99 protein-coding genes, 3 tRNA genes and 1 riboswitch (1 of these 103 cut by a window edge) are annotated in these 115033 nt (G+C 61.8%); of the genes, 40 read left to right on the plus strand and 62 right to left on the minus strand.

Annotated features, from left to right (window positions below; all coding sequences use genetic code 11):
- The 3 genes from QWE_RS24515 to QWE_RS19370 all read right to left on the minus strand — a co-directional run.
- On the minus strand, positions 1–861 hold an 861-nt coding region (locus QWE_RS24515; RefSeq protein ID WP_167539706.1), incomplete at its 3' end, for a type I secretion C-terminal target domain-containing protein.
- Positions 862–1092: 231 nt separating this feature from the next.
- Positions 1093–8535, minus strand: a complete 7443-nt coding sequence (locus QWE_RS19365) for a T1SS-143 repeat domain-containing protein (RefSeq protein ID WP_006727869.1) — start codon at positions 8533–8535, stop codon at positions 1093–1095.
- Between the two features lie 324 nt (positions 8536–8859).
- A complete protein-coding gene (locus QWE_RS19370) occupies positions 8860–9657 on the minus strand; it encodes an NAD-dependent epimerase/dehydratase family protein (RefSeq protein WP_006727871.1) in 798 nt (265 codons plus the stop codon).
- Between the two features lie 146 nt (positions 9658–9803).
- On the opposite strand from QWE_RS19370, the gene QWE_RS19375 reads away from it, so the two are divergent.
- The 8 genes from QWE_RS19375 (at position 9804) to QWE_RS19410 (ending at position 17710) form a co-directional block, all read left to right on the plus strand.
- Complete coding sequence (locus QWE_RS19375) at positions 9804–10547, plus strand: FadR/GntR family transcriptional regulator (RefSeq protein ID WP_006727872.1); 744 nt, start codon at positions 9804–9806, stop codon at positions 10545–10547.
- A gap of 69 nt (positions 10548–10616) precedes the next feature.
- The gene (gene kdgD, locus QWE_RS19380) at positions 10617–11522 is read left to right on the plus strand and encodes a 5-dehydro-4-deoxyglucarate dehydratase (protein WP_006727873.1); all 906 of its coding nucleotides are present in this window, start codon (positions 10617–10619) and stop codon (positions 11520–11522) included.
- A gap of 16 nt (positions 11523–11538) precedes the next feature.
- Entirely contained in the window at positions 11539–12678 is a 1140-nt protein-coding gene (locus QWE_RS19385; protein WP_006727874.1) for a mandelate racemase/muconate lactonizing enzyme family protein, read from the plus strand.
- The gene (locus tag QWE_RS19390) at positions 12675–13553 is read left to right on the plus strand and encodes an amidohydrolase family protein (protein WP_006727875.1); all 879 of its coding nucleotides are present in this window, start codon (positions 12675–12677) and stop codon (positions 13551–13553) included. The genes QWE_RS19385 and QWE_RS19390 overlap by 4 nt, the downstream gene beginning before the upstream one ends.
- 62 nt (positions 13554–13615) lie before the next feature.
- Positions 13616–14590, plus strand: a complete 975-nt coding sequence (locus QWE_RS19395; protein WP_006727876.1) for a TRAP transporter substrate-binding protein — start codon at positions 13616–13618, stop codon at positions 14588–14590.
- Positions 14591–14656: 66 nt separating this feature from the next.
- The gene (locus QWE_RS19400; protein WP_006727877.1) at positions 14657–15184 is read left to right on the plus strand and encodes a TRAP transporter small permease; all 528 of its coding nucleotides are present in this window, start codon (positions 14657–14659) and stop codon (positions 15182–15184) included.
- Positions 15184–16464, plus strand: a complete 1281-nt coding sequence (locus QWE_RS19405; RefSeq protein WP_006727878.1) for a TRAP transporter large permease — start codon at positions 15184–15186, stop codon at positions 16462–16464. The genes QWE_RS19400 and QWE_RS19405 overlap by 1 nt, the downstream gene beginning before the upstream one ends.
- Before the next feature lie 193 nt (positions 16465–16657).
- A complete protein-coding gene (locus tag QWE_RS19410) occupies positions 16658–17710 on the plus strand; it encodes an ornithine cyclodeaminase (RefSeq protein WP_006727879.1) in 1053 nt (350 codons plus the stop codon).
- Between the two features lie 24 nt (positions 17711–17734).
- Here QWE_RS19410 and QWE_RS19415 read toward each other — a convergent pair whose 3' ends face one another.
- From QWE_RS19415 to QWE_RS19425, 3 genes are all read right to left on the minus strand, one after another.
- Complete coding sequence (locus QWE_RS19415) at positions 17735–18289, minus strand: regulatory protein RecX (protein WP_006727880.1); 555 nt, start codon at positions 18287–18289, stop codon at positions 17735–17737.
- Between the two features lie 63 nt (positions 18290–18352).
- Positions 18353–19075: a response regulator transcription factor gene (locus tag QWE_RS19420; protein ID WP_006727881.1), complete on the minus strand. Its 723-nt coding sequence runs from the start codon at positions 19073–19075 to the stop codon at positions 18353–18355.
- Positions 19072–20316, minus strand: coding sequence for a GAF domain-containing sensor histidine kinase (locus QWE_RS19425; RefSeq protein ID WP_040300735.1), 1245 nt, complete (start codon positions 20314–20316; stop codon positions 19072–19074). Before QWE_RS19425 ends, QWE_RS19420 begins: the two co-directional genes overlap by 4 nt.
- A gap of 258 nt (positions 20317–20574) precedes the next feature.
- Between QWE_RS19425 and QWE_RS19430 the strand changes: the two genes are divergently transcribed.
- The 5 genes from QWE_RS19430 (at position 20575) to QWE_RS19450 (ending at position 25972) form a co-directional block, all read left to right on the plus strand.
- Positions 20575–21591 (plus strand): ABC transporter substrate-binding protein, encoded by a 1017-nt coding sequence (locus QWE_RS19430; RefSeq protein ID WP_006727883.1) that lies wholly within the window; start codon positions 20575–20577, stop codon positions 21589–21591.
- Positions 21592–21680: 89 nt separating this feature from the next.
- On the plus strand, positions 21681–23147 hold the full coding sequence (locus tag QWE_RS19435) for an ATP-binding cassette domain-containing protein (RefSeq protein ID WP_006727884.1): 1467 nt from the start codon (positions 21681–21683) through the stop codon (positions 23145–23147).
- Entirely contained in the window at positions 23144–24091 is a 948-nt protein-coding gene (locus QWE_RS19440) for an ABC transporter permease (RefSeq protein WP_006727885.1), read from the plus strand. Before QWE_RS19435 ends, QWE_RS19440 begins: the two co-directional genes overlap by 4 nt.
- A complete protein-coding gene (locus QWE_RS19445; RefSeq protein WP_006727886.1) occupies positions 24088–25041 on the plus strand; it encodes an ABC transporter permease in 954 nt (317 codons plus the stop codon). The genes QWE_RS19440 and QWE_RS19445 overlap by 4 nt, the downstream gene beginning before the upstream one ends.
- 19 nt (positions 25042–25060) lie before the next feature.
- Positions 25061–25972, plus strand: coding sequence for an SMP-30/gluconolactonase/LRE family protein (locus tag QWE_RS19450; protein WP_006727887.1), 912 nt, complete (start codon positions 25061–25063; stop codon positions 25970–25972).
- A gap of 138 nt (positions 25973–26110) precedes the next feature.
- Here QWE_RS19450 and QWE_RS19455 read toward each other — a convergent pair whose 3' ends face one another.
- A complete protein-coding gene (locus tag QWE_RS19455; RefSeq protein ID WP_006727888.1) occupies positions 26111–27010 on the minus strand; it encodes an SDR family oxidoreductase in 900 nt (299 codons plus the stop codon).
- 181 nt (positions 27011–27191) lie between these two features.
- Between QWE_RS19455 and QWE_RS19460 the strand changes: the two genes are divergently transcribed.
- Together QWE_RS19460 and QWE_RS19465 are read left to right on the plus strand one after the other, a co-directional pair.
- On the plus strand, positions 27192–27599 hold the full coding sequence (locus QWE_RS19460; protein WP_052018236.1) for a winged helix-turn-helix transcriptional regulator: 408 nt from the start codon (positions 27192–27194) through the stop codon (positions 27597–27599).
- Positions 27600–27698: 99 nt separating this feature from the next.
- Positions 27699–28991, plus strand: a complete 1293-nt coding sequence (locus QWE_RS19465; protein ID WP_006727890.1) for a TadE/TadG family type IV pilus assembly protein — start codon at positions 27699–27701, stop codon at positions 28989–28991.
- 18 nt (positions 28992–29009) lie between these two features.
- On the opposite strand, the gene QWE_RS19470 is transcribed toward QWE_RS19465, so the two are convergent.
- Positions 29010–29873 carry a PAS domain-containing protein gene (locus QWE_RS19470; RefSeq protein ID WP_240532589.1) on the minus strand — a complete coding sequence of 288 codons (864 nt, stop codon included), beginning with the start codon at positions 29871–29873 and terminating at the stop codon, positions 29010–29012.
- On the opposite strand from QWE_RS19470, the gene QWE_RS25500 reads away from it, so the two are divergent.
- Positions 29847–30020, plus strand: coding sequence for a hypothetical protein (locus QWE_RS25500; RefSeq protein WP_167539705.1), 174 nt, complete (start codon positions 29847–29849; stop codon positions 30018–30020). The genes QWE_RS19470 and QWE_RS25500 overlap by 27 nt on opposite strands.
- 333 nt (positions 30021–30353) lie before the next feature.
- Complete coding sequence (locus QWE_RS25505) at positions 30354–30527, plus strand: hypothetical protein (protein WP_085942952.1); 174 nt, start codon at positions 30354–30356, stop codon at positions 30525–30527.
- A gap of 10 nt (positions 30528–30537) precedes the next feature.
- On the opposite strand, the gene QWE_RS19475 is transcribed toward QWE_RS25505, so the two are convergent.
- The 5 genes from QWE_RS19475 to QWE_RS19495 all read right to left on the minus strand — a co-directional run bounded on the left by QWE_RS19475 (position 30538) and on the right by QWE_RS19495 (position 35056).
- Positions 30538–31452 carry a sugar kinase gene (locus QWE_RS19475; RefSeq protein WP_100220954.1) on the minus strand — a complete coding sequence of 305 codons (915 nt, stop codon included), beginning with the start codon at positions 31450–31452 and terminating at the stop codon, positions 30538–30540.
- A gap of 34 nt (positions 31453–31486) precedes the next feature.
- Complete coding sequence (kduD, locus tag QWE_RS19480) at positions 31487–32242, minus strand: 2-dehydro-3-deoxy-D-gluconate 5-dehydrogenase KduD (RefSeq protein ID WP_006727893.1); 756 nt, start codon at positions 32240–32242, stop codon at positions 31487–31489.
- Between the two features lie 42 nt (positions 32243–32284).
- On the minus strand, positions 32285–33019 hold the full coding sequence (locus QWE_RS19485) for a GntR family transcriptional regulator (RefSeq protein WP_100220952.1): 735 nt from the start codon (positions 33017–33019) through the stop codon (positions 32285–32287).
- 233 nt (positions 33020–33252) lie between these two features.
- Complete coding sequence (locus tag QWE_RS19490; protein ID WP_006727895.1) at positions 33253–33879, minus strand: DUF6198 family protein; 627 nt, start codon at positions 33877–33879, stop codon at positions 33253–33255.
- A gap of 4 nt (positions 33880–33883) precedes the next feature.
- Complete coding sequence (locus QWE_RS19495; RefSeq protein ID WP_006727896.1) at positions 33884–35056, minus strand: amino acid aminotransferase; 1173 nt, start codon at positions 35054–35056, stop codon at positions 33884–33886.
- Positions 35057–35222: 166 nt separating this feature from the next.
- On the opposite strand from QWE_RS19495, the gene QWE_RS19500 reads away from it, so the two are divergent.
- On the plus strand, positions 35223–35693 hold the full coding sequence (locus QWE_RS19500) for an Lrp/AsnC family transcriptional regulator (protein WP_006727897.1): 471 nt from the start codon (positions 35223–35225) through the stop codon (positions 35691–35693).
- 55 nt (positions 35694–35748) lie between these two features.
- Here the strand turns inward: QWE_RS19500 and QWE_RS19505 are convergent, their stop codons facing one another.
- The 18 genes from QWE_RS19505 to QWE_RS19590 all read right to left on the minus strand — a co-directional run bounded on the left by QWE_RS19505 (position 35749) and on the right by QWE_RS19590 (position 52974).
- Positions 35749–36600: a dipeptide ABC transporter ATP-binding protein gene (locus tag QWE_RS19505; protein ID WP_006727898.1), complete on the minus strand. Its 852-nt coding sequence runs from the start codon at positions 36598–36600 to the stop codon at positions 35749–35751.
- The gene (locus QWE_RS19510; RefSeq protein WP_006727899.1) at positions 36597–37445 is read right to left on the minus strand and encodes an ABC transporter ATP-binding protein; all 849 of its coding nucleotides are present in this window, start codon (positions 37443–37445) and stop codon (positions 36597–36599) included. The genes QWE_RS19505 and QWE_RS19510 overlap by 4 nt, the downstream gene beginning before the upstream one ends.
- Positions 37446–37447: 2 nt before the next feature.
- A complete protein-coding gene (locus QWE_RS19515) occupies positions 37448–38356 on the minus strand; it encodes an ABC transporter permease subunit (protein WP_006727900.1) in 909 nt (302 codons plus the stop codon).
- Positions 38357–38370: 14 nt separating this feature from the next.
- Positions 38371–39375 carry an ABC transporter permease subunit gene (locus QWE_RS19520; protein WP_006727901.1) on the minus strand — a complete coding sequence of 335 codons (1005 nt, stop codon included), beginning with the start codon at positions 39373–39375 and terminating at the stop codon, positions 38371–38373.
- Between the two features lie 164 nt (positions 39376–39539).
- Positions 39540–41138 (minus strand): ABC transporter substrate-binding protein, encoded by a 1599-nt coding sequence (locus tag QWE_RS19525; protein WP_006727902.1) that lies wholly within the window; start codon positions 41136–41138, stop codon positions 39540–39542.
- A gap of 532 nt (positions 41139–41670) precedes the next feature.
- A complete protein-coding gene (locus QWE_RS19530; protein ID WP_006727903.1) occupies positions 41671–44742 on the minus strand; it encodes an efflux RND transporter permease subunit in 3072 nt (1023 codons plus the stop codon).
- 36 nt (positions 44743–44778) lie between these two features.
- Positions 44779–45936 carry an efflux RND transporter periplasmic adaptor subunit gene (locus QWE_RS19535; protein ID WP_006727904.1) on the minus strand — a complete coding sequence of 386 codons (1158 nt, stop codon included), beginning with the start codon at positions 45934–45936 and terminating at the stop codon, positions 44779–44781.
- A gap of 23 nt (positions 45937–45959) precedes the next feature.
- Entirely contained in the window at positions 45960–46562 is a 603-nt protein-coding gene (locus QWE_RS19540; RefSeq protein WP_052018234.1) for a TetR/AcrR family transcriptional regulator, read from the minus strand.
- A gap of 273 nt (positions 46563–46835) precedes the next feature.
- Positions 46836–46911, minus strand: a tRNA-Phe gene (locus QWE_RS19545).
- Between the two features lie 206 nt (positions 46912–47117).
- The gene (gene yacG, locus QWE_RS19550; protein WP_006727906.1) at positions 47118–47330 is read right to left on the minus strand and encodes a DNA gyrase inhibitor YacG; all 213 of its coding nucleotides are present in this window, start codon (positions 47328–47330) and stop codon (positions 47118–47120) included.
- Positions 47331–47332: 2 nt separating this feature from the next.
- Positions 47333–47953, minus strand: a complete 621-nt coding sequence (locus tag QWE_RS19555; protein WP_006727907.1) for a Maf-like protein — start codon at positions 47951–47953, stop codon at positions 47333–47335.
- A gap of 38 nt (positions 47954–47991) precedes the next feature.
- Positions 47992–48210: a translation initiation factor IF-1 gene (gene infA, locus QWE_RS19560; RefSeq protein WP_004435948.1), complete on the minus strand. Its 219-nt coding sequence runs from the start codon at positions 48208–48210 to the stop codon at positions 47992–47994.
- Between the two features lie 142 nt (positions 48211–48352).
- The gene (locus QWE_RS19565; RefSeq protein WP_006727908.1) at positions 48353–48814 is read right to left on the minus strand and encodes an arsenate-mycothiol transferase ArsC; all 462 of its coding nucleotides are present in this window, start codon (positions 48812–48814) and stop codon (positions 48353–48355) included.
- A 5-nt stretch (positions 48815–48819) separates the two neighbouring features.
- A complete protein-coding gene (locus tag QWE_RS19570) occupies positions 48820–49293 on the minus strand; it encodes a UPF0262 family protein (RefSeq protein ID WP_006727909.1) in 474 nt (157 codons plus the stop codon).
- A gap of 3 nt (positions 49294–49296) precedes the next feature.
- Positions 49297–50595 carry a histidinol dehydrogenase gene (hisD, locus tag QWE_RS19575; RefSeq protein ID WP_006727910.1) on the minus strand — a complete coding sequence of 433 codons (1299 nt, stop codon included), beginning with the start codon at positions 50593–50595 and terminating at the stop codon, positions 49297–49299.
- A 68-nt stretch (positions 50596–50663) separates the two neighbouring features.
- Positions 50664–51101 carry a DUF2948 family protein gene (locus tag QWE_RS19580; RefSeq protein WP_006727911.1) on the minus strand — a complete coding sequence of 146 codons (438 nt, stop codon included), beginning with the start codon at positions 51099–51101 and terminating at the stop codon, positions 50664–50666.
- A gap of 139 nt (positions 51102–51240) precedes the next feature.
- Entirely contained in the window at positions 51241–52533 is a 1293-nt protein-coding gene (murA, locus tag QWE_RS19585; RefSeq protein ID WP_006727912.1) for a UDP-N-acetylglucosamine 1-carboxyvinyltransferase, read from the minus strand.
- 126 nt (positions 52534–52659) lie between these two features.
- Positions 52660–52974, minus strand: coding sequence for a hypothetical protein (locus QWE_RS19590; protein ID WP_240532590.1), 315 nt, complete (start codon positions 52972–52974; stop codon positions 52660–52662).
- Positions 52975–53128: 154 nt separating this feature from the next.
- Here QWE_RS19590 and QWE_RS19595 point away from each other — a divergent pair.
- A tRNA-Thr gene (locus QWE_RS19595) sits at positions 53129–53203 on the plus strand.
- A gap of 102 nt (positions 53204–53305) precedes the next feature.
- Here the strand turns inward: QWE_RS19595 and QWE_RS19600 are convergent.
- Entirely contained in the window at positions 53306–53926 is a 621-nt protein-coding gene (locus QWE_RS19600; RefSeq protein ID WP_006727914.1) for a hypothetical protein, read from the minus strand.
- Between the two features lie 53 nt (positions 53927–53979).
- On the minus strand, positions 53980–54900 hold the full coding sequence (locus QWE_RS19605; RefSeq protein WP_006727915.1) for a hydrogen peroxide-inducible genes activator: 921 nt from the start codon (positions 54898–54900) through the stop codon (positions 53980–53982).
- 252 nt (positions 54901–55152) lie between these two features.
- Here QWE_RS19605 and katG point away from each other — a divergent pair, with 252 nt between their 5' ends.
- Entirely contained in the window at positions 55153–57330 is a 2178-nt protein-coding gene (gene katG / locus QWE_RS19610; protein ID WP_006727916.1) for a catalase/peroxidase HPI, read from the plus strand.
- Positions 57331–57424: 94 nt separating this feature from the next.
- Here the strand turns inward: katG and QWE_RS19615 are convergent, their stop codons facing one another.
- The 6 genes from QWE_RS19615 to mscL form a co-directional block, all read right to left on the minus strand.
- Positions 57425–58537 carry an ABC transporter permease gene (locus QWE_RS19615; protein WP_006727917.1) on the minus strand — a complete coding sequence of 371 codons (1113 nt, stop codon included), beginning with the start codon at positions 58535–58537 and terminating at the stop codon, positions 57425–57427.
- 3 nt (positions 58538–58540) lie between these two features.
- Complete coding sequence (gene rbbA, locus QWE_RS19620; RefSeq protein ID WP_006727918.1) at positions 58541–61318, minus strand: ribosome-associated ATPase/putative transporter RbbA; 2778 nt, start codon at positions 61316–61318, stop codon at positions 58541–58543.
- 1 nt (position 61319) lies between these two features.
- On the minus strand, positions 61320–62390 hold the full coding sequence (locus tag QWE_RS19625; protein WP_006727919.1) for an HlyD family secretion protein: 1071 nt from the start codon (positions 62388–62390) through the stop codon (positions 61320–61322).
- A 191-nt stretch (positions 62391–62581) separates the two neighbouring features.
- Positions 62582–63613, minus strand: coding sequence for a UDP-glucose 4-epimerase GalE (galE, locus tag QWE_RS19630; protein ID WP_006727920.1), 1032 nt, complete (start codon positions 63611–63613; stop codon positions 62582–62584).
- A 175-nt stretch (positions 63614–63788) separates the two neighbouring features.
- Entirely contained in the window at positions 63789–64958 is a 1170-nt protein-coding gene (locus tag QWE_RS19635) for a pyridoxal phosphate-dependent aminotransferase (RefSeq protein WP_006727921.1), read from the minus strand.
- Positions 64959–65089: 131 nt separating this feature from the next.
- Positions 65090–65515, minus strand: coding sequence for a large conductance mechanosensitive channel protein MscL (gene mscL / locus QWE_RS19640; RefSeq protein WP_006727922.1), 426 nt, complete (start codon positions 65513–65515; stop codon positions 65090–65092).
- A 201-nt stretch (positions 65516–65716) separates the two neighbouring features.
- Here mscL and QWE_RS19645 point away from each other — a divergent pair, with 201 nt between their 5' ends.
- Entirely contained in the window at positions 65717–69223 is a 3507-nt protein-coding gene (locus QWE_RS19645) for a hybrid sensor histidine kinase/response regulator (protein WP_006727923.1), read from the plus strand.
- Between the two features lie 32 nt (positions 69224–69255).
- Here the strand turns inward: QWE_RS19645 and QWE_RS19650 are convergent, their stop codons facing one another.
- Together QWE_RS19650 and QWE_RS19655 are read right to left on the minus strand one after the other, a co-directional pair.
- The gene (locus tag QWE_RS19650) at positions 69256–70734 is read right to left on the minus strand and encodes a pyruvate kinase (protein ID WP_006727924.1); all 1479 of its coding nucleotides are present in this window, start codon (positions 70732–70734) and stop codon (positions 69256–69258) included.
- A gap of 78 nt (positions 70735–70812) precedes the next feature.
- A complete protein-coding gene (locus tag QWE_RS19655) occupies positions 70813–72528 on the minus strand; it encodes a GH32 C-terminal domain-containing protein (protein ID WP_006727925.1) in 1716 nt (571 codons plus the stop codon).
- Here QWE_RS19655 and QWE_RS19660 point away from each other — a divergent pair.
- Positions 72488–73720: a glycerophosphodiester phosphodiesterase family protein gene (locus tag QWE_RS19660; protein WP_006727926.1), complete on the plus strand. Its 1233-nt coding sequence runs from the start codon at positions 72488–72490 to the stop codon at positions 73718–73720. The genes QWE_RS19655 and QWE_RS19660 overlap by 41 nt on opposite strands.
- 60 nt (positions 73721–73780) lie before the next feature.
- On the opposite strand, the gene QWE_RS19665 is transcribed toward QWE_RS19660, so the two are convergent.
- The 3 genes from QWE_RS19665 to QWE_RS19675 all read right to left on the minus strand — a co-directional run bounded on the left by QWE_RS19665 (position 73781) and on the right by QWE_RS19675 (position 79376).
- Entirely contained in the window at positions 73781–75994 is a 2214-nt protein-coding gene (locus QWE_RS19665) for an FAD-dependent oxidoreductase (protein ID WP_006727927.1), read from the minus strand.
- A gap of 178 nt (positions 75995–76172) precedes the next feature.
- Positions 76173–77381 (minus strand): acetyl-CoA C-acetyltransferase, encoded by a 1209-nt coding sequence (locus QWE_RS19670; RefSeq protein ID WP_006727928.1) that lies wholly within the window; start codon positions 77379–77381, stop codon positions 76173–76175.
- A 201-nt stretch (positions 77382–77582) separates the two neighbouring features.
- Positions 77583–79376: an acyl-CoA dehydrogenase C-terminal domain-containing protein gene (locus QWE_RS19675; RefSeq protein WP_006727929.1), complete on the minus strand. Its 1794-nt coding sequence runs from the start codon at positions 79374–79376 to the stop codon at positions 77583–77585.
- Between the two features lie 396 nt (positions 79377–79772).
- On the opposite strand from QWE_RS19675, the gene QWE_RS19680 reads away from it, so the two are divergent.
- From QWE_RS19680 to QWE_RS19690, 3 genes are all read left to right on the plus strand, one after another.
- The gene (locus tag QWE_RS19680; RefSeq protein ID WP_006727930.1) at positions 79773–83558 is read left to right on the plus strand and encodes a peptidoglycan-binding protein; all 3786 of its coding nucleotides are present in this window, start codon (positions 79773–79775) and stop codon (positions 83556–83558) included.
- Positions 83559–83762: 204 nt separating this feature from the next.
- Entirely contained in the window at positions 83763–84680 is a 918-nt protein-coding gene (locus tag QWE_RS19685; RefSeq protein ID WP_006727931.1) for a sulfite exporter TauE/SafE family protein, read from the plus strand.
- Between the two features lies 1 nt (position 84681).
- Positions 84682–85485: a TIGR02186 family protein gene (locus QWE_RS19690; RefSeq protein ID WP_006727932.1), complete on the plus strand. Its 804-nt coding sequence runs from the start codon at positions 84682–84684 to the stop codon at positions 85483–85485.
- 3 nt (positions 85486–85488) lie between these two features.
- Here the strand turns inward: QWE_RS19690 and QWE_RS19695 are convergent, their stop codons facing one another.
- The gene (locus tag QWE_RS19695) at positions 85489–85986 is read right to left on the minus strand and encodes a winged helix-turn-helix transcriptional regulator (protein WP_006727933.1); all 498 of its coding nucleotides are present in this window, start codon (positions 85984–85986) and stop codon (positions 85489–85491) included.
- A gap of 93 nt (positions 85987–86079) precedes the next feature.
- Between QWE_RS19695 and QWE_RS19700 the strand changes: the two genes are divergently transcribed.
- Positions 86080–86634, plus strand: a complete 555-nt coding sequence (locus tag QWE_RS19700) for a dihydrofolate reductase family protein (protein ID WP_040300747.1) — start codon at positions 86080–86082, stop codon at positions 86632–86634.
- Positions 86635–86643: 9 nt separating this feature from the next.
- Here the strand turns inward: QWE_RS19700 and pdeM are convergent, their stop codons facing one another.
- The 4 genes from pdeM to QWE_RS19720 form a co-directional block, all read right to left on the minus strand.
- Positions 86644–87360 (minus strand): ligase-associated DNA damage response endonuclease PdeM, encoded by a 717-nt coding sequence (gene pdeM / locus QWE_RS19705; protein ID WP_040300748.1) that lies wholly within the window; start codon positions 87358–87360, stop codon positions 86644–86646.
- Positions 87361–87416: 56 nt separating this feature from the next.
- Positions 87417–89936 carry a ligase-associated DNA damage response DEXH box helicase gene (locus tag QWE_RS19710; protein WP_006727936.1) on the minus strand — a complete coding sequence of 840 codons (2520 nt, stop codon included), beginning with the start codon at positions 89934–89936 and terminating at the stop codon, positions 87417–87419.
- A 49-nt stretch (positions 89937–89985) separates the two neighbouring features.
- A complete protein-coding gene (locus QWE_RS19715; protein ID WP_006727937.1) occupies positions 89986–90624 on the minus strand; it encodes a YitT family protein in 639 nt (212 codons plus the stop codon).
- A 115-nt stretch (positions 90625–90739) separates the two neighbouring features.
- Complete coding sequence (locus tag QWE_RS19720) at positions 90740–91678, minus strand: class I SAM-dependent methyltransferase (RefSeq protein ID WP_006727938.1); 939 nt, start codon at positions 91676–91678, stop codon at positions 90740–90742.
- 167 nt (positions 91679–91845) lie between these two features.
- Here QWE_RS19720 and QWE_RS19725 point away from each other — a divergent pair, with 167 nt between their 5' ends.
- From QWE_RS19725 to QWE_RS19735, 3 genes are read left to right on the plus strand one after another with little or no spacing between them, the layout of a single operon-like run.
- Complete coding sequence (locus QWE_RS19725) at positions 91846–92112, plus strand: DUF6460 domain-containing protein (protein WP_006727939.1); 267 nt, start codon at positions 91846–91848, stop codon at positions 92110–92112.
- 7 nt (positions 92113–92119) lie between these two features.
- Positions 92120–92617, plus strand: a complete 498-nt coding sequence (locus QWE_RS19730; protein WP_006727940.1) for a CAP domain-containing protein — start codon at positions 92120–92122, stop codon at positions 92615–92617.
- 36 nt (positions 92618–92653) lie between these two features.
- Positions 92654–94000 (plus strand): MATE family efflux transporter, encoded by a 1347-nt coding sequence (locus QWE_RS19735; protein ID WP_006727941.1) that lies wholly within the window; start codon positions 92654–92656, stop codon positions 93998–94000.
- On the opposite strand, the gene QWE_RS19740 is transcribed toward QWE_RS19735, so the two are convergent.
- On the minus strand, positions 93976–95064 hold the full coding sequence (locus QWE_RS19740; protein ID WP_006727942.1) for a quinone-dependent dihydroorotate dehydrogenase: 1089 nt from the start codon (positions 95062–95064) through the stop codon (positions 93976–93978). The genes QWE_RS19735 and QWE_RS19740 overlap by 25 nt on opposite strands.
- Complete coding sequence (locus tag QWE_RS19745) at positions 95064–95420, minus strand: DUF952 domain-containing protein (protein WP_006727943.1); 357 nt, start codon at positions 95418–95420, stop codon at positions 95064–95066. The genes QWE_RS19740 and QWE_RS19745 overlap by 1 nt, the downstream gene beginning before the upstream one ends.
- Positions 95421–95519: 99 nt before the next feature.
- Here QWE_RS19745 and QWE_RS19750 point away from each other — a divergent pair, with 99 nt between their 5' ends.
- The 5 genes from QWE_RS19750 to QWE_RS19770 all read left to right on the plus strand — a co-directional run bounded on the left by QWE_RS19750 (position 95520) and on the right by QWE_RS19770 (position 98717).
- Entirely contained in the window at positions 95520–95951 is a 432-nt protein-coding gene (locus QWE_RS19750) for a hypothetical protein (protein WP_006727944.1), read from the plus strand.
- Between the two features lie 122 nt (positions 95952–96073).
- Positions 96074–96721: a response regulator gene (locus QWE_RS19755; protein WP_006727945.1), complete on the plus strand. Its 648-nt coding sequence runs from the start codon at positions 96074–96076 to the stop codon at positions 96719–96721.
- 115 nt (positions 96722–96836) lie between these two features.
- A complete protein-coding gene (locus tag QWE_RS19760) occupies positions 96837–97505 on the plus strand; it encodes a S24 family peptidase (RefSeq protein WP_006727946.1) in 669 nt (222 codons plus the stop codon).
- A gap of 12 nt (positions 97506–97517) precedes the next feature.
- On the plus strand, positions 97518–98249 hold the full coding sequence (locus tag QWE_RS19765) for a thermonuclease family protein (protein ID WP_006727947.1): 732 nt from the start codon (positions 97518–97520) through the stop codon (positions 98247–98249).
- Between the two features lie 54 nt (positions 98250–98303).
- The gene (locus QWE_RS19770; RefSeq protein WP_006727948.1) at positions 98304–98717 is read left to right on the plus strand and encodes a tellurite resistance TerB family protein; all 414 of its coding nucleotides are present in this window, start codon (positions 98304–98306) and stop codon (positions 98715–98717) included.
- Between the two features lie 5 nt (positions 98718–98722).
- Here the strand turns inward: QWE_RS19770 and QWE_RS19775 are convergent, their stop codons facing one another.
- Complete coding sequence (locus QWE_RS19775; protein ID WP_040300723.1) at positions 98723–99595, minus strand: transporter substrate-binding domain-containing protein; 873 nt, start codon at positions 99593–99595, stop codon at positions 98723–98725.
- 159 nt (positions 99596–99754) lie between these two features.
- Between QWE_RS19775 and QWE_RS19780 the strand changes: the two genes are divergently transcribed.
- Positions 99755–101602: a glycosyltransferase family 2 protein gene (locus QWE_RS19780; protein ID WP_006727950.1), complete on the plus strand. Its 1848-nt coding sequence runs from the start codon at positions 99755–99757 to the stop codon at positions 101600–101602.
- A 62-nt stretch (positions 101603–101664) separates the two neighbouring features.
- Entirely contained in the window at positions 101665–102216 is a 552-nt protein-coding gene (locus QWE_RS19785; protein ID WP_006727951.1) for an NADPH-dependent FMN reductase, read from the plus strand.
- An 11-nt stretch (positions 102217–102227) separates the two neighbouring features.
- Here QWE_RS19785 and QWE_RS19790 read toward each other — a convergent pair.
- Both QWE_RS19790 and QWE_RS19795 read right to left on the minus strand, forming a co-directional pair.
- Positions 102228–102301: transfer RNA gene (locus QWE_RS19790), tRNA-Gly, on the minus strand.
- A gap of 82 nt (positions 102302–102383) precedes the next feature.
- Positions 102384–103481 carry a 2'-deoxycytidine 5'-triphosphate deaminase gene (locus QWE_RS19795; protein ID WP_006727952.1) on the minus strand — a complete coding sequence of 366 codons (1098 nt, stop codon included), beginning with the start codon at positions 103479–103481 and terminating at the stop codon, positions 102384–102386.
- A 74-nt stretch (positions 103482–103555) separates the two neighbouring features.
- Positions 103556–103634: riboswitch (SAM riboswitch) on the plus strand.
- Between the two features lie 45 nt (positions 103635–103679).
- Here QWE_RS19795 and QWE_RS19800 point away from each other — a divergent pair.
- From QWE_RS19800 to QWE_RS19810, 3 genes are all read left to right on the plus strand, one after another.
- Positions 103680–104858: an O-succinylhomoserine sulfhydrylase gene (locus QWE_RS19800; protein WP_006727953.1), complete on the plus strand. Its 1179-nt coding sequence runs from the start codon at positions 103680–103682 to the stop codon at positions 104856–104858.
- Between the two features lie 191 nt (positions 104859–105049).
- Positions 105050–105442, plus strand: coding sequence for a Co2+/Mg2+ efflux protein ApaG (gene apaG / locus QWE_RS19805; RefSeq protein ID WP_006727954.1), 393 nt, complete (start codon positions 105050–105052; stop codon positions 105440–105442).
- Between the two features lie 79 nt (positions 105443–105521).
- Positions 105522–106466, plus strand: a complete 945-nt coding sequence (locus QWE_RS19810; protein ID WP_006727955.1) for an MYG1 family protein — start codon at positions 105522–105524, stop codon at positions 106464–106466.
- 81 nt (positions 106467–106547) lie between these two features.
- Here the strand turns inward: QWE_RS19810 and QWE_RS19815 are convergent, their stop codons facing one another.
- The 3 genes from QWE_RS19815 to QWE_RS19825 all read right to left on the minus strand — a co-directional run bounded on the left by QWE_RS19815 (position 106548) and on the right by QWE_RS19825 (position 109791).
- Entirely contained in the window at positions 106548–107537 is a 990-nt protein-coding gene (locus QWE_RS19815) for an Hsp33 family molecular chaperone (RefSeq protein WP_006727956.1), read from the minus strand.
- 118 nt (positions 107538–107655) lie between these two features.
- Entirely contained in the window at positions 107656–108573 is a 918-nt protein-coding gene (argF, locus tag QWE_RS19820) for an ornithine carbamoyltransferase (protein WP_006727957.1), read from the minus strand.
- A gap of 15 nt (positions 108574–108588) precedes the next feature.
- Positions 108589–109791, minus strand: coding sequence for an aspartate aminotransferase family protein (locus QWE_RS19825; protein ID WP_006727958.1), 1203 nt, complete (start codon positions 109789–109791; stop codon positions 108589–108591).
- Positions 109792–110228: 437 nt separating this feature from the next.
- Here QWE_RS19825 and QWE_RS19830 point away from each other — a divergent pair, with 437 nt between their 5' ends.
- A complete protein-coding gene (locus tag QWE_RS19830; protein WP_006727959.1) occupies positions 110229–110774 on the plus strand; it encodes a GcrA family cell cycle regulator in 546 nt (181 codons plus the stop codon).
- A gap of 131 nt (positions 110775–110905) precedes the next feature.
- Here QWE_RS19830 and phoB read toward each other — a convergent pair whose 3' ends face one another.
- The 5 genes in view from phoB to pstC are tightly spaced (at most 46 nt apart) and all read right to left on the minus strand, a layout consistent with a single transcriptional unit that may run on beyond the window.
- Positions 110906–111589 (minus strand): phosphate regulon transcriptional regulator PhoB, encoded by a 684-nt coding sequence (gene phoB, locus QWE_RS19835; protein WP_006727960.1) that lies wholly within the window; start codon positions 111587–111589, stop codon positions 110906–110908.
- 25 nt (positions 111590–111614) lie between these two features.
- A complete protein-coding gene (gene phoU, locus QWE_RS19840) occupies positions 111615–112328 on the minus strand; it encodes a phosphate signaling complex protein PhoU (RefSeq protein ID WP_006727961.1) in 714 nt (237 codons plus the stop codon).
- A 46-nt stretch (positions 112329–112374) separates the two neighbouring features.
- A complete protein-coding gene (gene pstB, locus QWE_RS19845; protein WP_006727962.1) occupies positions 112375–113190 on the minus strand; it encodes a phosphate ABC transporter ATP-binding protein PstB in 816 nt (271 codons plus the stop codon).
- Between the two features lie 13 nt (positions 113191–113203).
- Positions 113204–114493, minus strand: a complete 1290-nt coding sequence (gene pstA, locus QWE_RS19850) for a phosphate ABC transporter permease PstA (RefSeq protein WP_006727963.1) — start codon at positions 114491–114493, stop codon at positions 113204–113206.
- Positions 114493–115033, minus strand: the 3' portion of a protein-coding gene (gene pstC / locus QWE_RS19855; protein WP_006727964.1) for a phosphate ABC transporter permease subunit PstC. The gene runs 833 nt beyond the window's last position; only the last 541 of its 1374 coding nucleotides appear in the window; the start codon falls outside the window, past its right edge — the gene reads right to left on this strand; it ends in the stop codon at positions 114493–114495. Before pstC ends, pstA begins: the two co-directional genes overlap by 1 nt.

Raw genomic sequence — 115033 nt, forward strand, 5'->3', positions numbered from 1 at the left:
CAGGACCACGACGTCCTTCCAGGTGTCGGCACCCGTCTGGACGCTGACCGTGGTGTTGCCGTCCTCGACCGTTGCCCGCAGATGCGAGGCTGCGGTTTCAGCAGAGGCCTGTTCACCGAGCAGGCTGTCGAGCAGGGCCGTGACGTCGAGCACGTCGCCGTCACCGTTGAAGTCGGTGATGACATCTGCCACATCGAGCTCGTCAAGCGCCGTTCCGTCAAACACGAAGGTGTCGTTGCCGACACCGCCGGTCATCACCACCTGGCCCATGCCGCCATGCAGGATGTCATCGCCATCCGTTCCCATGACCGTCAGCGGATCCGCATCCGATCCGAAGATCGTATCGAAGCCGACTTCCATGAAGTCGCCCGTCGAGCCATCCGCGAAGGTGAAGGTGCCCGTCGAGAAGACCGTCTGACCATCTTCCTGACCACCGGTGTTGTCGGTGGTGAGCGAGATGCTGGTGACACCGTTGTCGAAGAGGCTCGACAGCTCGCCCTCGTCGCTGATGCCGTTGTTGTTGGCATCAACCCAGATCTTCAGCTTGGAGAAGGCATCGTCGCTTGCATCGATCTTGCCATCGCCATTGGTATCGAGCGAGGCGAGAGCCGCCACACCGCTTGCGAACTGGCCCCCATTGAAATCAGGCGTGAAGATCTCCGAGCCGTTGTCGATCAGGCCGTTGCCGTCGAGATCGAGTGCGAGGATCCCGTCCTTCGACGTCCAACCCATCTGATCCTTGTGACCATCGGCATTGATGTCGAACATGACGCCCGCGCCGATGGATGACAGGTCGAAGCCGTTCTTGTCGAGATCGAGGATGATCGGGTCGGCGGCGGCCACGAAGTTAGAAGCCGTCAATTTGCCGTAGCCTACGCCTGCGATCGTCAAAATATGCTCAAGCTGGAAATCCCCTGTACCAAGGTCGCTCCATCCTGATACGTTGCTCGGCACATACATCGTGTAAACGCCAGCAGAAGCTGTGCTTGTGTTGTCGGAGGTATATACGATCACAGTATAATAACCTGAGGGTATGTCGTCGATCGCTTCGGCGATCCGCTGCTCGACAGTGCCGCCGTTACTCGAGTTGGGCTAACTCGTTCCCGTCATAATCTCAATGATCTTCTGCGAACTTGAAATGTCCGAGTTTGCAGTTGTGATGGAAACAAAGGAGCCGCTAGTCAATGACTGCTGATTTTGTCCAGAGTTCAGAGTCACCGCAATCTTGTGGTTGGCGACAGAGAAGTTGCTCACTTCAGATGCGTTGTTGCCCTGCGGATTGAAGCTTGTATTGGAATAGATGATCTTGTCGTAGTTCGCCATATTGACCGGATTAGATCCGGTTACAGTTATCACGTCATTCACCGGGTTGACGGTGATAGAAGCCGTGGCAGGTGTCGCATCTTCAAGGCCGAGGTTATCCTTCGCCGCGAAGGTGAAGGAAGCCGGGCCGTTGTAGTCGGCATTGGGCTTGAAGTAGACCGAACCGGTGACCGTCTGACCGATGACGACTGCGTTGGTGCCGTTCGAGTCCAGGTACAGCGTACCGTTCTGCGGCAGCGACTTGATCACGTAGCCGACAACCGTGCCGTCAATGTCAGCACCGGCACCTGCCAGGTTGACCGTGATCGTCGTGTCTTCGTTGCCCGACGCCGAACGATTGTCCGTCGTCGGCGCATCGTTCACCGGGTTGACGGTGATAGAAGCCGTGGCAGGTGTCGCATCTTCAAGGCCGAGGTTATCCTTCGCCGCGAAGGTGAAGGAAGCCGGGCCGTTGTAGTCGGCATTGGGCTTGAAGTAGATCGAACCGGTGACCGTCTGACCGATGACGACTGCGTTGGTGCCGTTCGAGTTCAGGTACAGCGTACCGTTCTGCGGCAGCGACTTGATCACGTAGCCGACAACCGTGCCGTCAATGTCAGCACCGGCACCTGCCAGGTTGACCGTGATCGTCGTGTCCTCATCTCCAGTGGCCGATCGGTTGTCCGTCGTCGGCGCATCGTTCACCGGAGTGACGGTGATCGAAGCCGTGGCCGGCGTCGCATCTTCAAGGCCCTGATTGTCCTTCGCCGCGAAGGTGAAGGAGGCTGGGCCGTTGTAGTCGGCATTCGGCTTGAAGTAGACAGGCCCCGATACGGTATCGCCGATGGCGACGGCTTCCGTCGCCGCAGCATCCTTGAAGAGCCCACCATTTCCGGGCAGCGTCTTGATGACGAAGCCGGCAACGGTACCGTTTGCATCCGAGCCTGACAGCTGAACAGGGATCACCGTGTCTTCGTTGCCGGTGGTGGCAACGTCCTGGGTCTCCGGTGCAACATTCGGCGCAACCACGGTCACGACGAACTTGCCCGTTGCCAAGGCGATCGAGTCGCCATCGAAGTCCGTCGCCTGGACGATCGACGAGAAGTCGATGTTCACATCGGCCTGGCCAAGCGGCTTGTAAAGCGTGAAGGTGCCCTTGCCGTCTGTGGACAGAGCCAAGGTGAAGACCGTGGCTCCGCCAGACTTCGCAACCAGCAAGCCGGCCTCGAACGAGTAGATCAGATTGATGCCACCGAGCTGCTGCGGCAGGCCGGACGTGTTCGTTCCTAGGCTGAAGGTGATGTCGTCGTCGGCGCCGACCGCAACAAGATCATTGACGTCGAAGGTCGCGGAGACAGATTGACCCGTGACCGTCGTCTCGACGAGGCTGTCTAGGACATCCTTCATGGCGCTGGTCAGGTTCCTATCGGAGGTCACATTGGTCGAACCGCCGCCCGGGCCTTCCACCTGAGCGAGATTGCCGAGCCCGGCCTCATTTGCCCTAACACCATAGGCTTCGATGGTGAACTTCTGATCACGGCCGGCTCCATCGGAGTCGCTTTCGATCTTGGTGATCTCGTCGATGATCGCCTGCAGAGCGTTGGTAGCGTTGGTGCTTCCAGATTGTGTCGCGTTCGGCTGGCCGTCCGAAAGGAAGATCAGCTGATTGACATCCGCATTTTCAAGTGTTCCGGGGGCAATCGGTGCGGTGACGACAGACTGCAGATCGACATCGCCATAGCCGTTACCTGACGGAATAGTGAATTCGATGTAGGCGATCTGTTTCCCGAGGTTCGGACCCGTTCCGGTGATGGTCAGCGGCGTATTATCGTTGTTGACATTTATGACAGCGGCTTGAGTACCACCGCCAACGAAATAGACCGTGTAGCCGAAGTTCGTAGAGCCGCCCCAACGGTTGTCGTCCAAGGTAAATTGGGCACTTGTAACTGCCACGCCAGAGAAATTGCCCACATTCGCATAAGCGCCATTGGCACCATCGAAATCGTTGAAGGCGCCAAAATCGAAGCGAAGGATTTCGCCGCTGTCGACATCGCCGTCGATCACGCCCCAACCGTTATTGGTGTTGCCCACCACGCTCTCGAGTTGGCCGGTCGCCGTGCCCGGATCACGCCAACCGGAGACCAGCGCGATCTGGGTCGTGCCGTTGCCAATGATGTAAGCCGTATCGTTGTTGCCCTGCCCGTTACCGCCATTGGTATTGGCGTCGAAGGAGGTAATCGTCCGGTCGACGCTGATCGTCTGTGACGGAACGCCCTCGATCCACTGCAGGGCCTGCTGCAGACCTGCCTCGTAGTTGGTTGCGCCGCCGCCCGGCAACTGGCCGATTGCCGTCAGGGCAGCGTTCAGCTGTGAGCCGACGATCGCTCCGTCCTGGATGAGGTCGAAGGTACCGACGGGTGCTGCGTCACCCGCAAACCGCACGATATGCACCCGCACGTCTTCTGCGTCTGAGTTCGCCAGCGAGTTCAAGAACCCAGTCACCTGGGCCTTGATGTCCGCGACAGTGACACTGCCGGACGTGTCCAGGACGAGAACGAAGTTTGCGACCTTGCCGACGGTCGTTTCGACCAGTTGCGGCGCGTCGAGCGAGATCTTCTCCACCTCGCCCGTGTGTACCGGAACGTCGTCGCGAACTTCGATCGAGAAGGCACTTCCCAGCTTGATGCTGTCGCCGTCGAAATCCTTGGCCTCGATTACCGATCCGAAATTGATCGCCAACAGACCGGACGGCTGCAGCGGGAAGTTCTCATCAGCGCCTGCATCAGGCTTCACGTGATCAAGCTGGTCGATCAGCTCGAAGGAGTAGGCACCGTTCGCGTTCAGGGTCAGTTTGAAAACGACGCGATCGTTTGCGCCATAGCCGGCTGCGCCATCCTTGTTGTCATAGGCATAAAGAACATTGCCCTTGACCTCGTAGCTCAGCAATTCGCCCTTCGACTTCAGGCCGAGTCCCTGGAGAACCGAGGCCGCATCGTCAGAGAAGGAGAACTTGACGGCATCGTCGGCACCACCCTTGACCAGGTAAGCCAATGACCCGTCGATGAAGGCGCCGCCATTGCCGCCCTGACCCGGACCACCTGTCCATGAACCGTCGGCATCGTAGTCGGCCGGGCTCGTGCCCAAGGACTGGCTGGTCCGGATGTCGTCTTCATCGACCGTGCGGGCTTCCGTCTTGCCGGTCAGTTCCGGAACGTCGTCCTTGATCGCGATCGAGAAGGTTTTACCGAGCGTGATGCTGTCACCGTCGAAGTCCGTCACCTTGATGACAGTGCCGAAATCGATTGCCAGGACACCAGGCTTAAGCGCAAAATTCTCGTCTGAGCCGCCGGCGGCTGGCTTCACGTGATCCAGCTGATCGATCAATTCGAAGGTGTAGGAACCATTCGTGTTGAGGGTCAGCTTGAAGACCGGGCGATCGCCCAGATTCGGGTCATAGCTCACCCCCGGCGCGCCAACATTGGCAAAGCCCCAGAGCACATTGCCCTGAAGATCGTAGCTCAGGACTTCACCCTTCGAGCTCAGCCCAAGACCCTCCAAGGACAGACGCAAGGCTGCTTCACTGATGAACTCGAACTTGACCGTATCGTCAGCGCCACCCTTGACCAGATAGGCCAGCGAACCGTCGATAAATGCCGGACCATTGCCGCCTTGGTTCGGGCCACCGGTGTAAGATCCGTCGCCGTTACCATCAGCCGGGCTCGTGCCCGTCGACTGGCTCGTCTTGATGTCGTCTTCGTCGACCGTGCGGGCTTCAGTCTTGCCGCTCAGTTCCGGGACATCGTCGGTCACATCGACCTTGACGAGGCCGGTCAGCTTGACGCTGTCGCCGTCATTGTCGGTTGCCTGAAGAACGGCACCGAAGTCGATCGTCAGCGTGTTCTGGCCGTTGCCAGCCGGGTGATCCAGCTGGTCGGAAAGGGAGAAGGTGAAGGTGCCGTTCGGGTTCAGCTTGAACTCGAATACGAGGCGGTCGCCATTGTCAAAGGTCTGGCCTGGGACCTGACCGCCCGGAGCATTGACGAAGGCGATGATCGTGCCGTCGGTGCGCAGGTCGTAGCCAATCTGAGCGCCGTTGGACGTCAGCTTGAGGCTTTCCAGATAGGTCCGCATGGCGGCCGTGGAGATCAGCGAGAAGCTGACGTTTTCGTCGGCACCGACCTTGACGAGGCTCGACAGGTTGCCCGTCGAGGTCGCATTCGCAGGACCAGCCGTGTTAGCGGAAGGCGTACCGGTGTAGGAGCCATCAAGGACATTGCCGTCGTTCGGCGAGGTGCCCAGCGAGGTGGCTGTATCGATATCGTCTTCATCGACCTTGATGGTGATCGGCGTCGCATTGGGGGCGATGACGGGAACGTCGTCGGTCACGTCTACCTTGACGAGGCCGGTCAGCTTGATGCTGTCGCCGTCATTGTCGGTTGCCTGAAGCACAGAGCCGAAGTCGATCGTCAGCGTGTTCTGGCCGTTGCCAGCCGGGTGATCCAGCTGGTCGGAAAGGGAGAAGGTGAAGGTGCCGTTCGGGTTCAGCTTGAACTCGAAGACAAGGCGGTCGCCATTGTCAAAGGTCTGGCCTGGGACCTGACCGCCCGGAGCGTTGACGAAGGCGATGATCGTGCCGTCGGTGCGCAGGTCGTAGCCAATCTGAGCGCCGTTGGACGTCAGCTTGAGGCTTTCCAGATAGGTCCGCATGGCGGCCTGATTGATCAGCGAGAAGCTGACGCTTTCATCGGCACCGACCTTGACGAGGCTCGACAGGCTGACAGTAGAGGTCGCGTTCGCAGGACCTCGCGTATCGACACCCGGCGTACCGGTGAAGGAACCGTCCGGATTATTGCCGTCATTCGGCGCGTTTCCGAGCGAAGTTGCCGTGTCGATATCGTCTTCGTCGACCTTGATGGTGATCGGCGTCGCATTGGGGGCGATGACCGGAACGTCGTCAGTCACATTGACCTTTACCAGGCCCGTCAATGCGACGCTGTCGCCGTCATTGTCGGTTGCCTGCAGCACCGAGCCAAAATCGATCGTCAGCGTGTTCTCGCCGTTGCCAAGAGCATGGTCCAGTTGGTCCGATAGCGAGAATGTGAAGGTACCGTTCGGGTTCAGCTTGAACTCGAACACCAGACGGTCGTCGCCTACATTGTATTCCTGGCCCGGGCTCGCCTGCCCAGGAGCCTGGCTGTTGACGAAGCCGATGATCGTACCGTTTGCGCTCAAGTCGAAACCGAGCGGCAGGCCGTTGGACTTCAGACCAAGACCCTCAAGATAGGTCCGCGCATCGGCGATGGAGATCAGCGAGAAGCTGACGTTTTCGTCCGCGCCGACCTTGACCAGGCTGAGGAGACTGCCCGTCGAGGTCGCATTGGCCGGTCCGCCAGTGTTTACACCCGGTGTGCCGGTATAGGAACCGTCCGGATTGTTGCCGTCGTTCGGCGCATTGCCCTTGGATGTCGACGTATCGATGTCGTCTTCATCGACCGTGATGGTGATTGGCTTTGCACCAGTCGCAATAACTGGCACGTCGTCGGTGACGTTGACATTCACCAGGCCGGTGAGCGTGACGCTATCGCCATCGCCGTCATTGGCCTGGAGAACCGAACCGAAATCGATCGTCAGGGTATTCTGACCTGCGCCCGGGGCATGGTCTATCTGGTCATGCAGCGAGAAGGAGAACGTACCATTCGGGTTCAGCTTGAACTCGAAAACGAGACGATCGGCACCGACGTTGTATTCCTCGCCCGGTACAGCCTGGCCCGGAGCCTGGCTGTTGACGAAGCCGATGATCGTGCCGTCCTGGCTCAGATCGAAGCCAAGCGGCAGTCCATTGGACTTAAGACCGAGACCCTCGAGATAGGTGCGCGCAGCATCGATCGAGATCAGCGAGAAGCTGAGGTTTTTGTCCGCACCGACATTGACCAGACCGGCAAGACTTCCGGTAGAAGTCGCGTTGGCAGGGCCACCATTGTTGACGCCCGGCGTACCCGTGTAGGAGCCGTCCGGAACGTTGCCGTCATTGGGCGCGGTACCTTGAGACGTCGGGGTATCGATATCGTCTTCGTCGACCGTGATGCTGATCGGCTGGGCCCCTGCAATGATTTCCGGCGCATCGTCCATGACGTCGATGTTGAACGAACCCGTGACGCTGTCGCCGTCGCGGTCGGTGACCGTGTAGGTGAAGCCAAGGCGCAGAAGGTCATCGAGATCATCCTGCGAGCCGTTCTGGCCGGCATCCGGGTGGTCGAGCTGCCCGACGAGTTCGAAGGTAAAGTCGCCGGTGACGCGGTTGGTGATTGTGAGCGTGAAGACCAGATTGCCTTCGGAGTCACGGCCTTCAACTGCTACGAAGTCAAGCACGGCACCGTCGGTCGGAGCGGTGAAGCTGACGACAGTGATCGGACGACCGCCGGATGTGAAGCCAGCGAGAACCTGTGGGCCGAGCCCCTCCTCGTCGACATTGCTGGCGCCGGTGAAATCGACGCGGGTGATGGTGCCGAAGTCCGGGCCCGCATTAAAGGGAAGACGGCCACTGATAATCTGATTGCCGGCAACGCCGTCAGCGAGGACGACCTCGTCATAGATGAATGACTCTGTCAGCGGCGTCGTAATGGACGGACGGCCGTTACCGCCAAAAATGACAGCAGAATTGACCTCGTCGCCGAAGCTGGTATCGCCCAGCAGATCCGCCAGAGCAAAGTCTTCCGGACCGGCGTCGATCTCGTTGTCGACGAAGTTGCGGCTCGCCTCAGGCGACGACAGGGCCGAGAAGGTGCCGTCGGGACCGGCCGCGACGTTGATGTTACTCTCTTCGAGGGCAGCAAAGAGCGCGACCTGCGGCAGCTCGACATCGCCGATCAAAAAGGTCGGGATGTTGGCGGCGCCGCCGATCACCGTGATCTCGGTGCCATCCGCCAGGACGAGGACCAGATTTTCTCCGTCCACCTGAAACTCGAGATTGTCGAGCTCGATGCCGGCGGGCAGGGTCACGATGTTTTCGGCGTTCGGCGTTACTTCGCTCGGGATCACCGCAGCGGCGACGTTAACCGGCTGCTGAGCCGGCAGGCGATCGGTGCGACCGGCGTCGGGCGTTTCCGCCTGAGCCACTTCAATTCCCTCTACGGTCTCGCTTGCGAAACCCAGATGCTGCTCGACCGCAGAGTCGAACTCGTCGGCTGCGGAAGTATTGTCGATCATGGACAGGCGCGGATCTTCGATGGACATGGTAACTCACCCCTTAACAAGTTGATCGCAGTTAAATCCCGATGCCGGGGCAAGTGCAACGGTTTCTTAACCCTGAATACATAACGGGTTATGCTTGGAGCGACCATTATTGAAAAAGAAGTTAATTTCGGGCCGAAAAATCCTTTTATTTCTGCAGTTTACTCAAATTTTAACGATTGGGGGTTGGCGGCCGAAATGGCATCCACCGATTGCACTTCTTATTACTGCGTCCACTTGAAGCAGCAACTATGCCACCCCCCGAAAACAAGCGATAGCCGGACACTCGTCGAGTGTCCGGCCATTTGAAGAAACGGAGTGATGAGGTCAGTCTTCCGCGAAGATCGGGTCTTCGACGAAAGGGCCACCCTGGTAGATTGCAATCGCATCGCCCGGCTTCGGCCTCTCGACAGCCGCATCGATTTCGGCGCGGAAGCGCTCGGCATTGTCCTTGGGCTGCCAGCCGAGATAGGAGACATGGGAATTGTCCCACCAGCGCGTGTCATTGTTCGAGCAGCCCCAGATGACAGGGCAACCGAGGCGCGGGACGCGGAAGATGCATTCGATCATCGACAGGAAGTCGTCATAGCTCATCCAGGTTGAGAGCATGCGGTGGTTCTTCGGCTTCTCCATGCAACTGCCGATGCGCACCAGAGCCGTCTCCTGGCCGAACTTTTCGAAATACATGCGGGCGAGCGCCTCGCCGAAGCATTTGGACACGCCGTAAAGCCCATCCGGGCGCATGGGCATCTCGTGGTCGAGATACTCGTCCTGGCGATAGAAGCCGATCGTATGGTTGGAGCTGGCAAACAGAATGCGCGGCATGCCATTCGCGCGCGCGGCTTCATAGAGATTGTAGAGACCGAGCAGATTGGCATTCATGATCTTGGAGAACTTGTCTTCAACCGAGATGCCACCAAGATGAATGATGGCGTCACAGCCTTCAACGAGCCTGTCGACGGCCGCCCGATCGCCAAGATCGCAAACCATTGCCTCCTCATGCTCAGCGACCTGCCCGAGATCTACGATATCCGAGACCCTGACGATCTCCGCAAGCCCCTTCAAGCGCCCGCGCATTGCGCTGCCCAGCCCGCCGGCAGCCCCCGTCAGCAAAAGCCTCTTCACGCGCAGTCCTCCATGATGTCACACCTCAACTTATCATACAGGTTGCGCTGACCCGGTCAATATCGTAAACCTTACGAGCAACAGGCTGACAAAGCCCGACGCATGGATGATGATATGCGCAGGCACAGAGGGGCGGGGAAACACGTATGGCATTGCAGGCACGAAGCGAAGCGGGCTCCGGAACCCTTGTGGAGAAACTCGGCGACACGTTGCGCAAGGCGATCGGCGCCGGCCAGTTCCCGCCCGGCAGCAAGCTGCCGAGCGAGGCGCAGTTGTCCGAAGCCCACGGCGTCTCCCGAACCGTCGTGCGCGAAGCGATCGCTTCACTGCGCGCCGACCGCCTTGTGGAGGCCCGACAGGGCGCTGGCGTCTTCGTCCTCACCCCTCAGGAGCCGACTCCCGCGCCGCTGCTGATCGGCAATGTGGATCCGGCGCGCGTTTCGTCGATGATTGAACTCCTGGAGCTCAGAACGGCAGTGGAAGTAGAGGCTGCAGGCCTCGCCGCATTGCGACGCTCCCCCGCCCAGGAAGAAGTCATACTTGAACGGCACTACGCTATCCGCGCCTGTCTTGAGGCGGGGCAGTCGACGACGGAAGCCGATTTCGCCCTGCATCTCGCCATCGCCGAAGCGACCAACAATCCCCGTTTTCGTGAATTTCTGGCAATGATCGGCAAGAATGTCATCCCGCGGGCCGCCTTGCGCGATGAAGACAGCGAGGAAGACCAGTCCGCTTATCTGCACCTCATCGATGCCGAACACGCAGACATTGTCGAGGCGATTTCCCAGGGCGATGAAGAGGCCGCGCGCGACTCGATGCGCCGACATTTGCGCGGCAGTCAGGCGCGCTACCGCGCCCTTTTGCGCGAGCAGCGCCAACCTGTACGATAACATTTGACATAGGCGTCTCGGATATGTACGACAACTTTGCCGGAGGAGGCAAAGAGAGGACATTCGACCATGACGCCGCAAGACATCAAGGCCGCGCTCGGCGCAGGCTTGCTCTCCTTTCCTGTCACGCATTTCGATGACGCAGGGAATTTTAAATCCGACAGCTATTCAGAGCATGTGGCGTGGCTATCCGGCTTCGATGCGCCTGTGCTGTTTGCAGCTGGCGGCACCGGAGAGTTCTTTTCGCTGACGCCATCGGAAGTTCCGCGCGTTGTTGCGGCTGCCAAGGAGGCGGCCGGCAAAACGGCGATCGTCTCGGGCTGCGGATACGGCACCGAGATCGCCATCGAGATCGCGCGATCTGTCGAAAAGGTCGGTGCTGATGGCATCCTGCTGTTGCCGCATTACCTGATCGACGCGCCACAAGAGGGCATGTACCAGCACGTCAAGCGCATCTGCCAATCCGTCGGCATCGGTGTCATGGTCTATAACCGGGACAATTCGGTTCTGGGCGTCGAAACGCTGCAGCGCCTGTGCGACGAATGCCCGAACCTGATCGGCTTCAAGGACGGCACCGGCGACATCGGACTTGTGCGCCAGATCACGGCGACCATGGGGGATCGCCTCACCTATCTGGGCGGCATGCCGACGGCTGAACTCTTCGCCGAAGCCTATCTCGGGGCTGGCTTCACGACCTATTCGTCCGCCGTGTTTAACTTCGTGCCCGGTCTGGCTGTCGAGTTCTACAAGGCGTTGCGCGCCGGTGAACGTGAGCGTTGCGAGACGATCCTCAAGGACTTCTTCTATCCTTTCATGGCGATCCGCAGCCGACGCAAGGGCTATGCGGTATCGGCCGTGAAGGCCGGCGTGCGTTTGCAGGGCTTTGCCGCCGGCAAGGTGCGGCCTCCCCTCGATGACCTGACAGCGGAAGAAGAAGAGATGATGGCCAAGCTTATCGCGCCGTGGAAGCGCTGAGCAAAGGACGCCCCAGATGAAGATCGCAGAGGTTCGCACCCATCTTCTCGAGCACAGGCTCGCCGTTCCGTTCCAGAGCGCTTCGATGCGCTTTGATCGGCGGGCCCATGTGCTGGTCGAGATCGTCTGCGACAACGGTCTGACGGGCTGGGGCGAATGCCTCGGCCCGGCCCGGCCGAACGCAGCCGTGGTTTCGGCCTATCGCAACTGGCTGATCGGCATGAACCCGCTGGAAACCGAGAAGATCTGGGCGGTGCTCTACAACGCCCTTCGCGACCAGGGCCAGCGCGGCCTGACGCTCACCGCGCTTTCCGGCATCGATATCGCGCTCTGGGATATCAAGGGCAAACATTTCGGCGCGTCGGTGTCCACGCTGCTCGGAGGACGCTTCCGCGAGAGTGTGAAGGCCTATGCGACCGGAAGCTTCAAGCGCGACGGCGTTGATCGGGTCGAGGACAATGCGAGGGACATCGCGCTCTATCGCTCCCAAGGCTTTCACGCCTCCAAGATCAAGGTCGGTTTCGGGATCGAGGAGGATCTGCGGGTCATCCGGGCTGCACGCGAAGCAGCCGGCTCCGAGATGCGCCTGATGGCCGATGGCAATCATGGCTATGGTGTTCTGGAGGCCGTCGAATTCGGCCGCCGGGCTGCAGAGTATGGTCTCGACTGGTTCGAGGAACCCGTCGTCCCCGAACAGCTCGCCGCCTATCGCGAAGTGCGAGCCAGGCAGCCGATCCCGGTCGCCGGCGGCGAAACCTGGCAAAGCCGCTGGGGCATGAAGGAACCGATCGAGACCCGCGCAATCGACATCGTCCAGCCGGATCTTGCCGGTGTTGGCGGCTTCACCGAGGCGAAACGCGTCGCCGATCTCGCGGCATTGCACGGTGTGCGGGTCGTACCACATGTCTGGGGGACGGCCGTCCATATCGCGGCCGCTCTGCAGTTCATCGCGGCGATGGTGCCGGATCCGGTGCGTGTCAACCCGATCGAGCCGATCCTCGAATTCGACCGTACCGACAACCCCTTCCGCCAGGCCGTCATCCAGACGCCGATCGAGCATGAGAACGGCATCGTCACCATCCCCAATGCTCCCGGGCTTGGCATCGAGATCAACCGCGACGCCCTGCAGGAATTCAAGATGAAGGACGAGGCATGAGCCTGATCCGCACCCTTTCCGGCGCCAAGCCGTCCATCACTCTGCCCAAGGGCGCGATCGACACGCAGATGCATGCCTATCTGCCCGGCTATCCGGCTCTGCCCGGTGGGCCTGGCCTGCCCGCCGGTGATCTGCCGACACCCGAACAATATCGCCAGTTCATGGATTGGATCGGAATCGATCGCGTCATCGTCACGCAGGGCATGGCGCATCAGCTGGACAATTCCAATCTCGTCGCCTGCCTTGAATGGTTCGGAGACATCGCCTGGGGCATCGCAGCGGTCGATGCCAGCACCAGCGAAGCCGAGCTCGATCGTTTGTCGGCTGCGAGGGTGCGCGGCGCGCGGATCATGAACCTGCCGGGCGGTGCGGCCAATCTGACCAAGCTTGAAGAAGTGGATGCGATTGCCGCGAGCCGCGACTGGATGATCGCCATCCAGTTCGATGGCAGCGACATCCTCGACTATGAGGAGCGGCTCTCGAAGCTGAAATCCCGCTGGGTTCTCGATCACCATGGCAAGTTCTTCTGCGGGGTGACGCCCGACAGCCCTCAGGTCAAGGCCACAAAAAGACTGATCGACGGGGGCCGCTGCTGGTTCAAGTTTGCCGGCGCCTACGAGTCTTCGAAGACGGGTGGACCGGATTTCGAGGATGTGGCTGCCGTTGCCCGATCGATGGCGGCTCATGCTCCGGAGCGGATCGTCTGGGGCTCGAACTGGCCGCACAATCTGGCACGGGCGCAGGCGGACTATCCAGATGATGCCGCTCTTGCCGACACCGTGCTTGGCTGGTTGCCCGACGAGGCCGCCCGCCGTCTCGCACTCGTGGACAATCCGCAAAGACTTTTCGGCATTCCACCTGCTGGAGACAGGTAGCCGAACTGCAATCCGTCGAAACGGGAGGTTTCGGCGGCTCAATCACAAGAGGAGGAAGACCAATGAAGACTGCCGCAATGCTCAGCCTCGCGATGGGGCTCACCCTTGGTGCAGGCACCGCCTTCGCCCAGGAAATCACGCTGCGTTCCGCCGACATTCATCCCGATGGCTATCCGACGGTCGACGCCGTCAAGTTCATGGGCGAACTGGTCAAGGAACGCACCAACGGCCGCATCGCCATTCAGGTGATGAACAACGCAGCACTTGGCTCCGAAAAGGACACGATCGAGCAGACGCGCTTCGGCGTGATCGATATGAACCGCGTCAACAGCGCGCCGTTCAACAACCTCGTACCGGAAACGGTCGTCTTCGGCCTGCCCTTCCTGTTCCGTGACACCGAACACATGCACAAGGTGGTCGATGGCGAAATCGGCGATGAAGTGCTGACCGCCTTCGAACCGCACGGCCTGATCGGCCTTGCCTTCTACGATTCCGGTGCGCGCTCCTTCTATTCGACCAACAAGCCGATCAACAGCCTTGCCGACCTCAAGGGCATGAAGGTCCGCGTCCAGCAGTCAGACCTCTGGATCGCGATGATGGAAGCCTTCGGCGCCAACCCGACACCGATGCCCTTCGGTGAAGTCTATTCGTCGCTGGAAACCGGCGTCGTCGACGCGGCCGAAAACAATTGGCCTTCTTACGAATCCTCGCGTCACTTCGAAGTGGCCAAGAACTACACGCTGACCGATCATTCGCTGACGCCGGAAATCCTGGCGATCTCCAAGATCACCTGGGACAAGCTGACGCCGGAAGATCAGACGATCATCCGGGAGGCCGCCAAGGAATCCGTCGGCAAGATGCGTGAACTGTGGCAGGCACGCGAAAAGGCGTCGGAAGAGAAGATCCGCGCATCCGGCGTGAACGTGATCACCCCCAACAAGGAAGAGTTCGCCGCTGCCATGCAGCCGGTCTACGACAAGTTCGTCACGGATCCCAAGATGAAAGAGCTGGTGGAGCGCGTTCGCGCCGTCAAGTAAGCACCACGGACCGGCCGCATCCTCGATGCGGCCGGTTTTTTCTTATCCTGGATTTCGGAGGGATCCATGTCGCGTTTCATGCGGGCCATCAGGCCTGGCCTCAGCTGGCTGAGCTTCGCCTGCCTTTATCTGGCCGGCCTCGGCGTGGTCCTGATGACCATCATCATCGGCTGGCAGGTTTTCGGCCGTTACGTGCTCAATAACACACCGAGCTGGTCCGAACCCCTGTCGCTGCAGCTGATGTCCTGGTTCATCCTCTTGGGTGCGGCCGTCGGCGTGCGCGAAAGCGTGCATCTCGGGCTCGACATCGTTCGCCACAACATGGCGCCTAGCATCCAGCGCCTGATGGATCTCGTCAGCCTAGGCCTGATCTGCCTGTTTGGCGGCGCCATGTCCTACTATGGCACGCTGCTGGCCATGGGCACCTGGACAGCCCGGATCCCCGTGCTCGGGTGGCCGGGTGGCATAGACTTCATTCCGCTCATCGTCGGTGGCGCGATGATCTCCATCTTCGCGCTCGAACGCTTCGCCGACACGTTCATAGGTACTCCTATCCCGGCGGCGGACGATGTCGCCCAGACCGAGGTGGTGTGATGGCCTATACGATCCTCTTCGGTACCTTCGCCTTTCTCATGCTCCTCGGCATGCCCATCGCTTTTTGCCTCGGGATCGCTTCCCTGGCGACGGTCCTCTATATCGGCATCCCGCCGATCGTGATCTTCCAGCAGCTGAATTCGGGGATGAACGTCTTCGCCATGATGGCGATCCCCTTCTTCATCTTCGCTGGCGACCTGATGGTGCGCGGCGGCATCGCCTTCCGTCTCATTCGCTTCGCCTCCGGCTTCGTCGGCCATATGCGCGGCGGGCTGGGTCAGGTGAACATCGTCTCCTCGACGCTGTTCGGCGGAATTTCGGGCTCGGCGGTTGCCGATGCGTCAGCGATCGGCGGCCTGATGGTGCCTCAGATGGCGGCTCGCGGCTACGACCGCGGTTACGCCGTCAACGTGACGATCAGTTCCGCCCTGATCGCCCTGATGATCCCGCCATCGCACAACATGATCCTGTACTCGATCTCGGCGGGAGGAACGGTTTCGGTTGCGGATCTCTTCACCGCGGGCATCATTCCCGGAATGCTGCTGACCATCGCCCTGATGGTCACTGCCTATGTCGTTGCCCGCAGACGCGGTTATCCGGCCGAACCCTTTCCCGGATTTTCGAAACTGCTGGTGTTCTTCTTCGCCGCTTTGCCCGGTCTGCTGCTGATCGCCATCATCTTCGGCGGCGTGCGCTCCGGCGTCTTCACGGCGACCGAAAGCTCCTGCATCGCCGTCATCTATGCCTTCCTCGTCGCGGTTCTCGTCTATCGTGAGCTGAACTGGAGCGGCTTTGTCGAGGCGATCCTCGGTGCGGTGAAAACCACGTCACTGGTGCTGCTCGTCATCGGCATGGCCGCTGCCTTTGCATGGCTCATGTCTTTTCTGCAGGTGCAGGTCACCCTCATCCAGGTGGTCAAGTCGATCTCGGACAACCCGATGGTCGTCCTGCTGCTGATCACCGTGGTCCTCCTGCTGCTCGGCACTTTCATGGACATGGCGCCATTGATCATCATCACCACACCGGTCTTCCTGCCGATCGTCCAGGCCTTCGGCATCGATCCCGTGCATTTCGGTGTCATCATGATCCTGAACGCCGGGATCGGGCTGATCACGCCGCCGGTCGGCACCGTGCTCTTCGTCGGCTGTGCCGTGGGCAAGATCACGATCCGGGAAGCGATGCAGACAATCTGGCCATTCTTCGGCGCCTGCGTGATGGTTCTTTTGTTGGTGACCTTCATTCCCGAGATCTCGCTCTGGCTGCCAGCGCAGTTCAAGTGATCCTCCCGCCCTCGCTTTCGGAGGGTTTTGTGCAGGGGCCTCGGCCCCTGCCTTTTTCCGGCTTGAGCGACATAGTGCACATTCAGCGCTGACATTTTGGCAAGTGAACCACGCAAAATGACAGTTTATCGCCGTTTCGGCAGAGCGGTGCCAAGGCTAGACTGATCCCATCTTCGTTCTCAATCGGTGGATCATGACAGTGCCAGCCCCTTCGGACAAAGCCCTCGTCCCCTTCGTCAGCGTCGAAAACATGATGCGGCTCGTGCATCACATCGGGATCGAGCGCGTGCTCACCGAACTCACCGACGTGATCGAAGCCGATTTCAAGCGTTGGGAGTTGTTCGACAAGACCCCGCGCGTCGCGTCGCATTCCCGCGAGGGCGTCATCGAGCTGATGCCGACGTCGGATGGGGAGATCTATTCGTTCAAATACGTGAACGGCCATCCGAAGAACATGGCGGAGGGTCTGCAGACTGTGACCGCCTTCGGACTATTGGCCGATGTGTCGACAGGCTATCCGGTTCTGCTCACCGAAATGACCCTGCTGACAGCCCTTCGCACGGCCGCGACATCGGCCATGGCAGCCCGACACCTCGCCCCCAAGACCGCAACGACCATGGCGATGATCGGGAACGGCGCCCAGGCAGAATTCCAGGCGCTTGCGATGAAGGCCGTGCTCGGCATCACCCATGTCAGGCTCTTCGACATCGACGCCAAGGCGGCGGAAAAGACACAGCGCAATCTCGAGGGCTCCGGTCTTAATGTCACGGCCTGCGCAACGTCACAGTCGGCGATCGAAGGCGCCCAGATCATCACCACCTGCACAGCCGACAAGCAATACGCGACCATCCTGACGGACAACATGGTCGGCGCTGGCGTGCACATCAACGCAATCGGCGGCGACTGCCCCGGCAAGACCGAGCTGCATCGCGACATCCTCTCCCGTGCTGACACCTTCGTCGAATATCCGCCGCAAACGCGGATCGAGGGAGAGATCCAGCAGATGGATCCGGACTATCCCGTCACCGAGCTCTGGCAGGTGGTCACTGGTCAGGTCGAAGGTCGCAAGAACGACAAGCAGATCACCCTCTTCGACAGCGTCGGCTTTGCGATCGAGGATTTTTCGGCATTGCGCTATGTGCGCGAGCGCGTCCGCGGCACGAGCTACTTCCAGCCGGTAGACCTGATCGCCGATCCGGACGATCCGCGAGACCTTTTCGGCATGCTTCAGCGGGCAAAGGACTAAAGAAGGACCGTGCGCCGGCAGGAGTCAGGCCGGAGCCGACAGGATCTCCTCGGCTTCCTCCCGCTCCATATCGAGCACGCGTTTGGCGAGATCGAAGCTGAAGCCCTGGCGCGCGAAAGAGGCGATCTCCTTGCTCCAACGCGCTTCATCTGCCTCGACATCCGGGCGACGAAAGGGGCCAAAGGCTTTCTTTCGAGCATAGACGACAGCCGAGCGAAGATCGTCCGCGTCGACGAGGACGGCCTCCACAATACTGCGGTCGACACCCTTCTCCGCGAGCTTGCGGGCAATCACACGCTTGGATCGACCGCTGCGTGCCGCCGAATTCGCCCGGATCTCGGCATAGTTCTGGTCGTCGAGCGCCTTCATGCTGCGGCCGAAGGCAAGAGCGGCCTCCGCTAGCGCATTGACCTGACCCTCGCTGATATCCTCGAATTTGCTGCGCGCCTTGCGCTTGATCGCGTCGGAAAGCTCGCGCTCGGTCATCATGCGTTTCGCGAGCCGGTAGGCGGCGGAATTCTTCGCCCAGGCCAGCATGCGAGGCGTGGGCTGATCGGAGGCTTGCGACGGATCATCCATCTTTTCCGTCTTCCAGCTGCATCTGCATCTGCATCTGCATCTGCATCTGCAGCTGTGGCCCGGTCAATGGGATCGGAGCCAGTCGTTCAGTTCCGCCTCGGCGCGCTCGAGGGCGCTGTAGTTCAACAGCTTGCGCAGAAGCGCGACCGTCACGGCCCTAGCCCTCAGGTTGAAGCGTCCTTCGTCGCTGTCTTCGACCGACATCTGGTAGACGCCGAGTTTTTCGTAAAGCTGCTGCAGCCGGTTCTGGACGCTGCGGATCGACAGGCCCCGTCGGCGGGCGATGGTGCGGTCCGTCAATCCGAGCGCGATGTCGACGAGGATCTCGTATTCGCTGTCGCTGAAGCCCCTCACCTGTCCGAGGCTCTTCTGCTGCATGCCACGCACTTCGCGATCGATGACGCATTGCGCCTCGACGAAGATACTGCGCAGCGCGAGTTTCAACCGCTCATCGGAGGCTGATTTCAGGACGTAGCCATAAGCCGCGCCGTCCGGCACAATGCGGGAGACGCCACGCACATAGGCCTCGTCGGAATAGTTCGACCAGAAGAGGATGCGGGTATCGGGTCGTTCCTTCCAAATGGTACGCGCTGCCTCGATGCCATTGCGGGCGTTCATCTGCAGGTCCATCACGATATGGGCGGACTTGTGCTCACGGGCCATCTTCTCGCCATCGGCGCCGTTTTCTGCCTCGAGCACATCGCGGCATTCCGGCAGTGCTGAACAGACCGCTTCCAAGAGATAGGAGCGATGCAGGGGATCATCCTCCACGATCAGAACCTTCATGCATCATCTCCCTTTGCTGCCATTGCCTGCAAGGGGAGAGGCAGTTGCACCCGGACAGTCGTCCCCTCGCCCTCCCGGTTTGCGCCAATGGTGAACTTGGCCGAGATCAGCCGCGCCCGCGTCATCATGTTGTCGATGCCTCCGCCCTCGCCTCGGCCGCCACGTGACAGGCCGCGTCCATCATCGGCGACTTCGACGACAACAGCGCAGTTGCTCGCTCGCAGACGGACCTCAAGATCGCTGGCCTGCGCATGGCGAACCGCATTGTTGATGGCCTCCTGCGTGATCCGAAACAACGCGATCCGAACCGTCTGATCCAGGAGATCGATGACACCGTCGCTGTCGTCCACCAGACGCCAGGACAAAGATGCCCCCTGATCTCGAACGGCCCGATCGAGATGGTTCTCGATCGCATGGGCAAAGCCGAAAAGCTGCAAGACAGCCGGTTTCGCCTCCTCGATGATCTCACGCAAATTCTGCATGCATTGCTGCAGACTGCGGGCTACGGGCTCAAGCATCTCTCCACTCAGGTCCTTCTCCTGCATCATCCTGTCGACCCGGCGCGACAGGCGCGTCAGGTCGGCAAGCGTCTGGTCGTGCAGGTCCATGCCGATGCGTTGCCGCTCGCTTTCGAGCGCCTCGGTGAGGTTGAGGGCCCCCAGTCGCAAGCCTTCCTCGCGAGCGCGCGCCTCGGCCTCGATGATGGCCGACTGCTTGGCCTGTTCAGCGGCTCGAAGGGCAAAGAAATAGGGGGATAGGAGGTCGGCGATCGACTGGGCGTTTTCGACATCCTGTGACGAGTAGAAATCCACCTGATGCGAGGAGCAGCTCAGCGCGCCGATAACTTCGCCGCCCACCTTCAGCGGCACATGGATGCGGCTGCGCAGGTTGTGCTCGAAGATCGGACGGGTAAAGGGCGTATCGACGTGGTAGCGGGTTTCCAGCTGTGCATCTGCCGTCAGAAGGAAGTCTATCTCGCCCCAGAGCAGGGTGCGGATCGGGCTGCTGGCAACCGGTGCGGGCGTCGTCTGGCCCCAGAAGGTGTCGAGGCCGGTCTCGTAAGCGGTGTGATAGAGCCCGTTGACCATGGTGATGCAGACATCGAGGTGGTCATGGGGAACGATATGCGATACCTCCATGCCCACGGCCTTGATGGCCGAGCGGAAATCGAGCTGACCGGCCAGGAGCCTGGATATGCCGAGATAGTGATCGAGCAGCGCTGACGGCGCGATCTTGAGCATCATGTCCTCCCCGCGACCACTCCCACGGCCGCATCTCCTTCATAACACATCTCGATAGGGTGGTCGCCCTGCGGGATCCCGCAGGACTTTGCGTAATTCCCGCAAACGTCCTGCCGTCCCGAACCTGTACAGGCGTCGCTGTTCGCTCCATCCTGATCCTGCCGAGATGAGGAACTCGGCGGGGAGTTCAGACCGGGACATAACCGGCTGTTTGGAGGAAACCGGCGACACGCGCGCCGGACAACAGGGAGTGAGATCATGAAGACCAGCAGACCCCTTCTGGCGAGCGCGGCACTGTGCCTTCTCGCCACATCCATGCCGGCATTGGCCGACACTTCGGGCAAGAAGATCGCCCTTTCGAACAACTATGCCGGCAATTCCTGGCGTCAGGCCATGCTGACCAGCTGGGAAAAAGTGACCGGTGAAGCTGTGAAGGCCGGACAGGTCGCAGCAGCCGACGCCTTCACCACCGCTGAAAACCAGGCGACCGAACAGGCAGCCCAGATCCAGAACATGATCCTGCAGGGCTATGACGCTATCGTCATCAACGCTGCCTCGCCGACGGCACTCAACGGTGCGGTCAAGGAAGCCTGTGACGCCGGCATCACCGTCGTCTCCTTCGACGGCATCGTGACCGAACCCTGCGCCTGGCGCATCGCCGTCGACTTCAAGGAAATGGGCCGCAGCCAGGTCGAATATCTCTCCGGCAAGCTGCCGCAGGGCGGCAACCTGCTCGAGATCCGTGGCCTTGCCGGCGTCTTCGTCGACGACGAGATCTCGGCCGGCATTCATGCAGGTGTCGAGCAGTTCCCGCAGTTCAAGATCGTCGGCTCCGTGCATGGCGACTGGGCGCAGGACGTCGCGCAGAAGGCCGTCGCCGGCATCCTGCCGAGCCTGCCGGAAATCGTCGGCGTCGTGACCCAGGGCGGTGACGGTTATGGTGCGGCCCAGGCGATCGCTGCCGCCAACCGTCCGATGCCCGTCATCGTCATGGGCAACCGCGAGGACGAGCTGAAATGGTGGAAGGAACAGAAGGACGCCAACCAGTATGAGACCATGTCGGTCTCGATTGCGCCCGGCGTTTCCACGCTTGCCTTCTGGGTCGCCCAGCAGATCCTCGACGGCAAGGAAGTCAAGAAAGACCTCGTCGTTCCCTTCCTGCGCATCGACCAGGACAACCTGGAAGCCAACCTGGCCAACACCCAGGCCGGCGGCGTCGCCAATGTCGAGTATTCGCTCGAAGACGCCCAGAAGGTCATCGGCTCTGCGATGTAACCGACCGGAAACCTCCCCGAACCGTCCGGCCTTCGGGCCGGGCGGTGTGGGGGATCCACCTTGGCAAATGTAGCAAAGAGTAATTCAGCATGAATGCCATGCTCGATAAGGGCGATGGACGGCCCGTCGTCAGCGTTACCGATGCGAGAGTGAGTTTCGGCGCGGTAAAGGCGCTGGACGGCGTCACGCTGGAGATCGGGGCTGGAGAATGCGTCGGCCTCGTCGGCCACAATGGCGCCGGCAAATCCACCATCGTCAACGTCATCAATGGCGGGCTGACGCCGCATGAGGGTGCCATCCGATATGGTCACGGCAGCGGAGGCCACAGCATCAATGCCGCCCGCGATGCCGGCATTCGCTGCGTCTTCCAGGAGCTGTCGCTCTGCCCGAACCTGACGATCGTGGAGAATACCCGCATCATGCATCGCAGCCTGAAGGGCTGGGGCTGGCGCAAGCGGGGTGCTGCCTTCATCGAAAGCAAGCTCGAGGAAATATTCCCCGGCCATTCCATCGACTGCCACGAAGCAGTCGGCAACCTCACCATCGCGGAACGCCAGATGGTGGAGATCGCGATCACCTTCTGCGAGATCGGCAGCCCAGTGCGACTCGTCATCTTGGACGAGCCGACCTCGTCGCTGGATGCGCGGCTTGCGGAGCAGTTGCTCGCCTATGTCGAGCGCTTTGTGCGCGACGGCGGCTCGATCCTGTTCATCTCCCACATTCTCGGCGAGATACTCTCGGTTTCCAGCCGCATCGTCGTCATGAAGGACGGCAAGGTGGTCAGCCAGAGACCGGCCGAGGAGTTTTCGGAGCACGGGCTGATCGAAGCGATGGGCAGCGTGGTGAAGACGCGGCAAGCTCGCACGAACCTGCTGAGGACGGACATGGCAAGTGTGCTGACAGCTGCACCGGTGCGCGGACGCGGCCTCCCCTTCCAGGCGATGAAGGGCGAAATCGTCGGTTTTGCCGGTCTCGGCGGGCACGGTCAGACGGACATGCTGGTCGGCCTGTTCGAAGCCCGAACCGGCAACTGGCTGCGCGCCAGTGACCCCGAAGTCGCGTTCGTCGCAGGCGACCGTGCCGTCAACGGTACCTTCACGCTCTGGAGCATCTTGAGAAACCTCAGCATCTGCATCCTGCCGGATCTGTCGCGGCTTCAGACCCTGGATATCAATCGGGAGGAAACGCTGGGGCAGACCTGGAAGGACCGGATCGGCATCCGCACCCCCGACATGGACAACCCGATCCTGTCGCTCTCTGGCGGAAACCAGCAGAAGGTTCTCTTCGCCCGGGCGCTCGCAAGCCGCGCGCCCGTGGTCTTGATGGACGACCCGATGCGCGGCGTCGACTTTGGCACCAAGCAGGAGGTCTATGCGATCCTGCGCCAGGAGGCGGACGCAGGGCGGACCTTCGTCTGGTACTCGACCGAGATGGACGAAGTCTGCCTCTGCGACCGCGTCTACGTGTTCAACAACGGCATGATCGTTGCCGAACTGAAGGGCGACGAGGTGACGGAAGAAAACATCCTCTCCGCCTCTTTCCAGGAGGCCGCATGACGAGGTTCCTCTCCGCCGACGGCCTGCGCCTCGTCATCCCGGCCCTGTCACTGGTCGGACTGCTCGCGGCGGTCTTCTATCTCCAGCCGAGGGCCATGAGCTACACAGGGCTCAACCTGCTGTTCAATCTGGCCGTTCCGATTGCACTCGCGACCATCGCGCAGATGCTGATCATGACGGTCAACGACCTCGATCTGTCGATGGGCACCTTCGTCAGCTTCGTCGCCTGTGTGACGGCTACATACCTGCAGTCTTCTCCCCTGCTGGGCGTCCTCATCCTGATGGCAGCGATCGGCGTCTATGCTCTGATCGGCGTGATGATCTATCTGAGGGATCTGCCGTCGATCGTCGTGACGCTCGGTATGAGCTTCGTCTGGGGCGGGCTTGCCGTGCTGATCCTGCCGGCGCCGGGCGGTGAGGCGCCGGGCTGGATCCGCGCAATCATGACGGTCAAGCCGCCGCTCGTCCCGATGGCGATCGTTGCCAGCGTCCTGATCGCCGTTGTCAGCCACTATGTCATCATGCGCTCGTCCTTCGGCGTTGTCTTGCGCGGGGTGGGCGGCAATAGCCGCTCGGTTGCCCGGGCCGGATGGTCGATCATAGTGGCACGTGCGGCCGTCTATGGCCTTGCCGGTTTCTTTGCGGTGCTCGCCGGCATGGCGCTGGTGGGGCTGACCACTTCAGCAGACGCCAACATCGCGCTGCGCTACACGCTGCTCTCGATCGCCGGCGTCATTCTCGGCGGCGGCGAATTCGTCGGCGGGCGCGTGTCGCCGATCGGTGCCGTCATCGGTGCGCTCACCCTGACACTGGCCGGCTCCTTTCTGTCCTTCCTGCGGATCTCGCCGGACTGGCAGATCGGCGCGCAGGGGGCGATCCTGATCCTGGTGCTGACGCTGCGTCTTGCCCTCAATCGCGCCGAAGGCCGGAAGGGCAAGTCATGACCCAGGCACTCTCCACGCTCTTCTCGCGGACCTGGATCTGGTCGTTCATCGCGGCCGCCAGCGTCTTCCTCGTCACCATCGTCTTCACGGGCGGCGCAAGCACCGTCGGGCTTGCACAGGCGGCGCTGACCTTCGGGGCCTTCTCGGTGCTCGTCGGTCTCGGGCAGATGCTGGTGATCACGCTCGGTCCTGGCAATATCGACCTCTCGGTTCCGGCCAACATGACACTCGCCGCGACCGTGTCGCTCAAGGTCATGAATGTCGAGAACAGCATGATCCTGACCGGGCTGCTGGTCGCCATCGGAGTTGGGGTCGCAATCGGGATTGGCAATTACGCGCTGATCAAGCTCTTGCGCATTCCGCCGATCATCGCGACGCTGTCGATGAGCTTCATCGTGCAGTCGACGGCGATCTGGACGAACCGGGGACTGCGCATCAAGCCGCCGAGCTGGCTTGCCGACTTCACGACCTCGTCTACGGCTGGCGTTCCCAACGTCGCGCTCGTCGCCTTGGTGTTCTCCGTCATCGTCTGGTACGTCCTCAACCGCACGGTCTATGGACGCTCGATCGCCGCGATCGGCCAGAGCATCCGTGCCGCCCGCATGGCCGGGATCCCGATCGATGGAACGCGGCTTCTCACCTATCTGCTCTGCGCCGTGCTCGCCTCGCTCTGCGGCTATCTGCTCGCCAGCTTTTCCGGCGGTGCGGCGCTCAACATGGGCACAGAATATCTGCTGATGTCGATCGCCGTCGTCGTCATCGGCGGCACGGCGGTTGCCGGCGGCAATTCGAATGTTCCGGGGATATGGGGCGCCTCGCTCTTCATGTTCCTTGTCGTTTCGATGCTGAATACCTACGGTTTTGGTGCCGGCATCCGCCTCATTCTCACCGGTCTCATCATCATCGCCGTCATCATGCTGCCGACCACCCGCAGCGCCGGCAAAACCTGAAGCGCTCCAGGACTGTCCCATGGAAAATCCACACTACGAGATCCGCGACCCCCGCTTCCGCGACCTGCTCGTTTCCAGCGCCGCCCTCGAAGAGCTTTACTCGGGCTGCCGATGGGCCGAGGGCCCCGTCTGGTTCAATGATGGCGGCTATCTGCTGTTCAGCGACATACCGAACGAACGCGTCCTGCGCTGGGTCGAGGGTGCTGGAACATCCGTTTATCGCGCGCCGTCGCAGTTCATCAACGGCAATACGCGCGACCGTGAGGGACGTCTCGTTTCCTGCGAACATGGTGGGCGCCGCGTGATCCGCACCGAGATCGACGGCGCGGTTACGACCCTGGCCGATCGGCACGACGGCAAGCGGCTGAACTCCCCCAATGACGTCGTGGTGAAATCAGATGGTTCTGTCTGGTTCACCGACCCGTCTTACGGCATTCTCTCTGACTACGAGGGCTACAAGGCCGACGAGGAACAGGCGAGCCGCAACGTCTACCGGCTCGATCCTTCGACCGGCGAGCTCAGCGTCATGATCGACGATTTCCTGCAGCCGAACGGCCTTTGCTTCTCGCCAGACGAGCGTCTGCTCTACGTCGCCGATTCCGGCGCCAGCCACAAACCGGACGCGCCGCGCCATATCCGGGTGTTCGATGTGGCGGATGGAAAGCAGCTGACGAACGGACGCGTCTTTGCCCATATCGACAAAGGCATTCCCGACGGCATGCGGACGGATATGGAAGGAAATCTCTGGTCGAGCGCTGCCGACGGCGTGCATTGCTTCCATCCCGACGGCACCCTACTCGGCAAGATCCTGGTCCCCCAGGCGGTCGCCAACCTGACCTTCGGCGGACCGAAGAAGAACCGCCTGTTCATCACGGCCTCGACATCGCTCTATGCGATCTACACCGCGACACGGGGCGCCCAGACGCCCTGAGGAGTGCTTGATTTCCTGAACAAGCAAGACCGCCCGTTCAGGAGAACGGGCGGTCGCGCGGCGTTACCACGTGTGGGGTATGGTACTACCGGACCGGCCTGGCGGCGGCCGATGAGGCGATTACGTGATCAACACCGATCACGCGATCATGGATTTGAAGGCTTCGGCCTGGCTCTCTACCCAGCTTTCGAAGCTTTGCGGCTCCGTGCCCGTCAGGGTCTTGAAGTCACCGGTGATGCCTGCCAGACCGCCGTTTCCGACCATGGTGTCGATAGAGGCAAAGACGCGCGCGACGGGTTCAGGCAGACCGGCTCCGACCATGCCCTGGACGAGACCTTCGACCGGAACATCGATCACGGTGATCTCCTTGCCGGCAGCGGCAGAGATGAGGGACGCCATTTCGCGATGCGTGTAGGAAGAGGAGCCCGTCAGCGTGTAGACGGTCTTTTCCTTGTCTGCGGCGACGAGCGCTGCGGCCGTGGCGCGACCGATGTCATCGCGTGAAATGTGCGCCACCTTGCCGTCGCCGGCTGCCGAATACCAATGGCCGGAGGCAAGTGCGGGGCCCGCGCTCATCATGACGTTCTCGAAATACCAGTTGTTGCGCAGAATGGTCCAGGCCGGGATCGAGCTTGCCTCGATGGCCGCTTCCGTCCCTTCATGATCGGGCGCGAAGAGCAGAGCGGAGTTCACCGGTTCCGGCATCGAGGTATAAAGCAGATGGCGGACACCCGCCTTTTCTGCTGCTGCAACGGCCGCACGATGCTGAACCAGGCGATGTCCCGGACGGTCGAGCGTATCCGTGCTGATGATCAGCACCTTTTCGGCTTCGGCGAAGGCTGCTTCCATGGACGCGGCATCGTCGAAATCGACCCGGCGCACCAACACGCCCTTTGCAGCAAGGTCTACCAGTTGCTCCGGCTTGCGGCTGGCAGCGATGATGTCGCCTGCGGCTACGCCCGAGGTTTCAAGGAGATGATGAACGACGCGCTGGCCGAGCTGGCCCGATGCGCCGGTGACGAGATATTTCGCGGTCATGGTTCTCTCATTGTCTGGTCCCCAAACTTTAGGGATGGTTTAATTTTCAGAGTAGGTCTAAATTGCAGACCATGCTTCTGCCGTAAAGTAGGCAGTTTTTTAGAACCAAGTTCTGAGGACCGTACCGATGACAGCACATGGGAAGATGAAGACCGATTACACGGCGGCGATCCGTTCGGTGATGGCCATGATCGAGACGCCGGCGAACACGGTTTTCGATCCCGGGAATTGCCCGGTTCGCGATGTCTTTTCCCATATCGGTGACAAATGGGCTTCCCTCATCCTGCAGACGCTCGGCTACAGGCCGCATCGTTTCGGCGAGCTGAAGCGGGCGATCCCCGACATCTCGCAGGCCATGCTCACGGGTACATTGCGCAGCCTCCAGCGCGACGGTCTGGTGCATCGCGAGGTCTTCCCGACCCAACCACCGAGTGTCGAATACAGCCTGACGGAGCTGGGACAATCCCTATTGGGCCCGGTCGCGGCCCTGGTGGTCTGGACGGCCGAACATCACGGTCGCATCCGCGAGGCACGGGCCCTCTATGATTCCGACAATCCACCCGTGAAGAAGAAGGTCGCAGCCGCCTGACCGACATGCTTCGCCGGTCAGGAATTTGCTAACCATGCAGATGAACGAAAACGATACGCAGCACACATAAATTACCCCCCTGATATATGGGGGTATATTATGTTCAGACGATTTCTCTGCGACCGCAGTGGCAATTTCGGCGTCTTAACGGCGATCCTACTGGTGCCCGTCATCGGAGCCGCGGGCCTCGCCATCGATATAAGCAACGCGCTGACGGTGCGAAGCACCCTGCAGGCGGCCGCCGACGCGGCTGCGATCGCAGCCGTTGCCGAAACCTCCGCCGGCGTCATGCAGGCGATGCAGATGAAATCCGACGGACAGCTGTCGGCAGCGATCGCAGATGCCAAGAAGGTGTTTCTCGGTCACGCCAAGATGTCTCACCACTACGAACTCAAGAATTTCGATGTGGAGGTCGTCAAGAGCGGGACTCAGTTGAAAGCCGTCTTCACTTTCGACGCGACCGTTCCGACCACACTGGCACGGGTCATGGGGCAAAAGGACGTGACCGTCAGCGGCAAGGCCGAAGCCGTCTATCAGACAGACACCTTCCGGGACTTCTACCTGCTTCTCGACAATACGCCGTCCATGGGTGTCGGAGCGACTCCGGCGGATGTCACCAAGATGGTCAACAACACCGCGGACAAGTGCGCCTTCGCTTGCCACATCGTCAGAAACGGTGTCGAGGACACAAACAGCTACTATTACCTCGCCAAGAAACTCGGCGTGACGATCCGCATCGACGTCGTGGCCAAGGCGACAGCGGCCCTGATGGACACGGCCAAGAAGTCGCGCAAGAGCTCCAACCAGTATCGCATGGCCGTCTACACCTTCGGCGAACGGGCCGAGGACACCAAGTTGCTGGAGGTCTCCGCGCTCACCGACAATCTCGATCAGGTGCAGACCAAGGCGTCCAAGATCGGGCTGATGTCGATCCCCTGGCAGGGCTATGACAACGACCAGCAGACCGATTTCGACCGCGCCCTCAAGAGTATCGGCGATCTCATGGGCGCGTCAGGCACCGGCGCTTCTGCGAGTGATCCGGAAAAGATCGTGTTCTTTGTCTCGGATGGAGTGGGCGACGCCTACAAGCCAAGCACCTGCACCAAGAAGACGACCAATGGGCGCTGTCAGGAGCCGATCGACACGACGCAATGCGAAGCCCTGAAGAAGAAGGGCTATCGGATCGCCGTTCTCTATACGACCTATCTGCCGCTTCCCACGAACGACTGGTACAAGAAGTGGATCAGCCCGTTCCAGTCCGAAATCCCGACGCGCATGCAGTCTTGCGCATCGCCGGGTCTCTATTTCGAGGTGAGCCCAAGCGAGGGGATTGCAGACGCCATGAATGCGCTGTTCCTCAAGATCGTTAGCACGCCACGGATCACGAGCTGAAAAGACGATCGGGAGGGCTCAGTTCCCTGACATGGGGAAGCGCTGCAAAGACACGGTATTGCCATCGCTGAACGCCAGGCCTTCGCGCTCGAAGGCCTCGCGGATCGCGCTGAGCGAAGCTGGCCGTGTCGAACGCTCCCCCTCCCCCTCGATCCGCCTGATCGACGAAACCGATACGCCGGACTGCCGGGAGAGGTCTTCCAGGGTCCATTGCAACATGGCCCGTCCCGCCCGGATCTGCATCGGGGTCACCGTGGGATCGGTGGCAGAGCCGCCATTGCCCAACATGGCGAAGTCCTGATGCCGGATGATCATGCCCAGCCATTCATGCGAGCGTCCGCCCTTGTGGAGGACCGGCACCGCGCGAGCATGAAACCATTCATATTCACCGTCCGCACGGCGGATGCGCTGATTGGACCTGTAGGGGGAGAGCGAGGTCACGGCCTGTTGCCAGGCGGCGCTCACCGCGTCGCGATCATCCGGGTGAACCGCGCTCAGCCAGTTCCCGTCAAGCATGTCTGATTCACGCTGCCCGGTGAGCGTCGCCCATCCATGAGAAAACACGGGCTCGCCAGCCGCCGTCGCGCGCCATTCCATGGTTGCGACTGTGCCGATCAATGCTCTGTAGCGGCCGGTGCTTTCATCCAGCGCCTGACGGCTCTCATGCTGTTGCGAGACGTCCTGCAGCAGACCGATGGCGCGGGCCGGTCGTTGCTCGGCGTCGAGCACCACTTCGGATCGAAACTCGATCCAGCGCACGGTCCTGTCACCGCGGATGATGCGGAAATTCCGGTTCACCGGCACGCCGGAGCGTATCAGCGACCAGATATCCTCGCAGTATGTGCGATCCTCGGGGTGCACCTGATCGATCAGGTCGATCATTCGGAACGGTCGGGCCTGCTCGAGCCCGATCACGCGCAGGAGACCCGGGCTGCAGCTGCATTGACCGGTGATGAGATCACAGGTCCAGAAGCCGGTATTGCCGTGTTCTTCCACGAGTTTCAGGAAATGGGTGGACGAAACGCCTGATATCTTCCTTCCGGCTGCAGACGCGTCTCCGTCTTGTCCGGAAGAAGCATCACCCAGGGCGGTATCAAGAAAAGTTCTCATTGCTGTTCGGCAAAGTCCATCATGCGTCCGACGGGAAAGGCCTCGAGCTTGGCCTGTTGGCATCTTTTCCCTTGAACGCGGACGCTAGCGAGGCCGAAGTCTGCCGACAAGTGTGAAATGAAAGATTGTTCGGAACGCGTGTCGCCTAAGTCACCGCCGCATGCATCAGCAAAGACGCAGGCAGCAGGCTTGTTGTTGTCGCACGATCATGGCAGGAAGCTTGCAGACGAGCATCACGAGAGAGCCATTAGCATGTCGAACGTCATCAAGTTCGAGCGCCCGCCCGAAGAAAAGCCGCCGAAGCCGAAAGCCAGTCTTCCCCCTTCGATGCGGAAAATCCTGATCTGGGCAGGGATCGTCGCGGCTTTCGGGCTTGCCTGGGCCTATTTCACGCTCTTTGGTGGCGGCGCTGCGGCGCCGGCTTGAGCCAATCCTTTCAGACCGGCTTCACAGCGTCCGGAACCAGCGCTCCCCGGGCGCCGATCACTCTGCCCGCCAGTCTGGCACCGGCACAGACCGCATCCTGAACCGATGCGCCTTTCAGTTCTGAAGCGAGATAACCCGCGTTGAAACTGTCCCCGGCAGCGGTCGTATCAACGACATGCTCGATCGATGGGACCGAGAAGCGGGAGACTTCACCACTGCTGGCAGCAAATGTGACGTCATCGGCTCCGTTCTTGACGATGACCCTTCGAGCCCCTTCCGCCTGATAACGTTTCGCCGTCGCCGTCGGATCGGCGTCGCCAAACCATGTCGCCTCGTCCTCGAATGACGGGAGGCAGAGGTCACTGACAGCCGCGGCGCGATGCACCCAGCCGCGCATGGTCTCCGGATTGTCCCAGAGACGTGGCCGCAGATTGGGGTCGAAGACAACAGTGCCGCCCTTGCCCGCGAACTGGCCGAGCGCCTCGATCAGCGTCAGTCGATCCTGGTTCGAGAGAATGGCCAGGGTGATACCGGACCAGTAGGCGAGATCCGCACCGTCGAGCGCAAGGTGGAGGGCTGCAGGATCACTCGCGAGCCGCTTTGCGGCACTGTCGTTGCGCCAATAGGTGAAACTGCGCTCGCCGTTCTTCAAGGTGATGTAGTAGAGCCCGATCGTCTTGTCGGCCAGGCGACGGACATGCTCGGTCCCGATGCCCTCATTGTTCAGGAAATCCACCATCCTGTCGGAGAGCCCGTCGGTGCCGACGGCGCTCACATAATCGACCTGCCAGTCCTTCCCCAGACTCTGACGCAGGTAATAGGCGGTGTTCAGCGTATCTCCGGCAAAACCCATGCTGAGGGTGCCGGGCGAACCCGTCTCCGAAAGCTCGCCCATGCATTCGCCGATCGATACGATCCGTCCCATCTTCATCCCCCGCCTTGTCGCTTCCCGTTCCTACCTAGCGCGCCAGCCACCCGCCGTCGACGGGCAGGATCGTGCCATGCACATAAGCCGAGGCATCTGAGGCAAGGAAAACTGCGGCACCGCCGAGTTCCTCCGGATTGCCCCAGCGGCCTGCCGGGATCCGGCCGAGAATGTCGGTGGACCGCTTCGGATCTTCCCGCAGAGCCGTCGTGTTGTTGGTGACGAAATAGCCCGGCGCAATCGCGTTCACATTGATGCCCTTGTCGGCCCATTCACAGGCTAACAGACGGGTGAGACCCGCCAGGCCGCTCTTGGACGCCGTGTAGGAGGGGATGCGGATGCCCCCCTGGAAGGAGAGCATGGACGCGATGTTGATGATCTTGCCGCGGGAATTGGGGATCATGCGCTTGGCAGCAGCCTGAGAAAGGAAGAAGGCCGTCTTCAGGTTGACGTCCATGACCGCGTCCCAGTCGGCCTCGGTGAAATCGATGGCATCGGCACGCCGGATGATGCCCGCATTGTTGACGAGAATATCGACGGAGCCGAAAGCGGATACCGACGCTTCGACGATGTCGTCGACCGGATCGATGGTCGACAGATCGGCGGAGAAGGAGGCGAAACGTCCACCTGCAGAGGCAATCATGGCCTCGGTTTCGCTCATGCCCGATCGGCCGACGCCGAGAACAGCGGCACCAGCAGCGGCCAGTGCCACGGCAATGGCTTGGCCGATACCTGTGTTTGCTCCGGTGACGATGGCCGTGCGGCCCGAAAGGTCGAAGGAAGGTTTCATGATGCTGCTCCCGGAATATCTGGAAAGGATCGCCTGTTCGATCTAGGCGTCGATGAAAAGCTCGGGATCGAGATCCCCGATATCGTCCAGCTCCTCGGTCATGCGGCCGATATGCTGGCTCATGGCCAGTACCGCCGCGCCGTCGTCGCGGACACGGATCCCGTCGATGATCGCTGCATGCTCGGCAATGACGATATCCAGCCGCCCCGTGCGAGGCAGTGTGATGAAACGATAGCGGTCGATATGGACCTTGACCTGCGCGATGACAGTCCAGATTCCGGGGTAGCCGGCGATATTGGCGATCAACTGGTGGAATTCGGTGTCGATCCGGTGGAAGAGCGGAATGTCACCGGCCTCGGCCGCCTCTATCAAGGCCGACTGATTGTCTTCGAGCGAGCGCAACCGGCTGCCATCTTTCATCGCGGCAATGGCGAGCGAGACAGTGGTCGCCTCAAGCGCCTTGCGGATCAGGATCGCCTCGTAGAGCGCACGGCGGGGGATGCGGGAGACGAATGTGCCGGACTGGGGATAGATCTCGACGAGCCCCTCATCCGCCAGCCGCAGCAGGGCTTCGCGCACAGGCGTGCGGCTGACGCCGAAGCGCTGACCGAGCTGCTTCTCGTTCAGGGTGTCCAGCGGCTTCAACTGGAGGCGGACGATTTCGTCCTGCAAGATCGCATGGATCCGGGTCGCGGCACGTCCGTCACGCGTTCGTCCGCGATGATGTTCGACGGGAACGGTGCGCATTTTTCCAGCGTGCTTCTCTGTCTCCGGCATCGCACCCTCCCAACTGAAATATTAGTATATCAGTTTTCGAGGCGTGTAAATGTCGGGGCAGCTTCGTCTACAGGCGTCTCGTTTTGTTTTTGCGCTGCAGAACTGGCGACACCATGCCCCCCTGCCCTGCTTCGCGACGTCAACCTCGTGGGATGGCCGCACCGAAGCCTGCACTCAGAGGCGCCCGCTGGTCATCGTGAATGCGGTACCGCCGAGCCAGCCCGTCAGTAACCTCAGCTGAGACCCATATAGCGGCCGGGCTTGTGGTTGATGGCGAGGATCAGATTCGCGATGGCAGCGCCCAGAACCGACAGCGCCAGCCGGTCGGCCGGCAGCACGAAGAATGCGATTGCGAGGATCGTCAGGTCGACGCCGAGCTGGAAGTAGCCGGCGCGGAGCCCTGTCTTGTCCTGCAGATACATGGCGAGGATGTTGATGCCGCCGAGACCTGTGCGGTGGCGGAAGAGCATCAGCAGCCCCGTGCCGATCAGTCCGCCGCCGATCACCGTGGCGTAGAGCGGATCGAGATAGGAAAAATCGATCCACTGGCCGTTCAGCTTCGACAGGATCGATACAAGGGCCACGGCGGTGAAGGTCCGGAGCGTGAAAGCCCAGCCCATGCGCTTTACCGCCAGGATGTAGAAGGGCAGATTGACGATGAAGAAGATCACCCCAAAGCCCCAGCCGCTTACATAGGACAAGAGCAGCGCGAGGCCGGCGCTCGATCCGACCGTCAGCATGGTCTCGGTATAGATCAGCGTTCCAAGCGAGACGAACATCGTGCCGGAAATCATCGCGAGCACGTCTTCATAGAGGCGATGGCGCTCGGCGCCCGCCTGATTCAAGGTTGTCGTGGTCATGATCTCAGCCCAGAAGCGGTTTCAGAACAGCGGCGACGCGCGGAATATCTTCGCTCTTCAAGCCCGCAATGTTGATGCGACCAGAGGTCGGCATGTAGATGCCGTGTTCCTTGCGGAGCGCCAGCACGTCGGCCTCCTTGAGCGGCAGGAGCGAGAACATGCCCTGCTGCTCGGCGATCTGCGGCGCCAGCTGCCAACCATCCCCGAGGGCTGCCGCCAGTTCGCGGCGGAGGCCATTGAGACGGTCGCGCATGCTGTTCAGCTCGTCGATCCAGTCCTGACGCAGGCTTTCGGTCGAGAGGATCGTTCGCACAACGGCCGCACCGTGATCAGGCGGCATGGAATAGCTGGTGCGCGCCATGGTCACGAGGTTCGAGCGGGCGATGTCGGCCGCATCCTGCGTCTCGGCGACAGCAAAGATGGCGCCCGTACGTTCACGATAGATGCCGAAGGACTTGGAGCAGGAGACGGCAACCAGCGCTTCCGGCACTGCGGCGATGATCGTGCGCAGACCAGCGGCGTCTTCCTCGATGCCGGCGCCAAAGCCCTGATAGGCGGAATCGATCAGCGGTACGAGGCGACGCTCGGCGATCACCGCGGCCAGTTCTTCCCACTGGGCTGATGTCAGCGTGGCGCCTGTCGGGTTATGGCAGCTCGCATGAATAAGCACGGCATCACCACGCGGCGCACTGCTCAGCGCCTTCATCATGCTAGCGAAACGGACGTCCTGGGTCGGCACGTCGAAATAGGGATAGGTCTCGACGCTGAGGCCGGTGGCGCCGAAGATACCGGCATGGTTCGGCCAGCTGGGCAGGCCGAGATGGATGCGGCCGCTGCCCGCGCGGGCAATGAGATCCGAGGCGAGACGCAGCGCGCCCGAACCGCCGGGGGTCTGAACGCCCGCGGCGAACTTGCCCTGTCCCTTGCCGCCGACGAGATCCCAGAGCAGGTCGAGGAAGACCCGGTCACCTTCCGGCGCCACATAGGACTTGCTGTCCTGCTTCTCCAACAGCTCCTTCTCGGCTGCCTTCACCGAGCGCATGACCGGCGTGCGACCAAGATCGTCACGGTAGACACCGACACCGAGGTCGATCTTGTCGGCGCGATGATCGGCATTGTAGAGCCCGATCAGGGCAAGCAACGGGTCATTGGGCTGGGAGGCGAGCTTGTCGAACATCGGGGACCTTCGTCAAAATGCGATTGTGTTGGACGAGAGATATCAAGTTTGCCGCGCAAAGTCTCTGCGGATTTCATGTCCGGCACCAACTGAACTTAAGACACATTGCCAGAAATGGTATTTTGACGATAGAATTTTGCGTAATTATGGACAGTAGAGATCGACAATGGAAGCTGAGAGCGCGACCCTGGACAGGATCGATCGAAAGATCATCGCCTGCCTTCTGGACGATGCGAGCCTGAACAATGCAGAACTCTCCGAGCGTGTCGGGCTGACCGCGGCTCCCCTTTCGCGCCGGCTTGCCCGTCTCTATTCGAGCGGGATCATCCGGCAGGCAATCGTCGTCGATGCGCCGCGGGTGGGCCTGGGCTTGCAGGCCTTCGTGGAAATCACTCTCGATCGCACGACGCCGCAGGTCGGCGAGCGTTTCATCGACCATGTCGGCAAACTGCCGGAAGTGGTGGAGATTCATGCCGTTGCCGGCGGCTTCGATTTTCTCCTGAAAATCTCGGTGCGCGACATGACGGACTACAAGCGCCTGATCTGGCAGGAGTTCGATCGTCTGGCCGAGATCAAGACAATCAGGTCGACGATGGTGTTCGACAGTCCGAAGATCTCCTACGGCTATCTGCCGTAAGAAAAAGGGCGCCCTGTCGGCGCCCTTTGTCATTGCATCAAGCTTCAGAAAGCTATCAACCGGCCGCCGTTGCCAACCGACGCTTGGCCATACGGGCGCGGATCGATTCCACATCGGCACGTGGCGTCGCGGCAAACAGCGTGCGCGTGTATTCGTGCTGCGGATCCGAGAAGACCGCATCGCGCGTGCCGTATTCCACGGCCTCACCGTAGTACATCACCATCACCTCGTCGGCGATGTAGCGCACGACCGAGAGGTCGTGGCTGATGAAGACATAGGTCAGGCCGAACTCTTCCTGCAGGTCGGCAAGCAGGTTCAGGACCTGAGCCTGGACCGAGAGGTCGAGCGCGGAAACGGGTTCGTCGAGCACGAGCAGCTTCGGATTGAGCATCAGTGCACGGGCGATCGCGATACGCTGGCGCTGGCCGCCCGAGAACATGTGCGGGTAGCGGTTGTAGTGCTCAGGCCCCAAGCCGACCTTGACCAGCATCTCGGTTGCGCGTTCGCGACGTTCCGCAGCGCTCATCTTGGTGTTGATGAGCAGCGGCTCGCCGAGCACGTCGCCGATCTTCTGGCGCGGATTGAGCGAACCATAGGGGTTCTGGAAAACGATCTGCACTTTCTGGCGCATGTCGGCGGTCAGATGGCCCGGACGGGTATCGACCTTCTGGCCGTCGATCAGCAATTCACCCGCCGTCGGCTCGTCGATGAAGGTCAGAATGCGGGCAAGCGTGGACTTGCCACAGCCGCTCTCGCCGACGATGGCGAGCGTCTCGCCCTTGTCGAGCTTGAAAGAGACGCCCTTCACCGCATGGACGATCTTGTCGTCCTTGAACATGCCCTGCGGCACGCGATAATCGCGCTTGATGTCGCGGATCTCGAGCATCGGGGTTTGTGTGGTGGTCATGCGGCACCTCCCGTTTCAGCGGCGGCCAGGAAGTCGGAGACCGTCGTCAGGCGGTCGCCGGTGGCGTTTTCCGGAAGTGCGGAAAGCAGCGCACGGGTATAGGGGTTCTTCGGGTTTTCGAAGAGCGAGAGCACGTCGGCTTCCTCCATCTTCTTGCCCTTGTACTGGACGATGACGCGGTCGGCGGTCTCAGCCACCACGGCCATATCATGGGTGATCATGATCAGACCCATGCCGGTTTCCGTCTGGATTTTCATCAGAAGGTCGAGGATCTGCTTCTGGATCGTCACGTCGAGCGCGGTTGTGGGCTCGTCGGCGATCAGGAGCTTCGGATTGCAGGCGATCGCGATCGCGATCATCACGCGCTGGCACTGGCCGCCCGACATCTGGTGCGGAAAGTGGTTTAGGCGTTCCGCAGGATCCGGCAGGCCCACCAGCTTGAAGAGTTCGATGGCGCGCTCGCGGCGCTCCTTCGCTCCAAGGCCCATGTGCAGGCGCAGGACTTCCTCGATCTGGAAGCCGACGGTGAAGCAGGGATTGAGGCTCGCCACCGGCTCCTGGAAGATCATGGCCACGTCCTTGCCGATCAGCTTGCGCCGTTCGGCGGCCGAGATCTTCTGGATGTCGCGCCCCAGGAATTCCATCTTGTCGGCGGTGATCTTCGCCGTCCAGGGCAGAAGGCCCATGACGGCGAGCATGGCGACCGACTTGCCGGAGCCGCTTTCGCCGACGATGGCCAGCACTTCACCCGGTGCGACAGACATCGACACTCCGTCGACGGCCTTGAACCAGCCACTGGCCGTCTCGAACTGGACGGTGAGGTTCTGAATCTCGAGAAGTGCCATGATCAGGACCTCTTCAGCTTGGGATCGAGCGCATCGCGCAGGCCATCACCCATGAGGTTGATGGCGAGAACGGTGATCAGGATGGCGAGACCCGGGAAGGTCACGACCCACCATGCGCGCAGGATGAATTCGCGCGCTTCGGCGAGCATCGTGCCCCATTCGGGAGCCGGCGGCTGGGCGCCCATGCCGAGGAAGCCGAGGGCAGCCGCATCGAGGATGGCATTGGAGAAGGACAACGTCGCCTGGACGATCAGCGGCGCCATGCAGTTCGGCAGGATCGTCTTGAACATCAGGCGGAAGGGGCTTGCACCTGCAAGGCGGGCGGCCGTCACATAGTCGCGCGTCTTTTCCGACATCACCGCTGCGCGGGTCAGACGGACGAAATGCGGCTGCAAGACAAGCGCGATTGCGATCATGCCATTGGTCAAGCCGGGACCGAGGATCGCAACGAGCACGAGGGCCAGCAGCAGCGACGGGAAGGCCAGGATGATGTCCATCAGGCGCATGATCGCCGTGTCGAGCCAGCCACCGTAGTAACCGGCGATGACACCGATTGCGATGCCTGTTGTCAGCGACAACGTGGTGACGAAAACGCCGATGAAGAGCGAATACTGCGAGCCGTAGATCAGGCGGGACAGGATATCGCGGCCGACCGGGTCGGTGCCGAGCGGATAGCTCCAGTTGCCACCTTCCAACCAGGCCGGCGGCAGGAGAACTGCGTTGCGGTATTGCTCGAAAGGCGAATGCGGTGCGATGACGCCGGCGAAGACGGCGATCAGCACGAGGGCAACGAAAACGACGAGGCCCATGACGGCACCGCGGTTTTCGGAGAAGTAGAACCAGAACTCGGCCAGCATCTGGCGGCGCATCTGAGCGCTCGAAACCGGCTGGCTGACTGTTGTCTCTGCCATGGGACTTTATCCTTCTAGTGGCGGATGCGCGGGTTGATCAGGCCGTAGAGCAGGTCGACGATGAGGTTCACGACCATGATGATGCCGGCGATCAGGAGGAGACCTCCCTGGATGACCGGGTAGTCACGACGGAACACGCTGTCGACCATCCACTTGCCGATACCCGGCCAGGAGAAGATCGTTTCGGTGAGGATAGCGCCTGCGAGCATGACGCCGATCTGCAGGCCGATCGTGGTGATGACCGGGATCATCGCGTTGCGCAGCGCATGCAGTCCAACGACGCGGAAGGGCGAGAGGCCCTTGGCGCGTGCCGTGCGGATATAGTCTTCCGACAGGACTTCGAGCATGGCCGAGCGCGTCTGACGGGCGATGACGGCGAGCGGAATTGTGGCAAGCACGATCGTCGGCAGGATCAGATGGCTGGCGGCCGAGGCGAAGGCACCCTTCTGACCCGACAGGAGGCTGTCGATCAGCATGAAGCCCGTGACCGGCGGGAAGAAGTACATCAGCGAGATACGACCCGATACCGGTGTCCATTGCAGGATGCCGGAAAACAGGATCATCAGCAGAAGGCCCCACCAGAAGATCGGCATGGAATAGCCGACGAGGGCGATGCCCATCATGGTCTGGTCGAAGAAGGAGCCACGCTTGATGGCAGCGATGATACCGGCGGGAACGCCGATGGCGACGGCCAGAAGGATCGCACAGAGGGACAACTCGACCGTTGCGGGGAACAGCGCGAAGAACTGGTCGATGATCGGGCTTTTCGAGACGATCGATGTGCCGAAATCACCGGTCAGGACGCCACCGAGATAATCGAAGTACTGGATGACGAGCGGACGGTCGAGACCGAGCTGCGCACTGATCTGTGCATGACGCTCGGGCGACATAACGCGCTCACCGGAGAGCAGCGCAACCGGATCGCCGGGGAGAAGCCGGATGAAAGCGAAGGCAATGATCGAGACGCCGATAAAGGTCGGGATCAAGACGGCGAGCCGTCGCAGGAGAAAGCCAAACATGTGTGAGACCTGTTGTTTTTAAGGAGGTCGAACCACGGCCCCGTGGCCGTCTGAGGTTTGCCAGAACCGCTCCGCCTGAGCGTTCGAGCATGACGCGAGATCGGTCTCGTATCAACGACAAACGCCGCGGGCCAAGGCCCGCGGCGAAAGATTGTCTGTTTCGATTACTCGGCGATGTCGACGTTTTCGAAGGTGAAGTCGCCAAGCGGGCTCTGGACGAAGCCAGTGACTTCCTTGCGCATCGGGACGATCGAGAGCGAATGGTCGATCGTGGCCCAAGGTGCTTCGCGCTTGAAGACGAGCTGTGCTTCTTCGTAGAGCTTGGTGCGCTCGGCCTGGTCGGAGGTGACCTTGGCCTTCTTCACCAGGGCGTCGAACTCCTCGTTGCACCACTGAGCGCGGTTGTTGCCACCGACGGCAGAGCAGCCGAGCAGCGTGTCGAGGAAGTTGTCCGGGTCGCCGTTGTCGCCGGTCCAGCCGAGCATGACGGCACCGTCACGATCCTTGGCCTTCGAACGGTCGAGATACTCGGCCCATTCGTAGGAGACGATCTCGACGGTCACGCCGATCTTGGAGAAGTCGTCCTGGATGATTTCAGCGGCGCGACGTGCGTTCAGCATGTAGGGACGCGAAACCGGCATTGCCCAGACCTTCATCGAAAGGCCGGTGACACCAGCGGCTTCGAGTTCGGCCTTGGCGGCTTCCAGGTCATACGCGTCGTCCTGGGTGGACTGGTTGTAGGACCACATGGTCGGCGGGATCGGGTTCTTGGCCGGAGTCGCCATGCCCTGGAATACGGCGTCGACGATGGCTTCCTTGTTGATCGCCTTGTTCAGAGCCTTACGGACTTCCGGCTTGTCGAAGGGAGCCTGGGTCGTGTTGTAGGCGAGGTAAGCCACGTTCAGGCCTTCCTGCTCCATCACGGTCAGAGCCGGATCGGACTTCATGGTCTCGACATCGGCTGCGTTCGGGAACGGCATCAGGTGGCATTCGCCAGCCTTGAGCTTCTGGTAGCGAACGGCAGCGTCCGTGGTGATTGCGAAGACGAGATCGTCGATCTTCGGCGCGCCACCCCAGTAGTCGGCGTTCTTCTTGTAACGAATGACGGCGTCCTGCTGGTAGCCGACGAAGGAGAACGGACCGGTGCCGACCGGCATCTGGTTCAGCTGTTCCTTCTTGCCTTCAGCTTCGAGCTTGTCGGCATATTCCTTCGAGACGATCGAAGCGAAAGGCATTGCGAGGTTCGCGAGGAACGGCGCTTCCGGCTTGTTGAGCGTGATCTTGACAGTCATGTCATCGACCTTCTCAATCGTCTTGATCAGCTCCGGGAAGCCCATGCCAGCGGCATATTCCCAGGAGGTGCCAGCAACATACTGGTTCCACGGATGATCGGCCTTCAGCTGACGGTCCAGCGAGAAGATCACGTCGTCAGCGTTGAAATCACGCGACGGGGTGAAAAAGTCGGTCGTGTGGAACTTGACACCCGAGCGGAGCTTGAAGGTGTATTCGGTGCCTTCGGCGTTGACTTCGTAGCTCTCGGCGAGACCGGCTTCTGCTTCCGTCGTGCCCGGCTTGAATTCCATCAGACGGCTGTAGATCGGATGGGCGGAGGCGTCGAAGGTGGTGCCGGCGGTGTACATGCCGGGGTCAAAACCTTCCGGCGAACCTTCCGAGCAATAAACGAAGGTCTTGGCGCTTGCCGCGCCCGACAGGAAGGTTGCCGCTGCAAGGGCTGCGGCAGCAAGTGCGAACTTGGTTTTCATGAGCAGTCTCCCAAAGGCGAAGGGCGTGCGCCTTCGCCGGTTCTTTTGGTCCCGCGGCGCGTGGATCGCGCCCGTGTTTTGTGAAGGTCGGGGTCAACCGGTCTTCCGGCGATCGAAGGGCTTCCAGCCGCGCGTCGTAATCTGACAAGCAGCAGAGGTCGTCCACCCGATCACTGATGGAGTGTCTTATCGCCTTCGGAAACGTTGTAAAGAGAGATTCGGCTCAATTCCGTCACAGAATTGGTCTGGTTTTCGCCACAATCGCTGTTCGGCAGCTCAATTGTTTTGTGAGGCGACAGGGCTCACTGCGAACTCATCGGAAATTAGAGATCCTTGATAGCCCTTGAGAATCAAGGCCGCATCGGTTGATGCGTCGCAATAAGACAAGCACTCTCGGCCCTGCTGAGGCGGTCTAGCAATGGAAAGAAAATTTATCAACCAATCAAAAAAAACAATGAAATCGGTGGCCTCCACCACCGCAAAAAGGGGGAGAGGAGGAGGGGCTTGGGGATCCCCTCCCCCTCTCCTTCGGTCACGCTTTGTGGGGAGAGCGACCGAAGAAGAAAGCATAGGCTGCGGGCAGAACCAGAATGGTCAGGACGGTTGCAACAAGAATGCCACCCATCATTGCGTAAGCCAGCGGCCCCCAGAAGATGCCGCGTGAAATCGGGATCAGCGCGAGGACTGCGGTCAGCGCCGTCAGCATGATGGGGCGGAAACGACGCACAGCCGAGCCGATGATCGCTTCACGTCGTTCCATGCCGGCTGCGATGTCCTGGTCGATCTGATCGATCAGGATGATCGAGTTGCGGATGATGATGCCAAGCAGGGCAATGACGCCGAGGATTGCGACAAATCCGAAGGGGGCTCCGGAGATGAGGAGTGCGGCGGCGGCCCCGATGATGCCGAGCGGTCCGGTCGCCAGCACCAGCATGGCCTTGCCGAAATGCTGCAACTGGATCATCAGCAGAACCACGATGACCAGCAGCATGATCGGCGCCTTGGCCGCGATCGAATTCTGACTTTCGGCGCTGTCTTCCGCACCGCCCTGGATCTCGATCGCGTAACCGGCGGGCAGACTGTCGCGCAAGGACTGCATTTCGTCGAACATCTTCAAGGTGACATCGTTCGATTGCACACCATCCGGCAAAGTGGCGCGCACTGTAATCGTCGGCAAACGATTGCGTCGCCATTCGATCCCCTGCTCCAGCTTCGGAACGACCTTGGCGATCTGCGACAAGGGAATGAAAGCGCCGAGATCGGTCGGGACATAGATCGAATTGACTGCCGTCAACAGGCGGCGACTATCCTCCGGCTCCCGGGCCACGATCGAGATCGTTTCCTCACCGGCGCGAACGTCGGCGAGTGGCGCACCGCTCATCGTCGCCTGCAGCATCTGGCGCAGGCGCTGGGACGAGACGCCGAGGGCACGGGCACGATCCTGGTCGACGACCAGCGTCATAGCGGGGACAGGCTCAAGCCAATCGTCGTGGACAGCCTGCAGGATCGGGTTCTGGTTGAAGCGCGCCTTCACCTGATCGGCAATGCGACGCACCTCGTCCCGCTCCGGTCCGCTCACACGCATCTGCACGGCCCAACCGGTCGGCGGCCCCAGGAAGAGCCGATCGACCTTGCCCCGCACTGAGGGAAAGTCTTCCGCCAGCTTCATGCGCAGCTTGGTGATCAGGCGTTCGCGCGCATCCTCATCCCTCGCCATGACCAGAAGCTGGGCATAGTTCGGATTGCGCAACTGTTGGTCGAGCGGCAGGAAGAAGCGCGGCGCGCCCTCGCCCACATAGGTTGCGACGAAGCGCTGATCCGGATCGGTCAGCAGTTCCGCTTCGAGGCGCTGGGCCTCCGCCTCGACTTCCTTGATCGAGGTGCCCTCGGGCAGCCACATGTCGACAAGGATTTCCGGGCGGGACGATTGCGGAAAGAAGTTCTTCGGGATGAACTGGAAGGACCAGAGGCTGACCGCAAAGATGGCGAGCGTCGAGACGATCACGATGATGCGGTGCTCCACGGCCCAGGAGACGGTCGCGCGGAGGCGACGGTAGAACCGGGTGTCGAAAGCGTCGTGATGGCTGCCGGCATGCGCCCTCTGCTTCAGGATCATGTAACCGAGCCAGGGCGTGAAATACACGGCAACGAACCAGGAAATGATGAGCGAGATGCCCACGACATAAAACAGCGAGCGGACATATTCACCGGCGGTCGATTCCGCAAAGCCAACCGGGATGAAACCGGCCGTGGTGATCAGCGTTCCGGTCAGCATCGGGAAGGCTGTCGAGGAATAGGCAAAGCTCGCCGCATCCAGCTTCTCGAGCCCTTCCTCCAGTTTTCGCTCCATCATCTCCACGACGATCATGGCGTCGTCGACCAGAAGGCCGAGCGCGATGATGAGGGCACCGAGCGAGATACGCTGCAGGTCGAGCCCGAGTTCGTACATGACGGCGAAGGTCGCGGCGAGCACCAGCGGGATGGCGATCGCAATCACCAGACCAGAGCGCCAGCCGATGGAGACGAAGGAGACGACGAGCACGATCAGCAGGGCTTCGCCGAGCGCCTTCATGAATTCGCCGATCGCCTCACGAACCACTTCCGGCTGGTTGGAAATCTGCGAGACCTCCAGACCGATCGGCAGGGTCGCCTCGAAGCGCTCCAGGGTCTCCTCCACGGCATCACCGACATCGGTCACCTTGAAGCCCTTGGCCATGACGACGCCGACCTGAACGGAATCCTTGCCGTTGAACCGGAACTTGCGCTGATAGGGATCTTCCAGACCTTCGGTGACAGTGGCGATATCACCCAGACGCGTGACCTGGTTGCCGGAATTGAGGCGCAGTTCGCGGATGTCTTCCGCGGCGGAGAAACCGCCATCGACGGATATGCGAACCGATCTGGATCCCGTGTCGATGCTCCCCGTGGCATCGATCGCATTCTGGCCGGCAAGCGCACTTTGCAGATCGGTGAAGGTCAGCCCACGTTCGGCGAGCGCCTGGGAGGATACTTCGATGAAGATCTTCTGCGGTTGGTCGCCGAGGATCACGGCCTTTTCGACACCCTCAGTGGACAACAGAACATCGCGTGCCTGGATCGCGTATTGCTTCAACTCGGGATAGCTGTAGCCATCGCCGGTCAGGGCATAGAGCGTGATGTAGGTATCGCCGAACTCGTCGTTGAAGTAAGGGCCCAACAAGCCTTCGGGCAGTTCGTTTTCGATGTCGCCGACTTTTTTACGCACCTGATAGAAGGCATCGGCCACGTCGTTGGCATCGGTGTTGCCCGTCACCTGCAGCGTGATGATCGCCGAGCCCGGCCGGGTGTAGGACTTGACCCAGTCCAGATAGGGCGTCTCCTGCAGCTTGCGCTCGATCTTGTTGACCACCTGATCCTGCATGTCGGCCAGCGATGCGCCCGGCCAGAAGGCCTGCACCACCATGACGCGGAAGGTGAAGTCAGGATCTTCCTTCTGGCCCATGCGCATCAGTCCGAAGAGACCCGTGAGGATGATCAGGCCGAAGAGGAAACGGGCAATGCTGGGATGAGCGATGGCCCAACGGGACAAGTTGAACGAGCCCGGTTCGACAGGAGAGTTTGCCATGATTGAAATGTCCCGAAGGTAGGGGGCGCGCTGGGCTTACCGGGTGGCGGCGTCGGGCGTGACGGTGGCGGTTGTCTGATCAGCCTCGGCCGACCGCGACAGGTTCTCGTTGGCCAGCCGAACCTTCATGTCTTCCGCCATGAACTGCGTGCCTGCCACGACCACGAGGTCGCCGGGTTTCAAACCTGCAGACACCTGGATCCCCGTATCGGAAAACGTGTCGATCGTGACCGGTCGCGCATGAACGGTCGCGGCGGTGCGGTCGACGGTCCAGACTTTCGGCTGCTTGGCGGCATCCTGGGCAAGGGCGGACAGCGGCAGCTCGAACAGATTCTTGTCCGACGGCGCAAGCGCCGTGACACGCGCGGTCATGCCGAGCAGGATCTGCGGATTTTCGGGAAGCGTGATGCGCACGGCAAAGGTTCGCGACGTAGCATCCGCACTGCCGGCAACTTCGCGAACGGTTCCCTTGAGGGCAAGGCCATCCTTCGACCAGAAGCCTACCTCGACCTGCTTGCCTGGAGCGAATGCGAAGATCTCATTCTCCGGCACTGCGATCAGCGCTTCCTTCTCGCCGTCGGCGGCGACCGTGACAACAGGGCTGCCTGCTGCCACGACCTGGCCTGCATCAGCACTGATGGCGGTGACGATGCCCGGCTTGTCGGCCTTCAGCTCGCCATAGGCGACCTGGTTTCGCGCCTGCTCCAGCGAAGAACGCTGGCTGTCGCGGGTGGCGAGGGCCTGGTTATAGGTGAGTTGCGCCTGCTCGAGCTGCGCCTTGGTCGTCACCTGCTGGCGGTAAAGGGCATCGGCGCGCTTGAGAGCGAAATCGGCCGTTTCCAGCTGGCGGTCGGCTGCGGCAAGGCTCGCCTCGGCACTGCGCATCTGCAACTGGTAATCCGTCACGTCGAGACGCGCCAGCACGTCACCCGGCATCACACGATCGCCGATATCGACCAGGCGCTCGATGATCTTGCCGGCCACCCGAAAGCCGGCGGCAGCTTCGCTGCGCGCCTTTACCGTTCCGGAATAGCGCAATTCGCGCGCGGTCGAGGGCGCCTCGACCTCGATCACCTTCACGGGGCGAAGGCTTGGCTGCTCCACCGTTTCCGCACCGCCTTCCGTGCAGGCGGCGAGCCCGAAGGCGGCGAAAAGGGACAATGCACTCAGGGACAGGCGGACGCTGGCGGACATAGTGGTTCCTCCCCGGCGGGGTCTCAGACTTTGAGGGCTCGGATGGCGAATTCGGTCAGATCTTCCGGACCGGCGCGATTGGTCTTGCCGATACATTGGGCGACCATCTGGGGATGGTGCAGTGGCGAGGTCGCCGCGCCGAAACAGCGCGCCGCATGGGCCGGGTCGCCCTTGGCGAACTCTCCCTTTTCCATGCCTTCCGTAATGATGTCGGTCAGGATGGCCTGGATTTCGTCGATGTGCTTGTCGATGACGCCCCAGCTCTGCTCGATCGCGGCCACGACCATGTCATGCACCTTGCGCTCATCGAGCATGGTGGCCACGGTGAACTCGAAATGCATCATGGAATAGCGGCGCAGCCTTTCCTCCGCACTGACCGGAAGGGCGGCGATGGACTGGGCGATTGACAGGCTCTGATGCAGGAGGCGGGCACAGACCCCCTCCAGCAACTCGCTCTTCGAGCCGAAGAACCTGTAGATGTTGGCCGGCGACATGCCGAGTTCCTTCGCCACATCGGCGACGGTCGTCTTGCTGTATCCGTAGTGACGAAATTGCCCCTCCGCCGCCTCAAGGATGCGGGTGGCCATATCGGCTGTTTCGGTTGACTGCACTGTGCTCGGGGTCATGATGATTTACGACTGACGATTTTTGAATTTCGTCAGTCGTAAATCAAAAATCGTCACTGGTCAATCGGCTTTGTTAAGCGATGCGTGAATTGAGCAGAGGCGAGAGGCCTCACGAGAACAATGGCAAGCAGGGACAAGAAGCGCCATACAGCCTAAAGAAAGAGCTAAAATGCAGATGTGGCGCGTGACTTTTTAAGGACGCCGAAACGAACGCTTTGGGTCAAAGCCTGTGGGGTGACGACCAATATTACGTTTGGGAAGTTTGAAGAAAAATGGTGCCCGGAGGCGGATTTGAACCACCGACACGCGGATTTTCAATCCGCTGCTCTACCAACTGAGCTATCCGGGCATCTCGGCTTGTTTTCCAAGCCTGCCGGTCTTTCTTTCAAGACCGCCGGGGCATGTCCCCGGGAGCGAGCGGGGTTATAACATCTTGTTCGGCCATGTCCAGCGGCTTCGGCCACTTTTTTGAAGAAGATGTGAAAATCGCTGAAAGGTGAACGAGAACAAGGGGATCGGGGGAGGTCGCGAACACGCTTTACGATCGGCTAGCGATCAGTCGCGGTAGTCGTCGTCCGCCTTGGACTCGTCGTCGGCAACCGGGATGGCATAGGAGCCCTTCAGCCAGCGCGAGAGGTCGAGATTTCGGCAGCGGTCGGAGCAGAACGGGTAATTGTCCCGCGTCGACGGGCGGCGGCATTCGGGGCATGGCCGCGCCTTGCGCAGCGGCTCGACCTTGGCGGTCCGCTGTTCGTCTCCCTGCGACATCGTCAGCCCTCCGTCCAGCCGGTGTGCACGTCATAGCCTTCGCCGGAGAGCATCTGCAGCGTCTCGAAGAGCGGCAGGCCGACGACATTGGTGTAGGAGCCGACGATCTTCTGGACAAAGCTGCCGGCAATACCCTGGATGGCATAGGCGCCGGCCTTACCGCGCCATTCGCCTGACGCAAGGTAGCATTCGATGTCGTAGCCTGACAGGCGCTTGAAGCGGACCTTGGTCTCGACGATCTTCTGGCGCTGCTTGCCATCGGGGCCGATCAGGCAGACGCCGGTGAAGACCCAGTGGCTGCGACCCGAGAGCAGATGCAGCGCCGAGGAAGCCTCCTGCATCAGTTCCGCCTTCGGCAGAATGCGGCGGCCAACCGCGACCACGGTGTCGGCGGCCAGGATATAGCTGCCTCCCCAGGTCAGATCCTTGCGCACCTGCTGATAGGCGGCGTTGGCCTTGTCCGCAGACAGGCGACGGGCAAGCGAGCGGGGATGTTCTGATTTCTTGGGCGTCTCGTCGAGATCCATCGGCATGAGACGCGCAGGCTCGATGCCGGCCTGCTTCAGGAGATCCACGCGACGCGGCGACCCGGAGGCCAAAATCAGCTTCTGTCTCAGTTCCATGCGTGCGCGATCCTAAAGCCCCGGTGCGGTCCCAAGGCTTACTTGAAGCGGTAGGTGATACGGCCCTTGGTCAGGTCGTAAGGGGTCATCTCGACCAGGACCTTGTCGCCTGCGAGAACGCGGATGCGGTTCTTGCGCATGCGGCCGGCGGTATGGGCGATGATTTCATGTTCGTTTTCGAGCTTCACACGGAAGGTGGCGTTCGGCAGCAATTCGGTGACGACGCCGGGGAATTCGAGGACTTCTTCTTTTGCCATAGAGCGGTTGTCTTTCCTGGGGTTTTGGAGGGGCGCACGAGGGGCCCCTGAAAATGTGGGCGGAAACTACACAATCGCCCGGCATTTGTGAACCTTGTAGATTCGGCTTTTGGAATTTGTTTCAAGAGAGGTGAAACCACCGCTATTCCGGCGGAAGCACCAGCCTTTCACGGATCAGCTTTGTCAGGCGATCCCGTACATCCCGGTAGGCGGAAAGCCGCTGTTCGCGGCTGCCCGTTTCAACGGTCGGATCCGGCATCGGCCAATACTCGACCTCGACTGCGGAGTGGCGCGTCAGCTCCAGGGCTGAATGATGCGCCTCGGGCGTCAGGGTGATCACGAGGTCGAAGTAGTCGTCTTCCATATCCTCCAGCGTCTGGGGCTGGCGGCGGCCGAGCGAAAGGCCGATCTCGTCGAGCACGACATCGACAAAGGCATCGCGCTCGCCTTTCTTCACGCCGGCAGAGGCGACCCAGGTGCCGGACGGCAGGGCCTGCTTGGCGATCGCCTCCGCCATGGGGCTGCGAATGACGTTCTGGCCGCACATGAAGAGGACAGCGCCCGGCCGCGATTGGCGGCGGCTCTCGTTTGCGCCCTCGGTCATCGGCTCTAGCCCCGCCAATAGAGCACGCAGACCAGGGTAAAGAGACGGCGGGCCGTATCGAAATCGAGTTTGATCTTGCCCGAGAGCCTGTCCATCAGCGTCTGCGAGCCGTCGTTGTGGATGCCCCGACGTCCCATGTCGATCGCCTCGATCTGTGAGGGGGTCGAGGAACGGATCGCCTCGTAATAGCTCTCGCAGATCATGAAGTAGTCCTTGATGATCCGCTGCAGGGGCGTGAGCGAGAGGATGTGGACGGCCACGTCCTCACCACTCTCCGTCTTGATCGAGAAGACGAGCTTGCGGTCGACCAGCGACAGGTAGAGCTTGTAGGGACCGCCGGCATGACCGACGGGCTCGAAGGAATTCTCCTCGATCAGATCAAAGATGGCGACCGCCCGCTCATGCTCGACATCAGGGGTCGAGCGCCCGATGGTCTCGTCCAGCACGACATCTGAGAGCCGGAAGTCGCCCGCCGCCATCCTCTAGTCCCCGAGATTGAGCCGGATGGAAACGGAACGCGCATGGGCCTCAAGGCCTTCGGATTTCGCCAGCGCGATGGCCGCCGGTGCCAGCTTGCGCAGCTGCTCCGGTCCGAGCCGCAGGATCGAGGTGCGCTTGACATAGTCCAGAACACCCAGCCCCGAGGAGAAGCGCGCCGAGCGCGCCGTCGGCAGAACGTGGTTGGACCCGCCGACATAATCGCCGATCACTTCGGGCGTATGGCGACCTACAAAGATCGCACCGGCATTGCGGATGCCTTCGATTAGGGGTTCCGGATCGTCGACGGCCAGTTCCAGATGTTCGGCGGCGATGCGGTTGGCGAGCGGAATGGAATCTTCCAGCTTCTCGACCTTGATGATCGCACCGAAATCGCGCCAGCTGGCGCACGCCGTCTCTGCACGCGGCAGCGACTTGAGCTGGCGCTCGAGGGCGGCTTCGACCGCCTCGCCCAGCGCGCGGTCATCGGTGATGACAATCGACTGGGCGCCGGGGTCATGCTCGGCCTGGGCCAGCAGGTCGGCCGCCAGCCAATCCGGATCATTGTCCTTGTCGGCAATGATGAGAACTTCGGATGGGCCGGCAATCATGTCGATACCGACCGTACCGAAGACCTGGCGCTTGGCAGCGGCGACATAGGCATTGCCCGGGCCGACGATCTTGGCGACGGGGGCGATCGTCTCCGTGCCATAGGCGAGTGCCGCCACGGCCTGAGCGCCGCCGATGCGGTAAATCTCGGTAACGCCGGCAATACTGGCCGCCGCGAGAACCGTCGGGTTGATGGCGCCGCCGGTTGCCGGCACGACCATCACGACACGGGGAACGCCTGCCACCTTGGCCGGCAACGCATTCATCAGCACCGAGCTCGGATAGCTCGCGGTGCCGCCGGGCACATAGAGGCCGACGGCATCAATTGCCGTCCAGCGAGAGCCGAGGCCCACCCCGATTGCGTCTTCGTAGATGTCGTCTTTCGGCATCTGCCGGGCGTGATGGCGTTCGATGCGTTCGGCAGCAAGCTTCAGCGCGTCGATGAGTTCCGGCGCGGTGGAGGCGAGTGCGTCTGCAATTTCTTCTTCCGTCACCCGCATGGAGACGGTCGAAAAATCCACGCCATCGAAGCGTTTGGAGTATTCGGCAAGGGCCGCGTCGCCGCGCGCGCGCACATCGTCGATGATCTTGCGCACGACATCGTTGACGTCGTCGGATACCTCACGCTTGGTCGTCAGGAAGGCAGCAAAATGCGCCTCGAAATCCCCCGATGCCTGATCCAGCCAGATTGCCACGCCCCGTAATTCCCTCTTCGCATTCTCAATTCAAAGAACCACGCAGCAACCTGCGCGGAGAAGCCTTTTCAGCCCGCTTCGTGTTCCGGCCGGGCCATGGTCTCCCAGGCGCCACCGGTATCGGCAAGTTGCGCCTCGATGCATTCCACCTCCAGCGCGATCATGCCACCGCCGGCCAGCACGAGTTCGACAACGCCTTCCGGCCCCTCACCCTTCGGCACGTAGCGGATCGCGAGCAGGCTCATGACTTCCTCCGCCTTGCCGCGGTCGAAACCGATCGAGCGTACGGCTTCCACACGCTTGAAGCTCAAGGCCGCGCGGCGGCGCTCGAAGCTTTTCGTCGCACGCGCCGCCTTTTCCCAGACGAAACGGTTGGCCGCCAGCGAAAACAGACCCGAGCGAGCCGAAAAACTGAGATCGCCGACCTTGAAGACGGCATCCTGCATATGGGCCGAGATGATCGCGAGATCATCATTGTCGAGCGCCAGAAGCTTCAAGTCCGTCATGTCACCTCACCGTGCCGCCCGAAGACGGCCTTCCTGTCGAATTTCATGTTTTCGACATAGGTTGCGGCTTGTCCAGTGGCAACGGGGCAAAAAGACTTTTCGCCCCGTATCGCTCAGAAAGAGATGATGCCCGGCAGGATCAGTCGCTGATGCGCTCGACAACGGCGCCGCAGCGGGTGAGCTTTTCTTCAAGCCGTTCAAAGCCACGGTCGAGGTGGTAGACGCGGGAAACCATGGTTTCACCTTCGGCGGCCAGGCCGGCAATGACCAGCGACACGGAAGCGCGCAGATCGGTTGCCATGACCGGTGCGCCGCGCAGGCGCGAAACGCCCTCGATGCGGGCTGTCTGGCCCGACAGCGTGATCTTTGCGCCAAGGCGGGCGAGCTCCTGCACATGCATGAAGCGATTTTCGAAGATCGTCTCGGTGACATGCGAGACGCCGTTGGCGCGGGTCATCAGACCCATGAACTGCGCTTGAAGGTCGGTCGGGAAACCGGGGAAGGGTTCGGTGACGATATCGACCGGACGGATCGCGTCACCATGGCCGATGACGCGGATGCCGCCCTCAACGGCCGAAACTTCGGCGCCGGCGCGGCGGATCGCTTCAATTGCGGTGTCGAGCAAGCCAAGCTCGGTGCCCGCGAGCGTCACGTCGCCGCCGGTCATGGCGACCGCCATGGCATAGGTGCCGGTCTCGATGCGGTCAGGCAGAACGCGGTGACGCGCGCCGGAGAGGCTCGGCACACCTTCGATGGTGATGGTGGAGGTGCCGGCGCCGGATATCTTGGCACCCATGGCGATCAGGCAGTTGGCGAGATCGACGACCTCGGGCTCGCGGGCGGCGTTGCCGATCACAGTGGTGCCGCGGGCGAGCGAGGCTGCCATCAGCATCACATGCGTCGCGCCGACCGAGACCTTGGGGAAGGTGTAGCGGGCGCCGATCAGGCCGCCCTTCGGCGCCTTGGCATTGATGTAGCCGCCGTCGATTTCCATCTCGGCGCCGAGCGCCGTCAGCCCCTCGATGAAGAGATCGACCGGACGCGTGCCGATGGCGCAACCACCGGGCAGCGAAACGCGGGCCTGCCCCTCGCGGGCGAGCAGCGGACCGATGACCCAGAAGCTGGCACGCATCTTCGACACCAGCTCATAGGGTGCCGTGGTGTCGGCGACAGTGCGGCAGGTGAAATGCACGGTGCGCGAATAGGAACCGTCCTGATGTTCGCGGCGACCGTTGACGGCGATATCAACCCCGTGATTGCCGAGAATGCGGATCAGGCCTTCGACGTCTGCCAGATGCGGCACGTTTTCCAGCGTCAGCGTGTCAGAGGTCAAGAGCGACGCGATCATCAGGGGAAGCGCTGCGTTCTTGGCGCCGGAGATCGGGATGATCCCGTTCAACGCATTGCCACCAACAATCCTGATGCGATCCATGAGAGCCTGCGATACGGGCGAGAAATGCCCGCCTTTCCTGAAGAAGGTGTGAGGGGAAGCCAATCCGGCGAGGCTGGCTCTTTAGACGAAAACCACGAGCGGTTCAATTGACGCCGCAACGCTCGGTTAATCACCGGGTTTGGACGAATTTGCGGCAGGATCGGATTTGTCCGCCTCCGCTTCCGCATGCCCGGCCTCGCGGCCCATATCCTGCGATGCGGCGCGCGCAGCCGGCAGACCGACGCCATCCTCAGCCTCACCGGCCCGACGCGCACGCGACTGCTGCTTGCGGCGGGCAAGATTTTCTCTGAGCTTGGCGGCAGCCCGCTCACGGCGGCGCGCTTCCGCATCAGAGAGCGCACGTTTTCCACGATCGGCGAGCGGCGCGGCTTCGGGCCGGCCTTCGTCCGCTTCGCCCTTGTTTTCCGGGTCATTTGTCATGAGCGGGTGATATCCGATCGGATAAAAATCGGAAAGTCCCTTCACATCCCGTCACAAAACTTGGCCGCCCGAACGCTTTATGGCTTGCGCACCCCAAAACTCTGTGGCAATAGGCGCCTCGTTCCGGGCGGCACACAATCTCCGCCCGCCAGATGCTGCTATAGCTCAGGGGTAGAGCACTCCCTTGGTAAGGGAGAGGCCGAGAGTTCAAATCTCTCTAGCAGCACCATTTCCCGCAAAACAAATCGCGCTTTCCAAAACCTCGTATCGCGCACGAGTCCGTGTACCGTGGCTGCGCGCTTCCGCGCGGATAGGACCGGCGACGACGCCTCTAGCGCAGCCCGGCTTCCTGTTCCATCATTTCGGCAACTCGCCGGCGTTCGGCTCTGGACGTGATCTGCCGTGCGAATACCTGTGTCGGGATCAGTGTGATTTCCTCTGCCTTGTTTCGCTTGAGACGGAATGATCTTTCGGCCGCCACGACGCGGTCGTGCCATGTGTAACTGCCGACAGCGAGCACGGACAGCCTATGCGCGGCGGCGAGTTCTTGCCGAGCGTCTCCCGTTTCAATCACGCTGGACAGCAGGTCCTCGAAGGAACCGAGATCGAGGAAATCGCCGCTACGCAATGGGCCCTGCACAAGTTCACTGCGTCGATCCGAGGGCGAAAACCCTGCGCGGTCGGTTTCACTCAGGGAGTAAATCTGCTCGCGGTCGGGGTAGGAAAGCCGCAAGAACACCGCCTGAACGAAAATAGTCTCGGAGCTCATGTTTGTGACGATACAACGCGCCGCGACAGTATCACCGCCTCCCCTGGTGATCAGGATCTTGGGTCGGATCTGATGCCGGTAGCTCGAATAGAAAAGATGCAGATAGAGCATCCAGACGCCCAGCATCGCAAGGCTCGACAGCGCTGAAACGATTGCATGATTTTCCTTCAGCCAGAACCACATGGCGCCGCTCCCTTTCGTTTCCGAACGACTCTCGGGAGAGAAAGTTTCCGCCGTCAGAAAGACTGGTTGAACGCTCGAAGATGAAGGGCGTCGGCCGAGCGGCGCACCACCTCGGCCACTTCCATCAACTGCTTGGCGATCGGGCTCGTCCTGCGCCAGATCATGCCGATCGTGCGTGAGGGTTGGGGATCGGCGAAACGGGCGATCGAGACGTCGGCCGAGCGGGTTTCGACCGGCATGGCGATCTCCGGGATCAGCGTCACGCCGATGCCGGCGCCGACCATCTGGACGAGGGTCGAGAGCGAGCTGCCATCCAGGATCTCGCGCGGACGCACCGCGCCGATGTCGCAGAATGAGAGCGCCTGCTCCCGGAAGCAGTGCCCTTCCTCCAGAAGCAGAAGCCGCATTTCGCGCAGCATCTCGCGGTCCGGAACCGGCTTTTCAGCATCCTCCTTCGGGCGAACCAGAACGAAGTTTTCCTCGAAGAGTGGCGTTTCGGTCATGGCCGGCTCCGAGACCGGCAGTGCCACGATCGCCGTATCCAGCCGCCCCTCCGCCAGTTCCTGCAAAAGCTTCGGCGTCACCGTTTCGCGCACGTGAATGTCGAGATCGGCGTTTTCGCGGGTGAGCGCCGAGATCATGCCCGGCAGCAGATAGGGCGCGACCGTCGGGATGACGCCGATACGCAGGCGTCCGACGAGATGCTTGCGATGGGCGCGGGCGAGATCACCCAACTCGTCGACCGACCTCAGGATGTCGCGCACGCGCAGGAGAAACTCCTCCCCGAAGGCGGAGAGACGAAGCTGGCGGGCGGCACGCTCGAAGAGTTCGGCGCCGAGCGCCTCCTCGAGATCCTTGATCTGGACCGAGAGTGCCGGCTGGGAGATCGCGCAGTCTTCGGCAGCGCGTCCGAAATGGCCGTGACGGGCCAGCGCCTCGAAATAGCGGAGCTGGCGAAGGGTGAAATTGATCATAACCTTTTCCTATGGAACTGATCACAATTTCCAAATTACATTAATCGAAATGGTTTGCTAGAACAATTCCAGATGACGTCGTCGGGTCGCCTTTAAGGGGGCGATCCTTTAGCCTGTGACCACACGGATCCGGGCAACGGCGGGTCAGGCGGGATGTCCCGCCGACAGTTCATCGGCTTGTGATGCTGACATGCTCTTCAAGGCGCGTCAGCGATCCGATCCTGGACAAGCGGGTACTTCAAGGAGGCAAACATGGATACCATGAGCAACAAAAACGCCGGCAAATGTCCGGTGATGCACGGCTCGAACACCGAAAGCGGCGCAAACGTCATGGCCTGGTGGCCAAATGCGCTGAACCTCGACATCCTGCACCAGCACGACACCAAGACCGATCCGATGGGCAAGGGCTTCAATTACCGTGAAGCCGTCAAGCAGCTCGACGTCGCCGCATTGAAGGCGGACATGAAGGCCCTGCTGCGGGACAGCCAGGAGTGGTGGCCGGCTGACTGGGGTCACTACGGCGGCCTGATGATCCGTCTCGCCTGGCATTCTGCCGGCTCCTACCGTCTGGCCGACGGCCGTGGCGGCGGCGGCACCGGCAATATCCGTTTTGCTCCGCTCAACTCCTGGCCTGACAATGCCAGCCTCGACAAGGCGCGCCGCCTGCTGTGGCCGCTGAAGAAGAAGTACGGCAACAAGATCTCCTGGGCCGACCTCATCCTCTTTGCCGGTACCGTTGCCTATGAAGACATGGGTCTGAAGACCTTCGGCTTCTCCTTCGGCCGTCCCGACATCTGGGGCCCGGAAAAGGACGTCTACTGGGGTGCGGAAAAGCAGTGGCTTGCCCCTTCCGACAGCCGCTACGAAGACGTGACCAAGCCGAACACGATGGAAAACCCGCTCGCCGCCGTGCAGATGGGTCTCATCTACGTGAACCCGGAAGGTGTGAACGGCAAGCCTGATCCGATGGCGACCGCCGCTCAGGTGCGCGAGACCTTCGCCCGTATGGCGATGAACGACGAAGAGACCGCAGCGCTGACCGCTGGTGGCCACACCGTCGGCAAGGCACACGGCAATGGTGATGCCCAGGCACTCGGCGTCGAGCCGGAAGCCGGCGACCTGGAAAACCAGGGCTTCGGCTGGATGAACCCGAACCAGAATGGCAAGGCAAGCCTCGCCGTGACCTCGGGCATCGAAGGCGCATGGACGGCCAATCCGACCGTGTTCGATATGGGCTATTTCGAGCTGCTGTTCGGCTACGACTGGGAACTGACGCACAGCCCGGCCGGTGCACAGCAGTGGCAGCCGATCGGTATCCGCGAAGAGCACATGCCGGTGGACGCCACCGACCCCACGATCCGTCGCATGCCGATGATGACCGATGCCGACATGGCCATGAAGGTAGACCCTGCCTACCGCGCCATCTGCGAAAAGTTCATGGCGAATCCGGCCTACTTCCAGGACACGTTTGCCCGCGCCTGGTTCAAGCTGACCCACCGCGATCTCGGTCCGAAGGTTCGCTACATTGGTCCGGAAGCTCCGACCGAAGACCTGATCTGGCAGGACCCGATCCCGGCTGGCGCCAAGAACTACGACGTCGGCGCCGTCAAGGCGAAGATCGCAGCTTCCGGTCTGTCGATCGCCGAACTGGTTGCCACAGCCTGGGACAGCGCCCGGACCTACCGCCAGTCCGACATGCGCGGCGGTGCAAACGGTGCCCGCATTCGTCTCGCCCCGCAGCGTGACTGGGAAGGCAATGAGCCGGCCCGTCTCGGCAAGGTTCTCTCGGTGCTCGAACTGATCGCCGAGGAATTCGGCGCAAGTGTCGCGGACGTCATCGTGCTGGCCGGCAATGTCGGCATCGAGAAGGCGGCCAAGGCTGCCGGTTACGATGTAACCGTGCCGTTTGCCGCTGGTCGTGGCGACGCGACTGCCGAGCAGACGGATGCCGCAAGCTTCGCCCCGCTCGAGCCGCTGGCCGATGGCTTCCGCAACTGGACCAAGAAGGACTACGTCGTCAGCCCCGAAGAGATGCTGCTCGACCGCGCCCAGCTCATGGGTCTGACGGGCGCTGAAATGACGGTGCTGCTCGGTGGTCTGCGCGTGCTCGGCACAAACTATGGCGGCACCAAGCATGGTGTCTTCACCACCCGCGAAGGTCAGCTGACGAACGACTTCTTCGTCAACCTGACCGACATGGGCTTCACCTGGAAGCCGACGGGCAAGAACTCCTACGACATCTGCGACCGCAAGACCGGTGAGAAGAAGTTCACCGCGACCCGCGCCGATCTCGTCTTCGGTTCGAACTCGGTCCTGCGTGCCTATGCGGAAGTTTACGCCCAAGACGACAACCAGGAGAAGTTCGTGAAGGACTTCGTGGCTGCCTGGGTCAAGGTGATGAACGCCGATCGCTTCGATCTCGAAGCCTGAAAGCTACGGCAACGAGCAACGAGCCTCGTGCCCCGAGGCTCGGAACCGCTAGAAGAAGCCGGAGATGCAGCCGCCTCTCCGGCTTTTTGCTGTTTCAGCGCAGGAAGGCGCGGAAGCGGCGCAGGGACAGGACGAAGAAGACGGCCGAGATGGCGAGCAGCGCCAGGATCTGCGGCCAGACGACATCGAGCCCGGCATCCCTGAAGAGAACCGCCTGAGCCATGATGACGAAATGCGTGTTGGGTGCCGCCGACATGATCCACTGGATCACCTCGGGCATGCTTTCGCGCGGCGTCATGCCGCCCGACAGGATCTGCAATGGCAGAAGAACCAGCATCAGCAACAGACCGAACTGCGGCATCGAACCGGCGACCGTGGCGAGAAAGATGCCCATGGATGTCGCGGCAACCAGTTGTAGCGCTGCCCCGATAAGGAAAAGGGTCATGGAGCCCTGAAGGGGCACGTTTAGCGCGCCTTGCACGACGACGAAGAGCGAGAACATCGTCGCCAGCAGCACGACCAGCCCCATACACCAGATCTTGCTCAGCATGATCTCCGCAGGCGTGACCGGCATGACGAGGAGATGTTCGATCGTGCCGTGCTCTCTCTCCCGGATCAGGGCTGCACCGGTCAGGATGATCGACAGCATGGTGACGGCAGAAATCACTTCATTGATCGCGCCGAACCAGCCTTTGTCGAGCTCGGGATTGAAGCGCGCCCGGAGCGACAGACCGACGCTCACCTGGTCCGCTGGGTCTCCCCGGCTGAGGAAATCCGTCACTTCACGCGTGACGATTTCCTGAATGTACCTGCCGCCGGAAAAGGCCTGGGTCATCTGGGTCGCATCTACATTGAGCTGGATCTGCGGACTGCGACCGGCCAGAAGATCGCGCTGAAAACCGGGCGGAATGTCGAGCACGAAGGTGTCGAGGCCGGCATTCATGCGGGGATCGATTTCGGCCGGTGTGATCATCTGCGGGGGCAGGAAATAAGGCGGGTAGAGCGCGCTTTCGATGCGCAACGAGACTTGCGACCGGTCCTCGTCGACAATCGCGACCGCCGCCTTGTTCAGCGTCTCGGGCTCGGCGGTTGCGGCCGTGTAGATGTTCAAGGTGAAGGCATAGACGATCAGGAGCAGCAGCGCCGGGTCCCGGGCGAGACCGCGGAGTTCCTTGATGCCGAGCTCAAAAATGTTCGCCAGCCGCATGGGTCAGACCGCCTGTTTCTTGAGGAGCAAGGTCCCTGCGGCCAACAGAAGCGGACCGATGATTGCGAGCGCCAGCAGTTGAGGCTCGAGATCAGCGAAGGTCAGCCCCTTGGAGAAGACACCGCGCGAGATGGTGACAAAATGGCTCGCCGGATAGATCTGCCCGATCAGAGCCCCTGCCCCTTGCAGAGCCGAGACCGGCGACAGCATGCCGGAAAACTGGACTGCCGGGATGATCGTGATCAGCGTGGTGCCGAAGATCGCGGAGATCTGGCTTTTCATGAAGCTCGACAGGAGGAGACCGAGCGCGGTTGCGGCAAAGACGTAGAGCAAGGCTCCCAGCGCCAGAACCGCAAAGCTTCCGGTGAGCGGCACCTGGAAGCCGAAGACGGCGAAGGCCGTTAGGATCAGGAAATTCAGGAAGGCGATGCCGATATAGGGCAGTTGTTTGCCGAGCAGAAATTCGAGACGCGTGACGGGCGTGACGTAGAAATTGATGATCGAGCCGAGTTCCTTTTCACGCACCACGCTCAACACCGACAGCATGGCCGGAATGAGCATCAGCAGGAGCGGGATCACAGCCGGGACCATCGAGACCAGGCTTTCCACATTCGGATTGTAGCGATAGCGCAATTCGATCTCGAAGGGCGCCAGAGTGGCCTTGTCGCCATAGAGTTCGCGCGCCTTGCGGGCGAGCCAGGTCGCGTGCATGCCCTGGACATAACCCGAGACGGTTTCGGCCCGAGCCGGCATCGCGCCGTCGATCCAGGCACCCACGTCGACAGTGCGATTGCCGCGGGCAAGATCGCGGCCGAAGCCTGGCGGGATCTCGATCGCGAGACTGATGTCGCCAGCGCGCATGCGGCGATCGAGTTCCTGGTAGTCGGCCAGTGGCGGACGCTCGATGAAATATCGGGAACCGGCGATCTCCGCGATGTATTCCCGGCTCAAGACCGTGTCGTCGCGGTCGAGTGCGGCGAAGGTCAGGTTCTCGACATCGAGATTGATGCCATAGCCGATGACGAACATCAGGATGAGGCTGCCGAGCATGGCAAGCGTCGCTCGAATAGGGTCACGGACAAGCTCCAACGCTTCGCGACGGCTGAAGGCGAGCAGCCGGCGACGATCAAGCAGCGGGCGATGACGTTTCACTTCCGTCGATGGCGCGGGCGCTGAGATTGCAGCGTCTTCAACCTCGCCAGAGCGAAAAGTGGGTACGACTTCTTCGCCGATCGCCTGCTCCAGATGATGGATGAAGGCCTGCTCCAGGTTTTCGGCGCCACAGCCTGAAACGATTGCCTCGGGCGTATCAGTGACCAGAACCTTGCCGGCATGCATCAGCGAGATCCTGTCGCACAGTGCCGCCTCGTTCATGAAATGGGTCGAGACGAAGATGGTCACGCTGTCGCGCCGGGAGAGGTCGGCCAGCAAAGCCCAAAAGCCGTCGCGCGCCACCGGATCGACACCCGATGTGGGTTCGTCGAGGATCAGGATGTCGGGACGGTGGATCAGGGCGACGGCGAGCGACAGCCTCTGGCGTATCCCGAGCGGCAGAGCATCGGGCAGTTCTTCCAGCGTCTCGACCAAGCCAAATCGGTTCGCCAGTTCCTTCAGCCGCGGCCCAATTTCGGCATCCAGCATCCCGAAGAGACGGCCATGCAGTTCGAGGTTCTGCCGGAGCGTCAGTTCGCCGTAAAGCGAGAAGGCCTGGCTCATATAGCCGACGCGGCGGCGGATCGCGATGTCCTTAGCATCGACTGGATGGCCGAAGACCTCCGCCCTGCCCTCGGTCGCGGCCAGCAGCCCCGTCAGCATTTTCATCGTCGTCGTCTTGCCGCAGCCGTTCGAACCGAGAAAACCGAAGATCTCGCCGCGCGGGATCTCGAAACTGACATCATCGACGGCGGTGAAATCACCGAAGCGCATGGTCAGATGATCCGCACGGATCGCGATGTCGCCGCCATCCGCCTCAGAACGTTTCGCAATCCGCAGCGGTTCGTTTCGACCGCGCTTCTCCTGAAGCAGCAAGGCGACGAAGGCAGCATCGAGTGTCGTGGTTGCCGTTCTCTTCCGCAACTCGTCCGGGGTCCCCGTATCCAGTATGCGCCCGCCGTCCATGGCGACCAGCCAGTCGAAGCGCTCGGCCTCTTCCATGTAGGCAGTCGCCACGATGACGCTCATGCCGGGACGGTCGGCCCTGATGCCGTCGATCAGTTCCCAGAACTGCCGGCGCGACAATGGGTCGACGCCAGTCGTCGGTTCATCAAGGATCAGAAGATCGGGATCGTGAATAAGGGCGCAGCAGAGACCGAGCTTCTGTTTCATACCGCCCGATAACTTCCCTGCCGGACGATCAGCGAAGGGCGTCAAGCCGGTGGCGTGCAAGAGGCCGGCAATGCGTCGCTCGCGCTCGCGCCGGTCCTGGCCGAACAGGCGGCCGAAGAATTCGACATTTTCGAAGACCGAGAGCGTCGGATAGAGGTTCTTGCCCAGTCCCTGCGGCATATAGGCGATGCGCGGGCAGGATCTGCGGCGGTGCGAGGCACGCGCCATGTCGCCGCTGAAGACCTCGACCCGACCTGTCTGGATTTTGCGGGCGCCGGAAATGAGCGACAGGAGGCTCGACTTGCCGACGCCGTCAGGGCCGATCAAACCAACCATACGGCCTGCCGGCACATCCAGCGAGACATCGTTGAGCGCCAGCGTCTTGCCATAGGCAAGGCTTACCCCTTGAAGGCGCACGACAGGATCGTCCGATCGCGTTTGCGCCACGCCGTTCATGTCACTGCACCAGTGTCGTCGTCAGGCTCTCGGGCCAGGGAGCAGCAGGATCGAGATTGACATAGGCGATCCCTGGCAGGCCGGTCTTGACCTGCTGGATGTACTTCTTGAGCAAGGCCTCGGGGATCTTCGCCTTAACGCGGAACATCAGCTTCTGCCGCTCCTCGTCGGTTTCCACCGTCTTAGGCGTGAACTGCGCGACATCGGCAACGAAACTGATCTTGGCCGGAATGGTATAGGCCGCGGCGGCGTCGAGCACGATGCGGGCTTCGCTTCCGAGCGCGATGCGCCCCACCTCTGCCGTCGGCAGGAAGAAGGCCATGTAGACATCGGAGAGATCGACGATGTTCAAGACGCGACCGCCTGCGCCCAGAACTTCGCCGAGCTGGGCAACGCGGTACTGCACGCGACCATCCCTCGGCGCTCTTAGCGTGCTGTCGGCAATGTCGGCATCTATGCTCTCGATTGCAGCCGAAGCGGCAGCAACAGCGGCTTCGGCATCGATCACCTGAGCCCGGGCTGCACCGATTGCAGCCTCCGAGGCCGCCACCTGGGCTCTCGATGCGGCAAGAGCAGCACGGGCGCTTGCGGCTGCAGCACGGCCGTCGTCGACCACCTGCTGGCTCGTGGTGCGACTTTCCATCAGCCGTTCCGTGCGGGCCAAGGTGGTCTCTGCGGCGTTCAACTGAGCTTCGCGTTGGGAAACCGTCGCAAGGGCGGCCTCGCGCTCGGCCTCCCGCTGGGCAACGACGCTTTTGGCGGTATCGACGGCGACGAGCGTGCGGCGGTGTTCGGCCACGGCCTGACGGCGATGGGCGTCGAGCTGGTTCGTGTCCATCAGGGCTAGCACCTGCCCGGCGCTGACGAAATCACCTTCGTCGACGAGAATGTCCTTCACCCGGCCACCGGTCTTCGTGGATATGTCGATTTCCACCGCCTCAATGCGACCATTGCCGTGCGCGATGTTGGCCGGCAGGCCATCACCCTCAAAGGTCTTCCAGCCGTAATAGGCGCCGCCGCCTACCACGATCAGCAGCAATGCGATCAGCCAGCCGCTTTGACGCTTAGCCATCCGCCATCTCCGAGATCCGCCTGCCATCGCCGGACATCGGCTTCACCAGGACAGCATAGACATAGCCGCCTGGACGGTCGGCGAACTTGATCCACGTCAATTGGAGATTGCTTCGCCCGATCGGTTCGCGTCAGCAAAACGCCGCCCCGGCGAACCGGGACGGCGTCTCTCTGGCGCAACGAACTCTGCGTCTAGAAACCGCTGGCAAGCCGGCGGCGAAGATCTTCGATATCGGGTGTGGCCTGCTCCTCAAGCCGCCGTTCCCAGGCAAGGGCCGTGTTGACGATGACGCCCAGGTCATCGTAACGCGGTGTCCACTCCAGAACCTCTTTCGCCAAGGTGGAGTCCGCCACGACAAGCGACGCATCGCCGGGACGGCGCGGTGCGTAGTCGACGTGGAAATCAGTATTTGTGGCACGACGCATCGCTTCGATGATGTCGAGCACCGAGTATCCCTTGCCATAGCCGCAATTGGCCACCAGCGGCCCGCCGCCCTTTCTCAGGTATCGCAAAGCCTGGAGATGTGCATCCACGAGGTCGTTGATGTGAATGTAGTCGCGCACGCCCGTGCCATCTGGGGTATCGTAGTCGGTGCCATAGACAGACATCGAGGAACGTTTGCCGAGCGCTGCCTCACAGGCCACCTTGAGCAGATGCGTGGCACCGACGGCGGAATTTCCGGCGCGCCCCTGCACATCGGCACCGGCGACGTTGAAATAGCGCAGCGCCACGTAGCAGAGACCGTGGGCGCGCGCCGTATCGCGTAGCATCATTTCGCTCATCAGCTTGGATTGCCCATAGGGCGATTCCGGCCGCAGTGGCGCATCCTCCCGCACCGGCAGCGGCTTGTCCGGCAGACCGTAGACCGCCGCCGTCGACGAGAAGATGACCTTGTCGATCCCCGCCTTGACGGCGGCCGACAACAGCCGGCGGGTGTTTTCGGTATTGTTTTCGTAATAGCTCAAGGGATTGGTGATCGATTCCGGAACCACGATCGAGCCTGCGAAATGGATGATCGCCTCAATGTCGTTCTCGACGAAGATCTGCTTGAGGACAGTCGGCTTGGCGATATCGCCCAAATAAAAACGTGCCTGGGGCGCAACGGCCCAACGAAAGCCCGTGGACAGCCTGTCGACCACAACCACCTCTTCCTCGGCATCGAGGAGAGCCCACACCATATGGCTGCCGATGAAGCCTGCGCCACCTGTCACCAAGATCGCCATGACTTTTCTTCCCGTGTTCTTCTTATCGGGATATGAAAAGCATGCGCATCTTACGGAGTGCTTATCGAAAGTCTCCAAGCCACTGAAACGGCTTACCTATTCGAATTCGTCGTAAAGTTCGAGTAAGCCGTTTCAGTCAAATTTTATCGATTCGCCGCCTGATCGTTTCGGGAGATCAGAGCGCCTTGATATAGCTGCTGAGGCGCTCCGCTGCGTCTTCGATATGGGCGGGGTTGCGCAGGAAGCAGGCCCTCAGGAAGGGCAGGCCACCCTCGCCGAAGGCCGTGCCCGGGGCCATGCCGACGCCGGTCTTGTCGACGATATCAAGGGCTGCCTTGCGGCTGTCGGTGATGCCGTCGATCTTCAGGAAGGCATAGAGTGCTCCTTCCGGCTTCAATGTCTCGACCCTGTTGGTGGCGATCAGGGCATCGCAGAGGATGTCGCGCGAGGCTGTGGCGCGCGCGATGTTCTCCCGAATGAAATCGTCGCCCTGATCGAGGGCCGCGACCGCACCGCGCTGCATGAACTGCGCGACGCCCGAGGTCGAATACTGGATGAGGTTTTCGAGCACCTGACCGAGCTCCGGCGGGGCAACGATCCAGCCGACGCGCCAGCCGGTCATCGACCAGTTCTTCGAGAAGGAATTGGCAAACATCACCCTGTCGCCCTCCTCCATCACGTCGAAGAAAGACGGCGCCCGTTCGGACGCACCATAGTAGTAGAGCGCATAGATCTCGTCGGCGAGGATCCAGATGCCGTGGCGGCGGGCAATCTCGAGGATGGCCTTCAAGTCTTCGCGGGTCGCCGTCCAGCCGGTGGGGTTCGACGGCGTGTTGATGAAGAGCGCCTTGGTCTTCGGCGTGATCGCCTTTTCCAGCTGATCGAGATCGAGCACCCAGCGCCCATCGGTGAAGGAAAGCGGAACGCAGACAGACTTTGCGCCGGCGAGATCGATCGCCGAGACGATGTTCGGCCAGCAGGGCGAAAGGTAAATCATCTCATCGCCGGGCGAGGTCAAAGCCTGGACGGCGAGCGCGATGGCCTGCATGCCAGACGCCGTGACGTAAAAATGTTCGACCGGCAGATCAACGGCGAAGTGGCGCTTGTAGTAGCGCGAGAGCGCCTGGCGGAGTTCTGGAATACCGCGCTGCCAGGTGTAGAAGGTCTCTCCGCCAAGCAAAGCTTCGCTCGCGGCACGATTGATGAAGTCGGGCGTGGGCAGATCGCCCTCGCCCGCCCATAGCGGCAGAAGCCCGTCTCGACCCCGTGCATAGTTGATGATCTCGACGATACCGCTTTCCGGTGCGGCGAGCGCGCGGGGGCTGAGGCTGTCCAACAGGGCCATGGGAAATTCACTCCTTCGATTGGTGCCGACTGTCTAACCGATCGCCGGGCAAAAATCCCATGATATTCCTTGAGGACAGGATCGATCCTGCTGATGGGTTCTGCGATCCGCAGCCGGATCGCAGAGAGGTTTCAGCGAGTCTTCAGCAGGTCGCGGATCTCGGTCAGAAGCTGTACGTCGGCCGGCGGCGGAGCAGCTTCGGAAGCCTTCAGCTCTTCCTTTTCCATCGACCTGCGCAGCGAATTCACGCCCTTGACCATCAGGAAGATGATCCAGGCGAGGATCACGAAGTTGATGACGACGGTGATGAAGTTGCCGTAGGCGAAGACGGCACCCTGCTCGCGGGCGGCGGCCAGCGTGTTTGCCGTCACATTGCTGCTCAAGGGCAGGAAGTAATTCGAAAAGTCGAAGCCACCGAAAATGACGCCGACAACGGGCATTACGATGTCCTCGACCAGCGAGCTGACGATCAGACCGAAGGCACCGCCGATGATCACGCCGACGGCAAGGTCCATGACGTTGCCGCGGGCGATGAATGTCTTGAATTCGTGTAGCATTTTCCCCTGCTCCTAAATGGTCCCGAGATTTGCCGGCAGACAACCGGTCCGGGATCATGGTTAATCAATCTTCACGCTTTCGAAAATGGTAATTTGGCACAGGCCGCCATTCCCCTTCGACTAAGGTCAATATTCGAAACGATTTCAAAAGACGCAGACATGCCCTAAGGTTCCCCACCGGGCGCAGTCGAGGAGGAAAAGGTGTTCCCAGGCTGGATCATCGTTGCGTCAGCGATCGGTTACCTGTTGCTCCTGTTTGCCGTCGCGAGCTACGGGGACCGAAAGACGCGCGTGCATGGCGTACCCGCCGGGGGGCGGCCCGTCGTCTATGCGCTCAGCCTTGCCGTCTATTGCACGTCCTGGACCTATTTCGGCGGCGTGGGCCTTGCCGCTGAGCACGGCCTCGAATTCATGGCGATCTACATCGGCCCGATCCTGATGTATACGCTCGGCATGCCGATCCTGCGGCGGATCGTCGAACTCGCCAAGACAGAAAAGATCACCTCCGGCGCCGACTTCGTGGCGGCGCGATACGGCAAGAACCCCGTCGTCGGCATGCTGGTCACTGTGATCTATCTGGTCGGCATCATCCCCTATATCGCGCTGCAGCTGAAAGCGGTTTCGAGTTCGGTTGCGGCCGTCATGGATCCGACCGCCTACGGCATAGGTACCGGCAATCTCTACTTCATTGACCTGCCGCTGATCGTCGCCTTCATCCTTGCCTGCTTCGCGGTAATCTTCGGCACGCGCCATACCGATGCGACCGAGCACCAGGACGGCCTTATCCTTGCCATCGCCATGGAATCGGTGGTGAAGCTCATTGCCTTCTGGACATTGGGCGTCTTCGTCATCTGGGTGATGTTCGATGGCCCGGCGGATCTCTGGCAGAAGGCCACCGAGAGCGAAGCGGTGATGGCCGCATTGACCCATGAAACGCCACCCAGCCGTTGGCTTTTGTTGATCGGGCTTTCGGCCTTCGCGATCATCATGCTGCCTCGGCAGTTCCACGTCACCGTGGTCGAGAACCGCACACCCCGGGAACTGAAGCTCGCCGGTATCCTGATGCCGATCTATCTGATCGCCATCAACATCTTCGTCTTGCCGGCGGCCATCGCCGGTGTGTTGATGTTCGGCGGCAGCGGCGATGCCGATCTCTACGTGCTCTCGCTGCCGCTCGAAGCCGGCTCCGGCTTCGTGTCGCTGCTGACCTTCATCGGCGGCTTCTCAGCCGCGACCGCCATGGTGATCGTCGCCTCCGTGGCGCTCGCGATCATGGTGTCGAACGACATGGTCCTGCCGATCTTCCTGCGGCAAAAGCTGCTGGGGCGGCCCAGCCAGCGCGAGGATTTCGCCAAGACGCTCTTGCATATCCGCCGCACGGCGATCTTCGGCGTGTTGCTGCTCGGCTATGTCTACTTCCGATCCGCCGACAATACGACGGGGCTCGCCAAGATCGGCCTTCTGTCTTTCACCGCCATCGCGCAGATCGCACCGGCCATGTTCGGCGGCCTGATCTGGCGGCGGGCCAATGCACGAGGCGCGATTGCTGGCCTCACCATCGGGTTCCTGGTCTGGGCATACCTGCTCTTCCTGCCGAGCCTCGGCGCCGAAGATCATTCCTGGATCGCGTCCGCAGTGCTGGGTTTCCTGTTGCCCGGGCTATCGATGTTCGAACCGCAATATGCCGATCCGCTGGTCAATGCGACGATCTTCAGCCTGCTGATCAACACACTCGCCTTCGTCATCGGTTCGCTCAGCCGCAATCCGCGCCCAGTGGAGCGCATTCAGTCGGCGATCTTCATCAAGCGCCAGCCCCGTTCGAATTCCGCAACCCGGGGATGGAAGACGAGTGTCGCCGTCGGCGACCTCAAGGCGGCCATTGCCCGCTATCTCGGCAACGAGCGCATGGAGCGGTCCTTCCGGTCCTACGAGCAGACGGTTGGCCGCAAACTCGCCGATGACAGTCCCGCCGACATGGCCTTCATCCATTTCTCCGAACAACTGCTCGGCAGCGCAATCGGCTCGTCCTCGGCGCGACTGGTCTTGTCGCTGATCCTGCAGAAGGCCGAGGATCCCTCGGCCGATACGGTCTGGCTGCTCGACCAGGCCTCGGAAGCGCTGCAATACAATCAGGACATGATGCAGACGGCGCTCGCCCAGATGGAGCAAGGGATCGCCGTCTTCGACGCCTCCGACCGCCTGACGATCTGGAACCGGCGCTTCCGCACGCTGCTGGATCTGCCGGAGCATGTCGGCCAGGTCGGATTTCCGCTAGTCGACATGATTGCCATTCTCGCACAGCGAGGCGACGTTCCGGCCGGAGACACGCAAGCTGTGATCCGAAGCTTCCACCAGTTCGACAGGCCGTTCCAGATGGTGCTGGCCGGCGGCCACCGGATCATCGAAGTGCGCTGCAACCTGATGCCCGACAAAGGCCTGGTTGCGACTTTCAGCGACATCACCGCCCGGGTGGAGGCCGACCAGGCGCTCAAACAGGCGAACGAAACGCTGGAGCAACGCGTCAGTGAACGCACGGCCGAACTGACGCGGGTGAACCATGCCCTCGCTGAAGCGCGGGCGGCGGCCGATGAAGCCAATATCGGCAAGACCCGCTTCTTCGCAGCCGCTGGTCACGACATCCTTCAGCCGCTCAACGCGGCAAGGCTCTACTCCTCTTCGCTGGTCGAGCGTCTCGGCGATTCCGACAACAGCGCCCTGGTCGGCAACATCGATTCGGCCCTGGAGTCGGTGGAGAGCATTCTCGGCGCCGTTCTCGACATTTCGCGTCTGGACACCGGCGCGATGAAACCACGCTTCTCCAGCGTGCCGCTGAACAGCCTCTTGCAAAGGATCGAAACCGATTTCGCGCCCATGGCTCGGGAAAAGGATCTCAAGCTCGTGGTGATGCCGACAACTCTGTCGGTCCGCTCGGACCCGACCCTGCTCCGCCGCCTCGTCCAGAACCTTGTCTCGAACGCAATCAAGTACACGCCGTCAGGCCGCGTCGTGGTCGGGGCCCGGCGTCAGGGCGACAAGGTGGTGATCCAGGTGACGGACAGCGGCATTGGCATTCCCTCGTCGAAATTCCGCACCGTGTTCAAGGAATTCGCGCGGCTCGAAGAAGGCATGCGCACGGCATCCGGTCTCGGCCTCGGCCTGTCGATCGTCGACCGCATCGCCAAGGTTCTGCAGCACCCCGTGGAGCTCGCCTCGAAGCCCGGCAAGGGAACGACGTTCAAGGTCGTCATGCCGCTCGATGTCGCCAAGCCGGCCGCAAAGGGTGTCGTGGCGATCGATGCCGGCAGTCGCGCCACGCCGGCACTCCAGGGCTTCCGGGTGCTGTGCATCGACAACGAGCCGAAGATCCTCGAGGGCATGCAGCTTCTGATTTCCGGCTGGGGCTGCACCGTCGAATGCGCCGGCTCGATCGCCGAAATGGACGAACTGATCAAGACCGGCAAGGCTCCAGATCTGGTCATTGCCGACTACCATCTCGACGATGGCAGCGGCATCGGGGCAATCCTCAGGCTGAGAGCCCTCACCCAGGCTGACATACCGGCGCTTCTGATCACCGCCGATCGCTCGGCCGAGGTCCGTGCGGAGGCCGAGCGCCATTCGATCACCCTCCAGCACAAGCCGGTGCGCCCGGCAGCGCTTCGTGCCTTCATCACGCAGGTCTCCTCGCAACGCAGTGCGGCAGCCGAATAGGGCTTTCGCATGAGCGGGCGGGAGGCTCGATCTTACCAGCTTTTCAAGGCGCGCAGTGTCGGGGTCTTCTTGAAGACGTGATCGTTCATGCGCCCCATCAGACGGTCGAGAAGCGAGACCGCCTCGACCACGGCCGGCCCCTTGTTCAGCATCACGCATTCGGCTCGCGCCGCCATGGCGGCATCGGTCATCTCGCCGCGTGTCGGAATGCCTTGCTTGACCATGTCTTCGAGCACCTGCGTCGCCCAGATGCAGGGCACGGAAGCCGCCTCGCAGATCCAGAGGATCTCCTCCTGCATTTCCGCGAGCCGTTCAAAGCCGATTTCCGCCGCGAGATCCCCACGCGCGATCATCACGCCGAATGGTCCGCGCTGGCGTGCCCGCGCGATGAGGGCCGGCAGATTGGTGAGCGCCAGCGGCTGCTCGATCTTGGCGATCAAGCCGAGCTGCCGATCAGACCTGCCATGGCGGGCGAGGACGTCGTCGAGCAAATCGATGTCTTCCGGTCGACTGACAAAGGAATAGCCGATGAGATCGGCGCATTCGATGACCATTTCGAGGTCGGCTTCGTCCTTGGTGGTCAGCGGCGAAAGCCCGAGAGCTGTGTCGGGAAGGTTGATGCCCTTTTCCGGCTTCAGGCGTGTGCCGCCGGATTTGGTACGGCGGACGACGATGATAGCCTCCTCTGCAGCGACGCTTTCGACAACTGCCTCGAGCTTTCCGTCATCGTAACGGAGCCGATCACCGACGGAGAGCCGGGTGACCATTTCCGGCAGGGAGACCGCCGCCGAGTGCAGGACTTTCTCGTCGATACGCGGCGCAGCGTTTGCCACGAGGCGGACACGGTCGCCGATCTGCAGCCTTGGCTTCTTGTCGACCGAGGCCACCTCGCCGGTCCTGATCTTCGGACCGGCAATGTCCATCAAAACCTTGATGTCACGTCCGCAGACGCCGGCGGCTTCCCGGACGAAAGCGGTCATGGCGCGCCAGGCCTCCGGATCGTCATGGGCGCAATTGATGCGGGCGACATCCATTCCGGCCCGGGCGAGGTCCAGGGTGAGGTCCGGACCTTCGGCGGCCTGACTGGGCAGCGTCACCATGATCCGCGTCCGGCGGCTGGCCGGCGTTGTGCCGAAAAGAGCAATGGTTGAGGCCTCAAGCCGCGCCTCACCAGCGAAAAAGTCCGCTTCCTCCGGCATGGCGGGGGCCTCTGCCCGGACGCCCGAGAGCGATGCCAGCGCGTGGATCACGGCATCGATGGTCGGCAGGACCCGACTTTCCAACCGCCCCATCGAAGAAAGGCCAAGCGCCATGAGGCGGCGTTGCAACAGACGGATATCGTGACGACGCAGAGCGAGATAATGGTCCAGATTGACGATCGCAGGGTCCGCTTCACCATGCCCTGAAGACGAAAACGATGCTCCGTCGAGGATCGTTTGTCTGAGCGTCACCATCTCGGTGTGGATTTCAGCTGCGCGAATGGTGGCGTCGGTGGTCTCTCGCATGTTCATGATCGGCCCTGCCTGATTGTTGCAGAACCCTAATCCCGGCTTGTTGACAGCCCAATGACAGTCGATGTCGCAGGGATCTCAGAGCCTGAGGCTCCATACGGTTGCGTTCACCACGACACCGGGTTCAGCCACGAGCCTTGCCGCCCGTACCGCCTCAAAGCCGGCAATCCGCTTGGTCCCGGCCACGCGCCCGCCATCGGCGAAAATCTCCAGAGAACCGTAGTCGAGGAAGACGCGCAAACGGCGGGCGCCGGCGGCCTTGGCCAGATAGCGCGGACCCGGCGGCTCTTCGGGGCGGTCGAGATAGCCATGCAGGATCTCGAGGCCCTCCTCATGCTGGGCAATGGCGAGGCGGATCTCCGGGTGGTCGAACTCCAGGCGAAACGCGCCGCCGGCCTCGGACAACTCGAAGGTTATCTCGGCAGCACCATTGGGCAGCTCGATGCGTTGCCCCGACGCCAGCCGCGTACGGTCGAGCATGCGCGCGCGCAGACTTTCGGCTGCGCCAATAGGAGGCGTCAGCAGTGTGTCTCCTTCGAGAACCAACGTACGCGGCAGTGTCATCGCAGAGGGAAAATCGACGGTCGGACCGGTATCCGCCCAATTGCCGAGCCAGCCGATGCCGACCGGCGTGTTGCCGTCGACGAATGCCTGGAAAGCATAGTTGTCGGTGCCGAAATCGAGTTCACGGCCGAAGGACTTGGCGAAGCTTCGCCCATCGAACCAGCCAATGTCGATCATCGTCAGGTTTCGCCGACCCGTCTCCTTGTCCTCGCCGTTCATCAGGCCATAGATCAGCGCCCAGCGGGTGGCGGGATCACGGTAGTCACCATCCATCGGCAGAAGACAGGGGCATTCAAGCGCAGAGGTTTCATAGCGCGTCTCGGTGTAGAGCTTGCCGACATAGACCCAGCCGGAAGCCGCGGTGTTGTCCTCCGTCTCGTAAAGCAGCACGACACCGCCGGTGTCGCTCTGACTGCCGAGCAGCATTTTCCAGAGGCCGTCAGGCCCCCGGAACACATAGGGGTCGCGGAAATCGAAGGTCAGGCCCTCGCCATCCGGCCTGCGGGGCAGGAAGACCTCGGCAGCACCCGCGCTGAACAGATCGGTCGATGTCGCCGTCAACTGGATTTCCTGTTCGGGAATTCGGTCGGCAATCTTCTCGGTGAAGAAGACGCGGATGCCGGGCCCGTCGGTGCGCGCAATTGCCGAACCGGAAAATGCGCCACCGCGCTTGTCTGGCCTGACCGTCAGCTCTTCCGACGGGAAGAGGAAGACCGGAAGGTGTCGCCAGCGCAAATAGTCGGAGGAGACGGCGTGACCCCAATGCATGTTGTTCCAGATCCGGCCATGCGAATAGTGCTGGTAGAAGAGATGCGGGCGCCCGCCGAAACGACCGAAGCCGTTCGGGTCGTTCATCCAGCCGAAGGGTGGGCGGAAGTGATATCCAGCAGGCAGATCCGGCGGCTCGTTGGCCGGGTTGGTGTGGATGACCGTGATGCCGGTTTCCAGCACGTCCGATGGTGTAAACCAATAGGCGACCGAGAGTGAGGTGACCGCCGTATCATAGGCCAGTGTGACCGTGCCGCCGCCGAAGACATGGTAGATACGAAAGGAGTTTTCCTCCGAATTGACGGCCTGGACTTCGCCGAACTTGCCGTTGACGCTGTAGAAGGAAACGGCGCCCGGCTCATCCGGCGAGACGGCCTTCAGCCAGAGATGCAACATTGCATTGACGGGGAGTTCGACGTCGATGGCCCTGTGGCCTTCCGGTATGCCGGTCGTCGTCGTCATCATGCGCATCTTCCTTTCATTCCTGTCGCCACCGTTCAACGGCACGGCCCGGCGACTGTTCCATGCCTCGATGTCACAGAGGCTTCAGAAAACCGTCATGGCGGCTTCACCCGAAGCGCCTACTGCGGCGAGAACGACATTGAAGATCGGAGCCCTGCTCATGCGTCTCGCCGTTCTCGTCCTCGGCCTGCTTCTGACCCTCGTCACGGGGGCTGCAAGCCTTGCCCCCATTCCTCCGTCCAATCGTGCGGCCTTCATTCACGAGCGCCTGACTAAGGCCAACCTCAACCGCGATCATGTCATGGTCGTGGCCCATCGCGCCGGCTGGAAGAAGGAAGGCGCCGTTGTTCGTGCCGAAAATTCGTTTGCCGCCATCGACCACGCCGTTTCGACCGGGGTTGAAATGGTGGAGCTCGACGTGCGGCGCTCGAAAGACGGCGCGCTCGTCATCATGCATGATGAAACCCTCGACCGCACCACCACCTGTCGCGGAAAAGTGGCCGAATTCACCCTTACAGAGCTTAGAAGCTGCCGGCTCGTGGTCGAGGGAGACCGTCGCCCGACCGACGAGCATGTCTTCACGCTCGAAGAAGCGATGCTGCATGCGCGCGGCCGGATCCTGATCAACATCGACAACAAGCTCGAGCCGGAAGCCCTGGGCGAGGTCGCCGATCTCGCCCGGAGCCTTGGGATGATCGACGGTGTGCTCCTGAAGATGGCCGTCTGGAATGCCGAGCGGCTGCAGCTTGCCCGCGATATCCGCCGCGCCATCGGGGCCGACTTCGCTTTCATGCCGATCCTTGCCGATGACGCCGTGACCGAACCTGCCTTCATCGACCGTACGCAGTCGGCGCTGGGCGCACCGGCCGCCGAACTGGTGCATTGGTACAAGGATGCCTCGAAGCCTGTCACCTCTGACGGCGGACCTCTGCTTTCGCCCCTCGCCCGCGCGGCAGCGGTCCGCAACAACACCCATCTCTGGATCAACACCTATCCGATCACCGATCGCCCTGAAGGCATGGTGGCGGGCGGACGCGGCGATTATCTCGCGCTTTCGACAGGTCGACCCGAGGATGTCTGGGGCTTCTTCGTCGAGCGCGGCGTGACCATCATCCAGACGGACGAGCCGGAAGCGGTGATTGCGTGGCTCGACGCCCAAGGTCTGCGGCGGTCTTATGCGCTGACAAACTGAGATCGGAAATAGAAAAGGCGGCCCGAGAGCCGCCTTTTCCAGTTCATGCAGGACCTAAGCTCACGCGGCCTTCGCGGCTTCACCGTAGGGGTCGAAGCGGCCGTAGAAGGTTTCACCCTTGGCAGCCATTTCCTTGAGCAGCGGCGTCGGCGTGAAGTGGGCGCCATAATCCTTCGCGAGGCGTTCGCAGAGTTCCACGAAGGTCTTCACACCCATGCCGTCGATGTAGGACAGCGCACCGCCGGTGTAAGGTGCAAAACCAAAGCCGAGGATCGAGCCGACATCGGCTTCGCGCGGGTCGGTCACGATGCCTTCCTCGACGGTGCGGGCGGCTTCCAGCGCGATGGTCGCGAGGAAGCGTTCCTGCAGCGTCTTGACGTTGACGGCTTCTGGCTTCAGCTGCGGATGGAGATCCTTCAAGCCCGGCCAGATGTGCTTCTTCGCGGGCTTTGCCGGATAGTCATAAAAGCCCTTGCCGTTCTTGCGGCCGAAGCGCTCTTCCTTCTCGACCATCCGGGATACGAGCTCCATGTGGCGCGGGTCGATCGCCTTTTCACCGAGATCGGCGACGGTCGCCTTCAGGATCTTGTAGGAGAGATCGATCGCCACTTCATCGTTCAGCGCCAGCGGACCGACCGGCATGCCGGCGAACTTCGCGGCATTTTCGATCATGACAGGCGGCACGCCCTCGATGAGCATGTTGTAGCTCTCGGACATGTAGCGCAGGACGCAGCGGTTGACGAAGAAGCCGCGGGTGTCGTTGACGACAATCGGGGTCTTCTTGATCGCAGCCACGTAGTCGAGGGCGACGGCCAGTGCCTTGTCGCCGGTTTCCTTGCCGAGGATGACTTCCGTCAGCATCATCTTTTCGACCGGCGAGAAGAAGTGGATGCCGATGAAATCGACAGGGCGCTTGGAGTTTCCGGCGAGACCCGTAATCGGCAGCGTCGAGGTGTTGGAGGCGAAGATCGCGCCTTCCGGCAGGACGGCCTCGACCTTCTCGATCACGGCCTTCTTGACGTCGCGGTCTTCGAACACGGCTTCGATGACGAGATCGGCATCGGCCAGCGTGCCATAGTCGTCGGAGGGCGTGATGAGCGACAGAAGCCTATCGCCTTCGTCCTTGGTGAGCTTGCCCTTACCGACTGCGCCGGCAACGAGGCCTTCGGAATGGGTCTTGCCCTTGCCGGCGGCTTCCATGTCACGGTCGATCAGCACGACATTGATACCGGCGGCTGCCGTCACATAGGCGATCGAGGCGCCCATGAAACCGGCGCCGACGACGCCGATCTTCTTGATCTCGGACTTCGGCTGACCTGCCGGGCGACGGGCGCCCTTGTTCAGCTCCTGCATCGAGACGAAGAGCGAGCGGATCATCGAATAGGCTTCGGTGGTCTGGACGATCTCGGTGAAGTATCGCTGTTCGATCCGAAGACCCGTATCGAAGGGCACCTGCAGGCCTTCGTAGACGCTCTTCAAGATCGCAAGCGCTGCCGGATAGTTGCCGGCGGTTTCCCGGCGCAGGATCGCGGAAGCGGCGGGCCAGAGCTGGGCTGCCGCTGGGGTCCAAATGCCGCCGCCGGGAACCTTGAAGCCCTTTTCGTCCCAGGGGGCGACAGGCTTCAATCCATCCTTGATCATCTGCTTGGCGGCATTGATCAGTTCGCCGGGCTCGACGACCTGGTGCACGAGGTTCATCGCCTTGGCGCGGGCAGCCGACAGGGTCTGACCCGTGGTCATCATCTGCAGGGCATCCTGCGTGTTGGCCAGGCGAGCGACGCGCTGCGTGCCACCGGCGCCGGGGAAGATGCCGACCTTGACTTCAGGCAGGCCGATCTTGACCGACTTGGCGTTCGAGGCCACACGGCCATGGCAGGCGAGCGACAGCTCGGTCGCGCCGCCCATGCAGGTGCCGTTGATGGCGGACACCCAGGGCTTGCCGTTGGTCTCGATCTTGCGCCACAGCCAGGTCATGCGACCGGCGGCGTCAAAGAGCTTCTGGACGGCGGCGGCCGGGTCCTTCGCCTTTTCCTCTTCGAGCATGGAGAACATGCCCTTGATCATGGTGAGATCGGCGCCGCCAGAGAAGGACGACTTGCCCGAGGTGAAGACCACGCCCTTGATGCCATCATCGGCGACCGTCTGCTCGAGGATTTTCTCGATCTCGTCCATGACTTCGACGGTGAAGACGTTCATCGACTTGTCGGGCATGTCCCAGGTGACCAGGGCAATGCCGTCAGAGTCGGTTTCGATGGTGAAATTCTTGTAGGTCATGTTGGGATTCCTCTTCCCTGAAATTCGATGTTGCGAGGAGCACCCCCCTCACCCGGCCTCCGCTTCGCTCGGCCCCCCTCTCCCCGAGGGGAGAGGAGGATTGGCCAGCGCTGCGGCGACCCCTCTTCTCCCCAGCGGGGAGAAGGTGCCGGCAGGCGGATGAGGGGGAGCTTCCCCCTCAAACGCGCTCGATTACCGTCGCCGTGCCCATGCCCGCACCAATGCAGAGCGTGACCAGCGCGGTGTTCAGATCGCGGCGTTCCAGCTCGTCGAGAACCGTGCCGAGGATCATCGCGCCGGTGGCACCGAGCGGATGACCCATGGCGATCGCGCCGCCGGCGACGTTCATCTTCGAATGGTCGACCTCGAAATGCTGCATGAAGCGCAGGACGACGGCGGCGAAGGCCTCGTTCAGTTCGAACAGGTCGAAGTCGGAGATCTTCATGCCGGTGCGCTTCAGGAGCTTTTCCGTCACGTCGACAGGACCGGTCAGCATGAGGGCCGGATCGGAGCCGATATTGGTGAAGGCGCGGATGCGGGCGCGCGGCTTCAGGCCCATGCTTTCACCACCAGCCTTGGAGCCGACCAGAACGGCGGCGGCGCCATCGACGATACCGGAAGAGTTACCGGCATGGTGGACATAGGTGATGCGCTCGATTTCCGGATGGGCCTGGATGGCAACGGCTTCGAAGCCGCCCATTTCACCCGGCATCTGGAAGGAGGCGTTGAGGCTGGCCAGCGACTGCATGTCGGTGCCGGGACGCATGTGCTCGTCACGATCGAGGATCACGAGGCCATTGCCGTCCTTGACCGGGATCACCGACTTGGCGAAGTTTCCGGCAGCCCAGGAGGCGGCAGCGCGCTTCTGGCTTTCGACGGCATAGGCGTCTACGTCGTCGCGTGTGAATCCGTATTTCGTGGCGATCAGGTCGGCAGAAACGCCCTGCGGCATGAAATAGCCCGGGAAGTTGACCGAGGGGTCCATGTACCAGGCGCCGCCTGACATGCCCATACCGACGCGGGACATCGATTCCACGCCGCCGGCAATCACGATGTCGTCGGAGCCAGCCTTGACCTTGCCGGCCGCGAGGTTGATCGCATCGAGACCCGAGGCGCAGAAGCGCGAGATCTGCATGCCGGGGGCTGCGAAATCATAGCCGGCTTCGAAGGCGGCGGCCTTCGGGATCACCGCGCCGGCTTCCATGACCGGATCGACGCAACCGAAGATGATGTCGTCGACGGTGGACGTGTCGAGGCCGTTGCGGTCACGCAGCGCTTCCAGCGTCTTGGCGGCCAGGCGCGGCGTCGGCACTTCGTGCAGCGATCCGTCCTTCTTGCCGCGCCCGCGGGGCGTGCGCACGTGGTCGTAAATGAAAGCGTCAGTCATCATCTCTCTCCCTTGGGCGCATGGAGGCGCCGGAATTTTACTGTCCTCCCCCTGCCGTTTTCCGGACAAGACGGGGGCTGCATCCTCGGGTCAACCCTCCCCCTTGTGGGGAGGGTCGGAGCGCAGCGACGGGGAGGGTTTCAGCCTAAAAAGGCCCCTCCCCCCACCCTCCCCACAAGGGGGAGGGAGCAGGTCGCGCAATCAAAACGCCTCGGCGGCCATTTCCATCAGGCTGTCGGCACCGGTTTCGATGCGAGCCTTGCGCAGGGCCGTCTCCGGCATGACCTTTTCCATATAGAAACGGCCGGTCAACAGCTTGTTCTTGTAGTAGTCGGCATCGCCAGACCCTGCGGCCAGGTTATCGTTCGCCGCCTTGGCCATCTTGGCCCACATGTAGCCGAGCACAACGAGGCCGAAGAGGTGCATGTAGTCGGTCGAACCGGCACCCGCGTTGTCGGGCTTAGCCATGGCGTTCTGCATGAACCACATGGTGGAAGCCTGCAGGTCGTTCAGACCCTTCTTCAGGCTCTTGGTGTAGGCCGACAGGTTCTCGTCGCCACGGTTCTCTTCGCAGAAATCGCCAATTTCCTTGAAAAGCGCCATCACGGCACGGCCTCCATTGAGACCAAGCTTGCGGCCGACGAGGTCGAGCGCCTGGATGCCGTTGGCACCCTCGTAGATCATCGCGATGCGGGCATCGCGGACATACTGCGACATGCCCCATTCTTCGATATAGCCGTGGCCGCCATAGACCTGCTGGGCCATGACCGCATGGTCGAAGCCCTTGTCGGTCAAGACACCCTTGAGGATCGGCGTCATCAGGCCGAGCACGTCATCTGCGAGTTGCTTTTCGGTCGCGTCACCGGAGCGGTGGGCGACGTCGGACTTCAGCGCGGTCCAGAGCGTGAAAGCACGGCCGGCTTCGTTGAAGGCCTTGATGGTCAGCAGCGTGCGGCGAATGTCCGGGTGGACGATGATCGGATCGGCCTTCTTTTCCGGCGCCTTGGCACCTGACAGAGACCTGCCCTGAATGCGCTCGCGGGCATAGTTGGCGGCGTTCTGATAGGCGATTTCCGAGATAGACAGGCCCTGCAGGCCGACGCCGAGGCGGGCCTCGTTCATCATGACGAACATGGCCGCGAGGCCCTTGTTTTCGGCACCAATCAGGTAGCCGGTCGCCTCGTCATAGTTCATCACGCAGGTGGCGTTGCCGTGGATGCCCATCTTGTGTTCGATGGCGCCGCAGGTGACCGTATTGCGGCTGCCGACCGAGCCGTCGTCGCCGACCATGAACTTCGGCACGATGAAGAGCGAGATGCCCTTGGTGCCCTCGGGCGCGCCTTCGATGCGGGCGAGCACGAGGTGAATAATGTTATCCGACATGTCGTGTTCGCCGGCCGAGATGAAGATCTTTTGGCCGGAAATCTTATAGGCGCCGTTGCCATCAGGAACCGCCTTGGTGCGCAGCAGGCCGAGGTCGGTGCCGCAATGGGGCTCGGTGAGGTTCATCGTGCCGGTCCAGATGCCCTCGACCATCTTCGGCAGATATTTCTGCTTCTGCTCGTCGGAGCCGTGCTCCAGGATCGCGGCAATCGCGCCCTGGGTGAGGCCGGGATACATCATCAGCGCCATATTGGCAGACGACATGTACTCGCCGACGGCGGTATGCAGCGTATAGGGAAGTCCCTGACCGCCGAATTCAGCCGGGATCGACAGACCGAGCCAGCCACCCTGACAGTAGGCGTCGTAGGCTTCCTTGAAACCCTTCGGCGTCTTCACCGAACCGTCGTCCGAGCGAACGCAACCTTCCTGGTCGCCGGAGAGATTGAGTGGGAAAAGCTGCTCTTCCGCAAGCTTGGCGGCCTCACCGATGATCGCTTCGATCATGTCGGGGGTGGCATCCTCGAAGCCCGGCAGGTTGTTATACCGCTCCAGGCCAAGCACGTCGTTGAGAATGAAAAGCGTGTCGTTTACGGGGGCCTTGTAGACAGGCATCGGGCATCTTCCTCCAAAGACATGGTTTCCGACGGGATCGGACTGGGTCTGCTTATACAAATAATTGACGTGCGCGTAAACGTCAAAGTTTTTGGCTGCGGCATTTTTGTGCCGGATGCAGCGTCGTCCCCTTCCTTGCGCAGCTTCTAACGAAAGGCGCTTGCGCGGGGCGTGACGGGAGACGACGGACCACCGCATTCACTGATTTTTGGCGAAGCTTAACGGCTTGTTTACCATGTTTCATGAAAGGTTGCGTTCGAAAGCTGGTGATCCATCCGCGATTCCGCCGCGCCTCCCCGCCCCCCTGGGCCACGAGGCAGTCGTCGGGGTCAAATGGGACCACCCGGACGCATTCGGACGCACTTTGCATCCGGCACCATCGAGGCGAGCAGAACCATGAACGGATCGCGATCCCAGACCCAACGGCCCGGCAGCCCATCCTCGCTGGATGCCTTGAGCCGCACGATCGAAGGGCTCGAGGCTCGCATCGAGGGCCTGATCGGCCAGCAGACGGCCCGCAGCCGCGGTGCAGACGAGCCGGTGTCACGCGCGCTTCCCGGTCGTCGCGCGAGCGATCCGCCGCGCAGCGAGCGCGATACGCGGCCGGATCCCCTGGCTGAAATTCGCCAGCGCCAGCGCGCTCTGGAAGAAAGCCGCAAACACGGCAGCGAAGGCAGCCTTTACAGCCGCAGCGACGATGCGCCGGCGCGTGCGCCCTTGCGTCAACCCGTTCCTCCGCTTGCCGATCCGCAGCCGGCCTATACCACCCGTCCGAGCGCCCCGATGCCGGCGCGCGCAAGCGACGACGTTGTGGAAGCCCTGAGCGGCCTTCGCCGCGAGCTCAAGCAGGATATCGGCGAAAGCCTGTCGCGCGAGATCGCCGGCCTTCGCAACGAGATGCGCTCGATCCGCCAGCTCGCCGAAGAAAGCCGCCCCCAAGACGACATGCGCCAGGACATCGCCCGTCTGGCTGAAAGCATCCAGCGGCTCGAGGGCATCAAGGCTCCGGGCACCGGCGGTCTGCGTGAAGACTTCGACGACCTGCGGTCGCTGATGGACGGGCTTGCCCGCGAGGATTCCATGCGCCGCATAGAGCGCCGCTGGGAAGATGTTGAAGTCCGTCTCGATGGCCTCGACACCGGCGCGATGCGCGACGAGATCATCCGCATCGCCGACCGCCTCGACGACATCAAGTCGCAGCTCGGCGGCATGGGCGACACGCGCGCGATCCGGGCTTTGGAAGACAAGCTGGTGACCGTCGCGTCTGCGCTCGAACATATCGGTGCACATATCGATCCGAACGAGCGCAAGCTCACCGAGCAGTTCGCCTCGCTCGACATGCGGCTCGACGAAATCACCCGTGCCATCGCGGCCGGCAGCCGCAACACCGGTCCGGGCAATGATCCGGCAACCTTCCATCGGCTGGAAGAGCGGCTCACCGGCCTTGCCCGACAGATCGAGACCATTTCCGAGCGGCGCCCGCCGCAGCCGGATGCCTCGCACGAGATGGCCGAGCGGCTCGAACTCCTGACGGAGCGCATCGAACAGCTCTCCACCGAACAAAGCGCCGTCCGCCTGGAAGAGCGTCTCGAACATCTCGCCTACATGCTGGAAAAGGTACAGCGGCCGGCGCCTGCGCCGGAACTGACCGGCTACCTTGCCGACATCTCGCGCAAGATCGATGCGCTGGATGGTGGAGCTGTCAACGACCGCCTCGCAGACAGGCTGGAACTTCTTTCACAGCGGATCGAGGAGCTGGATACGCCGCAGGCGGTCGCCGTCATTGACGACAGCGCGCTTCGTAACCTGGAAGACCGGCTGAATGCCGTCGTCGATCGCCTGGAGGAAACGAGTTCCTCTGCCCCCATCAGCGAAAGCGCCAGCCTCAAGGGTCTGGAAGACCAGATCGCCCATCTCTCCCAGCTGATCAGCCAGCCGTCGCCGTCCGATCCAGAGGTCTCTGGCCGGATCTCGGCCCTTGAGGATTATGTTGCGACGAGCGACGAATACATCATCGAGGCAGCCCGTCAGGCCGCCGAAACCGTCATGGCCAATTTCGCCCAGCGCTTCCCAGTCGGCAGCCAGGCGGCATCGGCTGACATTTCTGCGCTGTCGGCCCTGTCCGATCACCTGAAGCAGCTCGAAGACTATAGCCGTCATTCGGAAGAGCGGACCCACCGCACCTTCGAGGCCCTGCATGACACGCTCGTGCAGATCGCCGGAAGGCTCGACGAGTTGCACCATATCGGACAGCAGACCGAAGCAGCACCTCTCTTCGCCCAGGCTCCTGTTGCTCCCGCACCGCGCGCACCTGAAGCCGCGGCACCGGTTCCGCAACCGCCGCGCATGATGGCGGAACCCGTCACCGAACCGGCACATCCGATTGATCAGGAACTGCTCGCGGCAGCGGACGATTTCGCCCAGACCATGACCGCACTGCCGGTGATCGATGCCGCGCGTGAAAAGAAGGTTGCGAAGCCCAGCCTGCTCGCCGGTCTCGGCAAGAAGCTGATGCCGGGCAAGAAGGCGCCGAAGGCCCCTGCCGAACCGCGCCAGATGGTCGACCCTTCGCCGTCGATCGATCCGGTCGATGTGCTGCCGCCCGACGACGCGAATGAACTCCTTGAGCCCGGCTCCGGAGCGCCCGATGTACGCAAAATCCTTGAGCGCGTTCGTGCCAGTCAGCAGGCAGCCAAGGGCGCCAGCCCTGTTGGCGCCGACAATGGGGACCGGACGGACTACATCGCCGCCGCCCGGCGCGCCGCCCAGGCGGCCGCGATGGAAATGGATCGCGCCCAGAAGACAACGCCCTCGGGCAACAAGACCGTGGCCGATGTGAAGGCCAAGGCGAAGTCAGGGGAAACCTCCCTCTTCGCGCGGTATCGCCGCCCCATCATGATGGCCGTGGGCGCCGTGCTCCTCGTTGCCATGGCCATGCCGCTCGTCAATACGCTGACCCGCAGCGATGCGCCCGCCGTTGTCGAAGAGACCGGCCCGGATGAGACGAGCGAGGCCGTCATCGCAGAACCTGCGGTCGACACCGCTGATGCAGCCGCTGTTCAGAGCGACACCGGCACGGCGACACCGTCGGCGGCCTCCGCTCAGGCTGAGCCTCCAGCAGATACAGGGGAAGACCTCGTCGCCGCTCGGGCCGCATCGACGACACCGGCACGTGTTCAGGCGGGTGAGACGGCTCCCGTCAATGCGCTCATGGCGCCCGCGGCCAGCGCGCCCAGCCAGACACTCGAAGCGCCGACCAGGGTTGCCGATTCCGAGGCCAACGTCGTTGTCGCCCAGGAAATCGCGCCCGCGGCTCCGTCAGCAGAGATCGTGGTTCCCGCGGAAATCACGCCGCCATCGCTTTCGATTGCTGCCAAGAATGGCGATCCGGTCGCACTCTTCGAAATCGGCGCCCGTTATACCGAGGGTCGCGGTGTGAAGAACGACTTTGCCGAAGCGGCCAAGTGGTATCGCCTCGCCGCCGACAAGGGCTTTGCCCCTGCCCAGTACCGTCTGGCCAATTTCCTCGAAAAGGGCACGGGCGTCGCACCCAATATCGGCGACGCGAAGCGCTATTACGAAATGGCGGCGAATGCCGGCAATGCCAGCGCCATGCACAACCTCGCCGTCATCTACGCCTCCGGCAAGGATGGCGCGCAGGACTATGCCAAGGCGGTCGAATGGTTCGGCAAAGCCGCCGATTACGGCATTTCGGACAGCCAGTTCAATCTCGCGATCCTCAGCGCCCGAGGCAACGGAACCGCACCGGATCTGGTGACGTCCTACAAGTGGTTCGCGATCGCAGCCAAGGGTGGCGATACGGACGCGGCGCAAAAGCGCGACGAAGTGGCCAATGCGCTGAAGCCAGGAGAACTCGAACGCGCCCGCGCCGAGGTGGACCTCTGGAAGGCCAAGGAGATGGACCCGGACGCCAATTCGGTCAATACGCCGGACGAATGGGCCGGCAAGGGCCTGAAAACCGCAAGCGTCGACATGAAGAAGGCGATCCGTAACATCCAGGCCATTCTCAACAAGAACGGCTATGACGCAGGAACGCCCGACGGCGTGATGGGTGCCAAGACAGTCTCGGCGATCAAGGCCTTCCAGACATCGATCGGTGAACAGCCGACGGGTCAGGTGACGGATAAGTTGGTGACCGAGCTTCTGGCCCGCAACAAATGATGCGGCTGTCATAAAAGACCGCGAATAGGGGTTTATGACGGGCTCTCGAATTGACTTGGATGGCCTTGAGGCGCAGAAAAGAATTCAAAGGGGAGCAAGTCCGATCAAGGACTTGCGCCTATCCAGCATGAGAGAGAACGAGGGGCTGAATGCCCTGACGTGACCGCGCCCCAACGCGCGGCTACCCGCATTTGAGGTCCTGACGTGACGATCTATCTGCCGATCGCCGAGTTGTCGGTCAACGTGTTCATCATTCTTGGAATGGGCGCGGCTGTCGGCTTCCTCTCGGGCATGTTCGGCGTCGGCGGTGGCTTCCTGATCACGCCGCTCCTGATCTTCTACAACATTCCTCCTGTCGTCGCCGTTGCAACCGGCGCGAACCAGGTCGTCGCTTCCTCCGTATCAGGCGCCATCTCGCATTTCCGGCGTGGCACGCTGGATATGAAGCTTGGAACGGTCCTCTTGATAGGGGGTCTCGTCGGTGCGACGATCGGCATCTACATCTTCTCGTGGCTGAGGCGTCTCGGCCAGCTCGACCTGATCATCTCGCTGCTCTACGTCATCTTTCTTGGAACCGTCGGCGGGCTGATGCTGGCCGAGAGCCTGCGGGCGCTTCGCCGAGCCGCACGCAACGAAGCCGTCCCCCTGAAGCGGCCGGGGCAGCACAACTGGGTTCATCGCCTGCCCTTCAAGATGCGCTTCAAGAAATCGAAGATCTATCTGAGTGTCATCCCGATTCTGGCACTCGGTTTCGGCATCGGCATACTGACCTCGGTCATGGGTGTCGGCGGCGGTTTCATCATGGTTCCGGCCATGATCTATCTGCTCCGCATCCCAACCAACGTGGTCGTCGGGACCTCGCTCTTCCAGATCATTTTCACCACCGCCTACACGACGATCGTCCAGGCCGCGACGAACTATTCCGTCGACATCGTGCTCGCCTTCATCCTGATGGTGGCCGGGGTAATCGGCGCGCAATACGGTGTCCGTGTCGGCCAGAAGCTGCGCGGCGAGCAACTGCGCGCATTGCTGGGGCTTCTCGTACTCGCGGTCGGTGTGCGTCTCGCGGTCGAACTGGTCGTGACACCCGACGACATCTACTCGCTGGCGATCGGAGGCTGAGATGAAGGCAGCTTTTCTCGCTCTCGCCCTGGCTACCCTCACCGCTTGGTCGACACCGGCGAACGCCCAGGATCCGCTGACGACGCAGCTTGCAGAACGCGAAGGCCTTGAGATCGGCATCTCGACCAGCGAGATCGCGATCACTTCGGACTTTTCTGGCGCCAATCTGACCGTCTTCGGCGCACTCACCAACACCGATCAGCTGCTTCTTGCCATCGGGCAGTATGATATCGTCGTGACCCTGGAAGGGCCACGCGACTGGACGACCGTTCGTCGCAAGGAACGGCTGTTCGGGATCTGGGTCAATCGGACATCGCTGACCTTCGAACAAATGCCAATCTCCTATTCCTTGGCCAGCACCCGACCGGTGGAAGAGATCGCCGAGGACGATGTGCTCACCTCTCTCGGCATCGGCATCGATCACCTCGCGCTGACCCCTACGGGTTTCATCAGCAATTCCGCGAATCTTCGCGAGTTCCGCGAGGCGTTCCGCAGGCTGAAACAGAATGGCGGTCTCTACCAGCGCGATACGGGTGGCGTGCGCTTCGTGTCATCGAGCCTCTTTCAGGCGACGCTTCGGCTACCCGCCAGTATCCCGAATGGGGTTCACACGGTGCATGCCTACCTGTTCAAGTCGGGCGAGTTCATCGGGGAGCGGGAATTGCCGCTGCGCGTCATCAAGACGGGCCTGGAAGAGGCGATCACCGAAGCCGCCCATCAACAGCCTCTGGCCTACGGCACATTTGCCGTGCTGCTTGCCTTGATCACGGGTTGGGCTGCGAGCCTGATCTTCCGGAAGGATTGAGGCTTAGCCGGTCTCCATTCTTGCCTTGACCTCGAGATAGGCTTCCGTCAGCTCGCGCAAGACGTCGCGGGCTCCGGCCTCGCGTTCAGCGCCCAGATGGATCACCCTCAGCTCGGCCATGAAGGCCTCCCAGAGTTCGGGGCCACCACGCTCAAGGATCTCCGCACGGATCGACAAATCCTCACTGACCGGTCGATGTCTCCTGCCCCACGCTCCCATCGCAGCGAGCAGCGGCACCAGCTGGATTGCAGGCTCCGTCAGGCTGTAGACACCCTTCTGCCTGTGCGACGGGTCGTCTGCACGGGAGAGAAGCCCATTGGCGACCAGACGTTTCAGTCGGTCGGCCAGAATGTTCGAGGCGATGCCCTCTTCGGAGTTCTGCAGAAGCTCGCGAAAATGCCGGCGATTGCCGAACATCACGTCACGAACGACGATCAGGCTCCAACGGTCGCCGAGCACCTCCAACGTCAGATTGATCGGACAGCCCGAGCGCTGAGTCATGACACACTCCCAAAAACCGATTGCGCTTTGCCATCAGATGAAATACCGATCAACCGGTTTCAATATGCAATCAGTTTTTCTAGGAGGGCTATGATGCGTCAATTGATCGGCTGGAACCTGATGTCACTGGACGGCTATTTCGAAGGTGAAATGCCGTGGGACCTATCCTTCCACCTGAGCGCCTGGGGAGAAGACCTGCGTCGATACTCCCTGTCGCTTGGCGAGGAGACCGACTTCATCGTCTTCGGCCGCAAGACCTATGAGGGTATGGCTGCCCATTGGCAGGACGCGACGGAAGAGCTCGAGATCAAGGCCTATATGAATGCCAAGCCCAAAGGTGTTGCCAGTCGAAGTCTGGATGAAGCGCAATGGAATAACACGCGTATCCTTCCCGATGCCGTGGCCGATCTGCGCGCCATGAAAACCCAGCCTGGCAAGACGATCTTCGTCTTCGGCAGTGCAGAACTGCAGCACACGCTTCTAGAGGCAGGACTGATGGACGAGGTTCGCGTCTGCCTTGCCCCTGTTCTTCTGGGAAGAGGCAACTCGTTGTTCAAAACGGGTTCGGAAAAGAGGCTGTCACTGCTTGAGGCACGGCCTATCGATACCGGCGCCGTCATCCTGCGGTATGCGACCACAACAAGCTAACAGACAGGATCAACCGAGCAGATTGCTGTAGCGCACCGAATAGATCCGGTCGCGGCCGAGCAGGTGGGCGATCAGGTCGGTACGGGCGAAAAGGCCGGTGAAGGCCTTGTGGCGCAGATCGAGGCCACCGGTGGCAACGCCAAAGGAGGGCATGACCATCCGCAAGCCATCTGTCGCAAAGCATGGACGGCGGACCGATTTTTCGCGGCGGCGTACGGTGGCTGAGGGATGCAGGTGGCCCGCGACCTCGCCCTTACCATGGGCGAGCGAAGGCTCGTGGCGGAAGGTGAGGCCTGCGAGCGAAAACTCATCCATCGACACGCCCGGCAAAGCCGTCGTGCCATCCGGATCATGGTTGCCGTTGATCCACACGATCTCACGTCCGGCGACCAGACCACGGATCATCTCGCGAAACACCAGTGGCATCAGGGCCGAACCGACGCGGTCATGGAAATTATCGCCGAGGCTAATGATCGTCGCCGGCTGGTAACGCGTCACCACGTTCTCGAGCAGACGAAGCGTTGCCAGCGTGTCGTAGGGCGGCAGCAGTTGCCCGCGCCTTGCAAAGGCCGCGCCCTTTTCAAGATGCAGGTCGGAGACGACGAGCGTGCGATGGTCGGGCAGATACATAGCGCCGGTCAGATCACAGACCGCGGCTACGCCCGAAAGCGCAATCTCGGCCATCGTTTCCAGTGTCTCTGTTGGCGCGAGGCGCCTTGCCGTCATACCCGTCATGTCTTCATTCCGCAGCATCAGGCCTCGTCATAGCCGCTCCGCATGATTCATGCCATGGCTTCGGCGATCAGATCTTCCGCTGCCATGGACAGCACATGCTCCTGGGCTTCGCCCGCGACCGGCTCCTTGCCGATCTCCAGCATGACCGGCACGGCGAGCGGTGAGATCTGCGTCAGGCGCTTGTGCAGGATGTGCCCCTTGATTCGCTCCAGCATATCGGCAAGGCGGGCAATGTCCAAAAGTCCGGCGGCGGCATCCTGTCGCGTCGCCTGCATGAGGATATGGTCCGGCTCGTGACTGCGCAGGACGTCGTAGATCAGATCCGAGGACACCGTCACCTGCCGGCCGGACTTTTCCTTGCCGGGGTGGCGCTGTTCGATCAGCCCTGCAATGACGGCACAGTTGCGAAAGGTGCGCTTCAGCATGAAGCTCTCGTCGAGCCAGGTTTCGAGATCGTCTCCCAGCATGTCCTGGTCGAAGAGGTCTGCGAGGCTGAGTGCTCCCCGCGCGATCAGCGAGCCCATGTCCTCCAAGGCCCAGATGGCGAGGGCATAATCTGTCGCGACAAAGCCCAGCGGCTCGGCCCGCATGCGCTCCAGGCGACGGGTGAGCAGCATTCCAAGCGTCTGATGCGCGAGGCGGCCCTCAAAAGCATAGATCACCATGTAGAAGCGTTCGCCGCGCGGGAAGGTCTCGATCAGCAGATCGCCGCGCTTCGGCAGGACGGATTTTTCCTGCTGCAAGGCGAGCCAGTCGCGCACCTGATCCGGCAGCGCCGTGCGGCGATCGGGGTCGTCGAGCATGGCACGCACCTGCTCGGCGAGATAGGTCGAGAGCGGGAACTTGCCGCCGGCATAGGCCGGGATTTTCGGATCCATCGAGAAAGCGTTGGAGACAAGGCATTCATTGTCTCTGATGCCCTCGAAGCGGAGCACCTTGCCCGAGAAGAGGAAGGTATCGCCCTGGGTCAGTTGTTCGAAGAAATACTCCTCGACCTTGCCGAGCGTCATGCCCCCGCGACCGATCGACCCCAGATGGTTGCGCTTGACCAGCCGGACATTCAGCATCGGCATTTCGACGATGGTGCCGAGGTTGAGGCGATACTGCTGGGCGACCTGCGGGTTCGAGACACGCCATAACCCGTCCTTGCGGCGACGGATGCGGGCGTAGCGCTCGTAGGTTCGAAGCGCATAGCCGCCGGTCGCGACGAAATCGACGATACGGGCGAAGGTCTCCCGCGGGAGCGCGGCATAGGGAAGCGCCGTCGTCACCTCGCGATAAAGGCCCTCCTCGTCGAAGGCATCGGCACAGGCCATGCCGAGCACATGCTGGGCCAGCACGTCGAGCGAGCCCTCGCCGACCGGCGGCGTGTCCTGTGCGCCGATATAGTTGGCATCGAGTGCCGCTTGGCATTCCATGACCTCGAAACGATTGGCAGGCACCAGGATCGCCCGGGACGGCTCGTCCATGCGGTGATTGGCGCGGCCAATGCGCTGGGCGAGGCGCGAAGCGCCCTTGGGCGCACCGACATGGATGACGAGATCGACGTCACCCCAGTCGATGCCGAGATCGAGGGTGGAGGTTGCCACAACCGCCCGAAGCCGGTTTTCGGCCATGGCGGCCTCCACCTTACGGCGTTGCGAAACATCGAGCGAACCGTGATGCAGCGCGATCGGCAGATTGTCGTCATTGACGGTCCAGAGCTCCTGGAAGAGCATCTCGGCCTGGGAGCGCGTATTGACGAAGAGCAGCGTCGTCTGGAAGTCCTTGAGGACCTTGTAGATCTCGGGAATGGCATAGACCGCCCTGTGACCGGACCAGGGGATGCGGTCCTCTGTCTGGAGGATTGTGATGTTGGGTCGCGCGCCACCCTCGACCGTTATCAGACCGGCTGCCGCCTCCTCGTCCTGCCGCTGGGCAACCAGCCAGCGGCGCAGATCCATCGGCTGGGCGACGGTTGCCGAAAGCCCGATGGTCTTCAGACCGGGAGCCAGCTTCCTCAGGCGTGCGAGGCCGAGCGACAGCAGATGGCCGCGCTTCGAGGTGACCAACGAATGCAGTTCGTCGAAGATGACGTAGCGCAGGTCCTTGAAGAAGCGCTCAGAATCCGAGTGCGAGATCAGCAGAGCCACCTGCTCCGGCGTTGTCAGCAGGATATCCGGCGGATTGGTCTTCTGCCGCTGGCGCTTGTGCGCCGGTGTGTCGCCGGTGCGATTCTCGATGGTGATCGCAAGCCCCATCTCGGTGACGGGCTTCATCAGGTTGCGCTCGATGTCGACGGCGAGTGCCTTCAGCGGCGAGATGTAAAGCGTGTGAATGCCGGTGAATGCTTCCCCCGGCTTTTTCCGTCCGCGCTCGGTCAGTTCGGTCAGCGACGGTAGGAAACCTGCGAGCGTCTTGCCGGCACCGGTCGGGGCGATCAGCAGCAGGCTCTCGCCGCCATTCTCGCCGGATCTCGCCCGGGCCAGCAGCTCCAGCTGATGGTCACGCGGTTGCCAGCCCTTTTCGCCGAACCAGCGGACGAAGGGGGCAGGCAGAAGTGCAAGGGCGGAATCAGCTGTCGTCACCGCCCCAAGGTAGTGGACGCGCGCGGAAAGAGAAGGGGTGAAAGAGGTATCACCTCAGCGCAATATACCTGTCCGAGCGGTGGTTGATTGCGAGGAAGAGGTTCAAGACCACAGCACCAATCACCGAATAAAGCACAACGGAAGGGCTGACGACGGCGAAGGCCAGCGCCATGACACAGAGGTCGAAGGCAAGCTGCACGAGGCCTGCGCGGATGCCGAAGCGGTCCTGGATGTAGACGGCGAGAATGCCGAGGCCGCCGAGGCTGGCGCGGTGGCGGTAGAGCGCGAGAAGGCCGAAGCCGAGCAGCAGGCCGCCAAGGATTGCCGCCCAGACCGGCGCGATGCTCTGAATGACGAGGAAACGGCTCTCGATTTCGACGATGAAGGAGGTCAGGCCGACGGCCACGAAGGTCTTGATGGTAAAATCGAGGCCGACGCGACGCAGCGAGAGGATATAGAAGGGCAGATTGAGCAGGAAGAAGAGCAGACCGAAGCTCCAGCCGCTCCAGTAGTGGAGAACAAAGGCCAAGCCGGCCATGCCGCCGGTCAGAAGGCCGACCTGGGCGAGGAAATAAAGGCCGAGTGCGGCGATCAGGCTGCCGGCCACGAGGCCCTGCAGATCTTCTGCCGGCGTATGGCGTGTCGGGTTCGAATTCCAGATTCCCAGCATGCTCGTCAACGGCGCCATCTTGCTCTCCAGACCTTGACCTCCCAAGCACAAATTGTACCCGAGATCCCCTGGGAAACAAGGAGGATAGGTCAGCAAATCTGACCTATTGAGCAAATCGCAAGAATGCTGCTCGTCAGGCCTTCCGGCCAGCAAGAAACAGTATGCCGGAGACTGGTTTCCCGCCATCCATGCGAATGGTCGTTCGCGACAGCTTCACGAGGTCGAAGCCGTTTTCATCGAGACGATACTTTACATGCTGCTCGGTGTGGGCATAACGCAGGCTCGGCGCCAGGATAAAGCCGTCGCCCTCGCCAGCGTCTTCGACCGAAAAGGCAAGAAGCGAGCCGGGTTTCAAAAGCTGCGCGGCAAGTGCGAAGGCGTTGGCGAGGTCACCCAGATACATCAGCACGTCGGCCGCGGAGACGAGATCGGCACGACTTTCTGCGAGGCCATCATCGAACAGGCCTGACTCCGTCGCTTCAAGCGACAGATCGGCCTTCGCCAGGAAATCGTAGAGTCCCTTTTCCTCGGCCTTGGCGAGCATGTTGGCCGAGAGGTCGAAGCCTTCCAGCCGGCTCACTCTGTCGCGGATCTCGGCGCCGAAAAGACCCGTGCCACATCCGAGATCGACGGCCAGATCGAAGCGCCGGTCCTCATGCTCGACGATCAGCCGGGCGAGCTTGGCCGGAACCGAATAATCCAGCTTCTCGACCAGGGCCGTATCGAAACGATCGGCATAGTCATCGAAAAGCGCCTCGACATAGCGAGATGGTGGCTGGTCCGGGATATCTTCCGCCCCGAGCAGAGCCAGTTTCAACTGCGCGCCGAACAGATCTTCCGGGTCGAGCACGAGCAGTCTGCGCAGAGCGGGTATCGCCTTTTCTGCCTGCCCGGCCTTTTCCGCATAGTCCGCAAGACGCAACAGACCGGCCGGCCAGTCCGGCACCAGTTCCAAGGCCTGTTCCATCAGTTCGACTGCTGCCTCATGTTCGCCATTCTCAGCGAGCATGCGCGCATAGTCGGCACGGCGGTCGGCGATGACGTCGCCGGACGAGAACTGGGTGGGGTGCATCGAAGAGATCCTTGCGCCTGCCAGCATGGGGTGATCCAGCATGGAGCGGGCGCGCGGTCTTGACCGATCCCCGGAAAAAACTCAAGTCCTATCGCAAGCCGCTGCTTTGCCGGCTTGCGGGGCGGGCGTGCAGCGCCCATATCAGCGAACGATAACAGGAGACACGCATGGCTGATGGCCTCAATCGATTTCTCGGCGACACGCCGGGCCGCACGATCGTCAAGCTGATCGTCGTTTCGCTCATCGTCGGCTTTGTGATGTCGATCTTCGGGCTTGATCCGATGGATCTGCTCGACGGCATCAGGTTCTTCATCATCGACCTGTGGTACACGGGGTTCGACGCTCTTGGAAGGGTCGGGCAGTATCTGCTGATCGGCGCTACGATCGTCATCCCCGCCTTCATCCTGCTCCGCCTCTTCGCGTCACGGAACTGACGTCGCCATGCCCGAGCCTGTTCTAAATCGCCGTCGGCTGATCCTGATCTCGGCCGGCGTCATGACGGCAGCGATCACTGGCTGCCGGTCCACCGACATTCTCAACCCCGATGACGGCCAGGCCCGGGCTGAGACGGACGCCGCGTTGCCGATGGTGAACAGGCTCCGGCAATCGCGTGGCCTCTCCTCCCTCTCCCGCGGTCGCCCCGCGGAAGTGGCGGCCGTGGCCCAGGCCAAGCGCATGGCACGCGCTGGCGAGATGTCGCATCTGATCGGCTTCAACGACAGTTTCGGCGCCCGCATGAAGGGACATGGCGTACCCTTGCCAGCAGCCGAAAACATTGCCGCGGGCCAGGATAGCGTCGAGCGTGCCGTGCAGGCCTGGATCGACTCCAAGCGGCATCTGGACAACATGACCGGCAGCTTCAACGGGCTCGGCGTCGCCGTTGCCTGGGATTCCGCTTCCGGCAACCGCCCTTACTGGGCCATGGTGCTCTCGGCCTGAGTGATTCTGTCGCTCCGGTCCCCACCGGAGCACAGAATGCACAGCCCGTCACTCCCCGCCTCCAGACCGTTCGAGGTCACCCATCGCAGCGTGCTGGCGATCGCGGTACCGATGACCCTCGGTTTCGTCACGACACCGCTTTTGGGGCTCACCGATACCGCAGTTGTCGGACGTAGCGGCGATGCAGCGCAATTGGCAGGGCTCGCGATTGCAGCAGCTCTCTTCGACCTTCTCTTCGCCTCCTTGAATTTTCTGAGAGCCTCGACGACGGCCCTCGTCGCCCAGGCGCAAGGACGCGGGGAGCCATCCGAACTCTTCGCCGTCTTCTGGCGCTCGATCGTCTTGTCGCTTGGCTTCGGCTTGCTGATCCTCGCAGTCTCTCCCGCAATCGTCGGCTTTGGCCCCGCGCTGATGGGCGCCGATGGTGGTGTTCAGGCAGCTGCCGCCACCTATATCGGCATCCGCATTCTGGCGGCTCCCTTGACGCTTTCGAATTTCACCCTGCTCGGCTTCGTGCTCGGGCGCGGGCTCGGCTCTGTCGGGCTTGCGCTGCAGATCCTCTTGAACGGCGTCAACATCGCCATGTCGATCCTGCTTGGTCTGACGTTCGGATACGGGATTGCCGGCGTCGCTTGGGGTACCGTCATCGGCGAGTTCGTCGCCATGATCGCCGGCTTCGCCTTCATCTTCTGGCGCTACGGTCGCACCGCAATCCCTAAGATCTCGATGATCACCGACCGCGCCAAGCTAATGGCGCTTTTCCGGCTCAACCGGGACATCCTGATCCGCACCTTCTCGCTGATCACTGCCTTTACCGTCATGACCCGCATCGGGGCCGGTTTCGGCGCCGTAACGCTTGCGGCCAATGCCGTTCTGATGAACTTCTTCATGATCGCCAGCTTCTATCTCGACGGCATGGCAACGGCGGCCGAGCAGATCACGGGCGAAACGATCGGCGCCAAACAGCGGCGCGCCTTCGAGCGTGCCGTGAAGCTCACTGGGGTCTGGTCCTTCGGCCTGGCTCTGGCGAGCCTTGCGTTCTTCCTGGTCTTCGGATCGGCGATCATCGACTTCATCACCACGGCCGGCGATGTGCGCAGCGTTGCCGAGACCTATCTGATCTATGCGGCGCTGACCGCGCTGACCGGAGCACTCGCCTTTCACATGGACGGGGTCTTCATCGGTGCGACATGGTCATCCGACATGCGCAACATGATGCTCGTCGCGCTTGCCGGCTATCTTGCGACGGTCGCCGTGCTCGTGCCCCCGTTTTCCAATCACGGACTCTGGATCGCGCTCAATGTGTTTCTCGGTCTACGCGGCCTTTTACTGCTTGCGCGCCTGAAACCCAAGACCAATCAGACCTTCACCGACAGCCAATGATCGAGCCTGGTGTCTCGCAATTCGCTGACATTGGCGACCTGTTCGCGATCGAGCAGCGACGACAAGCCGCGCAGGATACGTCCCGGCAAAGCCGGCCCTTCATAGACCATGAAGGAATAGAGCTGCACGAGGTCGGCGCCGGCACGGATCTTCTCCAGCGCAGTCTCCGCGGACGACACGCCGCCGACCCCGATGATCGGCAGAGCCGGGCCAACGCGCTTTCGCATACGGGCGAGAACCGCGGTCGACTTGTCGAAAAGCGGAGCTCCGGACAGGCCGCCGGCCTCACCCGCCAGAGTCGGGTCCGTCAGGCCGTCGCGCGACAGCGTGGTGTTGGAGACAATGAGGCCATCGAGATCATGGGCGGCTGCGACCTCGGCGATGTCGTCCATGCCCTCGTCCGTGAGGTCCGGGGCGATCTTGAGGAAAACCGGGAGGCGCTTGCCTGCCCGCAGACTTTCTTCAGAACGCGCGGCGAGTACGGCAGACAGGAGCGCATCCAAGCTTTCCTTGGCCTGCAGATCACGCAGACCCGGGGTGTTCGGCGAGGAGATGTTGGCGGTGAAATAGGTCGCCACGGGATAGAAGCGGCGGATGCCGGCCACATAGTCGGCGATCCGGTCGGTCGCATCCTTGTTGGCACCGATATTCACACCGACGATCCCATCACAGTTGCGACGGCCAGAGAGCCGGGCAAGCGCCGCCTCATGCCCCTCATTGTTGAAACCGAGGCGGTTGATAACGGCGTGATCGCGCTCCAGGCGGAAGATGCGCGGCTTGGGATTGCCGGTCTGGGGCTTGGGCGTCAGCGTGCCGACTTCGGCAAAACCGAAGCCAAGCGACAGCAGCGCATACGGCACCTCGGCATTCTTGTCGTAACCGGCCGCCATGCCAAGCGGGTTCGGGAAGCGGATGCCGGCAACCGTCTGGGCCAGACGCGGATCGGCGGCGGACTTGCAGGTCGGGACGAGGCCGGTTTTCAGGGCCGCGATCGACAGACCATGGGCCGTTTCCGCATCGAAGAGAAAAAGGCCGCGACGGCCGAGCGAGAAGAGGTCGAGCATCAGCGGTTCTCCGCATCGATATCCGGGAATACATGCAGTCCGTCACCACCGAGGGCCAAGGGCTTTTCCCAGAGCACGGCGTCGAGCGGCAGATCGGCGTAAAGATGGGGGAAGAGATCTCCTCCGCGTGACGCTTCCCACTGCAGAGCTTCGCCGAAGACGGTCGCATCGACCGCTACAAGCAGCAGGTCAGACTGGCCTGCGAAATGCAGACGTGCAGTCTCCACCGCCTGGGCTCCTGTCGAGAAATGGATGTAACCGTCCTTGAGATCGATGGACGCGCCTTTGAAAAGGCCCGCGTCGCGTGCCTCCTGCCATAATTCTCGCGGCACGATCTTATATATGGTCTTGTCCAAGGTCCGGTCTCTCCAAGATCATGAGGGTCGAGGCGGGTTTGCCGCAAACGCGGTCAAATGTCCACGCCGGGAGATGCGGACGACAGGAGGAGAGACAAGATGTCCATCGGCAAGACAGTTCTCACACTGGCGGCGCTCACGCTCGGCGCTTCCTTCGCGATGGCGCAGGATGCTGGCACCGACCGCTTCACGCTGGAAAAATCGGACAACGGTTTCGTACGGCTCGATCGGCAGACAGGGGCCGTGACACTCTGCACCGAAGCCGAGGGCACGCTCACCTGCCGGATGGCGGCAGACGAACGTGCCGCTTACGACGCGGATCTCGCCCGGCTGGAAAAACGGGTCGAAGCGCTGGAAAAGCAGGTGGCCGAAGGTACTGCTGCCAAAAGCGGCGAGCTTCCGAGCGACGCGGAGATCGACCGCTCGATCGGCATCATGGAGCGCTTCATGCGGGCTTTCTTCGGGCTGGTGCAGGAATTCCAGGGCGAGGAGCAGGGTAAGCCGGGCGACCCCGTTCCGAACCGAACCTGACCGCAAAACAGGCCTCGTTCACCCATTCGTTGCACGACCATTGTCTAGTGCGCCGTCAGGCGCTAAAAGAATGAAACGCATTCGCGCGCAAAATGACATCGCTCTTGGGAGGGGGCTGTGACATGGCTGCATCGACCTTCATCATCGCAGACGACCATCCGCTGTTCCGGGGCGCCCTGCGCCAGGCCGTGACCGGCATCGACGGCACGCAAACCATCATCGAGGCCGGCGACTTCGAAGCTGCCCGCAAGGCGGCCGCCGAGCATTCGGATGCAGACCTCATGCTGCTCGATCTCGCCATGCCCGGCGTCTCCGGTTTTTCCGGATTGATGGCGCTGCGCGCCGAATTCGCGAGCCTGCCGCTGGTCATCGTCTCCGCAACAGACGATCCCGTCACCATCCGCCGGGCTCTCGAACTCGGCGCCTCCGGCTTCATTTCGAAGTCGGCGGGGATCGACGATATCCGCTCGGCGATCCAGTCGGTGCTGGAAGGCGATATCGCAACGCCGGCAAGCTATCAGGGCGGGCAGGAGACGGACCCCGACGTGGCCGATCTCATCAACCGGCTGCGCACACTCACGCCGCAGCAAAGCCGTGTGCTCGGCATGCTCGGCGAAGGCCTGCTCAACAAGCAGATTGCCTATGAGCTCGGCGTGTCGGAAGCGACGATCAAGGCGCATGTCTCTGCGATCCTCCTGAAGCTCAAGGTGGACAGCCGCACCCAGGCCGTGATCCAGCTCGGCAAGATCAACATGGCCATGGTCGCCTGAGGCGAGCGAGAGGATTTTATTCCTTTTTGCTTTACTATCGGCCTTTGCTGATCTATTGTTTTCGCCATTGCCGGACCGGGGATTAGAAATGTTCCGGCGCTGAAGAGGCGCGAACATGCTTTCGCATGACAGCATATGGGCCGCGATCGATCGGCTGGCGGAGCAGCATTCGCTGACGCCATCAGGTCTTGCGCGCCGTGCAGGCCTCGACCCCACCTCCTTCAACAAATCCAAGCGTGTCGGTGCCGATGGCCGGATGCGCTGGCCCTCGACCGAATCCATCGCGAAGGTGCTGGAAGCGACCGGCGCCAGCCTCGACCAGTTCATGCGCTATGTCTCGCCAGACGCCTTGCGCGGCAACCCGCTGCCGCAGGGGACATTTCCGCCGCAGGCAAGCTCGATTCCCCTGCTCGGCATGGCACAGGCGGGTGCCGGCGGTTTTTTCGACGATGGCGGCTTTCCGGCCGGTCAGGGCTGGGATCTCGTCGAGTTCCCGGCAGCCCCGGGCCGCAACAACGGGGTCTATGCGCTGGAGGTTCAGGGCGAGAGCATGAAGCCGCTCTACCGGGACGGCGACATCCTGATCGTCGAGCCGGGTGCCCAGGTGCGACGTGGCGACCGCGTCGTGGTGAAGACCCGTGAAGGCGAAGTCATGGCGAAGATCCTGGCACGGCAGAGCGCGAAATCGATCGAGCTGCAATCGCTCAATCCGGACCACCCTCCGCGCATGCTGGACATGGGCGATGTCGAATGGGTAGCGCGCATCATCTGGGCGAGCCAATAGGAAAACGCGCCTATGCGACGGATCAGCACCTTCATCGCCGGCGCAGTCGGCCTCCTCCTGTGGGCCTATCTCGTCATGGCAGCCGGAGCAACGCTCCGCGAAGATCCCGTTGACTACAATATCGAGGATCTGGACGTACCCGATCCGTCGGAGCTCGACCTACCCGATGTCGGCTCCTTGCAGGATGACACGGTCGAAGAACCGGCAGTGATCGAAGCAAGGCGGCAGGTGCGCAGCATCGAGCCGGATGCTTTTGGATCTCCGGCCTTTGCGGAAGCGCAGGACCTTGAACGGGTAGCGGCGCGGGCACCTTTGTCCGACGCCACCGGGCGAACGAAACCGAAAGTGGTTCTTCTGCATCGTCCGTCGAGCCTTGCTGCCGGTGTCGTCGCCTTCGGACCGGATCAGCGCGTTCGCCTGGCCGATCTGATCGAGACGCCTGTGGGCCGCAGCTGCACCACGGCGGAGGGCCAGGTCTGGCCCTGTGGCGCCATGGCGCGCACGCAGCAGCGTCAGTTCCTGCGCAACCGGTCGCTCACCTGCGAAACCGGCGCCACCGCATGGCAGGGCGAGATCCGCACACGATGCTGGGTGGGCGTTCAGGATGTGTCCTCCTGGCTTGCAAAGTACGGATGGGCAGAGGCGGAGCCGGGCTCCGCACTCACCGCACTGACCGAGGAAGCCCGTGCCGCAAGACGCGGGCTTTTTGGTGAGCCCGCACAACGCGCCGGCACGCTCCCTTGAAACGCCCAGCCGGCCCTCCTACTCTTTGCCCACCGCAACTGGAAACCATCTTACATGAACAAGCCCGTATCCCCGGAAGAAGCCCTGATCTTCGTCATGGTCATGGCGTCCGCCGTCGACAATGCGATGGCCGAAAAGGAACTCGTGCGGATTGGCCAGCTGATCGACATTCTTCCGGTCTTCGAGAATTTCGACAAGGAACGCCTCATCGAGGTGTCGCAGCGCTGCGCGAGCCTGCTTTCCGGGCCTGAGGGTCTGGACATCGCGCTCGAGACCATTCGCGACGCCCTGCCGGAGTGGCTGCATGAGACCGCCTATGCACTGGCTGTTGAAATCGTCGCGGTCGATCTGACCGTTCGCGCGGAGGAAGTGCGCCTGCTGCAGCTGCTGAGGGATCGCCTTGCGCTCGACAAGCTCACCTGCGCCGCCCTGGAGCGCAGCGCCTCTGCCCGCTATCGCCGGGTCTGACTGGCTCAGAAAAGCCCGACCGGGAAATAGCGCAGATAAATTTCTTCCAGCCGCCCGTCCTTTGACAGCGCCGCAAGCGCGCTTTCAAGCGCGGCGGCAAGGGCTCCATCCTGCCCGCCGACCATGATGGTCATGCCTTCGCCGAGATGGCGCTCGGATAGAAAGGGCCCATCGAGAAAGCTGCAGCAGCCGGCAGCTTCAGGGCTCATCATCCAGAAGGAGAGTTGCAGGGCATCCGCGAAGACGGCCTCGACCTCCTTTTCCTTCAGTCCTCTCATGAGGGCGCCCTGATCCTCGAATGTCGTCGGCGTGATGCCGGGAAAGAAAGCCTTCAACATGGCTTCATGCGCGGTATCCTTGACGACACCAACCTTCCGACCAGAGAGCGCCTCGACATCCTGACGAGCAAGGGCAATGTCGTTTCGCATCAGGAAACGTGCGGGCAACAAGAGATAGGGCCGCGTGAAATTGAACTTCCCGCGCAGCTCTTCCGTCACCGCGACGCCGGCCATCACCGCTTCCCCCTGCCCGCTTTCCAGTGCCGACGTCAGCTGTTCATACGGCAGGGCCTGGATCTGGCAGCGGGCCTGAAGGCCCAGCTCATCGCACAGCGCGCGGGCAAGATCGACATGGAAGCCGGATAGCCGGCCGCTCTGATCGGTGAAGTTGAAGGGCGGAAAATCCGTGGTGGTCAAAAAACGCAACCGGAGAACGCTGCTGACATCCGGCCGGACCAGCCGCTCGCGGGCATCGAATAGGACCGGAAGGTCGGTCCCCTGCGCCCGCGCAGGTGGCGCGGACAAGAGCGAAACGAGAAGAATCGCGGTAATCCAGGGCCACAACCCCGCAAAATCTAGGGATGTAACTTTTGCGCGCATCTCTATCATCTTCAACCGGGGTCAAGGTGGGGGCGTCGTTCAGACCGGATGACGTGTAGCAGCTTGGTGTGGACGAGGGAATACGGCCCGCGGATGGTTGCCGCGCGCCTTGGGTCATTGCGGGGGCAAGACCAGCGGAGCGCAGTAGGCGCGGCCGACATGGAAAGTTTGGCCCGGCTGAAATGCGAAGCGCGGCTGCTGCATGTGCTCGGCATTTCCAAACCGCTGATTGCCCGGATGGCAAAACGGGCCGCGGCCAACGGGACCTCCGTCGAGGCCGAACTGCTCGCCAGCGGCGTCATCGAGGAAGAGGCCTATTTTGCGGGTCTGGCGCGGATGTACGGCTTGCCGTTCCTGCCGGAGATCGACCCTTCGCTGCTTGTGGACCATGCCCATAGCGACACCCAGCTCGCAGAGCCGCGCATGCTGCGGCTCCACTACAGCGACCGGCCGCCGGTCGTGGCGATTGCTCCGCACATCCTCAACATGGAGGGTCTCGCAAAACGCTTCGGTCGGAACGGGCCGGGCGCGGGTTCCCTGATCGTGACGACACCGACCGCCATCCGGCGTGCCAGCTGGAAGGTGGGGGAGCACAGACGCGTAGGCCAGGCCGTACGTGGTCTGTTCGACACGCTGCAGCCGCTTTCGGCGCGGCTCGTGGTGACCGGGGACCAAGGCTTCATCGCCGGCGCCGGGCTCTGTCTGATCTGTCTCTTCGCGATTATGGCGCCGATGCTCGCCGCGGTTATCAGCCACCTGGCGCTCTCCCTCTTTCATACGGCAGCTCTCATGCTGCGCATGGCCGTCGTCTCGCATGGGCGACGCCACAGGTTCTTAGAAGCAAAGCTCGAATATGGCAGCGATGTTCTGCCGGTTTACACCGTGATGGTGGCGCTTTACCGGGAGGCCGATGTGGTTCCGCAACTGCTCGCCGCCCTCGATGGGCTCGACTGGCCGCGCAGTCTCCTCGACGTCAAACTGGTCTGCGAGGCCGACGATCACGAGACGATCGAGGCGATCCGCCGATTGAACCCCGGCCCTCATGTCGAGGTGGTGGCCGTGCCGGCCATGGCGCCGCGCACCAAGCCCAAGGCCCTCACCTATGCCCTGGCCGGCGCACGCGGCGAGTTCCTCACCATCTACGATGCCGAGGATCGCCCACATCCGCAGCAGTTGAAGGAAGCCTATCACGCCTTCCGGCTCGGTCCGGCCGATCTCGCCTGTCTGCAGGCGCCGCTGGTGATCGGCAATGCCGCCGAAAGCTGGATCAGCGCCATTTTCGCGCTCGAATATTCGGCGCTGTTCCGCAGACTGCTGCCGGCCCTCGGCTATTATCGCATGCCGTTGCCGCTCGGCGGCACCTCCAATCATTTCAAGACCGCCCTCCTCAGAGCCAGCGGCGGCTGGGATCCCTACAACGTCACGGAGGATGCCGATCTTGGCATGCGCCTCTACAGAATGGGGTATCGCTCCTCGACCCTCACGCTGCCAACTCATGAGGATGCGCCGACCGATTTCCGGGTCTGGCTCGCGCAGCGGACCCGCTGGTACAAGGGATGGCTGCAAACCTGGCTGGTGCTGATGCGCAAGCCCCTGCAAACTGCGCGCGACATGGGATTTTTATCCTTCCTCGTCTTTCAGCTGCTGGTCGGCGGCATGCTGATCGCAGCGCTCAGCCATCCCGGCCTGATCGTCTTCCTCACATTTCTGGTGATCTCGCTGATGCAGGCCCCGGCTGCGCAGCCGAGCCTCTTCACGACCATCATGCTCGCCATGGACATCTTCAACATCCTCGGAAGCTACGCGATCTTCTTCGTCCTCGGCGCGACCCCGATGAGCAAGGGCGAAAAGGAGGGCGTCGGCTGGAAATGGGCGATGATCCCGGTGTACTGGATGGCCGTGTCGCTTGCGGCGTGGAAGGCCGTGATCGAGCTCAGGCTGAAGCCGTTCCACTGGAACAAGACACCGCATCGGCCAAGCCGAGCCGTTTTGCAGGCGTCCGAGTGATTGCTCCAAACCCGGTCGCACCATAGTGTTGATGCAACGCATCCAACCGGGAGACGACGAATATGGTGACACTGCTCGGCATTTCGGGAAGCCTGCGCAAGGGCTCGCTCAACACCGCCCTCTTGGACGCTGCAGCAGCCCTGCCGGCAGACGGCTACCGGATGGAAACAGCCGGCATTCACGGCATACCGCTTTATGACGGTGACCTCGAGGAAGCCGAAGGCATTCCGGCCGCTGTTACGGCCCTCAAGGAAAAGATCATTGCCGCCGACGGCGTGATCCTGTTCACACCCGAATACAACAACGGCATTCCCGGCGTCTTCAAGAACGCGATTGATTGGCTGTCGCGTCCCTCATCCGACATGGCTCGAGTCTTTGGCGGAAAGGCCTTTGCCTTGGTCGGAGCGTCTCCGGGAACTTTCGGCACGCTGCTCAGCCAGAATGCCTGGCTCTCGGTGCTGCACACGCTCGGCTGCCGGACGTTTTCGCAGAAGCGGCTGATGGTGTCGCGGGCGCATACGCTGTTTGATGGCGAGGGCAAGCTGACGGACGAAGCGACGGCAAAGCGGCTCGGCGACCTGCTAGCAGCGTTTGCGAAGTTTGCGGGGAAATAGCGAGAAGAGGCTGGAGCGGGTGAAGGGAATCGAACCCTCGTATTCAGCTTGGGAAGCTGCTGCTCTACCATTGAGCTACACCCGCGCGCGGTCTGACGAATCCAACAGTTCGGCCGAAGTGTCAAGCCGAATGGAATACAAAGGGGCGCGATGAAGCCCCTCTTTCGTCAGGGCAAACGGAAGTGTTTCGACAGCTTCAAGCCCTGCGCCTGATAGTTGGAGCCGAGCCCCGTGCCGTAGAGGCCTTCCGGGCGCTCCTGCATGTGCTCGTAGACCAAGCGGCCGATGACCTGGCCGTGCTCGAGGATGAAGGGCACTTCGTGGCTGCGGACTTCCAGAACCGCGCGACTGCCTGAGCCACCGGCGGGCGCATGGCCGAAGCCGGGGTCGAAGAAGCCGGCATAGTGCACGCGGAATTCACCCACCAGCGGATCGTAGGGCGTCATTTCGGCCGCATAAAGTGGCGGGACATGCACCGCTTCGTTCGACACGAGAATGTAGAATTCGTCCGGATCGAGGATCAGGTCGCCGCGGCCGCGGCTGTAGAGCGGCTCCCAGAAATCAAGCACGTCATGGGCGCCTTTCAGGTCGACGTCGATCACCGAGGTGTGGTGCTTGCCGCGATATCCGATCAGCCCATCGGGACCGGAGCCGGTCAGATCGATCGAGAGTGCGATCCCACCGCCCGAGACATTGGGCATGTCGCTTGCGACCAGCGTTTCCGCCTTGTGCAAGTCGAGCAGCTCGGCCTCGTTCAAAAGTGCATGGCCGGTGCGGAAGCGGATCTGCGACAGGCGCGAACCGCGGCGCACGATGATCGGGAAGGTGCGCGGCGAGATCTCCAGATAGAGCTGCCCCTTATAGCCGGCCGGTACCTTGTCGAATTCCTGGGCGTAATCGACCATCACCCGGGTGAAGATGTCGAGGCGGCCGGTCGAGCTCTTTGGATTTGCCGACGCCGAAATTTCTGCCGGCAGGTCGAGGCTTTCCATCAGCGGCACGATATAGACGCAACCGGTTTCCAGAACGGCCCCCTGTTCGAGGTCGATCTCGTGCAGCGTCAGCTTTTCGAGCTTCTCGGCAACCGTGCTGTTGCGGCCCGGCATGAAGCTTGCCCGGACGCGCATTGCCTTGCCGCCCAGACGCAGGTCGAGGCTCGCCGGCTGGATCTGGTCCTTGTCGAGCATGACCTCGCTCTTCAGCTGGCCGCCACCGAACAAGGCGCCGATGGCGCGATCGGACAAAATCCCGGGCTTCATGGTCATTTTCCCAATCCTGTTTGGGCTCGACAAAACCAAAGGCCACCGATTGACGCAAGGGCCGCAAGAGCGTAATTGCAGCCTTATCCCGTGGTGATTTGGCCGGTCGGCTTGCAGCCACGTTAAACAAGTGGCTAAATAGACCGGGTTTACGAAACCGGTCCGTTCACGCGACCGGTTTTTTTGTGTTCGAAAGGCACGTGCATGAGCAAGAACTGGCGCCCGGCCACCACCCTCGTCCATGGCGGCACGCTGCGCTCTCCTTATGGCGAGACGTCTGAAGCGATCTTCCTCACACAGGGCTTTGTCTATGAAAGCTCTGAAGCGGCCGAAGCCCGCTTCAAGGGCGAGAACGACGGCTATATCTACGCCCGCTATGGCAGCCCCACCAACGACATGTTCGAAAAGCGCATGTGCATGATGGAAGGCGCCGAGGATGCGCGTGCGATGGCGTCGGGCATGGCCGCTGTTGCCGCTGCCGTACTCTGCCAGGTCAAGGCCGGCGACCATATCGTCGCTGCCCGCGCCCTGTTCGGCTCCTGCCGCTATGTTGTCGAGACGCTGGCGCCGCGCTACGGCGTGGAATGCACGCTGGTCGACGGCCGGGACCTCGCCAATTGGGAAGCCGCGATCCGGCCGAACACCAAGGTGATGTTCCTCGAAAGCCCGACCAATCCGACGCTCGAGGTGATCGACGTCGCAGGCGTTGCCAAGCTCGCCGACCAGATCGGCGCAAAGCTGATCGTCGACAATGTCTTTGCGACGCCCCTCTTCCAGAAGCCGCTCGAACTCGGCGCGCATGTCGTCGTCTATTCCGCGACCAAGCATATCGATGGCCAGGGCCGCTGCCTCGGTGGCGTCGTGCTTTCCTCGAAGGAATGGATCAACGAGAACCTGCACGACTATTTCCGCCATACAGGCCCTGCCATGTCGCCGTTCAATGCCTGGACGTTGCTCAAGGGCATGGAAACGCTGCCGCTTCGCGTAAAACAGCAGACGACAAGTGCGGCCACGATTGCCGATTTCCTGGCGGACCAGAGTGCCGTTGCCAAGGTCATCTATCCCGGTCGCAAGGACCACCCCCAGGCCGACATCATCGCCAAGCAGATGACGGGCGGCTCGACGCTGGTCTGCTTCGAGTTGAAGGGCGGGAAGGAAGCTGCCTTCAAGCTGCAGAATGCCATGGAGATCGTCAAGATTTCCAACAATCTCGGCGATGCGAAGAGCCTGATCACCCATCCGGCGACCACCACCCACAAGAACCTGACCGATGAGGCGCGCGCCGAACTCGGCATCTCGGGGGGCACGGTTCGCTTCTCCTGCGGGATCGAGGATACCCAGGACCTGCTGGACGACTTCGCACGGGCGCTCAAGGCCATCTGAGCGCCAGACACGCGCTCAGCAACGCAAATATTTCAGCCGCGACAGGCGTTGCGGCTGGAGCATTGCCCTTGACGTAAGGAGTTGCGTCGTTATCCCTTCAAAAGGCACGGTGTTTGTGTGTCGCCCTTGCTGCCGCCACAATGAGCGCCATCTCTATCACTGTTGATGACAAGCTTTTTCAGGGTCCAGGCATGTATCGCGCGCTGACACGGGACATAGAGGTTCTGGTCGAACCTTACTATCTCGAGGAACAGTCGGACCCCGATGACAGCCGTTATGTCTGGGGCTACCGGATCGTGATCTCCAATCACTCGGGCAAACCCGTGCGGTTGACCCATCGATACTGGCACATCACCGACCAGAACGGTCAGGTGGATGAGGTAAGCGGCCCGGGCGTAGTGGGCGAGCAGCCGCGCCTCGATCCCGGCGACACTTACGAATATTCTTCCGGCTGCCCGCTCGATACGCCCTCGGGCATGATGTATGGCACCTACCGGATGGAAACCGACGACGGAGAGACCTTCGACGTCGAAATACCGGCCTTTTCCCTCGACAGCCCAGGCATGGTCCGCACCCTCAATTGACGATTGCCAGTTGAGTTGACCGGCCCCAGCCGCTATCTGATGGCATCGATCGCGACGCCATCCAGAGGGCTAAACCGGCATGAGCATTACCCATCTCGTCACCCATAGTGGTGGCTTCCATGCCGACGAACTCTTGTCGAGCGTGATCCTGACACGGCTCTATCCCGATGCGACGATCGTGCGCAGTCGCGCGCCGGACTGGATCACTCCGGCATCCGACCGGATCATCTATGATGTCGGCGGCGCCTATGACGCCGAAACGCAGATCTTCGACCATCATCAGCGCGGCGCACCGCTTCGCGAAGACGGTCAGCCCTACAGCTCCTTCGGGCTCATTTGGAAGCATTACGGGCGCGCCTATCTCGCAGCCATGGGTCTCCCGGCCGATCATGTCGAGGCGATCCACCAGGGCTTCGATGCGAAATTTGTTCTGCCGATCGACCTGATGGACAATGGCGCGCTCAGCCCGGCAACGGCCGGACCACTGGCCGATCTCACCCTGCCGAGCCTCCTCGAAACGCTGAAGCCTGTTTTCGACAACAAGGAGCCCGGCGCTGACGATCGCGGCTTCCAGTCCGCCCTTTCGATTGCACGGATGATCGTCGAAGCCGCCATCGGCCAGCGCGCGGCCAAGCTGCGCGCCGAGACGATGGTGCTGGAAGCGATCGCAGCAACAGGGGACGCTCGCGTCCTCGAATTGCCGATGGGCATGCCGTTCCGCCCCGCTATCGTCAAGGCAGGGGCCGACCACCTGCTCTTCGTCGTTCATCCCCGCGACAAGGACTGGTGCATCACCGGAATCCGCAAGGCGGAAGACAGTTTCGAGCAGCGGGCGGATCTACCCGCCGCCTGGGCAGGCTTGAGCAACAGTGACCTGGAGGCTGCCTGCGGCGTAAAGGGCGCCACCTTCTGTCACAATGGCCGCTTCATCGCAGCAGCAAATTCGCGGGACGCGATCCTTGCCATGGCGGACATCGCGGTCGAGGAGGCGAGTGGCGGTCACCCGGCATCATCGGAGGCGTAAACCCTCCCGGCGCTTGCTATATTCAACCATAGAAAAAGGCCGGATCGCTCCGGCCTTTTTCATATTCAGCATTCTGATCGATCAAGCCGGCGTCAGTTCACCAGGCTCGAAATCATAATTGGTCGAGCAGAATTCGCAGGTCACCGTGATCGTGCCGTCTTCGGTGCTCGCTTCGATCTCTTCCGCAGAGAAGCCCTGGAGAACACCCTTCAGGCGCTCGCGCGAGCAACTGCAGCGGTCGTAAACTGCCTGCGGTTCGTAAGCCCGCACACCGCGCTCGTGGAACAAACGGAACAGCAGCCGCTCGATACCCACCTGCGGATCGGTCAGTTCGTCGGCATCGATCGTCTCGACCAGCACGCGGGCCTCATCCCAGGCATCGTCGCCGTGCAGATCGGCATCGCGGTCGTCGCCGTCGCCGCCATGCAGATCGGGCTGGCGCATCCGCTCTGGCGCATCGGGCAAGAATTGCGCGATGAGGCCCCCTGCCCGCCACGTGCGACGTGGCTTGCCGTCCGCATCCCGATCGAAGAGTTCGGCAGCGCCCAGGCGGACACGCGTCGGGATCTGTTCCGACTGGCGGAAATAGACACCGGCGATGTCTTCGAGCGACGTGCCGTCGAGCGGCACGATGCCCTGGTACGGCTGCATGAAGGAACCCTGGTCGATGGTGAAGGCGAGCACGCCTGCGCCGAGCAGCTCCTCGGGCGAGGCACGACCGGCCGCGACGGCATCGGCCACCGCCTGCTCGTCGAAGCGGGCATAGGCACGGACGTTTTCAGGCGAGCTGAAATCGGCAACCAGTAGATCGACCGGGCCGTCGCCCTTGGTCTGGACCGTGAACTTGCCTTCGAACTTCAGCGACGTCCCGATCAGCACAGTCAGGACGATGGCTTCGGCGAGAAGCCGGGCGACCGGCGCCGGATAGGCGTGGCGGTCGAGAATGGAATTGATCAACGGTCCGAGCTGGACGGCACGGCCGCGCACATCGAGGCCCTCCACCTGGAAGGGAACCACGCGATCGTCACCGGCGAAACCGAATTCGCCGAGTTCTGCTTGTCTCATCGACATGAATGTACTCCCGGCACTTGAAGCGCCAAACGCTGGGCCCGAGCGGCCCGATCAGAAACGGCACAGATGGGATCACCCATGCCAAAGGTCAAGTCGGGCGTCAAAGCCCTGCCCGGCTTCAGATCGCGCCGAGGCACCAGGCGAGGATCGACTTCTGCGCGTGCAGGCGGTTTTCGGCTTCGTCGAAGACCACCGATTGTGCGCCATCGATCACCTCGTCGGTGACCTCTTCGCCGCGATGGGCCGGCAGGCAGTGCAGGAAAAGCGCCTCGTCCTTCGCCTTCTTCATCAGCTCCGCATTGACCTGGAAAGGCTGGAAGACGTTATGGCCACGCGCCTTGTGCTCCTGGTTCATGGACACCCAGGTATCGGTGATCACGGCGTCAGCGCCGGTGACCGCACGATCTGCGTCGTGGCACAACATGATCTCGCCGCCATTGTTGCGGGCCCAGTTCAGGATCTTGTCATCGGGCTCGGAGCCGAGTGGCACGGCCATGTTCATCCGGTAGCCGAAGCGCGCCGCACCTTCGACCAGCGAATGCAGGACATTGTTGCCATCGCCGGTCCAGGCGAGCGTCTTGCCCGTCACCGGCCCACGATGCTCCTCGATGGTCATGATGTCTGCCATGATCTGGCAGGGATGGGTGAGATCCGTCAGGGCGTTGATAACCGGAACCGTTGCATGCTCCGCCATCTCCAGGAGACGGGCGTGGTCGGTCGTCCGGATCATGATCGCATCGACATAGCGCGACAGAACTTTCGCGGTGTCGCCAATCGTTTCGGCGCGGCCAAGCTGCATTTCCGTGCCCGACAGGAAGAGGGTCTCGCCACCCAGCTGGCGCATGCCGACATCGAAGGAGACGCGGGTGCGGGTCGAAGGCTTTTCGAAAATCATCGCCAGCATCTTTCCGGCCAGCGGCTTGTCGGCGGTGCCGGCCTTGGTCGCCTGCTTGCGGGTCTTCGCGTCTTCGAGAATGCTGCGAAGATCCTCTGCCGTGGTCGCGGAGAGATCGAGAAAGTGCTTCGGAGATGCCATGAATGAGGTCCTGTCTTAGGCTGTCGCTGCCACTGCCGTCTTGGCGCGAATGCGCTCTGCGGCGTGCTCGATGCGGGCGAGACCGTCGCGAGCTTCTTCGGCGGTCACCGTCAAAGGCGGCAGGAGACGAATGACATTGTCGCCGGCGGGAACGCCGAGCAGGTGCTCGTCGCGCATTGCCATCAGAAGCTCGGTGTTCGGCACCTTGGCCTTGATGCCGAGCATCAGGCCTTCGCCGCGGACCTCTTCGATCACATCCGGGTAACGATCCTTCAGCGAGGCAAGGCCCTGGCGGAAAACGAGCGCTGTGTCGCGAACATTGTCGAGAAAACCGTCGCCGAGCACGACATCGAGAACGGCATTGCCGACAGCCATGGCGAGCGGGTTGCCGCCATAGGTCGAGCCATGCGTGCCGGCCTTCATGCCATAGGCAGCCTCTTCAGTCGCCAGGCAGGCGCCGAGCGGGAAACCGCCGCCGATCCCCTTGGCGACAGCCATCAGATCAGGCGTGATACCGGCCCATTCATGGGCAAAGAGCTTGCCGGTGCGGCCGACACCGCACTGGACTTCGTCGAGGATCAACAGCAGGCCGTGTTCGTCGCAGAGATCACGCAAGGCGCGCAGCATCTCCACCGGGATCGGACGAATGCCGCCCTCGCCCTGCACCGGCTCGACGAGGATCGCAGCCGTTGCGTCGGTGATTGCCGCCTTGACGGCTTCGATGTCGTCAAACGGCACCTGATCGAAACCCGGGGCCTTGGGACCGAAGCCTTCCAGATACTTCTCCTGGCCGCCAGCGGCGATCGTCGCGATGGTGCGGCCATGGAAGGCGCCTTCCATCGTGATGATGTGAAACTTCTCGGGATGCCCCTTGGCAAAGTGATAGCGACGCGCCGTCTTGATCGCACATTCGAGAGCTTCGGCGCCCGAATTGGTGAAGAAGACACGGTCGGCGAAGGTGACATCGGTCAGACGCTTGGCCAGCACTTCCTGCCCCGGCACCTCATAGAGATTGGACAGGTGCCAGACCTTGTCGGCCTGATCCTTCAACGCGCCAACGACATGGGGATGGCCATGGCCGACCGAGGTGACGGCGACACCGGCTGCGAAATCGAGATAATGCTCACCACTTTCGGTCACGAGCCAGACGCCCTCGCCTCGCTCGAAACGCAGCGGCGCCCGATTGTAGGTCTGGTAGAGCGGCGTAGCTTCGGCCATGGCTGTCACGATCCTTCTCGACAATCCGTCGCACGGGACGGCGCGGCCCTTTCGAGGCCTTAGAAAATTAAAAATGCCGCCTTGCGGCGGCGCGGGCACTATCGGCATTTCGCCCTGCGATGTCAACGAATTCCGCAGGAATCGCAGGAGTAGGCGCGGATTTGGCCGCCTCGCGCCAGAAGGGTGCGCGACAAGATTCCACCTGTTGCATACTTGACTCACTCGGGAAGCAAGTTGGGGAAAACCGGAAAATCGATTCCAGATGATTCCCCCGACTCTTGTCACGGAGTCAGCGTGCCACTAGGTTAAATTTCATTAATAGATTGCATGCGGCGGAAGTGCTCACCGACAGTAACGAGGCGGTTATGTTTCGAATTCGTTCGAAGCAGGGGTGACGGATTCTGCCATGACAGACGCGAGCGGCGGAGAGAATTGGCATGACGACTGCGCAATGGAGTGACGACAGGGTCGAAAGACTGAAACGGCTGTGGGCCGAAGGCCTCAGCGCAAGCCAGATTGCGGCACAACTCGGTGGCGTGAGCCGAAACGCCGTCATCGGCAAGGTTCACCGCCTCAATCTTCCGGGGCGCGCCAAGGCAGGCGGCAGTTCGTCTGCGGCTCGCCCGGCGAAGCGTCCGACGCAGACCCAGCGCCCGGCGACCTTCCAGAACCGCCCCGCGGCAGCGACGGCCACGAGAACCGTGACCCGTGCAGCCGGCGCGACGATGCTGAAGGAAGAGATCGAGGTCGAGGCCTACGAGGAAGTCGAAGTTCGTCGTCCGCTGAACGTGGTCGTACCGATCTCGCGGCGTCTGGCACTGACGGAACTGACCGAGCGCACCTGCAAGTGGCCGATCGGCGATCCGATGAAGGACGATTTCCACTTCTGCGGCTGTGAAATCGCCGATAGCGCACCTTACTGCACCTATCACGCGAAGCTCGCCTATCAGCCGGTCAGCGAACGCCGCAAGGCCGCCCGCTGATATCAAGCGAAGCTTGGAGTTTGAAACGGGTCCTTCGGGGCCCGTTTTTCGTTGTAGCCTGTCGCCCATGAAAAAGGGCCGCAACGGACAATCCGCGCGGCCCTCGTTTCATGTTGGTTGGGTTCGGCTTGTCAGGCTTCCATCGAATAGCCGGCACCGCGAACGGTGCGGATGACATCCTGCATGTTGGAGAAGTTGAGCGCCTTGCGCAGGCGACCGACGTGTACGTCGACCGTGCGTTCGTCGACATAGATGTCGTGCCCCCAGACACCGTCGAGAAGCTGTGAGCGAGAAAAGACCCGGCCCGGCGACGCCATCAGGAATTCCAGAAGGCGGAACTCGGTCGGCCCGAGACGGACCTCGCGGCTCTTGCGATGCACCCGATGCGTCTCGCGATCGAGCTCGATGTCGCCGCAACGCAGGACGCTGGACAGGACTTCGGGCTTGGCACGCCGCAGCATGGCCTTGACGCGAGCCATCAGTTCCGGGGTCGAGAAGGGCTTGACGACATAGTCGTCGGCACCGGTCGCCAGACCGCGGACGCGTTCGCTTTCCTCGCCGCGTGCCGTCAGCATGATGATCGGCAGACGCTCGGTCTCGGGTCGCACGCGCAGACGGCGGCACAGTTCGATGCCGGAGACGCCCGGAAGCATCCAGTCGAGGATCAGGAGATCCGGCACACGCTCCTGAAGCCGGATCTCGGCTTCGTCGCCCCGCAGGATCGTCTCGACCTCATAACCCTCGGCCTCGAGATTGTAACGCAGGAGGACCGAGAGGGCCTCCTCGTCTTCGACTACGGCAATCTTCGGCTGCATTGATCATCAACCTCGCTGGCCATCGTCACTCGGTGATCGCGCCGACGGAAGAGGTCAGGTCTTCCTTCGGGCGTTCGCCTTCCGGCTGGGCGCCGGTGGTCATGTAGTAGATGGTCTCAGCGATGTTGGTCGCGTGGTCGCCGATGCGCTCGATGTTCTTGGCGCAGAACAAGAGATGGGTGCAGCTTGTGATGTTGCGCGGATCCTCCATCATGTAGGTCAGAAGCTCGCGGAACAGCGAGGTGTAGATCGCATCGATCTCCTCGTCGCGGTCACGGATGGACTTCGCCTTTTCAGCCGAACGGGTCGTGTAGACGTCGAGCACTTCCTTGAGCTGGGCAAGAGCCAGGTCCGACAGATGCTCCAGGCCACGGGCGAGCTTGCGCGGAACGCCCGTTGCCTGGACGGCGACGACACGCTTGGAGTTGCTCTTGCCGAGGTCACCGACGCGCTCGAGATCGGCCGCGATACGCAGCGCGCCGATGATTTCGCGAAGGTCAGAAGCGACCGGCTGGCGCTTTGCAATCGTGATGACTGCCTTGTCGCCGATCTCGCGCTCCATGGCATCCATGAGCACGTCGTCGGAGATCACCTTCTGGGCGAGGGCAGCGTCGGAATTGACCAGCGCGCGCACGCTTTCGGCGACCATCTGTTCTGCCAGACCGCCCATTTCGGAGATGCGGCGCATCAGGAACTTCAGTTCCTCGTCGAAAGCCGAGTAGATGTGTGTGGAGCCCATTTGAAACGTCCTTGAAATTGAGTTCGACCGTGGATGACGCCCGGGCTCAGCCGAAGCGGCCCATGATGTAATCCTGGGTGCGCTGGTCATCCGGATTGGTGAACATCTTGTCGGTGTCGTTCTCCTCGACCAGGTGGCCGAGGTGGAACATGGCCGTGCGCTGGGAGACGCGGGCAGCCTGCTGCATCGAGTGCGTCACGATGACGATCGTGAAGTTCTCGCGCAGTTCATGGATCAGTTCTTCGACCTTGGCGGTGGCGATCGGGTCGAGCGCCGAGCAGGGCTCGTCCATCAGGATGACTTCCGGGCTGACGGCGACGGCACGCGCGATGCAAAGACGCTGCTGCTGACCACCGGAAAGGCCCGTGCCCGACTCCTGCAGGCGATCCTTGACTTCGTTCCAGAGACCAGCGCGCTGAAGCGCTGATGCCACGACCTGGTCCAGGTCGGCCTTGCTGCGGGCGAGACCGTGGATGCGGGGGCCATAGGCAATGTTCTCGTAGATCGATTTCGGGAACGGGTTCGGCTTCTGGAACACCATGCCGACGCGCGCGCGCAGCTCGACCACGTCGATGGAAGGATCATAGATGTCCATGCCGTCGAGCGTGATATTGCCGGAAACACGGCAACCATCGATCGTGTCGTTCATCCGGTTCAGCGTGCGCAGGAATGTCGACTTGCCGCAGCCCGAAGGACCGATCAGTGCCGTTACCGTGTTCTTCCTGACGTTCAGGTTGACGTCATACAGCGCGCGCTTTTCACCGTAGTGGACCGAGACGTCCTTACCGACCATTTTGAAATGGGTTTCACTCATCTGCTTGTCCACTGCCTTCTCAACTTGAGCTTCCGTCATCATGTTCATGATCTGGACTCCACTACCAGCGACGCTCGAAGCGCTGTCTCAGGAAAATTGCTATGGCGTTCATCACGACAAGGAAGCCGATCAGGACGAGAATAGCGGCGGATGTACGCGAGACAAAGCCTCGCTCGGGACTGTCGGCCCAGATGTAGATCTGCGTCGGAAGCGCGGTCGAGGCTTCCATCACGCCGGCCGGCGGGCTGGTGATAAAGGCGTTCATGCCGATCAACAGCAGGGGTGCCGTTTCGCCAAGGGCCTGGGCCAGACCAATGATTGTGCCGGTCAGGATGGACGGCATGGCCAGCGGCAGGATGTGATGGAAAATCGCTTCGTGCTTTGACGCGCCGACACCGAGTGCTGCTTCACGAATGGAGCTCGGCACCGACTGCAGGGCTGCGCGGGTGACGATGATCAGGGTCGGCAGCGTCATCAGCGACAGGACCAGACCACCCACCAGCGGCGCCGAGCGCGGCAGACCGAACCAGCCGAGGAAGACCGCCAGACCGAGGAGACCGAACACCACCGACGGCACCGCGGCCAGGTTGTTGATGTTGATCTCGATCATATCCGTCCACTTGTTCTTGGGCGCGAACTCCTCGAGATAGATCGCCGCAGCGATGCCGACGGGGAAGCTGATCAGGAAGCAGACCAGCAGCAGCCAGAACGAGCCGGAGATGGCACCCGCGAGACCTGCCAGTTCGGGGAAGCGGCTGTCGGAGTTGAAGAACAGGCCCCAGTTGAACGGCGAGGACAGCACGCCCGTGGCTTCCAGACGATCGTAGAGCGCGATCTGGCGGTCGTTCACGCGGCGCTGGTTTTCCGGCAGATCCCGGCTGATCTCGCCCTTGGCGAACTGATCGATCGGGTCGGCCATCGGGATGACGAAGCTCGACGTACCGGTGAGCTTCGTCGGATCCTTGAGCACTGCGTCTCGCACGATGAACGGAGCCGAGGAGGTGAACATCGCGAAGAAGTCGCGCTCTTGCGGTCCCTCGAGATCGCCAAGGGGGCGTTTCATACCTTCGCGCACGATATTGCGCCAGTTGGCACCCGCAATGTCATTCGGATCTATGCCAGCGGTTGAAAGGTCGAGTTCAATCGTCGCGACGGTCTGCGTGAACGCCTTGTAACCCGTCAACACCAGCGAACTGATGAGGATTGCGAGAAAGCCGAGTGCAAAGCTGATCGCAATGATGCCATAGGCCTGAAGGCGTCTGTCCGCTGCGTAACGACGCTTGCGAAGCGACTTCATTGCATCGGACTGCCAGTTGATCGGAGGCGCCAAAGTGCTGGTTTCCTGGGCCATTAGTACTTCTCCCGATACTTGCGGACGGTACGCAGCGCGATCAGATTGAGGCCCAGCGTGATGATGAACAGCACGAGACCGAGGGCGAATGCGGCAAGCGTCTTCGGATTGTCGAATTCGGTGTCACCAATGAGCAGCGTCACGATCTGGACAGTGACCGTCGTGACGGAGTCGAAGGGGTTGAGGGTCATCTTGGCGATGAGGCCCGCCGCCATGACGACTATCATGGTCTCGCCAACGGCGCGGCTGAGGGCGAGAAGAATGCCGCCCACGATACCCGGAAGGGCTGCCGGCAGGAGAACCTTGCGGATGGTTTCGCCCTTGGTGGCACCGAGTGCATAGGATCCTTCACGCATCGCCCGCGGGACGGCCGCAAAGGCGTCGTCCGAGAGCGAGGAGATGAACGGGATGAGCATCACACCCATGACCCCACCCGCAGCCAGCGCGCTGTTCGGCGCGGCATCGACCCCGAGGAAGATGCCGAGATTGCGCATCGCTGGTGCGACCGTGAGAACCGCGAAGAAGCCGTAGACGACGGTC

Origin of the sequence: Agrobacterium albertimagni AOL15 (genome assembly GCF_000300855.1) — a bacterium.
In the GTDB taxonomy this organism is placed as follows: domain Bacteria; phylum Pseudomonadota; class Alphaproteobacteria; order Rhizobiales; family Rhizobiaceae; genus Allorhizobium; species Allorhizobium albertimagni.

What these genes read in the sequence shown, in the direction of transcription:
- QWE_RS19365 (WP_006727869.1), bottom strand. Translation starts at nt 8,535, where the DNA reads ATGTCCATCGAAGATCCGCGCCTGTCCATGATCGACAATACTTCCGCA.
- QWE_RS19375 (WP_006727872.1), top strand. Translation starts at nt 9,804, where the DNA reads ATGGCATTGCAGGCACGAAGCGAAGCGGGCTCCGGAACCCTTGTGGAG.
- kdgD (WP_006727873.1), top strand. Translation starts at nt 10,617, where the DNA reads ATGACGCCGCAAGACATCAAGGCCGCGCTCGGCGCAGGCTTGCTCTCC.
- QWE_RS19385 (WP_006727874.1), top strand. Translation starts at nt 11,539, where the DNA reads ATGAAGATCGCAGAGGTTCGCACCCATCTTCTCGAGCACAGGCTCGCC.
- QWE_RS19390 (WP_006727875.1), top strand. Translation starts at nt 12,675, where the DNA reads ATGAGCCTGATCCGCACCCTTTCCGGCGCCAAGCCGTCCATCACTCTG.
- QWE_RS19395 (WP_006727876.1), top strand. Translation starts at nt 13,616, where the DNA reads ATGAAGACTGCCGCAATGCTCAGCCTCGCGATGGGGCTCACCCTTGGT.
- QWE_RS19400 (WP_006727877.1), top strand. Translation starts at nt 14,657, where the DNA reads ATGTCGCGTTTCATGCGGGCCATCAGGCCTGGCCTCAGCTGGCTGAGC.
- QWE_RS19405 (WP_006727878.1), top strand. Translation starts at nt 15,184, where the DNA reads ATGGCCTATACGATCCTCTTCGGTACCTTCGCCTTTCTCATGCTCCTC.
- QWE_RS19410 (WP_006727879.1), top strand. Translation starts at nt 16,658, where the DNA reads ATGACAGTGCCAGCCCCTTCGGACAAAGCCCTCGTCCCCTTCGTCAGC.
- QWE_RS19415 (WP_006727880.1), bottom strand. Translation starts at nt 18,289, where the DNA reads ATGGATGATCCGTCGCAAGCCTCCGATCAGCCCACGCCTCGCATGCTG.
- QWE_RS19420 (WP_006727881.1), bottom strand. Translation starts at nt 19,075, where the DNA reads ATGAAGGTTCTGATCGTGGAGGATGATCCCCTGCATCGCTCCTATCTC.
- QWE_RS19425 (WP_040300735.1), bottom strand. Translation starts at nt 20,316, where the DNA reads ATGCTCAAGATCGCGCCGTCAGCGCTGCTCGATCACTATCTCGGCATA.
- QWE_RS19430 (WP_006727883.1), top strand. Translation starts at nt 20,575, where the DNA reads ATGAAGACCAGCAGACCCCTTCTGGCGAGCGCGGCACTGTGCCTTCTC.
- QWE_RS19435 (WP_006727884.1), top strand. Translation starts at nt 21,681, where the DNA reads ATGAATGCCATGCTCGATAAGGGCGATGGACGGCCCGTCGTCAGCGTT.
- QWE_RS19440 (WP_006727885.1), top strand. Translation starts at nt 23,144, where the DNA reads ATGACGAGGTTCCTCTCCGCCGACGGCCTGCGCCTCGTCATCCCGGCC.
- QWE_RS19445 (WP_006727886.1), top strand. Translation starts at nt 24,088, where the DNA reads ATGACCCAGGCACTCTCCACGCTCTTCTCGCGGACCTGGATCTGGTCG.
- QWE_RS19450 (WP_006727887.1), top strand. Translation starts at nt 25,061, where the DNA reads ATGGAAAATCCACACTACGAGATCCGCGACCCCCGCTTCCGCGACCTG.
- QWE_RS19455 (WP_006727888.1), bottom strand. Translation starts at nt 27,010, where the DNA reads ATGACCGCGAAATATCTCGTCACCGGCGCATCGGGCCAGCTCGGCCAG.
- QWE_RS19460 (WP_052018236.1), top strand. Translation starts at nt 27,192, where the DNA reads ATGGCCATGATCGAGACGCCGGCGAACACGGTTTTCGATCCCGGGAAT.
- QWE_RS19465 (WP_006727890.1), top strand. Translation starts at nt 27,699, where the DNA reads ATGTTCAGACGATTTCTCTGCGACCGCAGTGGCAATTTCGGCGTCTTA.
- QWE_RS19470 (WP_240532589.1), bottom strand. Translation starts at nt 29,873, where the DNA reads ATGATCGACCTGATCGATCAGGTGCACCCCGAGGATCGCACATACTGC.
- QWE_RS25505 (WP_085942952.1), top strand. Translation starts at nt 30,354, where the DNA reads ATGTCGAACGTCATCAAGTTCGAGCGCCCGCCCGAAGAAAAGCCGCCG.
- QWE_RS19475 (WP_100220954.1), bottom strand. Translation starts at nt 31,452, where the DNA reads ATGGGACGGATCGTATCGATCGGCGAATGCATGGGCGAGCTTTCGGAG.
- kduD (WP_006727893.1), bottom strand. Translation starts at nt 32,242, where the DNA reads ATGAAACCTTCCTTCGACCTTTCGGGCCGCACGGCCATCGTCACCGGA.
- QWE_RS19485 (WP_100220952.1), bottom strand. Translation starts at nt 33,019, where the DNA reads ATGCCGGAGACAGAGAAGCACGCTGGAAAAATGCGCACCGTTCCCGTC.
- QWE_RS19490 (WP_006727895.1), bottom strand. Translation starts at nt 33,879, where the DNA reads ATGACCACGACAACCTTGAATCAGGCGGGCGCCGAGCGCCATCGCCTC.
- QWE_RS19495 (WP_006727896.1), bottom strand. Translation starts at nt 35,056, where the DNA reads ATGTTCGACAAGCTCGCCTCCCAGCCCAATGACCCGTTGCTTGCCCTG.
- QWE_RS19500 (WP_006727897.1), top strand. Translation starts at nt 35,223, where the DNA reads ATGGAAGCTGAGAGCGCGACCCTGGACAGGATCGATCGAAAGATCATC.
- QWE_RS19505 (WP_006727898.1), bottom strand. Translation starts at nt 36,600, where the DNA reads ATGACCACCACACAAACCCCGATGCTCGAGATCCGCGACATCAAGCGC.
- QWE_RS19510 (WP_006727899.1), bottom strand. Translation starts at nt 37,445, where the DNA reads ATGGCACTTCTCGAGATTCAGAACCTCACCGTCCAGTTCGAGACGGCC.
- QWE_RS19515 (WP_006727900.1), bottom strand. Translation starts at nt 38,356, where the DNA reads ATGGCAGAGACAACAGTCAGCCAGCCGGTTTCGAGCGCTCAGATGCGC.
- QWE_RS19520 (WP_006727901.1), bottom strand. Translation starts at nt 39,375, where the DNA reads ATGTTTGGCTTTCTCCTGCGACGGCTCGCCGTCTTGATCCCGACCTTT.
- QWE_RS19525 (WP_006727902.1), bottom strand. Translation starts at nt 41,138, where the DNA reads ATGAAAACCAAGTTCGCACTTGCTGCCGCAGCCCTTGCAGCGGCAACC.
- QWE_RS19530 (WP_006727903.1), bottom strand. Translation starts at nt 44,742, where the DNA reads ATGGCAAACTCTCCTGTCGAACCGGGCTCGTTCAACTTGTCCCGTTGG.
- QWE_RS19535 (WP_006727904.1), bottom strand. Translation starts at nt 45,936, where the DNA reads ATGTCCGCCAGCGTCCGCCTGTCCCTGAGTGCATTGTCCCTTTTCGCC.
- QWE_RS19540 (WP_052018234.1), bottom strand. Translation starts at nt 46,562, where the DNA reads ATGACCCCGAGCACAGTGCAGTCAACCGAAACAGCCGATATGGCCACC.
- yacG (WP_006727906.1), bottom strand. Translation starts at nt 47,330, where the DNA reads ATGTCGCAGGGAGACGAACAGCGGACCGCCAAGGTCGAGCCGCTGCGC.
- QWE_RS19555 (WP_006727907.1), bottom strand. Translation starts at nt 47,953, where the DNA reads ATGGAACTGAGACAGAAGCTGATTTTGGCCTCCGGGTCGCCGCGTCGC.
- infA (WP_004435948.1), bottom strand. Translation starts at nt 48,210, where the DNA reads ATGGCAAAAGAAGAAGTCCTCGAATTCCCCGGCGTCGTCACCGAATTG.
- QWE_RS19565 (WP_006727908.1), bottom strand. Translation starts at nt 48,814, where the DNA reads ATGACCGAGGGCGCAAACGAGAGCCGCCGCCAATCGCGGCCGGGCGCT.
- QWE_RS19570 (WP_006727909.1), bottom strand. Translation starts at nt 49,293, where the DNA reads ATGGCGGCGGGCGACTTCCGGCTCTCAGATGTCGTGCTGGACGAGACC.
- QWE_RS19580 (WP_006727911.1), bottom strand. Translation starts at nt 51,101, where the DNA reads ATGACGGACTTGAAGCTTCTGGCGCTCGACAATGATGATCTCGCGATC.
- murA (WP_006727912.1), bottom strand. Translation starts at nt 52,533, where the DNA reads ATGGATCGCATCAGGATTGTTGGTGGCAATGCGTTGAACGGGATCATC.
- QWE_RS19590 (WP_240532590.1), bottom strand. Translation starts at nt 52,974, where the DNA reads ATGACAAATGACCCGGAAAACAAGGGCGAAGCGGACGAAGGCCGGCCC.
- QWE_RS19600 (WP_006727914.1), bottom strand. Translation starts at nt 53,926, where the DNA reads ATGTGGTTCTGGCTGAAGGAAAATCATGCAATCGTTTCAGCGCTGTCG.
- QWE_RS19605 (WP_006727915.1), bottom strand. Translation starts at nt 54,900, where the DNA reads ATGATCAATTTCACCCTTCGCCAGCTCCGCTATTTCGAGGCGCTGGCC.
- katG (WP_006727916.1), top strand. Translation starts at nt 55,153, where the DNA reads ATGGATACCATGAGCAACAAAAACGCCGGCAAATGTCCGGTGATGCAC.
- QWE_RS19615 (WP_006727917.1), bottom strand. Translation starts at nt 58,537, where the DNA reads ATGCGGCTGGCGAACATTTTTGAGCTCGGCATCAAGGAACTCCGCGGT.
- rbbA (WP_006727918.1), bottom strand. Translation starts at nt 61,318, where the DNA reads ATGAACGGCGTGGCGCAAACGCGATCGGACGATCCTGTCGTGCGCCTT.
- QWE_RS19625 (WP_006727919.1), bottom strand. Translation starts at nt 62,390, where the DNA reads ATGGCTAAGCGTCAAAGCGGCTGGCTGATCGCATTGCTGCTGATCGTG.
- galE (WP_006727920.1), bottom strand. Translation starts at nt 63,613, where the DNA reads ATGGCGATCTTGGTGACAGGTGGCGCAGGCTTCATCGGCAGCCATATG.
- QWE_RS19635 (WP_006727921.1), bottom strand. Translation starts at nt 64,958, where the DNA reads ATGGCCCTGTTGGACAGCCTCAGCCCCCGCGCGCTCGCCGCACCGGAA.
- mscL (WP_006727922.1), bottom strand. Translation starts at nt 65,515, where the DNA reads ATGCTACACGAATTCAAGACATTCATCGCCCGCGGCAACGTCATGGAC.
- QWE_RS19650 (WP_006727924.1), bottom strand. Translation starts at nt 70,734, where the DNA reads ATGAACATGCGAGAGACCACCGACGCCACCATTCGCGCAGCTGAAATC.
- QWE_RS19660 (WP_006727926.1), top strand. Translation starts at nt 72,488, where the DNA reads ATGGCCCTGTGGCCTTCCGGTATGCCGGTCGTCGTCGTCATCATGCGC.
- QWE_RS19655 (WP_006727925.1), bottom strand. Translation starts at nt 72,528, where the DNA reads ATGACGACGACGACCGGCATACCGGAAGGCCACAGGGCCATCGACGTC.
- QWE_RS19665 (WP_006727927.1), bottom strand. Translation starts at nt 75,994, where the DNA reads ATGACCTACAAGAATTTCACCATCGAAACCGACTCTGACGGCATTGCC.
- QWE_RS19670 (WP_006727928.1), bottom strand. Translation starts at nt 77,381, where the DNA reads ATGACTGACGCTTTCATTTACGACCACGTGCGCACGCCCCGCGGGCGC.
- QWE_RS19675 (WP_006727929.1), bottom strand. Translation starts at nt 79,376, where the DNA reads ATGCCTGTCTACAAGGCCCCCGTAAACGACACGCTTTTCATTCTCAAC.
- QWE_RS19680 (WP_006727930.1), top strand. Translation starts at nt 79,773, where the DNA reads ATGAACGGATCGCGATCCCAGACCCAACGGCCCGGCAGCCCATCCTCG.
- QWE_RS19690 (WP_006727932.1), top strand. Translation starts at nt 84,682, where the DNA reads ATGAAGGCAGCTTTTCTCGCTCTCGCCCTGGCTACCCTCACCGCTTGG.
- QWE_RS19695 (WP_006727933.1), bottom strand. Translation starts at nt 85,986, where the DNA reads ATGACTCAGCGCTCGGGCTGTCCGATCAATCTGACGTTGGAGGTGCTC.
- QWE_RS19700 (WP_040300747.1), top strand. Translation starts at nt 86,080, where the DNA reads ATGCGTCAATTGATCGGCTGGAACCTGATGTCACTGGACGGCTATTTC.
- pdeM (WP_040300748.1), bottom strand. Translation starts at nt 87,360, where the DNA reads ATGACGGCAAGGCGCCTCGCGCCAACAGAGACACTGGAAACGATGGCC.
- QWE_RS19715 (WP_006727937.1), bottom strand. Translation starts at nt 90,624, where the DNA reads ATGGCGCCGTTGACGAGCATGCTGGGAATCTGGAATTCGAACCCGACA.
- QWE_RS19720 (WP_006727938.1), bottom strand. Translation starts at nt 91,678, where the DNA reads ATGCACCCCACCCAGTTCTCGTCCGGCGACGTCATCGCCGACCGCCGT.
- QWE_RS19725 (WP_006727939.1), top strand. Translation starts at nt 91,846, where the DNA reads ATGGCTGATGGCCTCAATCGATTTCTCGGCGACACGCCGGGCCGCACG.
- QWE_RS19730 (WP_006727940.1), top strand. Translation starts at nt 92,120, where the DNA reads ATGCCCGAGCCTGTTCTAAATCGCCGTCGGCTGATCCTGATCTCGGCC.
- QWE_RS19735 (WP_006727941.1), top strand. Translation starts at nt 92,654, where the DNA reads ATGCACAGCCCGTCACTCCCCGCCTCCAGACCGTTCGAGGTCACCCAT.
- QWE_RS19740 (WP_006727942.1), bottom strand. Translation starts at nt 95,064, where the DNA reads ATGCTCGACCTCTTCTCGCTCGGCCGTCGCGGCCTTTTTCTCTTCGAT.
- QWE_RS19750 (WP_006727944.1), top strand. Translation starts at nt 95,520, where the DNA reads ATGTCCATCGGCAAGACAGTTCTCACACTGGCGGCGCTCACGCTCGGC.
- QWE_RS19755 (WP_006727945.1), top strand. Translation starts at nt 96,074, where the DNA reads ATGGCTGCATCGACCTTCATCATCGCAGACGACCATCCGCTGTTCCGG.
- QWE_RS19760 (WP_006727946.1), top strand. Translation starts at nt 96,837, where the DNA reads ATGCTTTCGCATGACAGCATATGGGCCGCGATCGATCGGCTGGCGGAG.
- QWE_RS19765 (WP_006727947.1), top strand. Translation starts at nt 97,518, where the DNA reads ATGCGACGGATCAGCACCTTCATCGCCGGCGCAGTCGGCCTCCTCCTG.
- QWE_RS19770 (WP_006727948.1), top strand. Translation starts at nt 98,304, where the DNA reads ATGAACAAGCCCGTATCCCCGGAAGAAGCCCTGATCTTCGTCATGGTC.
- QWE_RS19775 (WP_040300723.1), bottom strand. Translation starts at nt 99,595, where the DNA reads ATGCGCGCAAAAGTTACATCCCTAGATTTTGCGGGGTTGTGGCCCTGG.
- QWE_RS19780 (WP_006727950.1), top strand. Translation starts at nt 99,755, where the DNA reads ATGGAAAGTTTGGCCCGGCTGAAATGCGAAGCGCGGCTGCTGCATGTG.
- QWE_RS19785 (WP_006727951.1), top strand. Translation starts at nt 101,665, where the DNA reads ATGGTGACACTGCTCGGCATTTCGGGAAGCCTGCGCAAGGGCTCGCTC.
- QWE_RS19795 (WP_006727952.1), bottom strand. Translation starts at nt 103,481, where the DNA reads ATGACCATGAAGCCCGGGATTTTGTCCGATCGCGCCATCGGCGCCTTG.
- QWE_RS19800 (WP_006727953.1), top strand. Translation starts at nt 103,680, where the DNA reads ATGAGCAAGAACTGGCGCCCGGCCACCACCCTCGTCCATGGCGGCACG.
- apaG (WP_006727954.1), top strand. Translation starts at nt 105,050, where the DNA reads ATGTATCGCGCGCTGACACGGGACATAGAGGTTCTGGTCGAACCTTAC.
- QWE_RS19810 (WP_006727955.1), top strand. Translation starts at nt 105,522, where the DNA reads ATGAGCATTACCCATCTCGTCACCCATAGTGGTGGCTTCCATGCCGAC.
- QWE_RS19815 (WP_006727956.1), bottom strand. Translation starts at nt 107,537, where the DNA reads ATGTCGATGAGACAAGCAGAACTCGGCGAATTCGGTTTCGCCGGTGAC.
- argF (WP_006727957.1), bottom strand. Translation starts at nt 108,573, where the DNA reads ATGGCATCTCCGAAGCACTTTCTCGATCTCTCCGCGACCACGGCAGAG.
- QWE_RS19825 (WP_006727958.1), bottom strand. Translation starts at nt 109,791, where the DNA reads ATGGCCGAAGCTACGCCGCTCTACCAGACCTACAATCGGGCGCCGCTG.
- QWE_RS19830 (WP_006727959.1), top strand. Translation starts at nt 110,229, where the DNA reads ATGACGACTGCGCAATGGAGTGACGACAGGGTCGAAAGACTGAAACGG.
- phoB (WP_006727960.1), bottom strand. Translation starts at nt 111,589, where the DNA reads ATGCAGCCGAAGATTGCCGTAGTCGAAGACGAGGAGGCCCTCTCGGTC.
- phoU (WP_006727961.1), bottom strand. Translation starts at nt 112,328, where the DNA reads ATGGGCTCCACACACATCTACTCGGCTTTCGACGAGGAACTGAAGTTC.
- pstB (WP_006727962.1), bottom strand. Translation starts at nt 113,190, where the DNA reads ATGAACATGATGACGGAAGCTCAAGTTGAGAAGGCAGTGGACAAGCAG.
- pstA (WP_006727963.1), bottom strand. Translation starts at nt 114,493, where the DNA reads ATGGCCCAGGAAACCAGCACTTTGGCGCCTCCGATCAACTGGCAGTCC.